The organism is Pseudomonas moraviensis subsp. stanleyae (genome assembly GCF_036283065.1).
GTDB lineage: Bacteria > Pseudomonadota > Gammaproteobacteria > Pseudomonadales > Pseudomonadaceae > Aquipseudomonas > Aquipseudomonas stanleyae.
In genome coordinates, this window is the sequence record NZ_JAADJI010000003.1 from 115,343 (window position 1) to 228,533 (window position 113,191).

Sequence of the window (113,191 nt, forward strand, 5' to 3'; positions counted from 1 at the left end):
TGGTGTCGTTATACGCCCCACGGAAAGCCCGACCGATTGGCGTACGGGCGGTGGATACGATGACAGCTTCACGCATGATGAAATCCTCGGGATTCAGACGGTGGGAAGCTCGACGCCTAAGGCATCAGCAGCTTTTCGAACGAAGCGCATCGTTTGGTCAAAAGCGCCTTCAAGCGCTTTCTGGCCTTGCGTTGCGGCAATCTCATTGAATCGTTGCGCAATCAACTCCGGGGTACGCTCATGCTCATGCAAGAAGAGGCCTTCCGTCTCGTAGAGATTGCTACACGCGAACACGCCGGCACCCGCACCAAGAATCACTTTGGATGGCGCGGATTCACTTGCGAGAAATAGCAACCCAGGCGTAATGGTTTCAGGTGCCAGCAATGGCAACACCGCTGGTGGGATCAGGTCTTCAGTCATCCGCGTCGCTGCAGTGGGAGCCAGTACGTTCACGCGGATATTGTTTTTCTGACCTTCCAGGTGCAGCACATTCATCAGCCCTAACATTGCTGCCTTCGCAGCACCGTAACTAGCCTGCCCGAAGTTGCCATATAGACCGGAAGCTGACGAGGTTAAGACGACGCGACCATAATTCTGCTCGCGCATCAGATCCCACACCGCTTTAGTGCAATTCACCGTACCGCGCAAATGCACATCAACCACTTTCCAGAAGTCATCAAGCGAGCCTTTAGTAAAAGTGGCATCGCGCAAAATGCCGGCGTTGTTGATGAGAATGTCTACACGCCCCCACTTCTCGCGCGTTTGCTCGACCATTGCCTGAACTTCGTCAAAGTGAGCGACGTTGGCACCATTGGCGACGGCATCGCCACCCGCTGCGCGGATCTCTTCTACCACCGCTTCTGCGGCAGCAGAGTTAGCGCCGCTTCCGTCACGAGAGCCACCGAGGTCATTGATTACAACCTTTGCGCCTCGTGCAGCCAAACCTAGAGCATGCGAACGGCCTAGGCCGTTACCTGCCCCAGTGACAATCGCCACCCGCCCGTCAAATCGAATAGTCATATTTATTCCCTCTTGCCTAGACCAGGACCATGCTGATCCACTCGGCGATCAGCGCTGGCTTGTCCTCACCTTCGATCTCGACGGTGATATTGGTGATGATCTGGTAGCGTCCAGGACCTGTTTCACTGAACTCAGCGATCACAAATTTGGCCCGCACTCGCTTGCCACTGCGCACAGGCGCCAGGAAGCGGATCTTGTTGTAGCCGTAGTTCACACTGGCCTTCATTCCTTCTAGGGCTGGGAGGGTTTTTTCAATCAGCGAGGGCAGCATCGATAGCGTCAGCAGCCCATGGGCGATGGTGCCGCCGAATGGCGACGCTTTGGCCTTTTCTGCATCCACATGGATGAACTGGCGATCTTCGGTGACCTCAGCGAACGCGCTGATTCGCGCCTGATCCAGCAGCAGCCACGGCGACGGCTCAAGGTCTTTGCCGACAAGAGCACGGAGTTCTTCAGCAGTTACGGTACGGTTGTGCATGACGGTGCTCATCAACGGGTGGTGGAGAAGCCGCCATCAAGGGGGATGACGGCGCCAGTGATGTAAGAAGAAGCAGCTGAGGACAGGAAAATCGCGGTACCCGCAGCATCGGATTCCAGACCGGTACGACGGCGAGGAATGACTTTGAGGATCTCGTCGCCCTTAGCCTTGAGCATCTGCTCCGTCATCTTGGTTGCGAACGGACCAGGGGCGATGGCGTTAACATTGATATTCGCGCGCGCCAGATGAGCCGCAAGGTGGCGAGTCAGATGATGAACTGCCGCTTTGCTTGCCGAGTAGGAGTAGTTGCCGTAATCAGGACTGGTCAGCCCATCGACGGAACCAATGTTGATTACGCGCGCCGGATCTTCATCGGTACCCGCAGCCTGCAGAGCACTCCCCAGTTTCTGGGTTAGGAAGAAGATGGACTTCAGGTTCAAGTCCATCACCTTGTCCCAGCCGCTCTCCGGGAACTCGCCGAAACTTGCACCCCAACTAGCGCCCGCGTTGTTCACCAGAATATGCAGCTTGGGTTCGCGACGAAGAATCTCATCGGCCAGTTTGTTCAGTTGCTCCTGATCGCCCAGGTCCGCTGCAATACCAACCGCATCGCCGTACTTCTTCAGTTCTTCCTCGGCGGCTGCACAGGCGTCCGCTTTGCGAGAAACCACATAGGTCTTGACGCCGGCTTGCACCAAGCCCTTAGCGATCATGAAACCAATGCCACGGGTGCCGCCGGTTACCAGGGCGACTTTGCCACTCACGTCAAACAGATCTTTTTTAGCGGTCATGGTGATTCCAATCAGAAGTTGAGGCTTACGGGATAGGCCTTAAGTGCCTGCTCAATCTCAGCTGCTGCTTCCAGGCGGCTGATCCGAAGCTCGGCATCCGGCAGTTGATAAGCGAAATAAAATTGTCCTTGGGCGAGTTTCACGACCTTGTCGACAGGAAGGTCCTTGGCTTCCAGCGCAGCAAGCGCCCTTAGCCACAACGTGGCGATAACGCCGTGGCCAATCAGCCAGAGAAATTCGCGAGCGCATTGCAGTGCCGCATAGGGTGAACGGGCAAAGTCCGTTTTAAGCATCTTCACAACCGCTTCGATACGGCTCAATAAATTGAGCGTCTTCTCCACGTAGTGAGCGTGGGAACCGACATCAGGCAGCTCTGATATCTGTTCACGTAGCCAATCCAACGTCGCGTCAACTGCTTGATGTCTACCGTCATCGAGACGACGCAGAATCAGGTCAAGCGACTGGACGTCGTTGGTGCCTTCGTAGATCGGAAGAATCTGCACGTCACGCAGCAACACTTCGACGCCGGTATCCCGGATGTAGCCGTGACCACCGTGGGTTTGCATGGCAGCCGTCGCCACATCCACACCCACTTCGCTGCAAATCGCCTTAGAAGCAGACATCAGCACCGGCAGCATCACCTGCGCCCGCATACGAGTCTCAACGCTGACGCCATCGTTCGTCTGTTCGTTAACCAACGACGTTGAGAAAGCCAGCATCCGTGCGGATGAAACAAGCATGCGCATACGCACGATTTCTCGACGAATATTGGGATGCTCGAAGATCGGCAGCGAAGCTTTGGTGCCGCCGACAAGATCGCGTCCCTGCACCCGTTCCAAGGCATAGGCAATGGCCTTCTGGCTGGCGATTTCAGCTACGCCGATGGCCTGAAATGACGTCCCGATACGGGCCAGCTTCATCATGCCGAACATGCCCATCAGGCCTGTGCCGGGAGCGCCGACGATCCAGCCTTGCGCGTTCTCGAACAACAGCTCTGCGGTGGCTGAGGCGTGAATGCCCAGCTTGTGCTCAACACGTGGGCACGTCACCCCGTTACGTGTTGTCCAGGCGCCATCATCAGAGACCTTGAACTTGGGAACGATGAACAGACCCAAACCACCTAACCCCGCCGGTGCGCCCTGGATTCGAGCCAACACGAGGTGAATGATGTTATCGGTCAGATCGTGATCGCCACCGGTGATGAAAATCTTGGTGCCTGAAAGTCGATAGGTCCCGCCTTCACCTTCGGTAGCAGTGGTGCGGATCAGTGAAAGATCAGTGCCACATTGCGGCTCCGTCAGACACATGGTCCCGTTCCACTCGCCGTTACCAATTTTTTGAAGGTAGGTCTCTTTCAGGTAGTCGGAGCCGATTGATTTAAGAACGGAGTAAACGCCGAGACGGATCGAGGCATACAAAGCGAACGACATGGACCCGGCGCTGAGCACCTCGTCACACGCAAAGCCGAACGGAAGAGGCAGACCCTGGCCCCCGTCCTCAATGGCTGTATGCAATGCACCCCAGCCATCCTCGACGAAGCTGTTGTAAACCGCGTGGTACCCCTTGGGCGCCTTCACACCGTCTGCGGTAACCGTGCACCCCTCCTTGTCCGCCGACTCGGCCAGTGGAACAAGCAGCTCCGCTACAAACTGCCCTAGCGTATCGAGAACAGTGGCGAGGGTTTCGGCCGAGGCTTCTTCCCCGCCTATCGTGGCGTACTCCTTGGCCAGCACATGGCTGGCCAGGAACTGGTACTCCCCGACGGGAGCTTTATAAGTAGTCATTGGACCGACCTCACTCGCCCGTAAACTTGAGAGTGCCCTTGACCAGCGATTCCGCACCCTCAGAGGCGAAGGTGTTGACCGCATTGATCATATCTTGCGTGGCGAACGTGGCCGGGCCGGACTCGATAACACGCTGGTCAGCTGCAGACTGCCCAAAACCAACTGCGGTATTGATCAGGTGTTTAGAAGCGGCATAAGCCACGGTTGGGCCATTGGCAAGCTTCATCGCGTAAGCACGGGCTTTAGCCTCGACGTCTGCGTCAGGTACGATACGGTTGATCAAACCCCAGTCGAGTACAGTTTTTGCGTCGTAGATACCAGCGGAGAAGACCATTTCCTTCGCGCGGGCCAGACCTACACGGGCTACCAAACGCTGAGCACCGCCGAGCAGAGTTGTGGTGCCGATACGGGCTTCTACCTGGCCAAAACTGGCGCCTTCACCGGCAAAAATGATGTCGTGGATTTGGGCCATCTCGCAGCCGCCACCCAGGCACATCCCACGTACCGCAACAACGGTGGGGAAAGGCAGGTTTTCGAAACGCTGCATTTCCGGAATCGAACGGTTCAACATTCGACGGGCGAAATTCGCGTCCTGACCAACAAAGTTTTCGGTGATATGAGCACCGGCGCAGAAGTGGTCCCCTTCCGCCAGAGTCAGGAACGCACGCGCTTTGTTTTCGATGGCCTGGTCCACAGCGTCCATCAGGCCGCGAAACGACTGAAATGTCAGGAGGTTCATTGGGCCGTCGCTGAAGGTCGCGATTGCCAGTGGGCCATCCATTTCGAATTTAACGGTCATGCTCTATCTCCTTTCTCTGGTTTCATCGGGCAAGCCGATGGCGTCCCCGCCGGTTACTGCGGAGTTCTTTGTATGTGGTTAATCAACGGCCTTTGAAGTCAGCTGGACGACGCTCAGCGAACGAGCGCAGGCCTTCCTTGAAGTCTTCAGTGGCGAATACGGTTTTCTGGATTTCAGGAATGCAGTCGATGGCGGCCTGCTCGCCTTCCTGGAGGTACTTGAGTGCAGCGGCTTTCGCAGCGCGCAAACCAATGGGCGCGTTTTTGCAGATCAGCCTAGCGATCTCCATAGCTCGCTCCTTGTGTTTCCCGAACGGGTGCACTTCCTGAACAAAACCGATCTCTAACGCCCTTTGCGCGTTGAACTCGTCGCATAAGAAAAGGTGGTACATCGCGTTGCCCCACCCTGTACGGGTGAGGTAGCGGAAGTGAGCACCACCGAGCGGGGCTATGCCGCGTCTGGACTCCATTTGGCAAAACGTCGCGGTATCGGCGGCGATGACAATGTCGCCAGCCAGCATCATTTCGATGCCGACGGTATAGGTCTTGCCATGCACCACAGAGATGACTGGCTTGGTGCAACGGTTGTTGAGGCCGAACGGATCAACCCAACCTTCAGGGAGTGGTTTGACCGTGGCATTGGGGCCGAAGAACTTCGGCATATCCAGCCCCGCTGTGGTGTGCTCGCCCTCAGGGCAGAGCACTGCGACCCAAATGTCAGGATCGTTGTTGACCGTGGTGAGATGGCCAGCCAGTTGCTCAATCATTTCAGGGGAAAAGGAGTTGAGCTTTGCCACGTTGTCGACGGAAATGACTGCGATATGGTCGTTGACCACCATGCGTACTTCGCCGGCTTTCTTTTCGTCGCTCATGATTATTCCTTGCTTGTATGTATGCGATATCGAACCACGCCTCAGGCCACGCCGCGCGTTTGTTGGCTCCAGTAGGGTTCGCGAATCAGGCGTCGCAGTACCTTGCCCGTAGCGTTGCGCGGCAGGTCTGAAACAAAGTCGACGGACTTGGGGATCTTGAAACCGGCCACATGGCCACGGGCATGAGCGATTAGTTCTTCAACGGTAAGGGAGGCGCCGGGCTTCAACACAACCACGGCCTTGACGGACTCCCCCCAGTGCTGGTCAGGCACACCGATAACGGCCACGTCGGCAATGGCTGGATGGCTGTACAAAACGTTTTCTACTTCTGCGGGGTATACGTTTTCGCCACCCGTAATGATCATGTCCCGCTTACGGTCGTAGATGTACAGATAGCCGCGGGCGTCCAGATAGCCCATGTCACCGGTGTGGAACCAGCCATCTTGCATAACGGCCAACGTGTCGTCTTGGCGCTTCCAGTAGCCCTTCATTACTTGAGGGGAACGACAAATAATTTCACCAATATCGCCTGGTGGCAGTGCCTGGCCGTATTCATCAATCACGCGAAGCTCGACAGACGCAGTCGCTGCCCCACAGGACAACGCCAAGTCGGCGTTGCCGGCTATGATCGCGTGATGATCGTCTGGCGAAAGGTAGGTAATAGGCCCCGAAGTTTCTGTCAGACCGTAGAGCTGACCGAAACCGCTGTTTGGAAGCATCGTCATGGCCTGTTTTAACAGGCTGGTGGCCATGGGCGCAGCACCGTAAAGGATGGTCTTCAGACTCTTACAAGCCAGGCCGGTTTTTTCCATTGCAGCCAATAAGCCACGAACCATTACCGGCACCATCAGCGTCAATGTGACCTGTTCTCGTTCTATGACCGCCGCGATTTCCGTTGGCACAAACTCACGGGTGACAATTACTCGGGACCCCATGGCCAAGCCATAGATACCCAGCATTGCGCCCGCAACGTGGGCATGAGGGAGGCACAGAAGAACAACGTCGTCAGAGCTGATATCACCGCAGGGGCTGCGCTCCCCGGTAGAAAGCGAAGACATAGGCGCGAGAAATAGATTTTCGCTGGTGAGGCGAACGCCCTTCGGCACACCAGTGGTGCCACTGGTGTATATCTGAAGGCAGTCGTCAGAGGGCAACATGTTCGATTCCGCCGGAATCGCAGACTGTTGGTCTCTCCAAGCGCAGTACGCATCACCGGTGACAATGAAGTGCTCAACGAACGATAGCTTCGGCTTGATCTCGTCGATCAGGGCTTCAAACGCAGGGCCTACAAAAAGAATGCGTGGATGGCAATCAGCGAGAACTTGCAGAACCTCAGGTGCCGATAGGCGGCTGTTAAGGGGCGTCATCACCAGATTTGCGCGTGCCGCACCCACCCACATCTCGTAGAAGTGATCGCTGTTGTGATCCAGGACCGCGACGCGCTCTTGATTGGTCGCTCCCAGCGACAGCAAACCATTGGCAACTTGGTTGGCCCGGGTGTCCAACTCATGGACAGTGGTCTTCCTGTCGCCAAATACCAGGGCGGTCTGACCGGGGCGTGTGTTGGCCGTTGCGCGAGCAACATCGGCCAGAGTCAACTCAGCCATCGAATATTCTCCAGAAGCGCCCTGATTATTATTGGGTGGCGCTTTCGAGACCGATGCTATGCGATATCAAAAATGAACAACGTCTTCCAGAAGACAGTGTTTTGAAATTTATCTTTGGCTCACCATCTCTGAACACATTGTCATCTGGCCGACGGTTTCTTGCCGAGCAGCTAGCTAAGATCCCTTCCGAAAGCACTACACCTACAACAAAAACTTAGCGTCTAAGGAGCTATACGTATGCCCGAGACTACTAGCACTTCCGCGGTGGGTATCATTGCCAGAATCCAAGTAAAGACCGGTACAGATGCGGATTTTGAACTGCTTGCAAATGATCTAGTGCGGCACTCACGCGAGGAGCCTGGTTGCCTCGCATATGATCTATGGCGTGTAGAAGGTGAAAGCGAAGGATCGTACGCGTTTATCGAGCGCTATGTGGATAGCGCTGCTGCCGATGCCCATCGCCGTACCGATCACTTTCGTCAGATTGGGCGCAAAATGGGTGAATACTTAGCTGGAGCTCCGGTGGTTATGCAGCTCAAGTCTGCTTGATCTGAGCTTTTAGGACCCTGTCGAAATTTCCTCAGAAATGATGAGGTCGACGTTTGGCCGTTTCCTGCCGGCTGTGAGAGGTAGAAATCGGCCAAAACCAGTAGTTTAGATAAGCATAAAAAGTCAATCGTAAATGAATCGCGCATCGGAGGTCGGTTTCCAACCACGCGATTTTAATGCTCCGCCTGCAGGTTTTTATTCGTAGCGTGCAGATCGAAGAACTTGCGCCGGGCACCCGAACTCGATCACGCCGAGATCAGAGCTGGCCTTGCAGCCGCCAAAATCGTCGCAGATCAGTTTGCCCCTACAGTCTTGCAAGAATTTGCGAGTACGGTCACCGACGCAGCTGGAGCTGAAGTCGTAAACCACCGCTGCCAAGCCCGAGCACTGGAGATTGCGTAGGCTCAGGCATAGGAACGGTTCCATTGGGGAGATAGCTCACTGCCCTTGGACGCTCAGAGCGATCTGCGGCTATCCAGATTTGATAGATTAAGACCTCCATAACTTATTACACCTGGTTAAAAATAATCTGACACCGTCGACTCCCAAGGCCTGCACGACCACGTTGGCCTGGCGACATCAGCTCCGACGCAATTTTCCGTATCACCATCGCGCTCAGTGCTGCGCTATCAGCCCGTGGTGTCGAAAAATCTGAAGGCATGACAGCGCAGTAGAACGCATCTTTGGCCGCGACTCCCTGTGCCATCGAACCTCTTTGCACACCAACGACCTGAGCCACTTTCTACAACGGCGATACACCGCTGTTAGGGAGGCGATCGCTCAATGATAGGGCGCACGCCTCCGATTGAACCGACTCAGCCAACGTGCGCCTCACGTCAGAAGGAGCGCGGGGCATAACTGCTTTGTATCACAAAGGTTTCTTGATCATTTCAGGCCTGAATGGAAATCGGTCCTGCCCCTATTGTGTATATGTCACGCTTTGCCAGTAGCGGTGCAAGACGCTAAGCTAATGTGATGACTGAAATATTGCTTCCATCCTCCGCAACGCGGGGTCCAACTGATCACAACGTCCGCGATCAGATTGTCGCTGCGGCGACGGAACATTTTGCTCATTATGGTTATGAGAAAACGACCGTTTCCGATCTGGCCAAAGCCATTGGGTTTTCCAAAGCCTACATTTACAAATTCTTCGATTCCAAGCGGGCTATCGGAGAGGTTATCTGTGGGAATTGTTTGGGGTCCATCATCATCGCGGTTCAAAAATCGATTGGCGATTCCACTACGGCGTCTGATCGCTTGCGCAGCATGTTCGGGACAGTAGTTACCGCAAGCATGGGTCTTTTCTCTAATGAGCGAAAGCTCTATAGCGTAGCTGCATTCGCCGCAAGTGAGCACTGGCATGCAGCCGCGCAGTACGAAGATCGGCTCATTCAGTTTCTTCGGCAGATTCTCAAGGAGGGACGTGATTCCGGAGAGTTTGAGTGCACAACGCCGCTGGATGAGACCGTCAGTGCTGTCTACCTGGTGCTTCGACCATACGTAAATCCACTGCTTTTACAGTACCAACTCGACCAAGCCGAAGCGGCTTCAGGGCGGCTGACGCGCCTATTGCTACGCAGCTTGGCACCTTGACCCCAGAGCCGTGACCATTGACAATATCGGTCACAAATCACAAAATGAAAGCTCTTACTTTAGGAAAGAGCTTTCATGGGTAATCCCCGTCTTGTTTCCTACACCTTAATGGGTTCACTACCATTTTCGCTAACCGCATGTGGCGAGACTGACGATAGTCATCTACGTACATTTCCTCCCTAGTGCGCGTCGCAGCGGAAATTTACTGACTATAGATTTTGCCCTCCTCCACAACTTGATGCGGGCAGCTTGGATAACTACGGCTTTCGATGTACATGCCGTAACGTACCAAAAATGAGGCAAGCAAAATGGCAACTCAAAGCAAGAGAATTGTAGTGACTGGAATGGGCCTCGTCAGCCCTTTGGGATGTGGAGTCGAAGAAGTGTGGCAGAGACTGCTGGCAGGCCAATCAGGTATTGCCACCTTGCCGGCTGATCTGGTTGAGGGAGTAGACTGTAAAATTGGAGGGCAGGTACCTTCGCTGGAAGACGACCCTAGGGCGGGATTCGACCCATTGTCAGCGTCGTCGCCCAAAGATCGTAAGAAGATGGATCGCTTTATCGAATTTGCGCTCGCAGCGGCGCAGGAAGCACTGGCACAGGCGGACTGGGCACCACAAGATACGTCCAGTCAGGAACGCACCGCTACCATCATTGGTACAGGCATCGGAGGCTTTGGCTCAATCGTACAAGCTGTTCACACAACCGACGAGCGTGGACCTGGGCGCCTCTCACCTTTCACTATCCCCTCGTTCCTCGCCAATCTAGCGGCGGGACATGTGTCCATCAAGCATGGTTTTAAGGGTCCTCTGGGGGCGCCAGTAACTGCATGTGCAGCGGGTGTGCAAGCCATTGGAGACGCCGCACGACTTATTCGTAGCGGTGAAGCGGATATCGCCGTATGCGGCGGGACGGATGCAGCGCTGCATCGAGTGAGTCTGGGAGGGTTTGCAGCAGCACGCGCTCTTTCCAACACGTTCAACGACCGACCGGAGCAGGCATCTCGCCCCTTTGACAAAGATCGGGACGGCTTCGTGATGGGGGAAGGTGCAGGAGTTCTAGTTATTGAATCACTTGAGCATGCCCTGGCACGGGGCGCTCATCCGATCGCAGAATTGGTAGGGTATGGAACCAGTGCAGACGCGTACCACCTGACGGCGGGTCCGGAAGACGGCAGTGGTGCAAGACGCGCCATGGAGCAAGCCTTAAGCCAAGCAGGGATTGGCCCTGAGAACGTACAACACATCAACGCTCACGCTACCTCCACACCCGTTGGAGACAAGGGTGAATTGGCAGCTATCCGAGCCGTGTTTGGCACTCCTTCCCAAGTGGCGATTACCTCCACTAAATCTGCAACTGGCCATTTACTGGGCGCAGCAGGAGGTATTGAGGCGATCTTCACCGTGCTGGCGCTTCGAGACCAAATTGTGCCGCCAACGCTTAACCTAAATACCCCAGACGACGCGGCCGAAGGTCTGAACCTCGTCGCACTCAAATCAAGGCCGCTTGATATTGAATATGCCCTATCCAATGGATTTGGTTTTGGCGGGGTGAATGCCAGCGTGCTATTACGCCGCTGGAACACTGAGCAAATCTGAAGCCCTACAGTCGACACTGGTTTACCTAATCACATCGTCGGCACCTTCTAACTGCAATGCTCACAACCTAACTGGTTGCTTCCTCAAGGCGTACTGCGACGAATTTATCGTCGCAGTACGCTGCGACTAGAAGGTTAGCCCTCCTGGGTTGGTGAAAGGGAACTTAATACGCCACATAACTAGGATAGTTGCGGGTTGCGTGTCAACCCGCCGGGCTTATTAGTGTGCTCTGATCAAAACTTCGACTGAACTTTAATCCCGGCCACCAATGAATTATCCACCTTGTCCACGCCACCCGGGTGTGTGATGTATTGGAGGTTAGGACGCACGGTCAGCCAGTTGGTAACGTGGAAGCCATAGTTGATTTCGTAGTTGTACTCAGTGCTTTGCAGTGGTGCGTACAACGGGTTGTTGTAGTCGGCGATCTCATTATCGGCGTTCACCAGCTTGGCGTTTTTCTTCACGTCATCGTTGACATGGATACGGGAGAAACCGATCCCGACGTCATCTTTTGGACGCGTGTCAAATGGCCCCTTGTAGACGAACATCAACGACTGGTAGTTGTCGACGACGTTGGTATCCTTGTCGTGGAAGGTGGCATTGGCCGCAACGTTCAGACCGCGGGTAGCGTCGCCGTTATGGGTGGTGAGTTGCTGTTGGATCACCCCCCAGTAGCCTTGCTTGCTGTCGTGAACGCGGTAGGCTTCACTGGTGGTCGCTGCGTCGTTACCGTTGTCATCCTTGAGCACGTCATTGGCATTGGCCGTGCTCTTGTAGTAACCCACACGGTATTCACCTGGCAATCCGTTGAGCTTCGGCGACCAAACCAATTCAACCGGCAGTACGGTGCCCTTGGTGCCGCTGCCGCTGAGTTTGAAGCCGTTACCGTGTTCCAGTTGCGATGGGTTCTGATTGTAGGCACCGATCTGCGCATACAGCTCAGGCGTGACGTAATACTTCACGCGGATCGCGGCCTGGCTGACTGGCCAGTTGTACCAGATGTTGGTAGCCCAGTTACCCACTTGGGAACCGCAGAATGCCAGGTTCTGGAACTCGCAAGGGAAGGTGTTGAAGTCTTCGCCTTCGCCGAAGTAACCGGCCTTGACGTCCAGTTTACCGTCGAGAAACTGGTGCTTGATCCACAACTGGGTCAGACGGACCATGTGGCCACGACCGTAGACTTCCTGGGAGGAACTCAAGGTGCCGGCGCGCGGGTCGCCGACACGGTCGTTGGAGATGTTTTGACCGTTACGGTTAGTCAATTGGATCTTGGCTTGGGTGTTATTCCAGCCCAGCAGTTTTTGCAGGTCGAATGCTACGCCCAGGCCAAACTGATCAGCGTAACGCCCTGTCGTTTTATCGTTGTAGCCTCCATTTAGATTCGCCCCCATCTCGCCAACGTAGTCCACTTCAAAATCATAACCTTTGTCATAAAGTTCTTGGCGTACACCTCCCCAATCTCCCGTCAAGTGCTCGCTAGCATTAAACGGTGCGGCCGCCTGGGCGGTACTTATGCAATTCAGAGCGCCCAGCACAGATAGGCCACCAATGAGCCGGAGCTGGTAAAGCGATTTGATATTGAGATTCTTCATGACTTAAATCCTAATTGTTATTTTTATTGGGGTTGATTAAGCGTGACTTGCATCATTTACCTTGAACAGTAAACTTCTGCCCTTATTAGTAGAACTATCATTAATCTCGAGCATCTCTCCTAAGCGGGGAATAAAATTTGAACTGATACAACACCTGCCACTTCAAACAACAAGTGATCCAGATCGCACCTTAATTACGGTTTATGGATTGCTTATCAACCTATTTAACCGCGGTGATTACGGCGAAAATAATTGATCAGGCCCTGAGTCGAAGCATCATCGGCCGGGGCTTCTTCGCTGCCAACCAGACGGTTGTAGACGGCTTTACCCAACTCCTTGCCAAGTTCTACACCCCACTGATCGAAGGCATTCGTGCCCCAAACTACGCTTTGCACGAAAACTTTATGTTCGTACAACGCCACCAGTGCGCCGAGTCGACGCGGGCTGATGCGCTCGACTACCAGGGTGTTGCTCGGACGGTTGCCCGGGATCACCTTGTGCGGTGCGAGCTTCTGCACTTCGTCTTCGCCCATGCCCTTGTCACGCAGTTCGGTTTCGGCTTCGGCGCGGGTCTTGCCGAGCATCAGCGCCTGGCTCTGGGACAGGCAGTTGGCGTACAACCACTGGTGGTGGTCGGACACCGGGTTGAAGCTGACGATCGGCACAATGAAGTCGGCCGGAATCAGCTGGGTGCCCTGGTGCAGCAACTGGTGGTAGGCGTGCTGACCGTTGCAGCCGACGCCGCCCCAAATCACCGGGCCGGTATCGGTGGAAACCGGCGTGCCGTCCTGACGTACGCTCTTACCATTCGACTCCATGTCCAGCTGTTGCAAGTGCTTGGTGATGTTGCGCAGGTAGTGGTCGTACGGCAGGATCGCATGGCTGTGCGCGCCCCAAAAGTTGCCGTACCAGATGCCGAGCAACGCCAGCAGCACCGGCATATTCTGTTCGAACGGTGCACTCTGGAAATGCTGGTCCATGGAATAGGCACCGGACAGCAGTTCCTTGAAGTTCGACATGCCGATGGCCAGCGCAATCGGCAGACCGATGGCCGACCACAGCGAATAACGCCCGCCGACCCAGTCCCACATCGGGAAGATGTTCTCTTCGCGAATACCGAAGGCCACGGCCGCAGCATTGTTGCTGGATACGGCGATGAAGTGCCGATACAGCTCGGCTTCCGAACCACCCTGAGCCAGATACCAGGCACGTGCAGCCTGGGCGTTCTTCAGGGTTTCGAGGGTGTTGAAGGATTTCGACGAAACGATAAACAGCGTGGTCTCGGCGCGCAGCTTCATGGTCAGTTCGTGGAACTCACTGCCGTCGATGTTCGCCAAGTAGTGGCAGCGCACGCCTTTCTGGGCGTAGGACAGCAGCGCCTCGGAAACCAGTTCAGGGCCGAGGAACGAGCCACCGATGCCGATGTTCACCACGTCAGTGATCGGCTTCTCGGTGTAACCGCGCCACAAACCATCGTGGATACGGCCCACGAGGTCGGTGATCTGGTTCAGCACTTTGTGCACTTCCGGCATCACGTTGACGCCGTTGACCGACAGCTTGTCGCCCACCGGGCGTCGCAGGGCGGTGTGCAGTGCCGGGCGGCCTTCGGAAGAGTTAACGATTTCGCCGTCGAACAACGCCTTGATCGCGTCCTTGAGGCCGACGTCGTTAGCCAGGCCCACCAGCAAAGTGCGGGTCTCAGCGTTGATCAGATTTTTCGAGTAATCCAGAAACAGACCGCAACTGCTCAACGTGAAACGGTCAAAGCGCTGTGGATCGGCATCAAAGGCTTCACGCATGCTGAAGCCCTGTAAGTTGCTACGGTGCTGCTCAAGCGCCAGCCACCCGGGTAAGCCGGTCACGTCGTGATGTATGGAGTAATGCGCCATTTAAGATCAACACCTGAAATTGTAGATAGGAGTAGCAGCTGTTACTGGACGGTGTAGCCACCATCGACTACCAGGTTTGCTCCGTTGATCATCGCAGCAGCATCACTGGCCAAAAACAGGGCCGCCAAACCGATTTCCTCGGGACGGGCAAATCTGCGCGTCGGGATTTGTGCGCGGGCACGAACCCCAATTTCACCTGCCCACCCCTTCTGCCCCATCTCTGTCTCGACCACAGTCGGGGAGATGGTGTTCGAGGTAACGCCACGAGGGCCCCATTCCAACGCCAGGCACTGACTCATACCAATCACGCCAGCCTTGGATGCGCTATAGGCAGTATGACCGTCGATACCAATCAATGCGGCTTGGGAAGATAGCGTTACCACGCGGCCCCAACCGTTTTTGAACATATGCGGCGCAACGCTTTTTGCTAACAGGAACTGCCCCCGAAGATTGATTTCCATGGTCTTATCCCATGCCTCGACGGACAGCTCTTCTGCGGGTGCGGTGATGGCGATGCCCGCGTTGTTAATGAGGACGTCGATACGACCAAAATGCGCCGCTACTGCAGCGACAATCTCGCTGATTTGCTGTGGAATGCTGATATCGACTACCCAGCTGTGGCAATTCAATGCAAGCGCCACCTGTTCGACAGCTGGGTCACGATCCAACAGCGCAAGGCGTGCACCTCGCTCGGCGAACAACTCGGCAGTGGCTCGCCCAATGCCCGTTGCTGCACCCGTCACGATCACGACTTTATTGCTGAAGTCAAAGGCATTGGCGAAGGTAAGCTTGTTCATAAATACTCCAGATAATGTCGAGTTGCTTAACGATTGTGATGTTTGCGACTGATGAAAATGGCCAGCAGAATAATGGCGCCCTTGATCACGCTTTGGACATAGGGCGACACACTCAGCAAGTTGAGGCCGTTATTGAGCACTCCGAGCAGCATCGCTCCGACTAACGTTCCGAGGATTGCGCCGCGGCCACCGGCTATCGCTGCTCCGCCGAGCACAACGGCGGCGATAGCGTCAAGTTCGAATGAAACCCCTGCATTGGGTTGACCACTCATCAAACGGGACGTCAACACCAACCCGGCAATTGCTGCAGTAAATCCACTAATGCCGTAGACCAGGAGCTTGTAGCGTGGTGCACGTACCCCCGAAAGGCGCACCGCTTCTTCATTGCCACCAATGGCATAGATGTACCGACCTATGGCCGTATGCTGGAGCAGGATGTAAGCCAGAATGTAAACTAGGATCATAATCACGATCGGGTACTGCATACCCAGCAGTTCGCCTCGACCAAATACGCTGAACCACTCCGGCAACCCTGAGATCGGGTAACCGTTGGTGTACATTAGGCCGAGCCCTCGAGCGATACCCATGGTTGCTAAGGTGACAATAATCGGCGGCATCTTCAGATACGCGACAAATATCCCATTGCCAATCCCGAAGGCAGCGCCAAGGGCCAGACCTGCAATAACCGCTATCGGTCCAGGCACGCCAGCGACCAGAAGCGCCGCAGTCAGTGTGCCGCTCAATGCCATAACAGGACCAACAGACAGGTCTATTCCCCCTGTCAGAATCACGCAGGTCATGCCCACTGCGATAATTGCGTTGATTGAGACCTGGCGAGCGATGTTCTCCAAGTTGGCAGAGGTTAGAAATTTATCGCTGGCAAAAATCATGCAAATGGTCACAACAACCAAGCCCACTAGCGGATAAAACGCGGGGGAACGCACCAGCCGCATAAACCGTCCTTGCTGTGCTCTCACTTTGCGCACCTCAATGGAAGCTGTGTTGTTCAACGCTTGCGGTTGCATGGCGCATTACCTCTTCGGAATTTATGGATTCGGCTTCAAGCACCGTGACGATGGAACCCTTGTTGAATACCGCGACGCGATCGCACATGCCGATAATTTCCGGCAACTCGGAGGAAATCATGATGATTCCGAAGCCTTGCTCGGTCAGGCGCCGCATCAACATGTAAATTTCAGCTTTGGCGCCGACGTCAATGCCACGTGTTGGCTCATCGAATACAAGAATCGAACAGTGATGGTTCAACCAACGAGCGATCACGACTTTTTGCTGGTTTCCTCCACTCAAATTGACGACTCTCGACTCTCCGCAAGGAGCCTTGATCGACAGCTGGTCCATAAGCTCGTGCGTCTTTTCATGCTCATTTTTGTGGTCAATCAAGCCAAAAGAACTGCGGTACTTTTTCAAATTATTGAGGGAGATATTTTCGCGGATACTGAAATCCGTGATCAGCCCTTCGGTCTTTCGACTTTCGGGCAGAAGCCCAATACCGCGCGACAGCGCTTCAGCTGGATCTTTGAGCGAGACAATCTGACCGTTAACGCTGACGTCTTTGGAGTAAGTCGGAATAGCACCCAGAACAGCCAATGCCAACTCCGTACGTCCTGATCCAACCAACCCCGCGAAACCTAAAATTTCGCCAGGCCTCAATTGAAAATGATTACTTGGGCCGTTGCGGCTTAGTCGAATTTCTCGAACATCTAGTAAAGGAGGCAAAACAGGGAGGACCGGCTTTGGCGGAAACGTTGCGTCAAGGCGGCGCCCCACCATCATTTCCACTAAGCTGTCGATGTCGCATTCGTTAACCTGCCTGACACCTGCGTTGGCTCCATCGCGAAGCACGCTGATCCGATCACACACTTCGAAAATTTCATCCAAATGGTGAGAGATAAAAATAATTGCTACACCTTGGCTCTTGAGCTCGCGCATGATCTGAAACAGAAGATCAGCCTCGCTAGGCGTCAACGTTGCAGTAGGTTCGTCGAGAATCAACAGACTCACATCTAGAGCCAAGGCTTTGGCAATCTCGATGAACTGTTGCTCAGCGACACTTAAGCGGCCTACGGGACAATCAAGGTCCAACTGCACGCCCAGGCGATCAAATAATTGGGTAGCTTTTTCTCGCATTTCCTTTTTACGCAGCAACCCGACACAGTTAACCTTCTCGCGCCCCAGGAAGATGTTCTCGGTCGCAGTCAGATACGGGATCAAGCTAAACTCTTGAAAAACAACCCCTATGCCAGCCTCGACAGAGTCGTTATAGGAGTTAAATTGCCGTGTCACACCGTCGAAAGTGATCGTCCCTTCATCTTGAGACTGGATGCCGCCCAGGATCTTGATCAGCGTGGATTTACCGGCGCCGTTTTCACCCAGCAGCGCGTGAATCTCTCCACGCTCAACACTCAAGTCGATCTGTTTGAGTGCTTTGACACCAGGAAAACTCTTTGAGATCTGAGTCAGCGTAAGCAAGGTATTCTGTTGCATGATGATTCCCCTCCGCAGCCCATGCGGCACGCTTGCGCGCACCGCATGTCAGCATCGACGTTTCGGCGTTATCAGAAAGGATTACCAGCTGAACGTCTTAGCTTTGCTGGCGTCGATCAGCTCGACGTCTACCGGGAATCGCCGAGGAATATTTGCTTCCCAGTGCTTAGCCAAGGCCAATGCCAAGCCTAACCGCGCTTGCTCTCGAGGAAATTGTGCAGAGGTGGCGATGAAATGCGAACCAGGCTTCTGAATAGCCTTAATCGCTTCCGGCGCGCCATCGACACTGACAAGTTTGACGTCCATGCCACTAGCCTCGATGGCTGCGAGCGCACCCAATGAGCCGTTGTCGTTAACACTGAACAATCCATTAAGGTCGGGGTTGGCCTGAAGCATGTTCTCGGTAACCGCCAACGCTTGATCACGCTCCTGCTTGCCGTTCTGCACGCTAACAACTTTGAGCTCTGGATGTTTGGCCAGTGCTTCCTTACAACCGCGTACGCGCTCCAAAATGCCCAAGGAAGGGATACCGTCAAGAATCCCGACATTGCCCTTTTTGATACTGGTAGCCAGGTACTCACAGGCTTTGAACCCAGCGTCGTAATCTTTGGACCCCACGTAAGAGTCGATCGGTCCACTAGCCTCAGCGTCAATCGACACCACCACTACGCCCTTTTTATGCGCAGTGATTACGGCTGATTGCACACCTGCTGAATCCGTGGGATTGAGCAGCAAGATATCAATACCCTGCTGAAGCATGTCTTCAACATCACTCACCTGCTTGGAAACATCGTGGCGGGCGTCTGTGATGATTAGCTGGGCACCGATACTTTGGGCAGCCTGTTCGAGCGCCTCCTTCATTGTCACGAAGTAGGGGTTGTTCATTTCCTGAAAAGACACGCCAATTTTCAGAGGCGCGGCATTTGCAGAAAGACTCGCCAGGCCAGCACAGACGCCTACGGCCAACAAACGTAAAACTTTGCGATAGCTTTTCATTTTGATTACCTTTTTATTGTTGTTCTTGCTGACGATCACGATGGGTCGGGTGTATCAGGTCTAGATATCAATTCTGAGTAAGTCAGTACTACGCAGCTCTCTCCTGCGTTTCGCTCAAGCCGCAGGCCCTGGCGTAGGAGGCGATCACCTGACGTATTTCATAACGCAACCAATCCAGTGGATCATCGCCTGCCATAGTTTGCGCGCGCCGGGCGGCTTGGACTTGAGGCAGATACTGACTGAGTAACGTATCGGCAGGTCGGCGATTGCGGATGTTCTCTAGCAGGCACTCAACTGCCGCCAGTACGTCAGGTTGCTGCCAGTAATAACGAATGCGGTCGCTGTAGCTGTAACGTCGCGCCAGGCGCTGAGCCTGCTCGTCACCTTGGTAATAGCCAGCCCAGTGTTCCGGATCGCTTAGCATGGTGCGCTCCAGCACGCCTCGCAGGTTCGAACGCTGAGCCTCGACTTCGTACAGTTCATCTTCGATATGACTGAGCGCAAACAAAGCTTCACGCCACGCAAAGGTAACGCCAGGGCCGACTTTGAGAATCGCGAAGTGGTCTCGAACCAATGCGCTGAGCGCCGCCTCCGTTTGATAGTCAGTCGAATGTGCTTCGAATACCAAACCGGGAAATGCCAAGATCGCTTTACTCAACGCCTTTGCGTGCTCGGGCTGATAGTCGATGACGCTTTGATCGTCAAACTCGACCCCCGGCTGCGTGACTAATGCCACAACCCGACTCAATGCCTCCCCCAGGCCCTGAGACAGAAAGGCCTGTCGATGAGCTTCTAAAGTCTGGGCCACGTCGTCCACCGCCGTTACCTGCAGCACCTCCGCTTCACCTTCATGGTGTTGCGCTCCACCAGGGACAGGGACCTCTGTACCGATGACGTAGCGCGGCCTGAAGGCGGGCTCAAGATTTAGGCGGGTAACAGCGGACTCAGCTGCCGCGCAGAGCTTGGCCGCCCTTCCGGCAATAGTGGCGACGGACAATGGAGCAACATCATCGGCGCAAGCCATGCTGGCATCGAGGTGAATTTTACGAAACCCAGCTTCGATGTAACTGACTACCAGAATCTCAGCCTCCGCCATCGCTTGCTCTGCGGGGAGATGCCGCCATGGATTAGGGCCCAGATGGTCACCCCCTAACAACAGCTGATCCCGGGGAAAGCCTTCCTCCTGAGCCAGTCGTCGCACCTGACCGAAAAAATCTGCGGGCCGCATACCGGTGTACCCGCCGTACTGATTGACTTGGTTGCAGGTGGCTTCGATCAACAAAGGTGAACGGTCTGCAAGCGCCTGTTGCAAGGCGGCACGCAAGACTTGTTCGTGAGCAGAACAAATCGAGTAAATGCCGGTATGTCGGCCGTTGCGGTTGGCTGCGGCGAGATCCTGCAATACAGCAGCGCCGGCTGAGTTATGCGATGCGTTCGGCATGTGCGGAGTTCTCCTTCAAGAAAAGATCGATTTGCGAGAGGTCACTATTTCCCTCCATGGGACCTCGACGAGTGACCGCCAAAGCACCGGCCGCGTTGGCCAGACGAAGGGCCTGCACAGGCGTATTCCCAAGCGCTAATGCACCAACAAACGTGCCGCCAAAACAATCGCCTGCGCCTGTTGGATCGAGCTCAATGACGGTTAGAGGATGTGCATCAAGCCTTGAGTGCCGGTCAATATAAGTGCTGCCACACGCACCTCGTTTCAGCACAACCGCCTCAATGTTCGGCTTATCAAAGACGCGGGACACAGCCACATCAAGTGCTATGCCCGGGAAGAAAAACTGCAGATCGGACTCACTGGGCAAAAACAGATGGCACCGCGCGAAAACCGCATTCAGCGCCTCACCCATCGGCTTGAAATGCAGCATTTCCACACGCACATTTGGATCAAAACTGATCTGGACACCAAACTGGTGTGCCTGATCCAGCAGGACGTGCAACGCGGCAATTGCGCCTTCGCTATTAAGTGAAGAACCCATTACGTGCAAATAACGAGCGCCCTTCAACACTCCTTCAGGAACGCTATTCGCACTCAAGAACCCACTAGCGCTCGCTGCTATATTGAACACGTAGCTGCGACTACCATCGGCCGCGTAAGCGACAAATGCTGTGCCCGTAGGACGTTCGACGTGCCTATGGATACTGCTTACATCAACACCATCAGCGCTTAACCGCCGAATAATCCCTTCACCGAAAGCGTCTGTCCCAACGTGCCCGATGTAGGTAACGGAAGCACCTATACGAGCAGCCTGGTCGGCAAAAATGGCAGGAGCACCACTTGGAAACGGTCCGGCAAAACTGCCAGGTTCCAAGAAGCCTTTTCCAACTTCTTCGGCAACGAATTCAGCTAACAACTCACCAAACGTTATGATTAGGGCCATTTGATTCTCCTCGCTTGAGTGGTCTCAGCTCATCCAGTTTCCGCCGTCGACATTCAATGTCTGAGCGGTGACATAGTCTGAATCTTGAGAGGCGAGGAATACCGCTGCGCCTACGAAGTCCTGGGAAACGCCCATACGACCCCACGGCACTGCAGCCCCCACTTGGCGCTTCTTTTCACCCGGCGCAAGGTTCTCGTAGCGGGCAAACAAACTGTCGACCTTGTCCCACATCGGCGTGTCGACAACCCCGGGGGCAATGCCATTGACATTGATCCGGTCCTTGGCCAATGCCAAACCCGCCGACTGGGTGTAACTGATAACCGCAGCCTTACTGGCGCAGTAATGAGCAACCAGCGCTTCACCTCGCCGGCCTGCCTGGGAGGCCATATTGATAATTTTTCCGCCCTCGCCCTGCATGACCATTTGCCGTGCTGAGGCCTGCAGAAGAAAGAACATGCTACGAACGTTGACGGAGAAGATTCGCTCATGGGCATCCCATGACTCATCCAGAAATGGGCCCATATCAAACACAGCAGCGTTATTAAACAGGATGTCCAGTCGACCGAATGTCTCGACAGCTGTAGCGACTACCGCCTGAATGTTTTCACGTGTGGAGAGATCGACACTCAGCGTCGCCAATCTCTGCGCCGGAACATCCTCAAACGTCTGACGCAGATCCGCCTCGGATTTGAGATCAACAAGGAGGCAACACGCACCCTGCTCGACGTAAGCGCGGGCAACTGCTTGCCCTATACCGCTTCCGGCCCCAGTGACAACCGCTACCTTTCCAGAGAGCTTCATAGCTATGACCTATGAGATTGTTTTTATGTGGAGCCATGATTACATATGTTCACAGAGGCAACAAATGTTAATTTGATCTGAGCATTATGTTTTTTATGATATTAATGTTCATGTCGCTAGTCGTCACTTCCGCCTCAACGAGGCCTGCGCCCGCCAGGGGTAACCGAACACCCGGTAGCGGTAAAAATCATGCGGAATCCCGCATAATTAAGCTGGCCTGAAGCTGGACAAATGGACGGATTGAAGGCGGTACCTGCGCGTTTATCATCTCCAGGAGCAGATCAACGGATTTATCGGCGATACCCGAGTAGTCCTGCGCTACGGTGGTCAAAGCAGGACATGTGTATCGACTCAGAGGATGGTCGTCGTGGCCAGCGACGCGAAGATCGCAATCCGGCGAGCGGCCTACCCGTAGTCCCTGATTGAATGCTGCGGCCATCACCCCGAATGCGAGTCGATCGTTGGCACACAAGATGGTCGCGGAGGGAAACCCCGGCCCATCCAGCAACCGGCGAGTTTCGGTAAACCCTTGAGACTCAAACTCCCAGCTTTGCTCCAACGGAGTAACTAGTTGCGGCTCATGCCCTAAGCGCAACATCGTTGCCACGTAGGCTTCACGCCGCTCAATCGCGCTGTGGTTGACCGCTGGCATTTCAAGAAAGCATGGTGGCTCTCCAGTCCGGCACAAGTAATCGACGATTAACGAAACGCTCTGACGGTTGTCATTGCCAACAAACGTAAGGGCTTGCTCGTTGTGAGAATCGAACATCACCACCGGAATAGTTTGCGCTAGATCGTTGACCAATGCGCTTGAAGAACCATGTCCCAGGGGCGCGATGATTGCACCGGCAAGCTTGAGCGAAAGCAACGTCTCAATAGCTCGTGCCTCAAGTCCCTCCTCGCCATGGGAGCTCAGAACGATCGCCCAATACCCTTCTTCAGCGCATCGGGCTTCTATCCTACGCACGATCTCTGCATAAAACGGATCAGCAATAAACGGAACGACCAAGCCAATATTCTTAGGACGGCGACGATTTTGGTTGATGGCGAAAAAATTCGGCCGGTAGTCAAAGTCCTTGAGTGCCTGCTCTATGCGAGCGCGAATAGCTGGGCGAACCCGCTCGGGGTTATCAAAATATTTGGAAAGAGTCGGGCGCGAAATGCCGCTGGCAGCGGCAAACTCCTCCATGTTGCGAATTTTCTTATCGTTCATTGGGCCTCTCGTGCTCACTGGCCCGCCACCGGGCCAACGCTGCGATTTAAATTATTGTGCGGGCCATGTTCAGGCTTGCTAAAGATCCGTGCGTCCAGATCGATGGCAGCGGGCATAACATAACCCCAATTCTTTACTCGCGTAAAATTTATTATTGACACGCGACCATGTGTTGGCGGCTTAATTTAAGCGCCAGCGGGTGTCCGTCGCAGAAGCCTCTCAAAAGCTATTTCGTCGACTGAACCCCGCAGCCACTACAAAAACAAGACTAGGAATATCCATATGACTCGCATCAGTGCCTCCCGGTTTTTTGTCATCCTTGCATTGCTCTGCTTCGGCATAAATAGCGCCTATGCGGCGAGCGTCGGAGCCTCTCTTCTCACCCAACAACACCCTTTCTACACTGAGCTTTCCCAAGCGTTGATGAGTGAAGCGAAGATCGAAGGATTGCCACTCGAAGTGGCTATCGCCAATCAGGATTTGAACAAGCAACTGGCTGATGTTGAAGACTTCATCACCAAAGGTGTGGACGTCATCATCATCTCTCCAGTTGACAGCCGCGGAGTGAAATCAGCGATCCGCAAGGCCATTAAGGCAGGCATCAAGGTCGTCACCGTTGATGTTCCTGCAACGGGTGTTGAAGTCACCTCGCATATCGGCACCGATAATTTTGCTGGTGGGGTCAAAGCGGGTGAACTGATGGCCCAAATGCTGAATGACAAAGGCAACGTGGCGATCATCGACTACCCCACCCTGCAATCGGTAGCTGATCGCGTCGGCGGCTTCAGAAAAGGACTTGAAAGTCATTCCGACATTCACATCGTAGCCACACAGACCGGTATAACTCGTGCGGATGCACTCGCAGCTGCGCAGAATATGCTGCAGGCGAACCCGGATATCACCGGCATCTTCGGCTTCGGCGACGATGCTGCATTAGCGGCTGCTACCGCCGTACACGCGAGCAAGCTGGACGCTCAAGTCAAAGTGATCGGATTTGATGGAATGCAAGAAGCGCGCGCCGCTGTGGCTAATGACCCAGTAATGGTCGGGGTGATTGCTCAGTACCCTGCCCAGATCGGTAAGCTGGCGGTGCAGACGGCGGCAAAGGTCATAAAAGGCCAGCAGGTTCCCGCACTGCAGCCCATCCTGCCAGGCGTGGTGACTAAAGCGGGTGAGAAGCCATGAATCTCGCCCATCAACGGTTTTACGGGCCTGCACCACACGAAGTCCAGGATGGATCGATTGCACCCGTCCAGCCTGTATTGGAAGTACGGAATGTGACCAAGATGTTCGGTCCGGTCGCGGCGCTCAAGGGTATGAACCTGACTATTTATCCAGGTCGAGTTCACACAGTGCTCGGTGAAAACGGCGCGGGCAAGTCAACCTTGATGAAAATTCTAGCCGGGCTATACGAACCCAGTTCCGGCACGATCTTGTTCCACGGCAAACCCTATCGCCCTAAAAACCCCAGAGAGGCAAAAGCCCTCGGGCTTTCTATCGTGTTTCAAGAGTTGAGCTTGTGCCGCAATCTGACGGTGGCGCAGAACATCTACGCAACCCACGAGCCGCATAGGTTTGGCGTTATCAATTCGAAAGCGTTAAACAACCAGGCTCACGAACTCATCCAAGCGCTGGGACTTCCCATTAGCGCAACCGACCGTGTTGCGGATCTGTCGATAGCGCGTCGCCAACTGGTGGAAATTGCCAAGGGCTTAAGCCGTCCAGCGGATGTACTGATTCTGGATGAACCCACCTCATCGTTATCTGACAGCGAGGCGGAAATACTCTTCGCAATCATCCGTCGCTTGACCGCCAAGGGAACGGCAGTGATCTACATCTCCCACCGCATGGAAGAGCTCATGCAGCTCTCGGACGAGATTACCGTGATTCGTGACGGGGATTACGTCACCACAGTGCAAAAAGAGGACACTGACATCAATCAGCTCATTGCGCTCATGGTTGGCCGCACGTTGAGCGAGGTTTATCCACCCAGCGCTCATGGCCCGTTACGTGAAGACCTGCCAGCAGTGATGTCAGTCAACGGGCTGACATCCAAAGACCTGTTTCGCGACGTCAGCTTCGAACTTCGTCCTGGAGAAATCCTCGGCTTCTTTGGATTGATCGGCTCCGGTCGTACTGACGTGATGAAGGCCCTGTTCGGCCTGGCCCCCACCTCTGGCAGCATTGAAATCAATGGCGCACCGGTGACGATTCGCTCGCCACAAGAAGCGATTGAGCACGGTATTGCTTTCGTCACAGAAAACCGCAAGGAAGAGGGTCTTTCGCTCAATCACAGCGTCGCGCACAACGTCAGCATGGTGGCCCTGAGTCAGTTCGCAGGGCCACTAGGCTTTATTCGCCGACATGATGAACGCGCCGCTGTGCTCGAAGAAATCCTGCGCTTCAACATCAAAACTCACTCTTTGAACACAGTAGCCGGAACCCTCAGCGGAGGGAACCAACAAAAAATTGTACTTGCCAAGTGGTTAAGGAATGCCCCGCGCATTCTCATCCTCGATGAGCCAACTCGAGGTGTCGACGTCGGTGCAAAATTCGAGATCTACCGAATCATTCGAGAACTGACGGCGCTGGGCACCGCGATCATTTTGGTGTCTTCAGAGCTGCCCGAAGTACTTGGACTGAGCGACAGAGTCCTGATCATGCACAACAAACACGTCGCAGCTCTGCTGGATCGCACAGGACTTACCCCCGAACACGTCATGACCCATGCCGCAGGTTTCAAACCATGAGCACACCAATTGCCGCCCCGCGCCCGACCTTCTTCACTTCCCCCCTGTTGCGCCAGTACGGGGGAATCGTCCTTTCCATTATTGTGCTGAGTCTTGTATTCAGTTTTCTAAGTCCCAGGTTTCTTGCCTTCAATAATTTCATGAACATTCTCCAGCAAGTCGCGGTAGTTGCCGTCGCTGCGTACGGAATGACCTATGTCATCCTGCTGGGCGAAATTGATTTATCAGTCGGTGCAATCATGGCGTTGGCGGGCATGGTTGCAGCGCAATGCTTCGCTTACGGCATGGGTTTCGTTCCGACGGTAGGATTGACATTGTTCAGCGGCGCTGTGCTAGGCGGGCTCAACGGAATGTTATCAGCCAATCTGCGGCTGCCTTCATTCATTGTTACGGTGGCCACCATGGGTATTTATCGAGGCGCGGTTAGCCTCCCCACCGGCGGCGCCCCTACCAGTATCGACAACGATGCCTGGCTAGCAATCGGCGCCGAGAGCTGGCTAGGACTGCCTATCATCATATGGATCGTACTAGTGCTTTTCGCGATCAATCACCTGGTTCTTGCAAAAACGGTATTCGGCCGCAGGGCCTATTTAGTCGGTGGCAATCGCGAGGCTGCTTTGTACTCTGGTATTCGCGTGGACCGGCTTAAAGTCGCGATTTTTACCATCTCCGGGGTAATGGCCGCCATCAGCGGCATACTGCTCTCGTCAAGACTTTCATCCGCACAAACTAACGCGGGTATGGGCTACGAACTTGATGCGATCGCGGCCGTGGTCCTGGGAGGTACAAGCTTGGCCGGTGGTGTCGGCACCATGGTGGGTACGTTATTGGGCGCGCTGTTGATCGGTGTGATCAACAACGGGATGAACATGATGGCCGTACCTTATTTTTATCAGCTCATTGTCAAAGGAGCAGTGATCATCATCGCCGTCTGGCTGGATGTGCGAAGTAAATCGACAAATCACTGATTCCATTAGTGACCACCGCCTGATGCCGCTCAAGGTAATTGGGCGGTGTCACCGCATAAGGTACTCACAGCAAGGCGAGTTCCTGGGCTGTTATTTGATCAGTGATCAAGCCTGAAATCCAACGCCCGCGAAGCGCTGCAAGAATCGCAGGAACCTTCTTACGCCCCCCCGCAAAAGCAATAACAGGTCGTTTCACAAGGCTAGGTAGTGGCAGGCTGGTAACGCGTTCTGACCAGCCCTTCCGGACCGGGTTGCCATGACGATCCATAGCCCATCCTAAAATTTCTCCCACTGCGCCTTCATTCATTAACTGCAAAGCTTCCTCTGAAGAAAGAAAGCCGTTTTGAACAAGAGGCGAGTTAGGTTGGACGTCACCAATCCCTACAAACGAGACCTCGGCATCTGAATAAAGCTTTTTGATCAGTGTAAAGAGACGATTATCTAACCATTCATCGCGCTCTTCGGTGGTCTTGGCAATAACCGGCATTGGAAGCAAAAAAGCTTTGCCAGCTGTTTTGTCAGCCAGACGTAAGCCGACATCATAGGTATTGAACGAACCATCCAGCGACACACTGCCAGCCAATGAAATGATATTGAGCTGAGGTGCGCGGATCTCCGTAATTTCGCCCACTACTGCCTTGAGCGTACGACCGAACCCCATCGCAATCACGCTCAAGCCCGGGTCGGAAAGATAGCGATCCATCAGCGCAGCACCCAGCACTGCAATGCGCCTCTGGCTTTCACCATCATCGTCAACCTCAAGGGGGGCGACTTCACACATGCTGAGGCCGTAGCGCTTTTTAAGCTCTTCCCCAAGCTCCATACAGCGCCGTATTGGGTGGTTGATGCGCACCTGCACCAACCCGGACTCGGAAGCCCCTGCGATCATTCTGTTTATCGTAGGTCGAGAAATATTGAGTCTTTGCGCAATCTCCTGCTGCGTATTGTTTCCTACAAAATACAGCCACGCCACCTTAGCCATCAGCTCTTGCTTACTCGATTGCACCACAACCCCCTCTTATTCTGTTGATGAATGCTTACCGACTCTCGGCCTGGGGAGCCGCTCTTTTGAGCACGGAGTGGTCTAAAACAGGAGTCATTCATCCTGAGCAAAGATTATCAGGGTATCCGTGGGGTAAGGAAAGCAACGGTAGGCTGGCTACGCCGGTAAAGCCATCGGCACCCGACCCCGCCTAAGCGCCTTTATAGAGGATCAGGTAGCGTATTTGCGTCGACACCTGCGGCAGCGACAAAGCGCAATTCAGGGGTTTGATATCAGCTACGCGCTCTTCGACTCAATCGTATCTCCAAAGCGGTCGTCTGCACACTTGGCCTCAACAGACGCATATTTTTTTAGCTATTTGCGGCGACAAATGTAATCCAGCCGACACTATCACCTTACGCGAGCCCCTAGCATCAACGTGTTCAACTGGACGTTTCAGGACAGGTCGTTCCGCTCCTAGAAACTCTAATAAAAACACTCTAGTTGCCATCATTGAGGTGCGCATGCATAAAAATATGTCCAGAGCCGTATCGATGCTTGCTGTCTACTTGATCTCGATTAAGGCGGGTGCCAATGGGATCGCCATCAACGAACAAAGTGCCAGCGGAGCGGGCACCGCTTATGCGGGCCGTGCATCCTCCGCATTAGACGCAAGTACTATCTACGGAAACCCTGCGGGTTTGGCGAAGTTGCAGCGCCCTGAGGTTGTTGGAGGGCTGGCGTTGATCGACGCAAGCGTAGACATCCGCTCAGCGAAAAGCAGCGCTTCGGGTACCAACAAAGGCGATTCGGCGCCTTTCTCAATTGTTCCGTTCGGATACATATCAACGCCCTTAGATCAAAAGTGGAGCGTGGGTTTGGGTGTTTATGCGCCCTATGCATTGATTAACGACTATGAAAATAGCTTTCAAGGGCGATATCACGGCGACTACAGCATGGTTAAGGTTGTAACCTTTCAACCCACTGTTAGTTATAGAGTAAATGACTGGATTTCTATCGGTGGCGGCCCCACTATTAATCGTATTAGCGGGAAACTTCAGAACGATTTATCGACGGCTGCGCTGAATAACGGCAGAGGGGATACGCACATCACGATTAAGGGTGATGATATTGCGATAGGTTACAATCTAGGAATTTTGGTAAACCTGAACAAATCAACTACTTGGGGCGCAACCTATCACTCCAAGGTTCGCTACAATCTCGAAGGTCACACTGAAGTTGAAAACTCACCAGCACTGTTCGGGCTCGATGGAAAGTATAAAACCAAACTTGACGTCACTTTGCCGGAGTCCGTTGATACATCCTTGACTCATCATTTCAATGATCAGTGGACGGGTTATCTGGGAGCAACATGGACACGCTGGAGTCGCATGCAAAAACTCGAAGCACAGAACAGCGGGATACCTCCTGTAGGCCAGCAACTAGGATTCAACACAATAGGCGAGCCGTTAAACTGGGAAGATACCTGGTCTGTTGCCATCGGTGGAGCATATCAACTCAATCCTCAGTGGGTATTGCGCTCAGGTTTCGCCTACGACCCCTCCCCTACCAACAATGCTGATCGTAACGTTCGCATTCCAGTGGGCAACAGAAGATCCGTCACATTGGGAGCCGGTTACTCACCGAATAAGGACATGACTATTGACGTGGCGTACGCCTACATTTGGGAAAACGAAAGCTCCGTCAATCAGGGAAACAGTTCGGGCCTTCAACCAGCCTATAGCGCTAAGTATAACAACAGCGCTCACGGACTCACCGGACAGTTGACTTACCACTTTTAAGGGCTTGTGGGCGAGTGCCACAAGGAGTGTGCCACTCGCAAAGACAAGTCAACTGCGGCAGTCAAGCAATTTCTACCACACTGGCTATATCGGATTGGCTGATCAATGCGATTATCATTGCGGACGGAGTCATGGCATGTATCTTCGGTAGACGCATTTTATAGCCTCTTCGCAAATGAATGGCAGCCAGATATGGATCTATCATAGGAGCGGCTATGTAGGCCTTACCAACGATTTTTTTTAATGTCCGGCAAGAAAAAATAGCAGTGATGGATTTTGAAAAGCAACGCCGAATAGGCCTCCGAGGGACATTGAGGCTGATGTCCGACGAGCCCACCTCTCCGCCCTCTAGACTAGGACGCCGAGCCAGCGCTCGCTTACTCTGTCGATATAGCTAGAATCGTTATGAATACGCGAGAGAAGAATCGCGCCTTCGTAGTCGGCAACCGCTCTCTCACCGTGCTCCAAAGCTGTAGATGACGGCACCTGCTCAGAAAAAATGTTCGCCAAAGCCGCCGCCCACTCCCCCATGAACTCCCGAATTTGCGGCATCAGCGCTTTCACTGAATAGGCTGCGTCAACCGCGATGACGCCCATCAGACAACCAATCGCCCCCTCTATGAAAAGCTTCTTTGAATGGCGCGCCATCAACCGAAAGCGCTCAGCTCCACTTAAATCTTCTCGATAGGCAATGCTAAAAAGTCGCTCGCTGATCTGTTGATGGGTCCAGGACAAAACGTCGTTCATTAACGACTCTTTGCTTCTGTAGTGGTGATAAAACGATGCTTTAGTCAGCTCGCAGGCTTGAGCCAAGGCATCCATCGTTGTGCCATGGTAGCCATAGCGCTTGAAAACGCCAGCACAACGGGCCAGCAACTCCTCTCGTGGAATTTTTTGCGGTCTCATCCGATGCTCCTTTGACGACATACGGCAGAGCGATTTGACTCGCTGCTACCCTTCGCTTATACATAACTTACCAATCGTTCGGTTAATAACTGTGTACTGCCCTTGAGCTTCGCGCAACCTGTGATGGCAGCAATGGCAGTGATACGATCACCCCCGCAGCTCGATGAAGGGAGCTAATAACAATGAGCGGCTTCAATTGGATTCAGGATTTAAGCCTACCAGTCCGCCAAGCCGTGCTCGACAGAGCTCGACTCCGCACTCTCCCAGACAGCACTACGCTTTACCATCAAGGCGATCTGATCACTGAGGTCTATCAAATAGTTTCTGGCGAAATTCGGCAATGCATCATCACCGCAGATGGCCAGGAAGTCTTGATTTACATCTACAAGCCCGGAGACCTCGTGGGAGACAGCTCAATTGCTGACCAAGACCCTCACTCTGTGACCATCATCACTCGAGGCGAGGCCGTGCTAAGGGTCTGGTCCGCTCGGGACTTCACCGAGCTTCGAACTACCTATACGGAAGTCGAGAACGCTGTAGCCGCGCAGATCAGCCGACGCCTCAGAGGAGCTCTCCGGCTCGTTGAAGAACTGTTGACGCAACCCGTCGCCGCAAGAATCGCGTCCCGTTTTTTTTGGCTCTCGGACATCCAAGGCGCATCGGCTGAGGCAGCCAACATCACCCTGTCCCAATCCGATATCGGACTCATGGTCGGCAGCACTCGACAAAGCGTTAATCGAGTAGTGACAGAACTGCGCAAATTAGACCTGATCGAAACGAACTATGGCAAGGTGACGGTCAAGGATACTGAGGGGTTACGCCGTTATATCAGCGAGCATCAACGGCACGGCCGCAATTCAACACCTGAATGATGAGGCCCTGTACCACTGAGTAGTCGCAAGAAAGAGCAACTGCGCCTGGACGACGTTAATACACTTCAGCCTTTTCTACGCTCGTTCTTGGCAGTGGCACCCAACGGAACAACCGGAGCATCCAAAGGCGTTCAGCTAATAAGCGAAAGCATATTCAAAGTCTTGCTCCGCTGCACCGCAAAGGGCGAAAGTAGCCCATGCCGAAATATCGAGCCAGATGATGTAGCGCTGCTATGTTTATCCCGCGCCCATGTCGCAGCCTCAATTCTCGGTGCCCTCGGGGTGGGTAGCGGCGCTCACCTTGAGAAGTCCGCGATTCGTCTCTTCCCCAGTATAAATTGCAGTCAATCGCTACGAGCGCCCTCGAAGCTTAAATGAAATAAATCAGACACGCGCCGAAGTGTCGGCTGGACGACACTGTTTGCTTGTTCAAACCTTTAACATCACGTACCGATATCCAATTTTTACCCTCTGCGAGCGTGTTCTCACGCGTCCAAATCAAGATAAATCTCTAAAAAAGCACGATCAGGGGTTGAATATGAAATCTTTCCAACATAGCTACGCCTATTCCAATGGAATAAGAATGCACTACGTTGAACTGGGCACCGGTCCGGTGGTAGTGCTTTTGCACGGCTGGCCAGAATCTTGGTACTCCTGGCGCCATCAAATCGAGGCTCTTGCCGAAGCAGGGTATAAAGTTATCGCACCTGATCAACGCGGCTACGGCCTTACTGAAGTTCCGGAGGATGTATCTAGCTACAACATCCTCAATTTAGTAGGGGATGTAGTCGGCTTACTGAACACTCTAGAGATCATGGAAGCATCGATCGTAGGGCATGACTGGGGATCCATGGTCGCGGCGGCAGCAGCTTTACTTAGACCAGATATGTTTAACAAACTCTGCCTGATGAGCGTTCCATTCATGCCAAGACGAAAAATTCGCCCTTCCATACGATTTCATATGGCCTCACAAAAAAAGCATTTCTACCAAGATTACTTTCAAAAATTCGGACTGATAGAAAAAGAGCTATCGGAAAACATTCGAACAAGCATGCTCGGCATCTTATATTCGGCCTCCGGTGAGGCGCGAGCACATCCGCTACACAGTAGCTCCAGCTTTATCGCATTTGATAAAGGTACTCGTTTTACAGATAACCTAGCAATACCGGAAGTATTACCTGCATGGCTAACCGAATGGGACTTAGAAGTCTTTTCAGACCAGTTCCGAAATTCTGGGTTTAGCGGGGGAATTAACTGGTATCGAAATATGGATCGAAATTGGGAAATGACGGCGTTCTGGGACGGCGCACTCTTACTTCAGCCAATGCTGTTTATTGCAGGATCCCTAGATGGCGTTTTGACAATGACAAGCGAAGAATATGAAAATCTTCACTTACATGCCCCTATGTTAGCAGGCAAACATATCATTCCAAACGCAGGACATTGGATACAGCAAGAACGTCCCAAAGAAGTTAACGATCATTTGATCACATTTCTGCAACAGACTGAATGAAGCGTAAAGGCATGCCCCTAATCTATCAAATTTTAGCAATTCCCAAGCTTGCTGAGGCGTATGTAAATCGTGGCATCCTCACAATCAGGCTTATACTCAGCGGCAGTGGTCTGCGCGGCTCGAACTAACTGAACTAGCTGCTGCTAAAATCAAATCCAATGCGAATTTATCCTCATGAGATTCCGCAGCCTAGTGTTCTTTATAATTTATCCAGTTCGCGACTGCCTTTCTCAAACTAATTGAAAGTGTACCATCATCCACCGCACGGAGCCAAAATTACGGTACCGATCATCGCAGCAAGAGACACACCATTGCATCCTGACTACGAGATTCAGATTCCTCTATCTTGGAGATCCTACCCAGTGAGCGTTAGAACATTCGAACTCCTTCGCTATAGGCAGCCCTAACGGTCCTTTCTTCGCGATTTGAATCAATTGCAAGTGTAGCCAAGGCACACATCGACCCAGACTTAGCATGGCTGTCTGAAAGATAGTTGGCAACGACTGCCGAGAGCACTGCTCCTGGTTCTTGCTCGGCTGACTCTTTGAACAAGACGTCTATGGAGTAAAACGCGTGCTGCAAGGCAAGAACTTTTAGTTCGGCTTTAGACTCAAGTTGGTTATAAAAACTCCCATGCGTCAGACCAACGGCGTTCATGATACTATTATTCCTACACCCTCGAAGCCATGCTCCTTAAATGATCGGGCAGCTTGTTGAATTATGAGCTCACGGTTGGCTTTTGCTTTCGCCTTCGTACCTCCCATAGCACCTCCTCAAAAACCCTTCATATGATCCTCATAATATGATAGAACAATTGATGAGTATTACAGTGCGCGTGCCACAACCGCTTGTAACCGGCTCCTCAAGGACTTATAGGCGTTTGAAGACACGCTGTGAGATAGCCAACGCACAAACACAGAGTCTTTCGGACAAAAAAAAAGACTAAAACTCTTTGATTTTAATGGCTTTTTCTAGGAGGTCCCGCTGATATGATTTCGCCATCAACCGCATTCACTGTGGTATTCCTTTACCTCGTATACGAAGGTGCTGAGCCACAGATTCGGAGTCAGGAGTTACTCTCCCGCTCTCGCGAATCAACGCGAAAGGCAGAAATAAAAACGAACATTTAAGACAGCCACTAGATAGTGGTAAAGATCTGTCCCGGTAAAGATTCTATGACGTTGCTACGGAGCCATCCTAGCTGCTGACAAGGTGCAAGGATCGTGCGGGAGGTCTATCCGTCTGATACGGAGGTCCGCTGATAAATGTCTAAACATAGATTCAACCCCCATACCAAGATCTTTTATAGGCCTATTGAGGCGGCTGTACGATGGTGCAACTTGATGGACTATGAATCCGAGATTCTCGAAGCCTTCAACCATAGCCCTGAAAGACTCGCGCAGCTCTTTCCACAGTGGCCCTGCCTGCTTGCGAATACGGAAAAAATCTATGACGCCATTCGAAATCGAGAGCTACCTTACGGATATCTTGGCATCACAGTGAAGTTGGAGACATCGTTGGATTGTTACCAATTGACCGTTCGCCATTCAGATTTGCGTTCCTGGATGTCACTTCGTTATCCGGAGCAAAAACCTCCATTCCTGTTTGAGTCAACACGTGATGCCGAAGACAAGATAACCATCGGAACCTATCTTGCTCTTCGTGCTGACCAAGAGGCTATAGCGTTCGAACTAAAAAAGCTAAGACGTCTTCATCAAGAATTGCTAGCTGATCTTGAGTCCGTAGGGATTGAACCTAAAGAACTTAAATCGCTAGCAAAAATACATCATGAGCTCAGCAAGCGTAGCGAGTTTACATATCAGCAGATTATCGGCGCGTTACTCAGCCTATTTCTAAGTCGTTCGCCCGCCGGCAAGCCCATCTCGGTATTTGAAAGTCAAGCTGCAATCGTTGATGCGATTACTGCACGCTATGAAGGAGTAATCGGCCTTAGCAAGCGCACATTAGATGAAAAATTTGCTGCTGCTAACCGAAGCCTCAAAAAACAGGAATAATCGATGCATTGCACTGCAATCCTGGCGATTGCAGTGCAATGACCGATTTCATTTTCTGTTATTGAATCCAGGTCACTTCCTAACAAGTCTATCTAGCGCTCGGGGTGACCACCATGATCAATGAATCCTTGCTTATCGATGAAGCACCTCTACAACAAAGCGAACGCCATATCATGCGACGCGACGAGGTGGAGAGAAAAACCGGTTTCAAACGTGCGCATATCTACAATCTGATGAAAGAAGGAAAATTCCCTCAAGCCAAACGCATTGGACTACGCGCGGTCGGCTGGGACTCGAAGGAAATCGAGCAGTGGGTCGCTGAGCGCTTAGGCCAGCAGGCCTGATGTGATGCGTGTGGTATCAGTGGTTTCCACTAAAGGTGGAGTAGGCAAAACCACAGTAGTCGCCAATCTCGGCGGTCTACTGGCGGATGCTGGCCTGCGCGTCCTGTTGCTTGATCTCGATAGCCAACCCACCCTCTCCAGCTATTACGACTTGAGTCAGAAAGCTGGTGCTGGTGCATATCAGCTCATTGCACTCAACTTAACAGCGCCAGCGCAGATTGTTTCTAGGACAGTGATTGCCGGGCTCGACCTGATCATCTCCAACGATGATCAAGGCCATCTGAGTTCATTGCTGCTGCACGCACCTGACGGGCGATTAAGGCTGCGCAATTTGCTCGACAGTTTCCGTCCCCGTTATGACCTGCTTTTGATCGACACCCAAGGCGCACGTAGCGTGCTGCTGGAGATGGCCATCTTGGCCTCCGATCTTGCACTTTCGCCCATCACTCCAGAAATGCTCGCTGCCCGCGAGCTTCACCGCGGCACCATGAAGCTGCTGAGTGAACTCGAACCATTCCACCACCTGGGCATTGCACCGCCACCGCTGCGGCTGCTGCTTAATCAGGTAAATGCCATTCGGACGGACACCCGGATGATCATCCGTGGCCTGCGCGAAACCTTCGCTGGGGCAATCAACGTCTCGGTTCTAGACACCGTAGTTCCAGGCCGAGTGGCTTACCTCAATGCCGCCTCCCTCGGCCTGCCGGTCCACCGAGTAGAGACTCGCCGGGCGCACAAACGACGCTCACCATCTGCGCTGGAAACTATGCAAGCGCTAGCCATCGAACTGTTTCCAGAGTGGCGCGAAGCCATCTGGACGGTGAGCAGGTGCGTGGAGGTTCAATGAGACGAATCACCACGCGGGCATTCTTCGCCAAGTTATTTTTATCGACCTTTGTGCCAACAGTCGTTGGCAAGGAGTTTTGATGTTGGATCAACTGCCCATCATCGTTCGGCCATCAATTCGACCACACTACCCACCTTGCGAGGAATACTGCACTGTGGTCTTTCGTCTGCAGGGCGGGCGCTCGGCCATGGGGTGGCTCCTTGCAGAACTTTCTCAACATTTCGAAGGTTCGGGGACTGCCGAGATCGTCAAGTTCGAGGTCGGTGACCATTTGCGTATTCGGCGTTAACTGAGGCGATTCAAATGAAGAAGCTCAGTCAGGAGGAGATCACCGGCAAGCTGCACCAAGGCCACTTCCCTCGAGGTGCAGAACTGGACCGGCTGTCCGATCCAGTCATCGACACACCTATGCTGGTCACACTGGAGCAGCTGCGGCCTTACGAATACAACCCGCGTTTCATCCGCAATCCGCTTTACGGCGATATCAAGGCCTCGATCCGGGAACGCGGGCTGGATCAACCGCCACCGATTACCCGCCGCCCAGGAGAGACCTCTTTCATCATTCGCAACGGCGGGAATACTCGCTTGGCGATTCTCGGCGAGCTGTGGCAGGAGACTCGCGACGAGCGCTTCTTCCGCATTCATTGCCTGTTTCGACCCTGGACCAATGAAATCAATGCCCTACTCGGCCATCTGGCCGAAAGCGATCTACACGGTCAACTTACCTTCATTGAACGCGCATTGGCGGTGGCCAAACTCAAAGCCATGCTCGAATCAGATGAAACGACACTTTCGCAGCGTGAACTGGCCAAACGTCTCGCCGCTGGAGGCTATCCGATTTCGCAATCGCACATCAGCCGGATGCTCGACACCCTCGAACACTTACTGCCTGCAATTCCTCAAACCTTGTATGCGGGATTGGGTAAACCCCAGATCGAACGTCTGATCGCTCTGCGTAGTCAGGCTGAACGAACCTGGAACCGTTATCCAACCGGCAGCATTGCATTCGCCGATTTTTGGCTTGACACCCTGGGCTACTTCGATACCGAACCTGAGTCCTTGGATCTTGAGCAAATCCAGGATGAGCTGCTCGAACGCATGAGCTGCTTGCTCGGACAGTCTTACCGTATGCTGGCCCTGGAACTGAGCGATACCCTACGGGCCGTCTCGACGCCTGGTGTTGTCGTCACCACACCTTCGGGGAACAGTCTTCTGCCGAGCATAGATGAAGCCGCGGCAGGATATTCCTCGTCCGAGTCCCGTCTCAAACCAAACGAGACCAGAGCACAGGCCCAAACAGCACGAGAGGAGCTGCTCACACCGCCCGAGAGGAATGTCGCATCAGCGGTCAGCCCTCAGTCACGAGTCCAACAGATTCGCGAACAGATTGATCGCGATACTGCCACTGAAACAACCCCGACCGTCGAAACCTGCACGTTCGACGACATTTGGACTATCGCACCAGCACTGGATAGGCCCGAACAACTGCGATCCGCCATTGCCGAATTGGCGCGGGACTTGGCGGCCTATGCCGGACATCCCGAGAGCATCATCGATCAGCAGCATGGCTTGGGTTTCGCCCTGAACATCGAGCGTGTTGATCTTGCAGCGCCTCGCGCTACGGGCGTTCACCTACTGCTCCTGGCCCTGCTGCGCGCTCAAGACCACGTGAACTGGGAAGATCGTAAACAACTGCCCTCCGCGCTGTTCGGGCAACTGTTATTGGGAGTCTATCAACTCCCGCTGACAGATCGTCCCCCCGTGGACATTGGGCTGGAGCGACTGCCCGACGGTCTTTTAATTAAATTATATCGCCTGATCCGCCTGGCCAGACGCCTGATCGACTTAACACTTACCCCTGAAGACGACTCACCGAGGGAGCTGTCATGAACCTGTCCTTCAATGTGCTCAACCAGGCCATGCTGACCCAGGTGTTGCATGAACTGCGTCTGGGTAATGTGCAGCGCTGCAAGGCACTCGGACTGGGTGAAGACGACATTTTCTTGCTGCAATCCTTACCACCCACCACCCTGTCGCGCCTGGCCCATACCACCATCCCTTGGGTTGAGGTCAAGATTGACTCGCCAGTGCTGCATCGGTTGATCGAGCAAGCCGAACGCGACGAGCAGAACGAGCGCTTGATCAATCGAGCGCTCAAGCTGGGTGCCAGCAGCACCATCATGTATCAGTGCTTCGGCCTGGCGCATTCGGAGACTGCCCTGCGTCGACGTCTGCTTAAGATCGAAACCCGTAAGGGCCGCCCCCAACATTTGAGCGAAGCGCAGGAACATGCGCTCTGGCAGCGTTGGTGCCAGCTACGCGCCCAGGATAGTACCGAGGATCAGCTTGATGCCATGATGATGCTTGCCGAAGAGCAGCAGGTCAGCTTGACCATCGTTTGGCAGCAGATCGACCAGTACAGCACAAAGACATGAACGCTGGTCCTTCCAGTCGCTGGCAATGTGTTCTGCAGCAATGCGTCCAGCAACTAAATGAGCGCTGGCCCGCACGTCCTACCACTGAACATCCCTCCAACCAGACTCTACAGGCCGGCTTTTTGTTCAGCGGTCAATCACATGAAGTCGTGCCATGTCGTCTGCTATTGGATAATCGGCTAACGCCATTGGAGCGGAATGCCTGGCAGGTGTTTCGACTCATGCTGCAAGGTCAGGGTCTGGTCACGCCACGCTATGAGGATTTGCAACCTTACCTATCGAGTGTGCCCTACGGTGCGTCAGCCTCGCGTGAAACCATTGCTCGCGTGTTGACGATGCTCAGGCTCACTCGCTGGCTCAGTTTGGTGAGCCGCGGTCGCGATCAGCTCAGCGGCCGTCTTCAAGGTTCACTGTACGTTCTGCACGATGAGCCGTTAACCCCCGCCGAAGCCATCGAACTGGATCAGGATTACTTGGCGCTAGTCGGGCATGCCCTCGGTCATGCGACGAAGGCCGTGCGTGTTGTCGCGCAGCACATTGTGGAGGAGGTCCGCCAGGACACGAATATTGATCAAAATCGGTTACCGACGCGGTTCGACACCTGGGGCGAACATTGGAAGCAGCAAGGATTGGATCAAGCAACCGATGCTACTCTGCACGATTCCGAACAGGGGGAAGATCGCCTCGTTCGGAATCGTACAGCCCCTCGTTCGGATTCCGAATCGGGCTTGAACGCCAGTGTTTCCGGCACAGTTCGGAATCCGAACGCCGCCTGTACTGTATTAAAAGAAAGTACTTGTACTGTACCGCGCGCGACCCCGGCGGTGGATAACCTGCACTGGCCCGATCCGCTGCACCTGAGTCCTAGCGAGCGTCAGGCCGTCGCTGTGGCGCTGAACAAGCTCAAACCAGCGGATCGTCAGGCGGTACTCAACGAAGCAGGTGCACGCTGTGCGGCAGGAGGTATCCGCAAGCCAGCGGCCTATCTGATGGGCCTAATCCAACGCGCACTGAAAGGCGACTTTCGGCCTTGGGCAGGTCAGACAGAGCCCTCTCCCGCTGCAAAACCGCCCCCAACGGCACCGTCACGCCCATCCCGAAAACAGGGCGAACCCGCCTCCGCTCTCGCCCAAGCGTGTCTGAATGAGTTGCGGCAACTGCGCGGTAAACGCCCTGGACGTCAGTAGATTTGATGCCAGTGGCATCAAATCTACTGAGCTCTACTGTGAGATCGCAAAGGGCCGAATCTGCGCAATCCGATCGGTATGGCCATCGATGGGGAGGAATGCATTGGAGTCACTCACGAACGTCTCCGAAATGAACCCTCTCTAACCAAACCGAACAGACCGCATTCAGCTTTTTGGTAGCCCTTACCCCTCATCTGTCGCAACGTTCTAGTCCAAGCCTATGCGAGGACAACACCGTGGCCGATCACTATCAACTCAACCTGGGCTCATTGCGCAGCAGCATCACCCTGACCCTGCACACTCACCATGCCGCCCGTATCTGGCAGGGTCGGGCCGCACGCGAAGGCGTCCACTCGATCATGGGCATGGCCGGCTACATCAGCGTCACCAACCTGATCAAACAAACCGCAGCGCAGGACGACCCCTATGCCGATTGGGCCATGGTGCAACTCGAAGAAAAGCTGATGCAGGCTAAAGCTGGGATGCTGGAATTGACCCAACAGTTGGATCGGATCAGGCAGGACCTGCCGACACAGATCGACATGAGCGACAACCTCAACATCCACCCCGTCACCTTGCCGCTGTATATCGGCAGCCAGCTGGGTTTTCTGGCGGTCTACCTGCTGACAGATTACGACACTCTGGTGCGCCAAACCCTATTGTCTCATCACACCGCCTTGATCGGTCGCAGGGACATGGAAGCCTGGATCGATGACGGCGCCCATCTGCTACGCAGTCTGTTCGGTCAGGCGCAGCGCTATCGGCATGCTGGTGTCACACGCGATGACATGGCGGCGAACAACGCTCGCGCCCTGGCAGCCATCGATAAATTGGGTTTGCCGCCCATGGATATCCTTGAGGGGCATCGCCGCTCCCAGTTCGCGCCACCAATCGTTCGTCGTGGTGCTGTGCCAGTGGATGACGCTGACGCGTTGGCAGAGGAAGCGGGAGAGCCCTTTGCGACCGTGGATGAGCCGGAGGACGACGCATGAATCCCATGATCCCGGCTCAACCGATGCCCTTCGAAGCATTGACACCGGATGCCTATCGACAGCTCGAACACGCTGCCTCCCTAAAAGGCCTTTTAAAACCTTTTAAGGGTAAGGGGGAGTTGGTGCACCTGGCGCAGGTGGCGAGGGAAATCGAGGCGCAGTTATGTCACCTGATGGAGGCTGCTGTGCAGCAGGCCGGACAGCCCCCTTACTCACTGCTGGATATTCGGTTGGTGCTGCAACACACCAGCGCGGGCAGCACCTTTTTGCGTTGGCGCACCCGTGATTTTGCCCGTATGGGAGTTGCAGTCTGGGAACGCCAGGTCCGCAGCAAACCCCTGCCGCAGGTCGTGCGCGAGGGTCTGCACCAATTCGAATGCAACCGCATTGCACTGAACCTGCAAATGAGCGTGGTGCATTCGCTCTACCGCCAGGCCTCGACCTGCGCAATCAAGATGGCCAGTGCCGAACGGTTATTGCGCCAGTTCACACCTGCAGTGGAGATATCACAATGAGCACTTTTTTCGTCGGCGAAGGCAACATCGGCAGTGCGCCAGAGTTCCAAGAATTCGCCTCAGGCAATGACGAGCCACGGCGTTTACTGCGGCTGAATGTGTACTTCGACAACCCCGTACCACGCGAGGGCAGCTATGAAGATCGAGGCGGCTATTGGGCGCCGGTTGAGCTCTGGCACCGCGAGGCTGAACACTGGAGCACGCTGTACCAGAAAGGCATGCGGGTACTGGTCGAGGGCCGTACGGTACGCGACGAGTGGGAGGACAGCGAAGATAACGCACGAGTGACCTTCAAGATCGAGGCCCGTCGAGTCGGCATCTTGCCTCACCGGGTGCACGACGTGGTCATGCGCGAGCGTTCCAGTGAACCGGCGGCCTCTCAAAATACAGAGCAAGCCAGTTCACCTGCCTCGAAATCCAAGAAACGCAGAGGACAACCACCTACGGACTGAAAGACTTCCAGCATAAAAATTGCGCCTTGCGTGAAGTTGCTGGCCAGTTATTACTGGTTGCTCGTGAGGCCCTATCCTTTTTCCAGATCACAACCAGACAGCAACCTCGGACCATACAAGCCTTCCCTCACCGGCTAAATATGAGGGACCTGCCATTCAGGTTTCTCGTATCTCGCCACTGCTATTCCAACAAAGCTGCTCTGAATTCAATCCGGAGCAGTTCTATGCGCCTCTTTCTATGCGAAAAGCCTTCCCAGGGCCGGGACATCGCCAAAATACTCAGGGCCATTCGGCGTGGTGATGGTTGCCTGATCGGACCCGACTCCACCGTCACCTGGTGTGTCGGTCACCTGCTAGAGACAGCCCCACCTGAAGCTTATGGTGAGCAATTCAAGAGTTGGTCGTTGGATCATTTGCCAATCATCCCCGCGCAGTGGCAGGTTGAGGTCAAACCCAAGACTGCCGCACAGTTCAAAGTCATTAAACGCCTACTCAGTGAAGCTACCACCGTGGTGATCGCCACCGACGCTGATCGCGAAGGTGAAATGATTGCCCGCGAGTTATTGGAGCTCTGCAACTATCAAGGCCCCGTTCAGCGCCTCTGGTTGTCCGCACTTAACGAGGCGTCGATTCGCAAAGCCTTGTCCACGCTGAAATCCGGTCAAGAGACCTTCCCGCTTTATCACTCAGCCCTCGCCCGCAGCCGCGCCGACTGGCTGATCGGCATGAACCTCAGCCGTCTGTTTACCCTTCTCGGTCGGCGAGCAGGTTACGACGGCGTGTTGTCAGTTGGACGCGTCCAAACGCCCACTTTGCGCTTGGTGGTTGAACGAGACCGCGCGATTGCCAGCTTCGTCTCTGTGCCGTACTGGGTAGTGAATGTGCACCTGTCTTCAATGGGACAGCCATTCATCGCATCGTGGATACCGCCAAGTTCGGGACGTGACGAAGCCGGTCGCTGCCTGCAGCAGGCGCTTGCCAGTCAGACCGTCCAAGCGATTTCTAGCAGCAAGACCGCCACCGTAGTCTCGCTGCAGACTGAGCATTTCCGCGAAACGCCACCCCTGCCCTTCGACCTGAGCACATTGCAAGAAGTCTGTTCACGCAAGTTGGGACTCGGCGCTCAGGAAACCCTGAATATTGCCCAAGCCCTGTATGAAACCCACAAAGCCACCAGCTATCCGCGCAGCGATTGCCGGCATTTGCCAGAGAGCATGTTCAACGAGGTAGCCGCGGTATTCGATGCCCTGCTCAGAATGGATCCTGCGTTACGCCCAGCGCTCGCAAGCGTCGATCAATCATTGCGCTCACGAGCATGGAACGATGCCAAGATCACCGCGCACCACGCCATCATCCCAACCACCGAGCCGGCGAACCTTAGGCGGATGTCTGAACAAGAACGCCACGTCTACGAACTGATTCGTAGCCACTACCTCGCGCAATTCCTGCCGCATCACGAGTTTGATCGAACCGAGGTCGAACTGGAGTGTGGCACCGAGCGTTTGACTGCTGTTGGCAAACAGATCGTCGTCCAAGGCTGGAAAGGCTTGCTCTCCGACAACCTCGAAGACGAGGACCCCAATCAAAAGTCCCAGGTGTTGCCCGTCCTGCAACAGGGTACGGAGTGCGAAGTGGACGACGTTGAACTCAAGTCCATGCGCACCGCTGCGCCCAAATCGTTCACCGAGGGCGATCTGATTAAGGCGATGAAAAACGTCGCCAAGCTGGTCAACGACCCACGCCTGAAACATAAACTTCGAGATACCACCGGGATCGGTACCGAAGCCACGCGAGCCGGTGTCATCAAGGGCTTGATTGATCGCGGTTACTTGCTGAAGAAAAAACGTGCCTTAATGGCCTCCGCAGCAGCCCATACCCTGATCGAAGCGGTACCCGCTGCAGTTGCAGATCCGGGTATGACAGCGATCTGGGAGCAAGCTCTGGATGAAATCGAAGCGGGACGCCTGACCCTGGACGCATTCGTTGCCAAGCAGGCGCACTGGATTACGCAGCTGATCGCAAACTGCGGAGCGCTTACCTTGTCGGTACCGGTCGAAGCCGGGCCTGTCTGCCCCATTTGCAACGCATCAATGCTCAGGCGGAAGGGAAAATCAGGACCGTTCTGGTCATGCTCCCACTACCCGGACTGCAAAGGCACTCTGCCGATCAGCAAAGGTACCCGACACCCATGACGCGCCATTGGTGGTCACCACAATCTTGGAGTTGATGTACAGGGTCAGTGCGTCATCAATGGAGGCTGATCTTTCTCCAAGTCACTTAGCGGTTGTCCGATTTCACGGGCCAAAGCGATGCCTGTCGCGATCCATATCTGCCCCAGTTCGTTGAACGCTTTCAGGTGAGCAGGATCTTCGTTGAGCCAATGAACAAGGCTGTCGAGGTGTGCGGGGTTATCAGGGCAATCATGGATCTTGATGAACAACTCCAGTGTTCGATCCCAGATCAGGTCCATGACGTCCTCGCGCTGCTCATCCATGCTCAACCTTGCCTCCGTTTGGCCCTATCAGACCGCTCAGTCTCACTGGTCACTTCGGGCTCTGATCCTTGGAGGAATAGATGTCACGTCGCGACAAACAGCAATTTCAGTCAATATAACAACCCTTTAAGTCGATACTCAACCGTTAAGGATGTTCATGTCAATGGGTCTTTGCTCAACCATTCGGGTTGAATTGGAGAACTCATCACTTGGCATATAAACATCCTACCCAAGCCCAAATCGGACGCATGATCGCGAAGCACCGCACTCAGCGTAATCTGACCCAGGAAGAAGTGGCTGAACGCTTGGGGATCGGCAGCGAAGCCATTTCGCGCCTTGAGCGGGGTGTGGTGGAGCTTTCGGTGGTCAAGCTGATGCAACTGGCGGACATCTTCGACTGCCGGATGGATGAACTGCTGACGGAGTCGAGCAATCGTCCCAACGACCAGGGCCAGGTGATCGCGGGACTACTGAGCAGCCTTCAAGAAAGCGACCGTGCCTTTATCCTGTCGACCGTCGAACAGCTGGCCGCTCACCTCAGTAGCAAATAACCTCTGCGCCCACTGGCTTGACGTCGTCACACCCGCTCTGCTGTGGTGCCTCAGGATCATCGCTTACGGCGACCCAAGACCGATTCGCTCCGGGTAGCTCGGTCGGACTCCTTGAGTTCGGAGCCTTCTCTTCTGCGGAATTCCGTTCCCGTTTTGTGCTCGACCTGATCGTGGTGGCGGATGACCACTGTTGCCTCTGCCAGGCATCAGCGGTCATCCGCTACGGCGATCGCATTCAGTCCCGGAGCCCGCCGGGGAAACACTGGGCACCCTTTGTGCGCGGATGCGTGCCAGCGTGTTCCGACCCAGGCCACGACAAGGGTCGGTTGGCGGATCATGGCGCAGTTAAATCAAGTTTTGCGAGGAGCTTGTCGACTGCGTCAGACTGCCTAAGGTGGCTTTTCTATTCCTCGCCTGGCACCCCGTCAGGCCCACTCTTCACTTTCTTCAGTCCAGTAATTTCCACTGTATTCCGACCATAAAAAACCGGCTTGCGGCGTCTTGACGCTCCCCTATGACAGGCTTATACAAAGGGTGTGGTTCGCTGTCGTTGACAGCCCAGCCCAGGTAGCTTGAACCTTCAAGGCTACGCCACGCTTGTGGTGGTTTACCCAAGTGCGATCAGCGTTCGGAGGCTCGCACGATTACCGCTTTAGCGGTGATGAATGCCTACTCCCCCAGGTCCGCGGACCACTGCTGCGGATTCTCTTTTGCTACACCGCTATTCCCCCGGTGCATCGTTCTGTTTGTCATTGGCTCGCCGGTGGCGTGTCGTCATCGCTTGCCTTCACCTTACCCACCCTGACGGGGCTCACTTCCCCGTCTGGGGTCGTGCGTCGCCGTTTTCCCCTGAAAGGAGAACCACCATGGCCCACGCCAACCAATCCCAAGAAGCGACCACTTACTTCAATCTGCACACCGTCGGCATCGGCTACCTCAACCGTGTCCGCGAAGTACAAGTCCGCCGCGGCCAGCCATTCATGGCCTGCGATATCGCCGCCCTGCACGGTGCCACCGATGCGGTCGAGTACACCCGCTTCGACTGCAAAGTCGCTGGAGGCGAAGCTGAACGCTTGATTCGTCTCTATATGGACGCCGTCAAAGCCGAGAAAAAGGTCTTGCTGTCGTTCCGTATCGGCGACCTCTGGATCGACCCATTTCTCTATGAGAAAGGCGCTAAACAAGGCCAGCCGGGCGCCAGCCTGAAAGGTCGTCTGCTGTACATCGACTGGATCAAAGTCAATGGCACGTTCGAGTACAAAGCGCCTGCCAGGCAGGAGGCAACAGCACCTGCTGAGCAAGCGCCAAACAGTGAGCCATCCCCAACGTCGGCTGATGCCGAAGCTGAGGATACCGACAACCCAACAGAGTCCAGGATTGAGCCTGAATCTGCACCCACTCCCCGCACCGCCCGCCGTGTCGCCACACGTACTGTTCAGCCCGCCTGAACAATCCACGATGTTTAAATCAAGGCGCTCAATCGAGCGCCTTTTCTTCAATCAGCACAGGAGAACCAATATGGAATCCTTCTGGCTTTGCGACGATTGCCTGTTCGCTGCGGCTTACGAGGACTACAGCACGTTATCGCTCTATTACACGACGGATGAGGTCGAGGAACGCATCGCCGGTCTCCATCGTGGGCTGGTTCGGCTAATGCCCATCAGTGCCGACTTCGATCCCGAAACTGGCCGTGGAATAAGAACCTTCTCCCCATCGCCCTGCAATGGTTGTGATTCACACCTGAACGGACAACGCCACCGATTCACTCAGCTGTAAACAGCGCGTCATCGGGCAATGCCCGTCACTCTATATCCACCTCGGGGACAACACTCCCCTCGGGTGTGTACCCCCGGATTGTTCCCTTCGGAGGTATCCCATGAGCACCCAACTCACCCTCATCGAAACCTCGAATGTCGAGGCTGATCGTATCGTCCTAGAAAACCAGCTGATCGACGAAGCGTTGCACATTCTGGATCGACGACTGTTCACCCGCGGCCCCAGCCTGACGTCACCTGACGCCGTAGCCTCATACCTAAAACTGCATGTTGCACCTCAAGAGCATGAGGTTTTCGGTGTGATGTTTCTCGATACCCGCCATCGCGTTCTGGCATTCGAGATCCTCTTTCAAGGGAGCATCGATGGCGCCAGCGTTTACCCCCGCCAAATCGTCAAGCGCTCCTTAGCGCATAACGCAGCAGCCGTCATTTTTGTTCACAACCATCCTTCGGGATGTACAGAACCCAGCCAGGCAGACCGCGTCTTGACCGCGCGGTTGAAAGAGGTCTTGGCCTTGATCGAGGTTCACGTACTGGATCACTTCATCGTGGGTGAAGGTCGCCCACTTTCTCTTGCCGAATACGGTTGGCTTTAACCCTTACAGGCGCCTTCGGGCGCCTTGTTCATTTTCATCTTGGAGAGTAGTCATGAAATCCACTACCCAAGCCCCAGCGATGCTGGGGGCCTCAAACCCATTCGTTCGCGGCTATGACAATCTATCTATCGAACGGCTGCTGCTGATCACCTACGCGAACGACTGCCCTCCCTGCTTTCGCTCCGTACACGACTCACAAGCTCATCTGCCCGACGATGCCCTAGAACTGTTCCCCTGCCTGTTCTGCGATGATTTCGCCATAATCAGCGAAGACCAATTGATTCCGGATGAGTTGGATGAACGTTGCCAATCCACCGGGCTGGTGCGCCAAGTGATCTACGCCGTGAATGGTGAAATGCTCAACGAGCGACATCACGTCGGTGACCTGTACTCTCTGGAAGAAGCCCAAGCCATGGTCCATCGTTTGAGCTTCGACACAGGACACTACAGTCGAGCCTGGGAATCAGTACCGCACACCTTACTGACGAAGCACTGCGCCACCTGGAAAGCCGGGTTGGCAATGTCGACTCCAGACCAACCGGACTTCTGTTTGAGCCCTTTGCCCTGACAGACTGCAATGGCATCGGGTGTAAGCTGATCGGCACGCGCTGGACCGACGAGAACCTGATGAAGATCGAGGGCAGTCCTTACTCGTCGCTAAGGCAAGAGCAGCTCGACGCCGGTACGCCGGAAGCCCTGGTCAACGTACTGTATCTGGCGGCGTTGGCGGATGTGCGATTGTTGATCTTTGACCCCGACGCTACCGTTTTGGATGGGCTAGCCATTTATGACGAAATAGCAACGCATTCAACTTAAACACGACCCGTCTTGAATCAACTTACTCACTGAATCGCTCCTTCACCTCATGTCAGGTTCTGCACTGAATCTGACATGAGGTTTTTTCCATGGAGCGTTTTTTCACGCCTGTCTGCCTGCTGGGTTTATTGAGCGCCTGCACGGCGCAGATCCCCACCCCATTGCCGACTAGTCCAGAGACTGCCGCTGGTTCCAATCGGGCCCAGCTTTCAAGGAGTACAGTCGAAGAGAGTCATCCGACAGAGCTCCGCTATGGCCGCTATACGCTGGTCAGCATCGAGCCCACGACAGAGCAGCGTGATCTTCTCGCTCAAATCATTGACGTGAGCATTCCGTCCAACCTGAATTCCTCGGTACAGGAGGCGATGCACTACGTGCTGCAGCGCTCAGGTTATTCGCTCTGCCCTTCTGCCGAACCAGTAAAGATACTGTTTACCCGGCCTCTGCCCGCCGCCCATTACCGGCTCGGCCCGATCTCATTACGCAACGCTCTACAAGTACTGGCTGGCCCCGCCTGGCAACTCACGATCGATGAGGTCAGCCGTTCGGTCTGCTTCGAACGGCAAAAAAATGATGCTGCCGTCGCGCGGGTCGCACCCAGCGTGCCCCATCAGCCGGAGGCACGCCCATGAAAGCCTCGACGTTTCAAACCCTCATTGTCGGCTCACTTTGCCTGGCGGTCTCCGGGCTCAGTGGTGGTTTGTATAACCAGTATCAACGCGTGACCGAGCTGGAAAATGCCAACGCACAACGCCTACAGACTCTGGATTCCCTGCAACGTGATTCAAGCACCCTCATGGATGCACAGGAGAAGCTGCAGTACGCGCTGAAAGACTTGAAGCAGATGGTCGACTCCGGTGAACAACAGGCCAATACACTCGACCCGATGCTGGATCAATGGGCGCAAGAGATTCAGGAGCTACGCGACGGTCTGGCAGACCGTGCCGCCGAAGCCGACATAATCGCGTTACGTGCACGACTTGAGCACGTCGAGCAGCAACTCCTGGACCTCAAGACCCAGCCATCACTCCCACCACCGACATCTTCCTCGGCCAAGCCGAAAAAAGCCGCTCGCCCCAAGCCTGCCCCGCTCTCGCCGCCATTCTCAGTCCTGGGTGTCGAGTCTCGCGGTGGCGAGCGCTTTCTGGCGGTCGCTCCTCCTGATAGTCGTTCGCTCGAGGATATCCAGTTGCTGCACAACGGCGAGCAGTTCGGCACCTGGCAGCTGAAGGTGCTGGAGCCGAACGCGGCCATCTTCACGGTGCCCACTCAGCCAGACCAGACCGTGCAACTCCCTTGAGAAACGATCATGAACCGAGCGCTACTGTCCCCCGTCGTCTGCCTCGTTACATTGCTTAGCACGGGCGCTGCGATGGGTAACCCTGTCACGACACCGTCATGGGTCCAGGACACACAGTCCACTCCGCTCGGGCGCTCGCACTCTGAACAGGCGGCAAGCTGGGGTCTGACGAAGCAAGAGTGGACACGCTTCGAACAGATCCAAGCCGGCCCGCGCGGTTTCTGGAGCCCGAACCTCGATCCGCTGACTGCGCTCGGCGTCGAGGCAGAGACCGACCAAGAGCGCCAGCGCTATGCCGAACTACAGGTAGCGCTGGAAGCCAAACGCGCCGAGCGCGAGTTGGCCTACCAAAACGCTTACACGGCGGCCTGGGCCAAGCTGTTTCCCGTACTGCTGCCGATCCAAGGCATGGCATCTTCGTCTCCTACCAGCTCATCGGTCACCCCGCGCCCAGCCCTGTTTGTGGAGGACCACTGCCCGGCGTGCACCGCTGAAGCACAACGTTTGCAAAACAGTGACACCACGTTCGATATCTACCTGGTGGGCAGCCAAGGCGAGGATGAATATGTTCGTGGCTGGGCCCGGCAAGCAGGCATTGATCCGAGCAAGGTTCAACGTCGGCAGATCACCCTGAACCATGACCGTGGTCGCTGGTTCAGCCTGGGTGCTCCGGGGCCATTGCCCGCCACATTTCAACAGGTGAACGGACAATGGCAACGCATCGACTGAGTGGTATTGCGCTCATGCTGACGGTGCTCGCCGTCCAGGCTGACGAACTTTCGCCTCCGGCCTATCAACTGGCGGCGAATGACGCCGGCATCCCTTCCTCGGTGTTGTTCGCGATTGCCCTGCAGGAGAGTGGTACCCACCTCCGTGGTCGACTGCTGCCTTGGCCCTGGACGCTGAATATTGCCGGTAGCCCTTACCGTTTCGCGACTCGCCAGGCCGCCTGTCACGCCTTGCTCCAGGCACTCGCCCGACATGACGCCAAGCGGATCGACGTAGGTCTTGGACAAACCAACCTGGGTTTCCACGGGCAACGTTTCGCCAGCCCATGCGAAGCCCTCGACCCCTACCGAAATCTCGCCGTGACCGCCGCGCTGTTGCAGGAGCATCACGCCACCTCCGGTGATTGGGTATCAGCGGCCGGACGCTATCACCGCCCGGCAGGCGGAACACCGGCCGCGCGTTACCGCGCCGGCTTTTCCCGGCAACTCGAACGGGTGCTGATTTCTTTCAAACAGGGCACACCACCATGAAGCGAACCCTCATTGCCTGTTATTTCCTCCTGCTCTTGGCACCTTTCGCCCATCCGGAACTGACCGTAGCCGGGGATCAGCCTAGCGACTTCACCCGCCCCCACTTTCAGGTTGCCAGGCCGCCAATAAACAACAAGGTCCAGCCTGATCGGGCTATGCATGCGGACCTGTCCACGTTTGCCGATGAAGCCTGGATACTGCCCGTCCGCAGCTCTCACCTGAGCCCCGGCCAAATCACGTCTCGCACCCTGAACATGCCGGGCTTACGGCCATTTTTCCTGGTGGGTGAGGATCCCCAGTCACTGGCTTGGTTGCGTCAACGCGCGACTGAACTGCAGGAAATGGGCGCGGCCGGTCTAGCCGTCGAAGTGGCCGATAATGAAGCTTTGGCCCGCATTCGAGCAGCCGCTCCGGGCATCACCATCCTGCCGGTCAACGGCAACGACATCGCCACCCGCCTGCAGATTGAGCACTATCCCGTCTTGATCACTGCCACCTCACTGGAACAGTGAGTCAAGGTCATGGCCGAGCATGCGATGGAGTCCAAGCTCCGGCCAGCGGTGGAGCTGTACACCGTAGCGATCTGCATCGCCGCCACTGTGTTGTGCGTGTATTCGCCCTGGGCTGTGGCCCTGTCACCCGAGGTCGGTCTGGTTGCAGCGCTGGCCTATGCCCTGTTCGGCCTTATCCGGCTGCGACAAGCTTGGGAGGTGCTACGTTATCGGCGTAATATCCGTCGGCTGCCCCGCTACGAGCTGACCAGTCGGCAGATTCCGGTCAGCCGTAAACGCCTGTTCATGGGCCGCGGCTTTCGCTGGACCCGCCTGCACACCCAGCGATTGGTCGAGGCTCAGGATCCTGCGGTCGCACACTATGTCGAGCAGCCGCCCCGTTACCGCCTGGCACGTGGATTGGAACGGCGCCTGGAACATGCTCCATTTCCGCTCTCAGCAGTGGCTCGTGTCACGGCTTGGGACAGCGCTTTGAATCCGTTGCGCCCCTTGCCCCCAGTCGGTGGCTCGCCGCTGTTACATGGCGTTGAGCCCGACGAAACGGAAGTCAGTCTGCCGCTGGGCGAACGGGTTGGACATACCCTGGTGCTGGGCACGACCCGTGTCGGCAAAACGCGACTCGCCGAGGTGTACATCACCCAGGACATACACCGTGTTGAACACGAGGTAGTGATCGTCTTCGATCCGAAGGGCGACGCCGACTTGCTCAAACGCATGTACGTCGAAGCCAAACGCGCCGGTCGAGAAAAGGAGTTCTATATTTTCCATCTAGGCTGGCCGGAGATCTCCGCTCGCTACAACGCCGTGGGACGTTTCGGACGTATCTCAGAGGTGGCGTCACGCATCGCCGGGCAACTCAGCGGCGAAGGAAACTCCGCAGCTTTCCGTGAGTTCGCCTGGCGCTTCGTCAATATCATTGCCCGGGCGCTGATCGAGCTGGGCCGACGTCCGGACTACCTGCAGATCCAACGCCATGTGGTCAACATCGATGCACTGTTCGTCGAATACGCCCAGCAGTTTTTCGCCAAGACCGACCCGAAGGCGTGGGAAGTGATCGTTCAGATTGAAGGCAAACTCACCGAAAAAAACATTCCCCGGCATATGGTGGGGCGCGAAAAGCGTGTGGTGGCCATCGAGCAGTACCTGGCAGTGAAGCGGGTATTTGATCCGGTAATGGACGGACTGCGTTCGGCGGTACGCTACGACCGTACTTACTTCGACAAAATCGTTGCCTCGCTACTGCCGCTGCTGGAGAAACTCACCACCGGCAAGACCGCCCAGTTACTGGCCCCCAACTACACCGACCTGGATGACCCGCGGCCGATCTTCGACTGGATGCAGATCATCCGAAAACGCGGCATCGTCTACGTCGGTCTGGATGCACTGACCGACGCCGAAGTAGCCGCCGCGGTGGGCAACTCTATGTTCGCCGACTTGGTCTCGGTCGCGGGCCACATCTACAAACATGGCATTGACCATGGCCTGCCCACATCCGGCGGCAGCAGTGTCAAGCTACCGATCAACCTGCACGCCGATGAGTTCAACGAGTTGATGGGCGATGAGTTTATTCCGCTGATCAACAAAGGCGGTGGTGCTGGCATCCAGGTGACGGCCTACACCCAGACCCTCAGCGATATCGAAGCGCGCATCGGCAACCACGCTAAAGCCGGTCAGGTGATCGGAAACTTCAACACCCTACAAATGCTGCGGGTACGCGAAACCGCCACGGCGGAGCTGCTCACCCAACAGTTGCCCAAGGTCAACGTGCTGACCAAAACCCTGGTATCGGGCGCCACCGACACCTCCGATCCTGAGGCCAACACGGACTTCACCTCGTCCTCACAGGACCGTGTCAGCAGCACCAGCGTGCCGCTGATCGAGCCAGCTCATATCGTCAGTTTGCCCAAGGGGCAAATGTTCTCCTTCCAGGCCGGTGGGCAGCTCTGGAAGGTCCGCATGCCTTTACCTAAACCCTCCAATGACGATGCCATGCCCGAGGATCTGCATGAGCTCACCCAGCGAATGCGGGCGGCCTATAACGGGCACGCAGGGCAATGGTGGAGCGCCAGTGGTGGCAGCCCAACAACAAACTTCGATCTGGATCAGGTGGGGTAGCCGGCCCCGCCACAGCTTTAGATTCAGCAAACACGTAGTCGGCAGGCCCCGTGGCGGCATCAACTCAACGGTGCGCAATGGAGTAAACGATGGCCACTTCCGCCCAGAACACGCCGCAGCAACCCATCCAACATCCGGGAATGGTCGTCAAAGCGATCAGCCTAGTCCTGCGCATTATCGGTTTGCTGATAGCGTCATTGCTGTTCTCGATACTGATCGAGTGGGCTGGTCTGCTCTTGTTCTGGGTTGATCAAGGCTGGCGACACAGCCAGGCCATGTTGAATAGCGAATTGGGATGGCTCAGTGAGCACTTCAAAGCTTCACTCATCCTCCAACAACCCGGACAGACGATTGTCCAATGGCTGGACTTTCTCAATCAGTCGTTGTTGGTCAAGACCGGTTTTGCGGACTTTGCTCGGCAGGCGCGGGTATCGAGCCAGGGCAACAGCTTGTGGGGCGGGATCAACCAGCTCTACGTGAGCATCGAGGACTTCGTTATGGCCGCTGTGTATGTGACCCTTACCTTCGTGGTGCGCCTGACCATTCTGGTCCTAGCCACGCCGCTGTTCTTGCTGACAATGCTCACTGGTTTTGTCGATGGTTTGGTGCGCCGTGACCTGCGCAAATTTGGCGCGGGGCGTGAGAGCAGTTTTGTCTATCACCGTGCCAAGCGCGCAGTGATACCACTGCTGATCGTACCCTGGATCATTTACCTATCCCTGCCCTTTTCGCTCAACCCCCTCGCTATTCTTTTGCCTTGTGCAGTGCTACTCGGAGCAACGGTAGCGATTACAGCTATGACATTCAAAAAATATCTTTAAGTATTTAGTTGGCCCTATTTTATAGACTGATTACGGGAGGGCCGCTCTTGGTGGCGCATAGAATTTCCCAGCGATGCAACCGACACATCTTCTGAAAATTAATTTAAAATATAAATTAACATAATAACTAAAAATCAACCCAAACGGAGATAGCCTTCGTTTGGGTCAATGGCTTCAGTACCGCTGGACAAAATTACCGACACTAATGTTTTTTAGAATCCTCAGTTGTTTTTCGCTGTTTGGCTCCTTGACCTCATAACTCCACCAGTTAATACTAGGTTCATCTGGCGCCAAAGAATAGAGAGTGCTCTTTTGCTCAACGCACGCAAGATACGTTTCAATTATCGTTGGCCGTAGCGCATAGCTTATAAAATTCCGCTCCGCCTCTTCTAAGCTTTCATAAAGCACTACACCATAACGATAATTAGAGCGATCATCATGCGAGCCACAAAATTTCGCTGTACCATCCTTCAAAAAATGTTTAAGTAAATGCTCATCTAAGATCGGGGTGTTACCACATGGAAAACCAGCATGAAATTGATCATTTACAATAACCACGGGACATACAATGACAGAGCCTATTTTTTCGCTCAACCTTGGATAATAGTCCCTACAGAACTCAGCCAAATGGTTACGAACATACGCAGCTTTCCTTTCGGCCTGCTCGACCTTTGTGAAGACCCCTCCGTCTTCGTAAAGTGCATTGTGATAGTCAAGCGGCGTAATTGGGGTGCGACGACTGCGAAGCTCTGCCACCACCAAAATATTACCAAAACTGAATGTTAGATCAATTTCTTCTCGCACTAGCTCTCGATTGTATTTAAGCATTAGAGAACCTGTCCAACTCAAATTATGACGCATAATCTCATTAGTCGACCTGCATTCCTCCATTACATCCTCTAGGTATTTTTCGAAATGTCTGCCTCTCAAATGTGATTTCGGATCAACAAGCCTAATCCAGGTGTCTACATTTCTACGCAGACTTGCGCTCAGCAACGCAGCTATCGAAAGTGCAACCTCTCCGTCCACTTGAAGGATCGGTTTTGTCCAAAGATCATCCTGCCTATCCTTAGCTTCGAAAGTCAGAAAATCTATAATCGCCCTAACAACCTCTTCCGACATCTCAGTCACAGTTACCAGTGCAGCAATTAAATTTTCCCGATTAAACCATGTACAATGTTCGAGCAAATGTTCCCAGCGGTCTGGATCGTCTTCATTTGAAGCCATGACTCTCTGCCGAGCTAGGACCGCCAAGTGAAACCATACTACAAGCACATCACGAACAGAATGGCGTGGTCCCCTGCCCCCCTTAGAGCGATGAGTTTTCACCAACTCGAAAAGATGAGGTTCAACAACCAAATAAGGCTCCGCCCATTTATATTTAATAAAACGATCCGCATCACCACCTAATTCTTCTGCTGTAGCGATAGAGATGCCTGACATACCATCGCATTTCAATAACGATTTGGGGTAGTTCAAACCAAGCCAAAGTAGAGCGTTATGCGCGACGCCTTGTGTCTCGAACGCCATTGTCACGTGGTGATGCTCTCTGCGATAATCACATATAGCCTTCATTTTACATAAGTTATTTAGTTGCGATACGAGGACTCTGTTCCGCTGCAAATCATATGCAAAAAAGGCTTCCCCATAAAGTAATTGCTGCCATATCACCACACCATTATGATACAACTGAGAACAACGAAACTCATTTACTATAAAGTCTAATTTCGGCAATCCTTTTGAAGGTTCGGCATCCCCCGGTACAGATACGCCTAAATCTTTTCGCTCATGTAGAATTTCATAAATCGGGGAGCACAAGCTATCTAACCTAAACATATTCAATTGGTTTACGTTAACTTCCACTCCGCTCAGAGTAAGATCAGTTTTGTAATCCAGAAATGTTTCCATCGTTGGCACAACCTCGGGCGGAAGGTCACGCATTTGTTTCTTAGCCACCAGGACAAAGGAAAAATTCGCGCCTGCCAAGTGTGCATGCAATAGCTCTTTTCCAGACAGGCTATCGTTGGCATGTAACCTATAGTAGTCGCGTGTCGCATATACTTTTGAGAAATGGGTTGCCAACCAACCAGCTCCTTCACACAGCGATTTATCAACAAGATTCCCATTGCTGAATTTTTTGTAAGCCTCAAGCCACTCTTCCGTATTAAACGGCTTCCGTTCGGTCGGATGGGTAAGTTTATTTTTACGCGCCAGAGACAAAACAGGACTTATAGAGTTTTTCATTTCAACACCGACGAGTCACGATATACCAATTATTTATATACACGCACATTATGACATTACTTCTGCAAAGCCGACTAAAAAATTTAGTCAATATTCAAATACACCCACGCAGCCTATATACAAGGACCTTCCGCTGAGGTGAAGAATCTCGTACGACTAGAGCAAAAAGGCGCTTTGGGCACGCGGTAGCGGCAGGGCTTGTTCTCCCATTAAAAGTTCGGGCTCAACCCCCCCTTCATCACGGCAAGTCGCGAAGCTTGAGCTGTAAATGTTGACTTGCTCGTTCTTCATAAGAAAAACGACTCATCAAACGCCAGTTTTCTTACTGAAGAAATCGACCTCTGACTTGATTCTGTTCTCAATTCCATAGAGGACAGCATCGTGCCAACTACCATCTTTCGCTGCTTGTCACTGCTCTCGCTGGCTATCATCCAGGACAGCAGCTATGCCATGTCCGACGACGAGCAGGCACAGCTCAGCCTCATCCAGCGGCAACTCGACACCATCGAACGCCTTGCCGCGCGTGCTGAGGCGGCCACTACGACTGGACCACACGAACGCTATTGCTTCGACTATCTCCGTCTTTCCCAAGACATCCAACGCATTCGTCAAGGAGTGCAGGGCTATCTGTCCCCCTCCCGCGCTCAACCTCGAGACCCTGGTGAACTGGTCGGTGATTACCACCTCGACACTCTGCCCGAGGGACCCTCGCCATGAGCATGACCGACGCGCAGACCGTAGCTTTTCAAAACGCCTCCGGCTTCGCACCGCAGAGCAGTTCGATACTGTGGCTGTCCCTGGTTCTCGTTCTGGCTTTGCTGTGGTGCGCCTGGGTGATGTGGACGGCTTACCGGGGTTGGGCGACAGGCAGTGTGCGCTTTGGAGCCTTCGGCGGCAGTGTCGCGCGCGTGCTGCTCACCCTGCTGGTCCTGATGTTCTTCACCCTGTCCTAACACCGGAGATCGCCGTAATGCTCAAGTGCCTTGTTCCCCTGAAAAACAATCTGCGTGATCGTGCCAGTCAGCGTGTAATCGGTCTGCTGCTGGTGCTCGGTCCAAGCCTGGCCTTTGCAGAACTCCCTACCATGGAAGCCCCTTCGCGTGGCGAAGGCTCCGGGTTGATCGAGACGATTAAAAACTACGCCTACGACGGCGGGATCCTGCTCGGTCTGCTAATCGCCCTTCTCGCTTTTCTCGGTGTGGCTTGGCATTCCCTGACCGTCTATGCCGACGTGCAGAACCAGCGCAAGACCTGGAAAGACCTCGGCGCCGTAGTCGGCATTGGAGCCCTGCTGGTGGTGATCATCATCTGGTTCCTGACCAAGGCCGCCGCGATTCTGTGAGGTCGACATGAACGACACTATCGAACGCCTTGCCGACGGCACCTTGGTCTTTCTGCCCGAGCGACTCAATCGTGATCCCGCCGTATTGCGCGGTTTGACCAATGATGAGATGTGGGTAGCGCTCGGCACTGGCGCCATCATTGGCCTGCTGCTGGGCGTTCCTCTGGCGATCGCCTCCGCCTCCATTGCAATGGCGCCGACCAGCATGATCGCAATCATGGCGTTGGTGTTGTTCGCCGGTGGCACACTACTGCGCCGAGCCAAACGGGCCCGGCCCGAGACCTGGTTGTACCGCAAACTTGAATGGATACTCGTCAGCCGTTGGCGCCTGGGGCGCGGAATCCTGATCCTGCGCTCCGGCGCCTGGACGGTTCGCCGTTCGCGTCGACTGCGCCCTGCCCTACCCCGGTGGCAGCCATGAGCCGATTTCGGAACAAGGTGGATGCCCAACAGGCCCATATCTTCAGCCTGCGTATGGCAGTAACGATCCTCGCCCTGGTCTGCGTCGGACTCTGGTACGGCTGGCGCTCGGCACCGACCGATCTGACCGTGCACGTCCCCCCGGATCTGCGCTCGGGCAGCACGCGCAAGTGGTGGGATATCCCCTCGGAGAATGTCTATGCCTTCGCCTTGTACATCTTCGGGCAGCTCAACCGCTGGCCCTCGGATGGCGAGCAGGATTATCGCCGCGCCATCTATGGCCTGCAGGCCTACCTGACACCCGCCTGCAGGGCCTTCCTCGACGGCGACTACGAGTACCGCAAGGCCGCCGGCGAACTGCGTCAGCGGGTGCGTGGCGTCTACGAAATTCTGGGCCGAGGCTACAGTGAAGATCCGGAACTGCGGGTCAAGCAACTCGATCGCGACAGCTGGCTGGTCACGCTCGACCTCAACGCCGATGAGTATTACGCCGCCGAACCGGTGAAGCGGGTGGTGGTGCGTTATCCATTGCGCGTGGTGCGTTTCGACCTGGATCCTGAACGCAACAAGTGGGGACTGGCGCTGGATTGTTATCAGGGCACCCCGCAAAAAATTTCCTTGCCTGGAGGTGAGCCATGAAGCGGATTGCTACCCTGGGACTCACCGTCGCACTGATGTTATGGGGAGCTGCAGCGCAGGCCATCGAGTTGATGCGTTGGGAACGCCTCCCCCTCGCAGTCCCGCTGGTGATCGATCAGGAGCGGGTGGTCTTTGTCGATGAGGATGTTCGAGTCGGCGTGCCCTCAACCCTGATGGACAAGCTGCGCGTGCAGTCAACCGGCGGCACGCTGTACTTGCGCGCGTCGGAAGCCATTGCCCCGACTCGACTGCAACTGCAATCGGTCGCGACGGGCGAGATCATCCTGCTTGATATCGCGGCCACTCCTGGTGATCAACCGTTGGAGCCCGTGCGTATTCTCAAGAATGTTCCGGCGCAAGCTACCGAGGCTGAATCGAGCACCGTACCTGTTCCAGAACGTACACCGATCCCGGTCGCTTTGACGCGCTATGCCGCACAGAGCCTGTACGCGCCGCTGCGCACCGTAGAATCCCTACCCGGCGTACGCCGCGTACCGCTCGAGCTGCGCACCGAACTGCCGACCCTGCTGCCGACTGAAAACGTGTCCAGCACGTCCATCGCCGCCTGGCGACTCGGTGATTACTGGGTGACGGCGGTGAAGTTACGCAACCGTGGTGTAGCGACGGTGCAACTCGATCCACGTCAGCTTCAGACCAAGTTGTTCGCCGCGTCCTTCCAGCATGCTTTCCTCGGGCCTGTCGGCAGCCCTGAAGACACCACGATTGCCTACCTCGTCACCCACGGTGCCGGCCTCGAACGCGCCGTGCTGCTTCCGCCCATTGCGCGAGGTGCTGACGATGAAAGCTAACGCCTTGCTCAAATGGCTGGTACCGGCTGTGCTGTTAGGCGTGGTGTTCATCATCCTGAAGACTTGGGTCGCGGGTGGTACCTCGCCTTCGTCAGAAAGTCCGGCTGCTCAGGACAACCTCCAGTTATCCGCCGAGCAGGCCAAGTCGCTCGGCGTTGCGGGTGATACCCCACGCGACACGGTTGCCACCTTGGTCGGCCAGGTGAAGGCCATGCGCAGCGACATGCTCGGCCTGAAAAAACACAACGATTCGCTGCAGACGGAGAACAACCGCCTTCGTGAGCGGGAAAATAGTGTCGATTCGCGCATCCAGACCGCGCTTGGCAGCGTAACCCAACAGGTCGACGAAGGCCGCCGACAAGCCAACGAGGCCCGACTCAAAGCGGAACAAGACAGTCGCCAGGCTCGTGGTCTGCTGACGCAAGTGCAGGAACAGCTGTCGGGGCTGACCGGCAAAGGCAAGGATATGCCGATTGGATTGGGGCTTGAGCCGGGCGACGGTGCTCAGTTTGAAGGGCGGCACTCTGCCAATGATGCGCTGCAGTGGATTGAACCCTCGGATGCCCTGTCCACCGACGCCCGAGGCAAAACCAAGTCCTCCCCCGCACTGAGTCTGCCTACCGCCTTCAACTCACTGGAAGGCTTGAAAGACAACACCATCGGCCGCAGTCAGAAACAGCTGCGTGCAGTAACCCAGGGTGAGCGTGACCTGACGCGATCAGTTGATGGTACCGAAGGCGCGAAGCCGGTCTACACCATTCCCGAAAACGCGACATTGATGGGCTCGGTCGCCATGACCGCGCTGATCGGCCGAGTCCCGGTGGACGGCACTGTGAATGATCCCTATCCCTTCAAGGTACTGGTCGGTCCGGAGAACCTGACAGCCAACGGCATCGACCTGCCGGACGTCGCGGGGGCCGTGATGAGCGGCACGGCGTCCGGTGACTGGACCCTATCCTGCGTACGCGGACAGGTCGAGTCGATCACTTTCGTATTCACAGACGGCACCATCCGCACGGTGCCTCAGCCGAAGGCGGTAGCCAGCCGCAACGCCTCCACCACCCAGAGTTCGAACACCGACAAGATCCGTGGCGGACTCGGTTACTTGTCAGATCCGTATGGCATTCCGTGCATCGCTGGCGAGCGCCGCTCGAACGCTCAGCAATACCTCGGTAGCCAGAGCCTGATCACTGCGGCCGGCGCGGGTGTCGCTGCCTTGCTCGGGGATGAGCAGAACAACAGTAGTGTGATCAGTTCGGGCGGCAGTACGCTCGGCGTTACCAACAGCACGGGCAACAGCGCACTGAATTCAATTCTCAGTGGTGGGGTCAGCGACATCCGCGAGTGGGTCAACAAACTGTATGGCGAAGCCTTTGCCGCCGTATACGTACCACCGGCAGCACAGGTCGCGCTGCACCTCGACCATGAGATCACCATCGACTACGAGCCCCAGGGCCGGAGCGTTCGCCATGAAAAAGACCATGCCTCCCTGCCTGATCTGGATTAGCTTGCTTTGCTTAGTCTTGGCGGGGTGTTCCACCGACAAGGAGACGCTGCTGCCCCATGGCGAGCAAACCATGCTGGACATCTGGAACGGCGCCGGCTCACAAGGCACTCAGCAGCAACTGCTGGATGCTCGGCAACAGTTGCGCCGTCCGCTGGCCCAGCCAGATTTCTCCGCGGAGCTCCAGGAACCGTACACGCGCACAGCGACGAACGAGATCCGTAACCTGTTCCCTCGCCTGCCCAATCCCGATCTGATGCTGTACGTGTATCCGCATCTGAGCGGTACCGAGCAGGCACCGGTCCCGGGCTACTCGACCGTTTTTCCGTTTTACCAGCGGGTGCAGTACGCATTACCGGGTGAACGTCAGGAAGACTTGTAGTGCGTAGCAGCGATTCTGGGAACCGTACTCCTGCGTGGAAAGCTTGGCGCCACCCATTGCGCCCTCGCGCGACCTTGGCTAATGAAGCCGCACTGTACGCGCACAACCCCAGCTTCACCGATCACCTGCCTTGGGTCGAATACCTCGACACCGAACAGTGTTTTCTGCTCGATGACAATCGCTCGGTGGGTGCGGTATTCGAGTTGCTGCCCATCGGCACCGAAGGGCGCGAACCCGATTGGTTGATGGCGGCCCGCGATGCCCTTGAGGATGCCCTGCAGGATAGCTTTGACGAGCTGGATCAAGCAGCTTGGGTGGCGCAGTTTTTCTGCCAGGACGACAACGACTTCACCCCCTACCTGAATCGGCTCACTGGCTATGTTCAGGATAGCGCGCGAGGCACAGTGTTCACCGAAGCGTACCTGGAGCTTACTCGCCGACATCTGAAGGCCATCGCCAAGCCCGGCGGTCTGTTCGAGGACAAGACAGTCACGCGCCTGCCCTGGCGCGGAAACAACCGCCGGGTGCGCCTAGTGGTCTACCGCTGGCTTGAGTCTGGCGCTGAGGAGACCGGACTTACTCCGGTGCAATCCCTGCAACAGGCTTGCGAACGTATCGCTGCTTCGTTGCAGGCTTGCGGGGTGCAATCGACGCGAGTCGATGGCCGAGGTCTGTATGCCTGGTTAGTACCCTGGTTCAATCCTGCGCCCAGGCTCACCGATGAAGCGCCCGAGGAGTTCTACCGCCGCGTGGCCTATCCGGAGTCGGGCGACGGTGAGTCGCTGGATCTGCCCTTCGATCATGACTTTGCCGAGCGGCTGTTCTTCAACGAACCGCGCTCGGACGTGCAGCTCGGACTCTGGTATTTCGATGGTCAGCCCCATCGGGTGATGGTGGTGGACAAGCTGCGGCGGGCGCCCTTGATTGGCCAACTCACTGGCGAAACCCGCAAGGGCGACGCGGTGAATGCGCTGTTCGACCAGTTGCCTGAAAGCACGGTGATGAGCCTGACCCTAGTGGTCAAGCCGCAGGATGTGCTTGAAGAACAGTTGAACCGCCTGGCGCGCAAAGCCATCGGTGAAAACTTGGCCTCCACCCAGACCCGTCAGGATGTCGAAGAGGCTCGTGCGATCATCGGTCGCCAGCACAAGCTGTACCGCGGCACCCTGGCGTTCTACGTGCGCGGTCACGATGAACAGCAACTGCACCAGCGCTCGGTCAGCCTGGCCAACGCGCTGTTGGGCGCGGGATTGCAACCAGTACGTGAAGGCGATGAGGTCGCCGCCTGCAACAGCTACCTGCGTTGGTTGCCGATGACTTACAACCCGGCCCGAGACACGCGGAACTGGTACACCCGCCTGATGTTTGCCCAGCACCTGGCGAATCTGGTTCCGGTGTGGGGCCGCAGCACCGGCACCGGCCACCCGGGTATCACGCTGTTCAATCGTGGTGGCTCGCCGTTGAGCTTTGATCCGCTGTCACGTCTGGACCGGGCCATGAACGGCCATTTGCTGTTGTTCGGCCCCACCGGCGCCGGCAAGTCGGCCACTCTGGTCACCCTGCTGATGCAGGTCATGGCGGTGTACCGCCCTCGCCTGTTTATCGTTGAGGCCGGCAACTCATTCGGCTTGCAGGGCGACTACTTCGCAACGCAAGGCCTGTCAGTCAACAAGGTCCAACTAAAGCCTGGTACCGCGATCAGCCTCGCCCCGTTCGCCGATGCCTGGCGCCTGGTAGAGCAACCGGATCAGGTGGCGAATCTGTCGATCGATGAATTGGACAATGAAACAGTAGACAGTCGCGAAGACCAGCGTGATGTGCTCGGCGAATTGGAAATCACCGCCCGCCTGATGATCACCGGCGGCGAGGCCAAGGAAGAGGCGCGCCTGAGTCGAGCCGATCGCAGCTTGATCCGCGAGTGCATTCTCGATGCGGCACAGACCTGCGTCACCGCGGGGTGTCAGGTGCTGACCCGCGACGTGCGCGACGCCTTGCTGCGCGTCGCCGCCGACCCGCACTTGCCAGAAAAGCGTCGTGAGCGAGCCCAGGAAATGGGCGAGTCCATCGACCTGTTTTGCCAGGGGTTCGAGGGGGAACTGTTCGACCGCGAAGGCACGCCTTGGCCCGAGAGCGATGTGACTGTTGTCGACCTGGCCACTTACGCTCGCGAAGGCTACGAGGCACAGATGTCCATCAGCTACATCAGCTTGATGAACACCGTGAACAACCTCGCCGAACGCGATCAGTACCTGGGCCGACCGATTATCATGGTCACCGACGAGGGCCATATCATCACCAAAAACCCGCTGCTGGCCCCCTTCGTGGTCAAGGGGACGAAGATGTGGCGCAAGCTCGGCGCCTGGTTCTGGCTGGCGACGCAAAATCTTGCCGACTTCCCCACGGCCGCGCAGACCATGCTCAACATGATCGAATGGTGGATCTGTTTGAATATGCCGCCGGCGGAGATTGAGGAGATAGCACGATTCAAGAAGCTCACGCCGGCACAGAAAGCATTATTGCTCTCCGCCAGTAAGGAGCCAGGCAAATACACGGAAGGAGTGGTGTTGTCGAAAAAACTTGAAACATTGTTTCGAGCAGTGCCGCCCAGTCTTTACTTAGCCCTAGCCATGACGGAGCCTGAGGAAAAAGCCGAGCGCTGGACACTAATGCAGAGCACCGGCTGCTCGGAACTGGAGGCGGCTTATCAGGTAGCTGAACGGATCGATAGGATGCGAGGAATTAAGTGAAACAGAGCTGATCCTAGATTTCGATCAACCCGGTAGCAAATCCTTGAACACCTTCTCCACGTAGGCCTGCATGAACCAGTCAGGGATCTCATCAGCTCTGAACTCAAGGTCAGTTCCGTCCGTCACCTCAGCGAGCAGCACCAGATCAGCACCCGAGTTATCAAAGATATAAGCCCGGTTCGAGGCCGCGATGGCCTCAGGCAATAGGTTCAGACAGCGACCGTAGCGCTGTACAATTTTTTCCGTGGGAACTGGATGTCCGCCCGATGCAACACGGTTCTTGACCCGGTTGATATTGATATCAGGGTCTTCAGTGGCCACAAAATAGAGGTAGGTGCGATACCCCAACGCTCTTGCCTTGAGCATAAAAGCGATTTTGTCCTCGCTGGACATCACCGTTTCGAAGGTGAAAGACAGCTGGGCCTCGAGGAGCTTATGCCGGATGAAATCAGAAAGCACGGATGCAAAATAGGAGTTCATCGAGACGGCCTGGAAATTCAGGCCGTTATTGCTGAAGCCTATTTTGGCTGCCTCTTCACCAAGCTGGGTCAACCGAATCAGTCGGTGCGCCTTGATAAAACCGAGAACCTCATCGCCGTCGGCTTCCAGCTGAAAATCGCTGAATTTCAGGCGTTCCCCCTCTTTGGCGGTCTTTTCGATTTCATCCGGATTGATGTAGATACCGATCAAGTGGGACGGGACGGCACTTTTCATTGTGCTTTTACCGGAACCATTAGGACCGGCAAACACCCTCAGCCGAGGGACGGTCATGAGCAGCGATGCACCTTGATAATGCCGCCCAAAGTCACTTTATGCTTTGGTTTGGCTACTCGAATAACCTTGTGCTTACCATCAGCAGTCGTCTCAACGAGCATACCGTCCATGACTTCCATCACGCTACGTCCGGCCGCCAGGGCATTGATATAGGCCGTATTGATCGCGCCTTCAGCCATGGATGGGATTTTACCCTCCAGTCGACTCACCAGATCATCACTCAACACTTGGTCGGCTTTCATATCGCGCCCCACGTTCTCAGAGCGTGCAGAATCTGCACTTATCAGAATCCTAGCTACGTAAATCTGTTTGTCACAGACCAACGCCACTTCTGTCAGAGCTCCATTCTAGAGGAATGGAGCTTAGAACCATACCTTCCAACAAATTTTCCTGCCGCAAGCCATGTCATCAGGACTGGAGCCGCGCGGTTACGCTGACGCGCCCCGAAGCCGCTGTTGAATTCTCAGCAAAAAACCGGCTTCGAACGCATCTTGGCTGTCTCCTGCAGGACAGGTTTTACGTGCCTGCGCCAGCTCCCACCACAGCGGTATCTCACTAGGTGTATCGAGCCATGTCTGGGCGCATTGCACGCCATGTTCGATTACGGAAGCAAACTCGCTACCCCACGGTGTTAGAAGGCTTGGACAACCATCCGCTGCTGGAATTGAAACGTAGTTTTCGTCCATACACACCTTAGATTCTGTTTATTTTTAACGTTGCGTCTGGTCTGCGCATCATAGAAACGAAGCTGATACTGGCGCCTAAGCTCTAAAAAACCCAAATCAGAGCCAATGTAGACTATATCCCGTGGATTGAGAGTCCCTCAAGGCGCAGTTTGCGCGCATGACTCAAGACTACGAACAACTTCGTCTGCAACTGGCGGAAAACATCCGCTCGATGCGGCGTGTGAAGAACCTTACCCAGGAGCAATTGGCGCTCATGGCCGAGGTGGATCGTACCTATGTGAGTCAAATCGAACGGGGGGTAGGCAATCCGTCGTTATTGGTCCTCTGCAAACTCGCCAACATTTTCGAGATCAAAACGGATCAGCTGCTCATTGAGTCTGACGCGCTTGCTCGTACACTGAGCGCTGAATGACCATCTGCTGATCTAGAAGATATCTGTAAACCGACAATCCTGCGTTCGGCTTTCTCACTGACACCCCTCTCTCGATTATTGAACCTGTCCAGGCCATACACCCAGAGCCTGGATCATGTCTGCTGCCTGCCCGCAATTTTCGCCCCAGAAGTTACAGCCTTTGGCGCTGAGCATTCTGCTGGCATCCGGGTCAAGCGTGGCGCTGGATACCAGCAGCATTACCGCCTCCGTACTTTCTCCAGACTGCCTCGAGTACAGGGTCGTCGGCAATTGTTTCTGGCTCCTTTGCACGCCCTTCGGCTGCACAGTCAAAACCTCAACCAAGGTCCGTCATTTCATTCCTGAGCTAGTGGTCTCGAGCTATGCCACCACCGGGAGCAATCCCTGGACCGAGATGGCCGCTCTCTCCTCTCCCATCAGCGGTGCGGAAGGTGGCGGTAACCTGATCACGCCGAACACCCAGCGCGATAACCTGCCTCGTTTCAAAAATGTTGATGGCATCGGCCACCCCGGAGGCGGGGCCGCCACGCAACTGGCCTCGCAGTCCGGCTACGCCTGCGCCAGCGGTGCCACGGGGTTCATGCCCTACTACCTGAGCACTTGGGACTCACTGGCCTGGCGTCATGGCATCCCGGAAAGCCTCTACCCCGAGTCACTCGTGCCGGGAATCCGTGAAATCGGTCGTCAGCTCGCGGGAAACATGTGGGGCAACGTCTATCCCCGGCAAGGATTTTTGGTGCAACCCGACGACTTCAAAGCCGCTGCGGTGATGGCGCAGCGAGCGGGTGATGTTATTACCCGCAACTGGCAACCGCACGTGTATGTCCCGCTCACACCCGTACCACGCGATGGTTATTGGCCGCCTGGCCCAATCGTTGAAAACGACGCTTCGACCCACAAATGGCAATTGCTCTCCCCCGTGGTTCAACCCACATGTGCCATCTTCCCCAGCGATTCGGTGCAGAGCTCGGATGGCGGCTACGCGTGGTCGCTGTGGCGTCCCTACAGCTGCTGCAAGCGTGAGGGACAGACCTTCCTGTTCAGCATCGACTTCGAAGGTGGTGCTTCATGAGTCGGCTTCTTGCAGGACCATGGTTGGGCCCGATGAGTTTGTTGCTCTGCGGACTGCTCGCCGTGGCCACGCATGCCCACGCCGCCGAGGACGATTACCGTCTAGGCACTCAAGGCGAAGTGCTCGACGACCGGGTGATGTACACCATCGGTGGCGGCTCGGCAGCGGGCTCGCCGAGCTCGCTCTATCGCCCCAACGGGCTCGGTGTCGGCGGATCCTGGCAAGCGAACATGATGTGCGGAAACATGAGCCTCACCAATACCTTGCAAAACCAGTTGAACGGCGTCACCGAAGGGTTCCAGCAGATAATGGGCAACATTGTGCAGAACGCGACCCAAGCGGTGATGTCGCTGCCGGCGTTGATCATCCAGCGCGCCAATCCCGGGCTTTATGAGTTGTTGAGTAACGGAGTGATGCAAGGGCGCATCGACTTCGACCGTTCCAAGCTGACCTGCCAAGCCATGGCCGAGAAGATGGCGGACAAGGTCGGTCAAGCCGGCTGGGGCGCATTGGCCAAGAACCAGGAGATGCAGGGCAACCTCGAAAAAACCGGTGGTGATGCGGTGGCCGCGGTAAAAAACACCGAGGCCCGTAACGGCAACAATGGGGTGTCTTGGGTCGGCGGGCAGAAGGCTGGAGGTAGCGGACAAACACCCATCCGGGCAACCTCCGATGTGGTGCGCGCGGGCTACAACCTGCTACATAACCGGTCGGTGGATGACAGCGCCTCGATCAGTAGCAGTGATTGCCTGGGCGGCGCTATTTGCGAGACATGGACCTCCCCCCAAGAGGAATCCGAATGGGCTGTTCGAGTGTTGGGCGAGACCGAAGTCGCGACCTGCGACACCTGTGAGACTCTGCGGGCTACCGCTGGCAGCGGACTGACGCCGCTGATCCAGGAGGCCTACAGTGAACACCTCAAGACCCTGCAAGGATTGCTGTCCGGCTCTCTGCCGCCTACCCCTGACAATCTGAGCAAAGCCTCCAGCCCGATGCTGCCGGTGACCCGTGGTGTGATCGAAGCCCTGCGCGACGATCCTGATCAAGATGTGTTGGCGCAGCGCCTGGCCAGTGAGACGGCTTTATCCAGTGTGCTCGACAAAGCTCTCCTGCTATTGCGCACGCTGCTGGCAGGCAGCCACGAACCTAACATCGCTTCCGCCGAACCGGCCCAAACGGCCTTGACGAAAAACATCGACACTCTGGAGCGCGAAATACGCCTGCTGCAGACCGAGCTGCAAGTCCGGCAAATGTTGGCTACCAATACCGCCAGCCTGGTACTCGATCGACGTGTCGGAGGTGCCGATGCTTCGCGTCCCGTCGAACAAGGCGACCCCGAGCCTGCCCGACTCAATGATGCTGACGCCAGGAACAAGTGAGCCATGAAACGCTCAGCGCTATTCACTTTGCTTTCGAGTCTGGGGATTGCCGCGGTGATGATTCTGAGCGCCGCACTGGTCGCCTGGATCGGCTGCACTGCGCTGGGTAGTTTCGAGGCCTGGCAGCAGGCATTCGAATCCTTACGGCCTTATCTGCGATGGTGGCGTGCCCTGCCCTACGGCGCCCTCTCTGCGCTCTGGTGGGATCTGCTTCGGCGCTACCGACATCGACCACAGGATCGACTGCGCGTGAAGCGCATTGGGACACTAGGGCTCGTGCTCTTTGCCTGCATCGAACTCACCCGACTGTGAGGCCGCCACCATGCTCATGAGCACCAACAGCTACCTGGAGTTTTACCTATCCCTGCTGGCCTGGATCATCAACAACGGCCTATGGAGTGTCCTGTCCGACACCGGGCTATTCGCGGCGCCCTTTGGCGCAATCATCTTGCAAGAATGGTTGTCGGCCCGTCAGCAAGGCGCGGACGAAGGTAACAAGGGATTGCTCTCGGTACCGCGGATCGAGAACCGGTTGTGGCTGGCTTACATTGTCGTATTGTTCGGCTGCGCGCCGGTCTTTCCGCTAAACCTCGGTACAATGGCGTACGATGATGCAGCGAGCCAACGATGCGGTGTCAGCGTGGCCAAGCCAGCGGAAACCGCTTGGGGCGCCACTTTCAACACCATCGGAGAACGCTCTGCCAACGTGCCGGTCTGGTGGTTTCTGGTTCATGCCTTGAGCAAAGGAGTGACCGCGGCGGCCACCGCCTCCATCCCCTGCGCACCGGATATCCGGCAGATGCGTATGGAGATCGACAGTTCGCGCATCGACAGTCAGGTCCTGCTGCAGGAAATTGGCGACTTCACACGTGACTGCTACAGCTATTCCCGCTCTAGGCTGTTCACCAATCGTCCGCAACTGGACAAGGCGCAAAGTCATGATGCGTCCTGGATCGGCTCAAGCTATTTCCTCGACACTCCGGGCTACTACAACACCGATCGCTCACGTACACCGCGAGTCAGCTGGCCGTATGACGAAAGCCGCGATGTTTCCTTACCGCGGCTGGAGAATGGCGCGGGCTACCCCACCTGCAAGCAGTGGTGGAGTGATAGCGGAGTCGGGCTGCGAGAGCGTTTGATCGAGCAAGTCGATCCTTCGCTACTGACTCAGTTGAAAGGTTGGTTGACTGGCCGCTCAAGCACCGAGATCGAAGATGCCACCCTCCGCGAACTGGTCAGCCCTCGCCAACAATCGATGTCCATGTCGCCCGGACAGGTGTACCAAGACTATGGCTCCAGTGCTCGCGGTGGGTCGATCAATCAGGGACTCAATAACTTGGCGACCAACACTGGACTTGCCCTCGGCTCTTTCAGCAACTTTCCGGCGATGAATGCGCTACGCGCCGCCCTGCCCATGGTGCAGGCTTTCCTGATCATGGGCGTCATCATCAGCTTGCCGCTGATCCTGCTGGTCAGTACCTACCAGCTAAAGACTGTCATGACGATGACGTTCGCACTGTTCACGCTGCACATGCTCACCTTCTGGTGGGAGTTGGCCCGCTGGATCGACTCCAGCATGCTCGACACCTTGTACAACCAAGTGTCGGCCTCCAGTCAGGTGCTTTTGTCGCTGCCGACATCCGGATTTATGGATGGGACCGTCACAGCGCAGGTGATTGAGTATGTGATGGGGGCGATGTTCTTGGTCCTGCCAGGTCTATTTCTAGTTGCTATGAGCTGGGCAGGCTATTCAATTGGCAGCAGCCTTGAAGGGATGCTAGGAAGTGCGAGCAAGGCCGCGCATGGGGCGGCAGGCAAAGGCACAGATCAGTTGATGGGAGCTACGAAACGGATCATCTGACGTCACTACTCGATGATTTGGAATGCCCGATGTAATGGCCGTTGTCGTCGTAATTGCCTAGATAGGAGTTGGCCCCTAAAAAGTCTGGACCTGGATCATTACCTTCGAGATCCGCATCAATGACAGCCTTGGACATCAGAAGCCCAACTACAGCAATCATCGTCACCACAGAAGCGACCAACCAGAAACCGATAAAGAGCAACCCGAGGATGAGTGCCAGCTTCGTAACCAGAAAGCTCCCACGAATCAGTAGCCCACCAGCAGGCATACCTGTCGCCACTGCACGTTTAGCCACACGAGATTCAAATCCTTTTAACCTGCGATAAACACGTTTTACCGACATACCGCAGACATATGCCCAGCGGTGTGCGCGGGAGATTTGAACTGGCTGCTGAGCCGGCATGATTGCGCCCTCTTCTGAGTGTATTCCTGTGGAAATCGTGATTACAGCCTACTACTGAAAACCGCCCATGCTTAACCGTTTATCAGCTTATTCGGTCGAAAACTCTTCACTGGAAGACAGAAGACGCTCCTCGTACAACAGCGCCTCTAAGGCCGTTGCCCCATCAAAATCATCCAGCTACATAGAGGATACGGTTCGCTGTTTTCGACAGCACCTTCCCAGGTAGCCAGAGCCTTTAAAGCTACGTCACTCCGGTGATGGTTCCCCCAAGTGCGATTAGCGTTCGGTGGCTCGCACGGTCACGTTTCACGGGTGATGAACGCCTACTGCTCTCCCGAGCGTCTTTCGAGCTCGGCTCGCCCCAAACCCTCTTGCTTTTCTTCAACCCACTGCGGGGAAATTCTTTCCCCCATGGGACAGGTTTCTTCGCGCTATCAACGGAGGCACACCATGTCCGACTCACTCACAAGCGAAGCACTGAACACTCTGCGCGTGCCCGTTGTTTTCACTCCAGACGCGTGGCAACACGCAGTATTGCTCGATGGTTCAAATCATCCTGAAAAACTGCAGCTCGATAGGCTGAGCAACGTCCTACGCGCAGCCTTCAAAGCTCACCTGGCCGATCCAAACGCACCCTACGTGGTGTTCGAGATAGCCAAGTTCGGCTCAGTGAGTGATGCAGAACATGAACCATTGCTGCGACTGAGCCTCAGCCTACTTCAGGCATCAGACCAACCTAACGCCTTACTGATTGCGCTTGCGGAAGAGCAGCAACGCTAAACGCAAACGGCCATACCCGGCCACTGATCCAACTCAGGCTATACGCAGTCCTGCACCAATCCAATCAACACCCACTAGGGAACCCTCCCCGACGGGCAAGGCGTTCCTCCGGTTTTTCGAGGAAAATGCCATGCGCAATATCTACCAAGACGTGACAGACAAGATCGTTACCGCGTTAGACCAAGGCGTAGCGCCCTGGATCAAACCCTGGTCCTCAAGTGGCTCAACTGACATCGCTCATCACCAGCCCTATCCCATCAACGCCATCACGCAGCGTCCCTACTCGGGCATCAATTTACCGTTGCTCTGGGCCGAGGCCAGGTTGCAGGGGTTCACTCAAGATCGCTGGCTGACCTTCAATCAAGCCAAAAAAGCCGGCGGGCACATCCGTAAGGGTGAGCACAGCACTCTGGCAGTGCTCTACAAACCGATGGAACGCGAGGAACAGACCGAATCGGGCCAACCCGTACTCGATGAAAATGGTCAGCCCAAGGTTGCTCACTTTGGCATTCTCAGGACGCATTTTCTGTTCAACATCGAGCAAACGGAAGGGCTCGAAACGCTCCACGAAACCTTGCTCGAGACGGAGCCGAGCTATCCCTTCTTCCCCAACAGCGCCGCGGAGGATCTGTTGTTAAGTTCGGGCGCAAACATCATTCATCGAACTGCCGACGAAGCTTTTTACCACCCGATCAGGGATCTCATCCAATTGCCGACAAAATCGCAATTCCACGATCAAGGTGGATACTACGCCACGGCGCTTCACGAGCTGACGCACTGGACCGGACACCACTCTCGATTGCAGCGCGAAGGCGTGACCTCTCCGTGTCCATTTGGCTCGCCAGGCTATGCATTTGAAGAGTTGATCGCCGAAATGGGCGCCGCTTTTTTATGTGCCTACACCGGTATACGGGGAGAGCTTCGGCACGAGGGCTATATCGACTCCTGGCTCGGCCTGCTCAAGGCTGACAACCGCGCGATTTTCCGCGCCAGTGGCCAGGCCCGATGCGCTTCGGAGTATGTGCTCAACCTGGAGCAACAACGGAAGCAGACGGTAATGGATGACTCGCGATGCATGAACGATGGAGCTTGATCGTCACCTCACCGCTGCACACGCTTGATAGGGTCCAACACGAGTTGGACCCTTTTTCTATGTCCAGAAAAATCCCCACACTGCGGAGCTCTGACGCAAGAACATGAAGTAATCCCGTAACCGCAGTACACCGTTACGTATCCAGATTCTCAGCCAGGTAATCCACCAGCTCGAGTGGACTTCGGCTGTCGATCACCTTGTAGATCAGATCGCGTTTGCTGCGCGGCAGCTTCTTGACCACGCTCTTCGCCGAAGCCCTGACAGCTTCGTCTGTCCCATGGATACGTGCCGCGAGCAGCAGCACGAGCGTGGCGTCAGTGAGATTCATGGCAAGACCCGATAAAATTCGCACCGCAGTGTACCGACACTTTCCTTTTTCGTACCAGCATGCGCATCCTATAAAACGGCACCAGGCCAAATCGATATTCCGATTGCCGCACAAATGGACACACGGCAAAAGGACGGGTAAGGGTTGGAAGGGGAATGGGGAGTCAAGGGTAAGAGCCCTATCCGAAAAGGCTAAAAGGCCACTGACCCAACTAATTCCCGGGAGGCCACGATGCTCGGTCTGTTTCGCCACAAAGGGCAGAAGCCCCCTCCGCCACCAATCGTAAGCGTCGCCGAAGGTTACCTGCCCATCGAGTCGTCCCAGAGCTTGTTAGCGGCCGAACACCGCCGCCAGCTGCTTGATCGCATCTGGCAGTACACCGCCCTCTCCCATCCGCAGTTCAGCCAGCTCTATTTAAATCCGATCCATCGCTACGCCGAGCTGGTCCAGCAGCTTCCAGCCAGCGAGACGCACCACCATGCTTATCTTGGCGGCATGCTCGACCATGGGTTGGAGCTGGTCGCTTGTAGTTTGAAATTGCGTCAATCGTATCTGCTTCCCACCGGCGCCGCACCCGAAGACCAAGCAGCCCAGACCGATGCTTGGTCCGCTGGCATCGCCTATGGCGCGTTGCTCCATGACATCGGCAAGATTGCCGTGGACCTGCTGGTCGAACGCCAGGATGGCCGTGTCTGGCATCCTTGGCAGGGCTCCCTGGATCAGCCCTACCGTTTTCGTTATATCAAGGGTCGCGACTACCACCTGCATGGCGCGGCCGCAGGCTTGCTCTACAACCAGATTCTCGACCGCTCGATCCTCGATTGGCTCAGTGGATTTCCATCGCTCTGGTCCAACCTGCTGTATGTCTTAGCAGGTCAGTATGAACGTGCCGCCGTGCTTGGTGAGCTGGTGATGCAGGCCGACCGCGTTTCCACCGCACAGAACATCGGTGGTAACCCGAGCAAGGCGCTGCAAGCACCGATTCATTCGCTGCAACATCACTTGATCAACGGATTGCGCCATCTGGTTCAGCACGAACTGAAACTCAACCAGCCAGGTGCCGCAGGATGGCTCACTCAGGACGCCCTCTGGCTGGTCAGCAAGACGGCCACGGACAAGCTGCGAGCCTATCTGCTGTCGCAATCGATTGAGGGCATTCCCTCATCCAACCTAGCGGTGTTCGATGAACTACAATCGCATGGATTGGTTGAGTCCACGCCGGAGGGCAAAGCCATCTGGACTGCAAATGTGACACAGGGGGAATGGCAGCAGAGATTCACCTTTCTGCGCCTACAACCGGCACTAATTTGGGGAAATGAAGACCGGCCTGAGGCTTTTAGCGGAACGGTGAGCATATCGGCACATGACCACTCAACTGACACCCCAACACCGGCGCACGAAACAGTCAGTAAAAGATCAGGTCAAAGCCAACCGCAGCCGGATCCCATGGCGCTAGAGGATGCCGATTACCTCGGCACCCTGCTGGACATGTTCGAATTGAAAGAGCCTGAGGCCAGAGACACATGGTCAGAAAGTGCTGATGATACTTCAACGCTTCAATCGGATAATCCAGGCCAGGCATTCCTGGATTGGGTCAGGGAAGGCATCCAGAGTCACAAACTGATCATCAACGACAGCAAGGCCAAAATCCACACGGTGGGTGGCAGCGTATTTCTGGTCACGCCTGGTCTCTTCCAACGTTACGCGCAGGAGTTTCCCGGTATATCGCAGGGTGCGGACCAAGAGATGGAAGAATGGCGCTGGGTCCAGAAACAGTTCGAGAAACTGAAGGCTCACAGGAAATGTGACGACGGATTGAACATCTGGGTATGTAACGTGCAAGGGCCCAGGAAGAAATCGACTTTGAAGGGGTACCTGATTGCAGAGCCGACTGTACTTCTACCATCGTTACCACCAAATAACCCTTTTCTTGCGCTTAATAATGGTTAACGACCGTACATAGATTGCCGAGACGCCACTCTTCTCTTGGCCGCTGTTCCGGCAAGGATTACAGCACAGCTAGGCTAGATCTCAAGCTAGCGCGTCGGAACAACATTGGAACGCATGCCGAAACATCCGTATAAGAACTGCTGAGTTCGGCCATTAGGAGTGAGATGCACTTCGTACGCAGACTCAAGCGCTTCGAACTGGTCACCTAATACCGTGGCTAAGCTTGCGGCGCTGTAGCGCTCGGTTGGGAGTCCGCTGCATTGACTGGGCCCCTCTTCAGCGAACGTGCCGATGATCGCAATTCCGTCGGGTTTGAGGCTTGCACTCATGACTTGTATGTACTTGGCTCGATCCTCGGGTTCCGTCAAGAAATGGAATACCGCTCGGTCATGCCATAGGTCGTATCGATGACGTGGAAGAGAGGCAGAGGTGATGTCTGCCTCTATCCAACTGACCCGTTCAGCCTCCGCTCCAAGTCTCTCGCGCGCCACGTTCAACCCGGCAGCTGAAATATCCAGCACCGTTAAATTTTGATAGCCCATGCGGAGCAGGTCGTCGATCAGCGTCGAGGCGCCAGCGCCCACATCAATCAGTTGAGCGTCAGTTTGCGGTCGGTACTTATCGATCAAGGCAAGAGATCTCTCGGCGTGTTCCTGGTACCAGCTCACGCCGTCGGGTTCTTTTTCTCTGTAAACCTTTTCCCAATGGCTTTTACTTTCCATACGCACCTCTTTTAGTCGCTCAGTTGAGGACATAGCTGGGTTTAGCCGATCAGTTCAACGTCTGGAATGGCCGCTGCGGTCGTTTCTCTGAGCAACGATAGAAATTCAACAACGTAAGGCTTAGCGCTTTCCTCAGGCAGCGTGGCAGCCCATATGTCTGAAATGAGACCGCTTGAGGTTATAGGCTTAGCTGTCACGTATTGACGTTGGAGATAAGTCTGCACTGCCCAACGCGGCAGGACTGCGATGCCGCGTCGGGCAGCCACCAACATCAGAATCGCCACGGTGAGCTCGGTGGTTCGGCGGCTCACGGTGATTCCGGCAGGACGGAGCACTGACTTAACGATATCGAGTGCGTCCTCCTCTATGGGATACGTGACCAGGGTCTGATCACGAAAATCTTCAGCTTCTAGATAATCCTTGAGGACGAGATCGTGGTCGTTCGCCAACAACGCTACCAATGGATAGCGAAACAATCCGTGGAAATCTACCCCAGGCTCGTCCCTATCTGAGCACGATACAAGCGCAAGGTCGGCTCGTCGTTGGTGCAATAGGCCGATAGGATCATCGTGGTAGCCGGAAACCAAATCTATCTCCACCTCCGGCCAGCGCGCCCTGAATGCGTCCACTGCCGGCATTAGCCAGTCAAAACAGGTGTGGCATTCAATCGCGATACGCATTGTGCCGCTTACGCCTTTAGCCATCTGAAGCAGGTCGCGAGTGGTTTGGTTGAGTATCGGCACAACCTTATCTGCCGCCTCCAGCAATCGCTTGCCTGCGGGGGTAAAAACCACCGGTGACGACTTGCGAACGAATAGCGGAAGCCCGCAAAAATCTTCGAGCGCTTTGATGTGATGGGACAGCGCCCCCTGGGTCAATCGCATCCACGAAGCTGCTCTGGAGACGCTTCCACTGTCTCGCAGCGCAACCAACGTTTGGAGGTGACGGATATCAATCGGGATTCTGTCCATTAATTTTCTTCAGCACAAATGGCTATTTTATTCGTTTGAATAATATATCGACCATTTTCATACTGCCAGCCTAATCGGGAGGCCGCCTCCGCAATCAGGAAGGACAAGATGAAAGCGATGCATCGACAGGTCGGGGTGCTAGCCAGCGCACAAGCCCTGTTCCAAACAGTCTCGGTACTGGTCATGACAGTCGGCGGGCTCGCAGGCGCTCAGCTAACAGAGCGCGCTGACCTGGCCACGGTTCCCATCGCGTCGATGTTCCTGGGCACGGCGGTAGGGATGTTTCCTGCGTCTGCACTGATGGCTAAAGCGGGTCGTCGTGCAGGCTTCATGTTAGGAGCAGCACTCGGTGTGCTCGGTGGTCTCATAGCAGCGTTAGGTATCTGGCTGACTTCGTTACCTTTGCTAGCCCTCGGTACGTTTTTCGTCGGAACCTACCAGGCATTTGCTCAGTTCTATCGCTTTGCTGCTAGCGAAGTGGCCGATGACATTTTCCGTCCTAAAGCGATTTCACTGGTCTTGGCTGGAGGAGTGGTAGCCGCGCTTTTAGGGCCGACCTTGGCGCGCTTCGGCGGAGACTTGCTGACGTCTGCGTATATGGGATCTTTCTTACTGCTTTCAGTCGTTGCTGGGCTTGGATTTGGCGTACTGGCGTTTCTACAAATGCCAAAAACAGAGACGACGCAAATCGCCAATGACAAGGGCAGATCGTGGCGCCAGATCGTCACCCAGCCAACCTACCTTGTGGCCCTGTTCGGTGCAGTCACCGGTTACGGCATAATGATTCTGGCGATGACAGCCACGCCCTTGGCCATGATCCACCACCATCATTCTCTAGCGGCTGCAGCGACGGTCATCCAGTTACATGTACTAGGCATGTTTCTTCCGTCCTTTTTTACCGGGCAGCTGATTTCACGTATTGGGGCCTTACGGGTCATGCTCTTGGGGCTGCTTTTGCTAGCACTTCATGTGTTGAGCACATTCACCGGTACGGGCTTCAACTCTTTTGCTAGTGCCCTTGTGCTGCTAGGAGTTGGCTGGAATTTCCTGTTTATCGGAGGGACAACTCTACTGACAACCACCTATAGTCCGTCAGAGAAAAGCCGCGCACAGGCAACCAATGACCTGGTGATTTTTGCGGTTGGACTTTCATGTTCTTTTGGTGCTGGTGGGTTGTTGAACATCTTTGGCTGGCAAACGCTTAACGCCCTGCTATTGCCGTGGCTCGCACTGGCGGCGCTGGCAATTATCTGGCTGCTCATTAGCGGTAAACGCCGGGGTTACCACAATGTTCCGCAATCTGCTCGCTAAGACGCGAAAGATGATTGGGCGTTTCCAAGTGAACTGGGCCATACGCTCCTGCGAGGTTTAGCTTCGACACAACCATAAACGGGGAACTGCATGCCTACGACCTTTAAGGAGCTGCTGGCCGAAGCTGAGGCCGTAGTACCAACGGTATCACCTGCCGAAGCTTTAGAACTGATGCGGTCTGCTGAGGTGCTCACGCTGGACGTCAGGGAACCTTTTGAAACAGAGACAACAGGGATGATCAAGGGGGCAATCAATATCCCGCGTGGTCTGCTGGAGTTGACCGCTGACACCGATGGCCCTCACTACGATCCTGCATTTGAGAAGCATCGAACTGTACTGGTTTACTGCACAGCAGGCTTCCGGTCAGCCCTTGCCGGTTTGACCTTGCTAAATATGGGCTTTGATTCCGTGTTCAACATTGGTGGCTTCGACGCGCTGGCCGACGCTGGATTAGAGATAGAACGCCTTTAGCCTACGAAGGACGGGGGATCACCAGCGGGCTGCCTTTCGGCCAGAAGAGCAATCGCTACACAGCTTTCTGCTGCCAGTCATCATCACCACCACAGAATTATCAAAAGCCACTGAAATCGCGCAGATTCAAGGTTTAAGAACGTCCAATCCATAAGATCATTCCAGCTTGATTATTATCATTCAATCAGTTTCAATAATGATTGAATGACAAGGATAAACAAGCATGAGCTCGTTCCAGCTTCAGTTCTGGCCTTCAGCACCTGCCGCTGACCGGGCTTCCCGCGATTTTTTCGAGGTGACGCAATGACGCTGTTGCTCGCCGCATGCCTCGCTTTTTTGATCGCTGCCATCACCGCGCCGGTAGGCGTTTCCGGAGCTGTTTTTTTACTGCCAGTGCAGATGAGTGTGCTGCAGGTTCCTACTACGGCGATAACTCCAACCAACCTTCTATATAACCTTGTTGCGATACCAGGCGGGCTGTTGCGCTATAACCGCCGTGCAAAGATCCAGTGGTCACTGACACGTCTGCTCGTTATCGGCACTATTCCAGGGACTATTGCCGGAGCAGTGGTCAGGGTGTATTGGCTGACCGGGCCTGGGGCATTCCTACTGGTAGTTGCTGGGGTACTAATTCCGTTGGGTACTTGGCTGGTATTTGGACGCAGCAGTGCCTCCTTAGGCAAAGGCGAGGTGCATCGCAAGCATCGGGCGCCTGTCCTCGGCATAGCGCTGATCGTGGGAATGATTGGTGGGATTTATGGCATTGGTGGGGGCTCGTTGTTAGCGCCCATTCTGGTCGGCATGGGGTATGGGGTGGCGGAAGTGGCGCCTGCGGCGCTAGCGTCGACCTTGGTGACCTCGATCGCCGGGCTTGCAACCTATTTGCTGATAGCTGCTGCCAGCGGTAGCGCTATTACCCCTGATTGGGCAATGGGTTTTGCGCTAGGCGCAGGCGGTTTCGCCGGTACCTATGCTGGGGCTGCACTGCAACCCTGGTTACCCGAAAAACTGCTCAGACGTATGCTGGGTGCTATTGGCATCGTCGTTGGGCTGCACTACATATGGCGTGCTTTTACATAGCAGTACGGTAGGCGTCGAACGCACAACGGTTTAGAGTCGCCAGGTTATTCCATTAATCTGCTGAATGAGCGATCCATGAATACAACACACCCCAGCCCCAGGCAGGCAATCTATGCAAGCTTGGCAGAAATAGCCCAAGCGTTTGGCCATCCTCATCGGATCGAACTGCTTGAGCGGCTGGGGCAAGGTCAACATAGTGTCGAATCACTCTCTCAGAGCTGCCAACTGACCTTTGCCAATACATCTCGTCATCTACAGATCCTGCGGCGCGCTCGCTTGGTTGAGACCGAACGCCTAGGCAAGCAAGTTTTCTACCGACTGGCTGGCCATGATGAGGTGGTAGGACTACTTGGCTCCCTGGGCCGAGTTGGCGAACGCAATCGTGCAGAAGTACAGCAAGTAATGACCGACTATTTTCAAGCCCGCGACAACCTCGATGCGCTGACTCGCGAGCAGCTGCTGGAACAACTGCGCGGCGGTGAGATAACGGTGATCGACGTACGGCCTGAGCATGAATTTGATCTTGGTCATCTACCAGGCGCCCTCTCCATACCGTTGAGTGAATTGGAACATCGTCTAAGCCAATTGCCGCAACAACATCTGATCGTTGCCTACTGTCGTGGGCCGTACTGCGTGATGTCGTTCGAAGCAGTAGCTCGCTTGCGAGACAAGGGCTACAACGTCCGACGTCTAGAGGAAGGGTATCCAGAATGGCGCGCCGCTGGGCTCGCCACCGAATCGACATCCGCCTGACAGCACTTCGCGATCTGGCGAAAAGCTTTAACACAATGACCAGGAGCTATCCCATGAGCGAGCGTACCTTCATCCAGCCTAACGAACTCAAAGAGTTAATCGCGCACAAGGAACAAGTGACAATCGTAGACGTGCGACCACCCGAGGAATTTGCGGCAGGCCATGTCGAAGGCGCCATTAACATCCCCGCCGATCACTTGCAGGTGTATGCCAGCCAGCTTGCACCCGGCGGGACTATCGTAACCGTCTGCAATTTTGGTGGTCAGCGTTCCTGTGGGGCAGCCGACTTACTGCAGGCGTCGGGCTTCTCGGACGTTCGCCCCTTGAGCGGCGGCGTCAAAGGCTGGCAGGCAGAGTAGGACTGGGGCCCGTCCCTTAACTGATGGGCTCGATGTTCAACAGCGTAACCACGCTGGGTCTTCTTGACTAACGCTTCACTGCCAACGAGGCGGTCAGCTAAAACTTGTAGCCGAAACCCATTTCCGATGCATTTAGCAGGTGTTAGCAAGCTCGCTGAGCGTCTGCTATTTGTCGGTCACAGCCTTCGCGATGGGCTGCTACTGGCCGACTGCCGACTGTAATCAGGCTATAAACTGGACCAAAGCGGCCCCCCCAGACCGATTTAATGGCAATGAACCCGCCACAGCTGATCAAGCTTGGTGGTATAGCTCTGACTCATCATCTCCCGCCGCATGCCCCAGTCAGGGTCGCCAGGGACGCTAGCTGATCGAAGCGTTCCTCTGCCCCATCGCCCATTGATCTGGTCCAACACAGCCATCAACTTCGTCGCATCAGCAGGCTGCGACGTGGCAAACAGATCATCGGTGTACTCCCCCGCCTGACAGAGATTCATCAGCAACACCTCAGCTTTACTGTATTTGAAGCCACGCCGAAAAATCCGATCCAGCGCGTCTACTGCTGCTTTCGTCAAAAGACGCACGTCGTCTGTCGGATACGGCAGCTCAATCAATATCCCGTTCGCGTACTTCGCCTCCTCTGGATTGAACATGCCGGTGCGGATGCTGACGCGGACCTTCTTGCACAACGACTTCTGCGCCCTGAGCTTTTCCGAAGCCCGCATCATGTAGGTGGCCACCGCCTCCTTGATGGGCGCCAGTTCTGTGAGGCGCTTACCGAACATGCGGCTACAGCAGATTTCCTGCTTCGGCGGATCCGGCTCGTCCAGCTCCAGACAAGCCGTACCACTCAGCTCCCGGGCCGTCTTCTCGATCACTACGCTAAATTTCTTACGAAGCGTCCACGGATCCGCCTTGGCCAAGTCCATCGCCGTCTTGATACCTATGGCCTCCAGGTGAAGCTTCAGCTTGCGGCCGATGCCCCAGACCTCTGAGACATCGGTGTTTCGTAGCACCCAGTCCCGTTTGAACGGATCGCAGATGTCTACCACCCCGCCGGTCTGACCCTGCAGACGTTTGGCAGTGTGGTTCGCCAGCTTTGCCAGGGTCTTGGTGGGGGCGATTCCCACCCCAACCGGAATGCCGGTACAGCGCAGCACGTGACTGCGGATCTTGCGACCGAGAGCATCCAGCCCCTCAATACCCGTCAGGTCCGCAAAAGCCTCATCAATGCTATACACCTCAACCGCGGGCACCATCGATTCAATAAGCGTCATCACACGCTCACTCATATCGCCGTAGAGCGCGTAGTTTGAAGAGAACGGCACAATCCCATGCTGACGCAGCGTGTCCTTGATCTGAAAGTACGGCGCGCCCATTTTCACGTAGGGCTTGGCGTCATAGCTGCGAGCGATCACACAACCATCGTTGTTGCTTAACACTACGATGGGCACCCGAGCCAGGTCCGGACGGAACACCCGTTCGCAACTGGCGTAGAAGCTATTGCAATCGATCAGGGCGAAAACCGGCTGGGCTTTAGACATGGCTGCGCACACTGCAGGTGATGACGCCCCAGATAACCAGCTCATCGCCCTCAAGCACGTACCTCGGTGGGTACTTTGGGTTCTCCGAATGGAGAATCACCTCCTTGCCCCGAATGCACAGTCGTTTACAGACGGGCTCGTTGTTCAACAGAGCGACGACGATGTGGCCATGCACCGGCTCCAACGCCCGGTCCACTACCGCCAGATCTCCTTCAAAGATTCCAGCACCTTGCATGCTCTCCCCGGCAATCGAAACCAGGTACACATGTGGAGCACGGATATTCAGAACCTCATCCAATGAGATATGCGCTTCGATGTGATCCGCCGCAGGGGATGGAAACCCGGCAGGCACACGAAACGAACACAAGGGCAGCTTCAAGCCACCCACGGCGATAGGACCGAGAATTGAAAAGCTCATGACGCACGACTTCCGAAAAACCTGTACGAATATACAGTTAATCTTGTACAAGTTTTTGGGTCAATGTGTATAGGAACGATCTGACAGGCGGAGGTCAGAATTGGCGATCCTGACGGGAAAGACGATGGGGGCAAGAAAGGCAGGTTGCCTGGACGATGAACGCTTACAGAGCTTTAGTTAAGCAACCTAATCCGTATTCGCTCTAGCTGCTTTTCGTGATCGGAAAGCGCTCACCTTCGCAATAGTCCCGCAAGCCCGGCCATTCGGCCCCCCCTTGGTCATGCCACACCAGCGTTTGCTGGCGTTGCGAGTGTGATCGTAAAAGGCCCACTGACAATCATCACAGGTTTTCAGCCGCGACCACGCCCCTGATGCAATTGCATTCGCCACAATCGCCAGTAGATGGCCGACGTAAGTTTCATCTGCGGGCGTCACATTTAACTTCGGTACAGCTTCCACCGATTCGACACGCACCGATAGGGCGGCACGACTGAACCAGGCATTCAGCTGCTTGCTGTTGGCGTCCGAGCTACCGCACGATTTTCGTAGATCCGAGCGCAGTGCGAGCAGTTTGTGCAGGCTATCGCTGTGATGACGTGGATGCAGCGAGAGATCGCTGCGCCACGCGTCAGGATCGCTTACAAGGAGCGGCAGGCTATCCGTCTCGATGCGGGTTTGGTTAGGTATCGACCAAGTATTGATAAAGCGCCTAACGCTTTCAAGTTCGCCTGGTGCTGCCTGGTTGTGAGTTTGCATTGCACCCTCTGGTTGCAAAAGCCATTGATCTGAGTAACCATCAAAATATCATTGGTGGTTACGGAGCCGCAACATGATCAAGGCAGAAAAGTTCGCACCACCAGTCTGGTCCCACGAGATCCGCCAATTACTATGGATGCAGGGTCTAATGAACGCCTCGCACTTCATGACCGTTCCACTATTGGCGCTGTACATGTCAGCCAACCTTCATTTCGGGGCGGCGGCACTTGCCTCTGTGATGTCCGCAAACTTGCTCTGCGCGCAGGCATTGCCGCTAGCTGCCGGCGCCATCGCTGATCGTTTTGGCTCGCAAATGATCATCACACTGGGACTTATGCTGAGAGGGATAGGGTTTCTCGGATTTGGCCTTTGTGACGGTGTGATCGCTTGGATATGCTCTGCGATGATCGCTGGCACAGGCGTAGCGTGCTATGAGGGGGGCGTTTATGGTGTGTTTGGACGTCAACCCAAGACGTGCCTTTCGGCCCTATTCGCGGCCAATAACCAAATGCTGAATACCGGAGCGGCCCTTGGGCCCCTTGTCGGAGGGGTGGCGGGTCTCATCGATATTCGTGCTGCCTTTGCAGCAAGCGCGATATTATTTCTCAGCCTTAGCGTCGTTGCTTTTCGGGCAAAATTTGGATCATCAATCCTTTTCAAAAAACAGCGCGCGCTCAGGAGCCTAAAAATAGCCGCCACGCACCGTGGCTTATGGCGCCTGATTTTTATATCTCTGCCATGGTTTTTTCTCTTTCCGCAGCTTTACGTGGCCTTCCCAATGTACGCAAGTCAGATAGCAGGGCCACATGCAGCTTCTGCGGTGTACGTTCTGAACGGCGTGGTGGGGTTGACCTTTATCGTCGCCATGAAACGATGGTTGGTGAGCGTGGATCCTGCACCACTGACTACCTGGGCCTATCTTGCCGCAGGGGTTGCGTTTGCCAGCGTAGCAATGTTGTGTGGTATCGAATGGTTTTTGTTGTTTATCGTGGCTTACACAGTAATCGAAACAATTCTATTGCCCACGCTTGAAACCATGACCGCATCGTTAGCAACAGATGGCAGTCAAGGGACATTTTTCGGTGTGTTAAGCGCGGTGGGCGCACTCGGTGGCGCTGCCGGTTATTACGTTGGAAGTTGGCTCATATTGAATAGAACCCCTGTCGAAACCTGGCTGACCTTAGGCAGCGTAGGACTGCTCGGATTTCTGGTTTCGGTGTTGCTTCTTCCAATGCCAAAGGAGAAACCATCGCCGAGCTAGATTGAAGAAAGAGTTTCACAAGAGGGCTGTAACCGTCTAGCCGACTCGCCTTTGGCAGTACACCGCCCTCTCCCATCCGCAGTTCAGCCAGCTCTATTTAAATCCGATCCATCGCTACGCCGAGCTGGTCCAGCAGCTTCCAGCCAGCGAGACGCACCACCATGCTTATCTTGGCGGCATGCTCGACCATGGCTTGGAGCTGGTCGCTTGTAGTTTGAAATTGCGTCAGTCGTATCTGCTGCCGACCGGCGCCGCGCCCGAAGACCAGGCAGCCCAGACCGATGCTTGGTCCGCTGGCATCGCCTATGGCGCGTTGCTCCATGACATCGGCAAGATTGCCGTGGACCTGCTGGTCGAACGCCAGGATGGCCGTGTCTGGCATCCTTGGCAGGGCTCCCTGGATCAGCCCTACCGTTTTCGTTATATCAAGGGTCGCGACTACCACCTGCATGGCGCGGCCGCAGGCTTGCTCTACAACCAGATTCTCGACCGCTCGATCCTCGATTGGCTCAGTGGATTTCCATCGCTCTGGGCCAACCTGCTGTATGTCTTAGCAGGTCAGTATGAACGTGCCGCCGTGCTTGGTGAGCTGGTGATGCAGGCAGACCGTGTTTCCACCGCACAGAACATCGGTGGTAACCCGACCAAGGCGCTGCAAGCGCCGACTCATTCGCTGCAACATCACCTGATCAGCGGACTGCGTCATCTGGTTCAGCACGAACTGAAACTCAACCAGCCAGGTGCCGCGGGATGGCTGACCCAGGACGCGCTCTGGCTCGTCAGCAAGACGGTCACAGATAAGCTACGAGCCTATCTGCTGTCGCAATCGATTGAGGGCATTCCCTCGTCCAATCTCGCTATGTTTGACGAGCTGCAATCGCATGGACTGGTTGAGTCGACGCCGGAAGGCAAAGCTATCTGGACTGCGCTTGTGGCACAGGGAAACTGGCAGCAGAGTTTCACCTTTCTGCGCGTCCAACCGGCACTGATTTGGGGGAACGAGGACCGGCCAGAGGCGTTCAGCGGAACGGTGAACACTGCGGTCCATGACCACTCGACTTACAACCCGGCACCAACACCAACACTCGATATAGTCAGTACAAGATCAGGTCAAAGCCAACCGCAGCTGGATCCCATGACGCTAGAGGATGCCGATTACCTCAGCACGCTGCTGGACATGTACGAGTTGGTTGAACCTGAGACCAATGATGTACCGTCAAAAAGAGCCCTCGAAACGTCAACGCTTCCATCGGATAATTCTGGCCAGGCATTTCTGAATTGGGTCAAGGAAGGCATCCTGAGCCACAAGCTGATCATCAATGACAGCAAGGCCAAAATCCACACGGTGAGCGGCACGGTGTTTCTGGTTACGCCAAGCCTCTTCCAACGCTATGCGCAGGAGTTTCCTGATATTTCTAAAGGGTCCGATCAAAAGATTGAAGCATGGCGTTGGGTGCAAAAGCAGTTCGAAAAACTGAAGGTGCACAGGAAGCGAGACAACGGTCTGAACATCTGGACATGTCAAGTTCAAGGCATTAGGAAGCAAACAACCTTGAAAGGCTACTTAATTGAAGATGCGAAGCTAATTTTTGAATTTATGCCGCTTGATAATCCCTTTCTTAAAATCGAGAGAGATTAAACGTCCCCTGAACTGGCCTAATGATTTTGGACACTTCAATCGGACTCGATATGGTGCCCAAATTCGAAAGGCAATAGCAATTTTCACGGATGGGCTAGAAGCTCCGCTAGCTGCTCAGGCCGGGGGGCCTGTTTCTCGAACTCGAGTCGGCCACGGATAGAGTCACCATCAAATCGGTAGATCCCCCTGTAATTAAGCATTCCACCCCACCCATTGCCATGACGCCCTCCACCATGGGCACTTTTTTCACCAGTAATAACCCACACGACATCTAGCCCTTCTGCGTCCAGAAACTCTCGCATCGCATCGCGATCGACGATAGCCGCGCTGAACCCGGGCTCGTCAACGGACGGGTCCTTAAAAAGAATTCTGCTATCTACTGTTGCGTATGCAAGGGACCGTCCTTCCGCCAGACGGAGATGAAGTCCACGCATAAGCGCTGGAGCGGGAACCGTAAGATTGAAGCTTTCCTCAATCGAATAGTCATGGCCTGATCGCTCGACACGCCACTCAGCTACCGTCGCTTGCGTGTGAATTGCTTCGTCTGAACCCATCTCGAAACTTCCATCGATGGTCTCGAATGCCGGATGCCAAGGATACTCGCCAAGGTAGCCATTCTGGGGCATATCCAATGCCGGAAAATGATCCCGATTATCTGTTGATTGGGTTAGAAAGTCTGTTAAAAGCTCAACATCATCGCGTGCTACCAGTATCGATTTAACTTTGTGCCAAGTCATCCGATGAATCACGCGTTCGCCATCGACCATAGCCAGATGATTACGGCCAACATTTGTGTCGAGTACGAGCCAGCGTCGGCCAGCAGGGTCAATGACATCAATCTGCTGCACTGGATCAGGCACATCTCGCGATTGATCCTCCATCCACGCGACTCGCGATTCGGGCGGATCGTCGCGCCAGCGCGAAAAATGAGGGGACCACCAAGTCGGACCTTGACGATCCGAGTCGCGCTGTTTCGTACGAGTCACAAGGATACTCGGATCCATCTCGCGTGAGCCGACTTGCCAAGGCCCGCGAAAGAGCTCGGGATCTTCCTGATAGTTACCACCAACGAGCGAGGTGTCAGAAAGACGTCCGGTCATTTCATGGTAGGCGATCCATTGATATTTCTTACCGATGCGCTCGACTCGGTGCTCATTACGGTCATGGCCCGCCATCTCGCGGTCGAATACGGCGAAGCGTTCTGGAGTCCATCCAAGCTCATGCGCGCGCCAAGCGACCCAATGGCGCGACCTATCACCAGCATATGTTGGATGCCCGGCTACGGCTCGCTCGTCCCACATACGGCCGCGCACAAAGCCGGCAGCACGAATACGAAACTCCTCTATCTCTCCCTCGTCCAAAAGACGCTCGAACTCGCTGATAGTCGCGTCTCGCTTTTTTTCGGACGCACGCCGCGCCTCCATCAGCTTTTTGGCTTCGCCGTGATCTTTACGAAGAAAAAGCGAGAGCCCCGTAGGCATCGAATTGGTGCGAGCTGCAATTTCAAGTATCTTCTCAAACGCCGTGGTACGCGCCGGATGGGGTTTGATCGCTTCCAAGTACCAGGCGTCGTAAATCTCACGCATGGAACGATCATGCTCCGAGCGTGGAAGTAGCAGGAAGTCACCGGCAAGATTATCGATTTTGTAGCGTGCAAAATCACCATCCTCGACTGCGGAACTGCAAATTTCATCACGCAATAAACTGCCGCTATAGTTCTGAACATACGTGCCGAGAGTTTCTTCGGTCACCGTCTCGAGCTCCCTCCCTCCTGGATAAGGAGGCCGAGCGCAATCTAGCGATATGTCCGCCGGCAAAACGCCGCGGCTGGCGGCAAGCTCGACGATTCCGCGCGCATGATCGCGAACGAGCGCGTGGGTTGGTGGCCGGTCGTTTGTAAACACAGCTGCAAAGGCAACTCGCGCGAGTTCGGCCAGTCCGTCATCGCTGGAACTTCGCGTTGCTGCACCATATGCAGCAGCAAGCACGCGGTCGACAACATAAGCGTCGTCAACATTGGCGAATTTCTCGATCATCTGGGCGGCGAGTTCACGACGGTTTACTAATAGTGTCGCAAGCGCTTTGGTCGCCATATCACGGACCCAACGATGGCTGAGGCTAGTAAGCCATGCGAGCGTGATGGCGACTAGTCGAGCGCGCGGCAGCTCGATTGGCTCAAGTCCGTTGGCTAGCACCCACTCGATCAATGTTTCAATCGCGCCGTCGCCGTCGCCATCCACGGCGATGCACGTCGCGCGAGTCGACCATTCAATGTCGCGCTCGTACATCGGTAACGGTTGAAGCCAACGGTCCAGATGGTCGGCATTAAAAAGGTTGTTAGGTTCAGTGGCGATCGCGAGCAGCGTCTCAAGAACTGCGTCACCTCCGATTACGTCAGCGCATTCCTCAACCAGCTCGAGGGTCCGTTTGGTGAAGGCGTCTTGTCGACGCCACAGCAGACTGAGCTGAAAGGCATGAGCAAGTTCCCAGCGGGCAAATTTGCCGTCGACAACGTCAATGAGTTCAACGCCGTAACGCTCTGGCAGTTGTACAGCCAATGCCTCGGCGATGCCTGCAAACCTGGAGGAATCTCGACCCGCCACATAAGATGCGAGTGGCCTCCCAGTGATGAAAGCTGGCGCAGGATCGCCACCGCCTACATGAGTATCGAGTAGCCTCTGGGCTATACGATGGTCACTTAACCGCTCGAATGTAAAGCGAACCATCTCGTTGATTTCTTCGCCGTCACCGACTGGCTCAACCGCAATCACACCTTCGCTTTCGAGCTGAAAGAAAAGGCTTTGTTCAGCGAGACCGTTTGAGTTGTGCAAACTTTCGATGATTGAATTCGCGGCGCCAATTGAGAGATAGCCGGTACCCGCAACCACCATCTCTTCCGTGAGCGCCGATAGGACCGCTTCTACACGCTTTAGCCTTGGCGCCAAGCCCATCCGCAAATTGAGCGTCTCGACCACTGCGTTGAAATAAAAATCGAAAACCTTCGACACGCCAGCCAGTCCACGCGGAAGTTCGCTTTCATTACGACGTTCAAGCATGTCACAGCAAGTACGCAGGAACAGCGGGTTTTCAAACTCTGGCGCGAAATGCGGGGCTGCCATTCGAACGATGCCACGCTGGTCGAGGTAGCGACGCGCGGCTTCAGCCGCCCTTCCTGCGAAACCTGGGTGTTCCAAGCGGGGTAACGCGGTCATATCGAGGTCGCGCACGATATAAGGAATGAAGGTGGAGCGGCAGGAGACAAGAACCGCTACATGTTCAAAACGGTCGGCAACAGCGAGGAACGCGGCAAGACGCTCGGACCAAACCGATACACCGTTACGCTCGTTTATTGCATCAACCATCACTAACGCACGGGTGCCAGCTGCTTCGGCAGCGGAGTCAAGTGCACCGAGAATTGCGTCTGGAGGAACATTTGTCAGCCCCAATTGCTCGGCGATCTGTCGCCAAGGTTCCGCGTCACTGAATGCACCACCAAGCGTTAGGACGGCGGGGAAGCCCTGCGCAACATGAACCTCGGCGACGTCGGCCAGCAAGTGTGACTTACCAACACCGGCCTCTCCGCTCAGCAGCAGGCGGTGTGAGTTAGCGAAGTTGGTCGAGGGGGCATTGATTTCCTCGACAACGCGATCGATCACTTCGCGTAAATGTTCGGCAAAATGAAGACCGTCGCGACCGCTGTCCTGACCCGCGCCGGGTTGCCGACGTAGCTCCCAGATTCCGCTCCGACAGCGGTTGAGCGCCGCAGTTGCGATCGCCAATAAAGCGCTCCACTCCCCGAATGGAATGAGATTCGCTGGGCCAAGTGGTACGCCGCGAATTGCTGAAGATATCGCAGCCATTTGGTCGCCGAGCGCAGTGAAATCTATATCACATGTTCCCCCCAGCGCGGTGCCGATGCTGCGTAGCGAACGATGTCTCGCCTCGTCGAGATCATCAGCCCAACCAATGATCTTGCACGCGAAATCGGGATCTCGTGCGAATGCGACTAACGCCTGACGAATAGGCAGTTCGATATTAAGTTCTGGGGTGTAGCGACGACCGAGAGCGGCACGGCTGATCGCAAACCGGTCTTTAAACCATTCGCACCCATAATGAGGGAGATCGAACCAATAGGTACGACGCCCCACATACAGTGGATCATTCCGTGAGAGTCGTTCTGTGAGCTGAAAGCCGCCCCAGAGTTGGATTTCAACTATACGAGGCGCGATGGAAGCTTGACGCGCAATCACCCAGTCATCCCAGCGGTCGCGCTCAGACTTGCGGCCTTCAACACGGCCGTCAGACAAGTCGAAAGGTATGCATACGATGAAGGTGGCGAGTGCGGGGTGCTTGGCTACGGCGTTTTCAAAGGAGTCTTTGAGCTGCCCCGCCTCGCCGCTACCAAGCTCGAAGAAATACTTGGCCTGCCATCCAGTTTCAGAGCCATTGGGCTCGACTCGATAACATTCAAGTCCTGCGTCGGCACCCGCACCCTTGCGATGGAACGGTACGCCCCCCTGAGACTCGAGCGCGGCAAATTGGCAGACCAGCTCCTCGAAACCCGCGTGCTGGCTGCCGTGATGTGTGCGGATGGCTCGGAAATCAATCATTGGTGTTGCCATCGGCGGTCCTCAAGGCAGTTACAGAACTCTACTAAGCCGCGATAGTTACGCATATTTAGAGCCTGTAGCAAAGAACTCCGAAAGCGCACTCGATATCGCCATCATCAACAGCTTTTAATTTCAAAATATTTGAACGTGCGGTGTACAAGGCCAGCGTAAACCAGCTTACTCAACGGCTATGTGATTCGAGACGACAAACTAACTTATAGCCCCTACAGCTCACAACAACTTCCTCAAATTGATTGATTAGCAGATACCGCGCGGTGTCAGACCAGCCCCCTAAATATTCCGTCGCCGGATGATGTATCACGGAAGGGGCGAATTAATCCGTTCCGTGACAACGCGCTAATTTAGGAATGGCTCGACCGGCACTACCACTCCAAATTTTTCCAATTGCAGAAACTTTGCACCCAAAATCTCAGCTGGAATCTTGCGCTGTAGAAGGCCGAAGAAATTTTCATCGTGTGTGGAGATGATAATTTGTTTATCAAACTGTAGACAGATACTGCGCAAAAGATCAATGGTTGAGAGAATATTGATGGAGTCCATCGACTGAATAGGATCATCGATCATCACGACATCAATCGGATTGCCCTGATCATCCTTGGCATGAAGCGCACCGGCCAGAAACACACTGAGACTGAGGATGTTGGACTGAGCAGCGCTGAAGTATAGGATTGGAGAAATCAAAATCCCGTCTTCGTCACTCACCACAATGTTCAAACCGGGCTTATCTGAGTCAAAATCCGGCCTGAATTCTACCTTCTTAAAGGATGGGTGCGGGTCAATTTTTTTGTAGATAACGTTGATGAGATCTTCATAGAAGAAGTTATTAATCATTGTCTTCAGCTGTTCGATCACAGCAGACCGCTCCGAACTCAGGAGAATTTCAACCTGGCTGCGCTGATCCAGCTTCGCTTCCAGTTCAGCCAACTCATCTTGAAGTGATAGCCGCTTAATGTAGGGTTTAAAGGCAGTCATCAATTCCAACAGCAGTTTGAAACTGTTTTCAGCGGTTTCTAGTTGCTCGGTGCGCAAGCGACGGGTTTGGAGCTCACTGGTGATCAGTGCTTTAACTTGGTCTAAACTATCCTCCAAGCGAACAACCATCAAAGCGGCAAGGCTTTCATAAAAAGCGTTAATTGCGGACTGAGCGCGAGCCAATTCCAGATCAAGCCCATCTTTCTGAGATCGAAGCTGGGCAAAACTCACCCACGTCCCATCGGACACCATCTTCTGCTGGAGCGCACTGCACTGAGTCGTCAGCTTAGCTGTAGCGGCCGTGGCGTTAGCGAGTTGAGATTCAAATTTACTCTTCTCGGCCTGACAATATTCAACCAACTGGGCTGAATTGATACCGTTATTAACCAGGTACTGAGAGACAAGCAGATAGGACGCTTGAGATCTAAGAGTATCGGCTTCCGTTGTCAGCACCTGCAAATCCGCACCAATCCCTGAAACCTTTCGATTGAGCTGTGCAATCTCTTCAGATAACTCAGTTTGGCGATTCACAAGTTCGGAACGCTTGAGTGTAAGCTGAGCGATCTCGCCTCGTGCACGGGTCAAGAGCTCATCCGGTGCGAGGCTCCATACGGTCTTATCGAGTGTGTGGACTCTGTCCTCTAAGGCGCGTTTTTCCACCTCAAGATCAGACTTTTCTCGCTGAATGAGCTCCAGTCTTGCACTCAACTCCTTGATTGTTCCGCGAAGGTCAGCCAACTGCTGCCCATGTGCCTCTTCCGCCACTCTGGTGATGGATTTCACTTCATCCAACAGCTGCTTACGACGTGTTTCCGACTGCACGAGGAGTTCCGCGTTTTCCTGACTAAGGCGCGACAGGAGAGTCTGTGATTTAACTTTCAGCCTGAGCTTGTCGGCATCTTCATGGGGGGTGCTGCACAGCGGGCAAATATTTGACGGCCATGCACTGAGGTAGTCGAGGCCGGTGGAAATTAAACGTTCATGCACACCCATCTGGTTAGCCAAGGCTGTTTGAGTCACATGCACAGTTTTGTCATGGAGATCAATGGATTCCAACTCAGTAAAACACTTGGTCAAGCGCTCAATATTCTCTTGACCTAGATATTTAGCGCCTTCAACCGCAGACAAGATAAAGTTTGCAGTAAGTTCGAAACTTGACACTTTCTTCAAGTCATCTTGAAGGCCATCTGATTTTGCTGTATCAAGGCGAACCGAAACCTCTTTCTCAGCAATTTGCTGAGCGATCAACTCCATTCGCGCACGATGAGATGTTAGCTCTGCATATATCGGCCCAGCATTATCGATGGAATTCCTAAGAAACGCAGCGCGATCGTCAGCCTCTTTGAGTTCGTGGGTAACATCGCTCAAGGCCTTTGCAAACCCTGACAACTGAGCGGCATGACCTGATCGGCTATCTCCTAGCGTTATTTGACGTTTGGCAATCTCATTTAGGCGGGACTCAGACTGAAAGAACCCAGCGGAATGATTGATTACTTCAATAATATCTGTCGAGCGCTGATTCGCTTCTAAGACATCGCTTGTGCTTTTTTCATGAGCGTTCAGGAGCTCCTGATAGACACCAGCATCTTTTACACCCTGATCAAGACGCGCTGAAATAGCTTTCTGATCGATGAGAAATTGGCTATTCAGTTCAATCTCAGGAATCTTTACTAATCTATCAGCAAGAGTGTCAACCGCCCGAACATTAGCTTCACGCTCTACATTTAATTCGTGTTGTCGGGAGACAAGGCTTGCATTCAGTGCATGTTCAGCCTGAGCGGAAAATTTCTCGTCCGCAAGCAAGATGTTCTCACCACCAGCGTTGAGCTGTGTAGCTAATGCATTGAAACTATCAAAGATGGAGAGGTCAACAGGCTGATCCAGCTCGGAGATAATGGCTTCGCGCTGAGAATCCAAAACCAGCAGCTCAGATTTATTATCAAGGATAAGTGCGGTCAATTCCTTGCGGGCCTTTTCAGTTTCCCCGCCGAAATTCTCCATGAACTTCTTATAACGTTCTTGCGGCTTCGCCTCCCGGAGGAATCTGTCAATCTCGTCTTGACTTAAGATGACACGCCGAAAATAATCGTTCTCGCGTCCTTTTTCTCCAAAACGCAAGTCGCGTCCATTAACGCGTATTTTCCCCAACTCTCGTGAAAAAGGAGTAGGCAGCGTAGTTGAAACAACCACCTGAGTTTTAACGTCGTCGTCGACGTATTTATTTCGAAGAATCTCCTGCCCCTTGTCCACGTCCTTGGTCGCGCGGGCGGCGCCTTCATAATTAGCTCTATTGTAGTCGCCGCCTAAACGCTCCAAATGATTCGTGACCGCCCATTCGACAGCATCATAAAACGAGCTTTTACCAAATCCGTTAGGAGCAAATATCGCAACAAAATTAGAAGGAACATCATCAGCATTCGTAAAATCGAAAGTGCCTTCTGATTTAATTTTGTAAGCACGAAATGCTTCAATTTCAACCTTTTTTATTTTCATTTTTTTTCAGAGATTCTATAATTTCATTTATCATTGACGCGCGTTTTTCCTTGGATTCAATTTTTTGATCTAACGGCGCGCCCCGAACAAATTTCTCCAGCGACAATAATGGGTCTCTGGTTTCCGCAACACGAGGATCCAGCGTCAAATCTGATCCTAGGAGCTGTTCTCCCAAACAGTCAGTCAATTGCTCAACCGTGGGCAATTCAGCATACCCATCAATTATCAATTTACGAGCAGAGTATTTGTTGTTCTCGATCTGGTATTTATCCCAAATCGGCACCGTGCCGATCGTCACAAAAGCGATATACACGTTCCACGCCGCGAGGTTTCCCGGAGGTTGGTGGTGAACCGAAACAAGGTTTTGGATCACCCGCCAATTTTTTACGATAACTGATGACTCTTTACAAAGGCAGGCAATGCACGAAATATAGGACAGGGAATCATCTGAGCGAAACATGTGAAACGCCATATCACCAAACTCAGCGGCGAGAAATTCAAAGTCGTAGTCTTTAGTTAATAATTTCATTCAAATTCTTCCTGAGCTCTAGCAGTTGATCTCTACCCGGCGCCAAGGTGCGATAGTCAGACTCTTTTTCGATGACACAGCTGTTGCGCAAACCTTCCAGGTGAGTCAATTTATAACTGGTGTAAATCGCACTCTCAACTTCATCAATAGAAAATGGTTGGCTCGGGACGATTGCTATGTTGCCAATCACATTTTTAAGCATGAAATCTTTAGGAAAAGGTTTTGCAGCGGCATCGGGCGACGCAACCACGAGCGTGCCATCTTTGTCGAGTAACTTACGCGCAATCTTGAGAACCTCATCCAATCGACGAAGCCAGTTGGTGACATCGTTGGTGTACAGAAGTCGACGCTTCTTATCAATCGTGCTGATGTAGCCGTTATCTGCACTTCCAGTACCGTCCATGAGGGCGGATATCACGACAAACTCTAAATAAGCGACCCACAACTCCCGGGTTTCCAGCACGCTGGACTCCCCCGCATCGAGCAATAACTGGACATCATAGCGCTCCATGATTTCGTAAGGCGGAGGCATTCCGCTCTTGATTAACAAATCTGCAAAATCAAGCAGTGCGGACTTCAGATGCTGAACGTTACTGGGATCATACACATTGAACGCGAAAATCCGATCCCGCATTCTCGAAAAGCACTCCATGTGTGGCGGAATCATTGGCGCACTTGAATGAAGGGTGAGGAGTTCGGTGTATCGAGCGAGGCCATGACAATCGACACGACCATACTGGTGATCCAGACAACTGGCCTCCATCTCGAATTCCACACCCACCAGATACGGATAATCGTTATCTATATGGTATACACCACCTCCAGACATCCCTTGAATGATGTCCTTACTCGGAATACCCGCCAATTCCAGGGTTATAAGGTCGTTGACTACGCTGGCCGCTTGGCCAGTACGGTGCTTGATTGGCGTTGCACTCGCCCTTTCCGCCTTTGGGAGGCCCACAAAAGTAAGGTTGGCCTGCGGTGGCAAGTGAGCGGCACTCCAAGATTTCTGAGATAGGCCCGCCTGATGCGTAATTTTCAATATTGCGCAATCCAAGGGTTCCTGCTGCCCCACTTTGGGGAAAACCAAGACGCCCAGTACATCAATGGAGTTCTGATTATGGTCAACTACCACGTTACGGGCAGCGTCTTCGAAAACAGCGTGCCTAGCTGTGAGCACGTAGGAAAATTCCTGAGTCATGGCATTCACCAGAACGCCGCTTCCGCCATTAACCGTTACACAGTATGACTGCATAACTTCCGAAACTGTCTTATTAGAATCTGATTTCATCATCGAGCACTTCTAGACGAGAGGAGTATTCCTCCATTTCATGAGCTAGCAGCAGGGGAGCGGCCACATGATCATAGTTAAAACACACTTTACCCTGCGTAGATTTGATGATTCTGGCTATCGTCCTTTTGTTCGGAAGCCCATGCCTAGACCCATCAGTGGACACAATATAAACCGGCGAATCCAGCAGTCCTAACAAATCGTTACTTGTGTTATATCGACTTCCATGATGCGACAATTTAACAAGCTCCAATTGGAGCTTGTTGGTTTTGCTGTGACCACAAGTCCGTAAGCTTTCGCACACTACGCCATCGTGTGCGTCGCCCAGAAAAAGCATGCGCTTGCCATCAGCTTCGAGTATGAATGCTATAGAGCTGCCGTTGTAAATAGAGGCATCAGACTGGAACTTATCATCAGACCAGATATCTTGAAGAGCTAAATGATAGTCAGTGTCGTGCGCCGAGGTCTTTCCTGAATCGACTTCCGACGGCCATACATGCAACAGTTTCTCAAGTTGCTCTCGACCAGGCGACAAGACCTTGAGTGTGAAGGGACCGGCTTGATGAGTCTGCCCTGCCATTATAAGCGGAGCTCGAACGCAGCCAATCTTATCAAGCAATTCTTCCAGATCTTTTCCTTGCTTCACCGACGTTTGCGGGTCGTCATCAAGCAGCTCAATATTATTTTCGGGTATTTCGGGCACATCAAAATGACGTGTGATGAATCGCGAAGAATTAAACCAGATGGATTTGACCATATCACCGAGATACCCTGGCTTCTCAAAGGCCTTGATGAGTCCATTGATATGATCGTCATCAACATGGGTGAGAATGGCTAGATCGATGTGCTGCCCTTTGACTTTCAAGTCATCGAGGGTATCGCACAGCTCACCGGCGTAACGCTGCCGTGGCCCATGCCTGAAGGTCGTAGACGTTCCTCCATCTATCAGCAGATTGAACGCCCCGCCAGACCCCTCATGGCTTACGAGAATACAGTCTCCATGCCTCGCTTTGAGAACGCGGACGATGATAGCCATCAGGACTCCCTGTCTGTGCCTGGCCCTGCCAGGCTGTCAAGATGCCAGTAGCATAGGCCCTATGCGGAAGACTTCCAAGGGAAGCGTCCAAGCCAATTGCTGGCGTCAGACAACCGACAGAATCTTCCTCTCATTCGTACAGTGCCTAGGCACTAGTCAGATAACAACAGATCTGCATGCTGAATAGGTCCCTCAGTTGGTTGCCGAGCCAGATACCCGTTAAAAGACTCGGGCTTGGATGCACTGAATCGCCCCTGGTTTCGTAGACACCTCCAAGCCCAGCAAACCAGTTACGCGGATACCATATTGGGTCGAACACAGCCGATCGCAGTTGTTGCTACCGACCAAGAGCGGATTAGCTTGTCCTTGATGAGCTCTGTACCCTCCCTCCAGATCATCTGAATCCAGCTTGGTCCCTATCAGAAAACGCCACTCACCATCGCTCGTAAACCTTATGCGGTTGGGGGCATGTTTTATATTTTTCTGCTGAATATCGTTCTAGAGCCTAGTCGGAATGTTTTCAGAGACAACGACGTTGACTGTGTTTACGGTCGTGCGGCTTACCATGCTTTGCGGCGCGACTCAGCATCAACCGCTCTCCAAATCGGCACCCCGTTTAACTAGCGTCGAACGCCTCTCAAGTGGCATATCCACCGAGATCCAAGATATCCGTGGGAGTAAATGTGGGAGTATTTTTTTGACATGAAAAAGCCCAATCTTTTCAGATCGGGCTAAGTCATTGAAAAATATGGTCGGGACGGAGTGATTCGAACACTCGACCCCTAGCACCCCATGCTAGTGCGCTACCGGACTGCGCTACGCCCCGACTGATGTTGCGTTTCGCTCTTCACCTCGAAGAGCGCTCAAGAATATATCGCAAGCTTTTGAAAACTGGAAGTATTCAAACGCTGCTTTTTATTTCTTGAGCACCACCAGCACATCTTCCAACTCAGCAATCATCTGCCGAATCATCTGCTTGTACTGGGTAGTGTCGTCTTTGGCTTCGTCGCCGGACAGACGCAGACGTGCGCCGCCGATGGTGAAACCCTGATCGTAAAGGAGCGCGCGGATCTGCCGGATCATCAGCACGTCCTGGCGCTGATAATACCGGCGGTTCCCGCGGCGTTTGACGGGGTTGAGCTGAGGAAACTCCTGCTCCCAATAGCGCAGCACGTGTGGCTTTACCGCACACAGCTCGCTGACTTCACCGATGGTGAAGTAGCGTTTGCCCGGGATGACGGGTAGTTCGTCGTTATGACTTGGTTCCAGCATAAGCCTCAACTCGGGCCTTCAACTTCTGCCCTGGACGAAAGGTGACCACACGGCGAGCCGTGATCGGGATTTCTTCCCCCGTTTTCGGGTTGCGGCCAGGCCGCTGGCGTTTGTCCCGAAGGTCGAAATTGCCGAAACCGGACAATTTGACCTGCTCGTTGTCTTCAAGAGCGTGCCTGATTTCCTCGAAAAACAGTTCGACCAATTCCTTGGCTTCCCGCTTGTTCAGGCCCAGCTCTTCATACAGACGTTCCGCCATCTCAGCTTTCGTCAAAGCCCCCATACGTCACTTCCTTAACGTGGCGTTCAACCTTTGTTCGAGCGAGGTGAGGATATTTTGCGTCGTCGAATTCACCTCATCGTCATTAAGAGTGCGCGATGGATGCTGCCAGGTCAAGCCGACTGCAAGGCTTTTTCTATCAGGATCAATACCTTTACCCTGATACACGTCAAACAGCCTGAGCTCTGTGAGCCATTCGCCTGCATTTTCACGGATTACGTCCAGTACAGCCGAGGCCGCGACGTCTTTATGCGCGATCAATGCAAGGTCACGACGCACTTCAGGAAAGCGCGACAACTCATGGAATTTCGGCATTTTACCGAGCGCCACTTCCGCCAGAACCAGCTCGAATACAAATACCGGACGATCCAGACCCAGCGCTTTCGACAATTCAGGGTGAATGGCACCGATGAAACCGACTTCACGCCCCTCCCGCTCGATACGCGCGGTTTGCCCCGGATGCAGCGCCGGATGCTTGCCCGGAGCGAAAGTGAACGAGTCCAAGGCACCGGCAAACCCCAGTACTGCTTCAACATCAGCTTTGACGTCGAAGAAGTCGACGGTATCGCGACCCTGAGCCCAGCCTTCCGGCAAACGGCTACCACAGACAACCCCGGACAACATTGGCTCCTGCTTCAAGCCTTCAAGCTGACCGACGAAGCGCAGACCGCTCTCGAACAGACGCACGCGATCCTGCTGACGGTTGAGGTTGTGCTGCAGAGACTTGATCAACCCCGGCCACAGCGACGAACGCATGGCTGCCATGTCATTGGAAATCGGATTGGCCAGCAACAGTGGCTCGACGCCTGGATTGAACAGCTCGAACTGTTTCGGATCGATGAAGCTGTAGGTGATCGCTTCCTGATAACCGCGAGCAACCAGCAGACGACGCAGCTCAGGCAGATCGCTGCGCGCTTCGGCCTTGGCTTGCGGCGCCAGGCGCGCTTGCGGGTAGCGAACCGGCAGACGATTGTAACCGTACAGACGCGCCAGCTCTTCGATCAGGTCGACTTCCAGGCTGATGTCGAAGCGATGGCTTGGCACTTCAACGCGCCACTGCCCTTCCCCGTCAGTGCTAATGTTCAAGCCCAGGGCGCTGAGCAGACGCTCGACCTGTGCCGAATCCATTTCCATGCCGAGCATCTGAGTGATGCGCTGGGCACGCAGGGTGATCGGCGCAATCGCCGGCAGATGTTGCTCGCTGACGGTCTCGATAATCGGACCAGCTTCGCCGCCGGTAATATCCAGTAGCAGGCCAGTGGCGCGCTCCATGGCTTCACGGGCCAGTTGCCAGTCAACGCCACGCTCGTAACGATGCGAGGCATCGGTGTGCAGGCCGTAGGAACGGGCCTTGCCCGCCACGGCGATCTGATCGAAGAACGCGGATTCAAGGAACACATCACGCGTGGTCGCGGAAACACCGCTGTGCTCTCCACCCATGACACCGGCGATCGCCAATGCACGAGTGTGGTCGGCGATGACCAGCGTATCGCTACGCAGGCTGACTTCCTGACCGTCGAGCAGAACCAGCTTCTCGCCCTCTTCAGCCATGCGCACACGAATGCCGCCATTGATTTCGGCGAGGTCAAAGGCGTGTAGCGGCTGACCCAGTTCGAGCATCACGTAGTTGGTGATGTCGACGGCAGCGTCGATGCTGCGCACATCAGCGCGACGCAGACGCTCAACCATCCACAGTGGGGTTGGCTTCGACAGGTCGACGTTACGGATGACCCGACCCAGGTAACGTGGGCAGGCGGCTGGCGCCAGCACCTCGACCGAACGCACTTCGTCGTGCACCGCTGCAACCGCAGCCACCGAAGGGCGGGTGACCGGCACGGCGTACAGCGCGCCGACTTCACGGGCCAGACCGGCCAGGGACAGGCAGTCGCCACGGTTCGGGGTCAGGTCGACCTCGATGCTGGCGTCTTCCAGATCCAGGTACACACGGAAGTCTTCGCCCACCGGCGCATCGGCCGGCAGCTCCATCAGACCATCGTTGCCTTCACCGACCTGCAGCTCGGCTTGCGAGCACAGCATGCCGTTGGACTCGACACCGCGCAGCTTGGCCTTCTTGATCTTGAAGTCGCCCGGCAGTTCAGCGCCGATCATGGCGAACGGAATCTTCAGGCCCGGGCGCACGTTTGGCGCTCCGCACACGACCTGGAAGGTTCCCGCGCCACTGCTGACCTGGCACACACGCAACTTGTCGGCGTCCGGGTGCTGCTCGGTGCTCAACACCTCACCCACGACGACACCACTGAATACACCGGCGGCCGGGGTGACGCTATCGACCTCAAGACCGGCCATCGACAGACGGGCAACCAGCTCGTCGCGACCTACCTGCGGGCTAACCCAGCCACGCAGCCATTGTTCACTGAATTTCATCCTGCTCTCCTAAGAATTCGTTACGACTAGCGAAATTGCGCGAGGAACCGCAAGTCGTTGTCGAAGAACAGACGCAAGTCGTTCACGCCGTAACGGAGCATGGCCAGACGCTCGACGCCCATGCCGAAGGCAAAGCCGGAGAACTCTTCCGGATCGATGCCGGACATGCGCAGCACGTTCGGGTGCACCATGCCGCAGCCCATCACTTCCAGCCAGCCAGTCTGCTTGCACACGCGGCAGCCCTTACCGCTGCACATCACGCATTCCATATCGACTTCAGCGGATGGCTCGGTGAACGGGAAGTACGAAGGACGGAAACGTACAGCCAGTTCTTTTTCGAAGAACACCCGCAGGAATTCTTCGATGGTGCCTTTGAGGTCGGCAAAATTGATGTCGCGATCAACCAGCAGGCCTTCGACCTGGTGGAACATCGGCGAATGGGTGATATCGGAGTCGCTGCGATACACGCGGCCTGGGCAGACGATGCGGATCGGCGGCTGCTTCGATTCCATGGTGCGGACCTGTACCGGCGAGGTATGGGTGCGCAGCAACATGTTGGCATTGAAATAGAAGGTGTCATGCATCGACCGGGCCGGGTGATGGCCTGGGATGTTGAGGGCTTCGAAGTTGTGGTAGTCGTCTTCGACCTCAGGGCCTTCGGCGATGCCGTAACCGATGCGGGTGAAGAACTGCTCGACGCGCTCCAGAGTCCGGGTGACCGGATGCAGACCACCGGAGGTCTGGCCACGGCCCGGCAATGTCACGTCGATGGATTCGGCAGACAGTTTGGCAGCCAGCTCGGCTTCTTCAAACAGGGCCATGCGCGCATTGAGAACGCCTGTAACACGTTCCTTGGCAACGTTGATCAGCGCGCCGACTTGCGGACGCTCTTCGGCCGGCAGATTCCCCAGGGTCTTCATCACCTGAGTCAATTCGCCCTTCTTGCCAAGGTATTGAACCCGGATTTGCTCCAGGGCATTGATATCTTCAGCGCTTTGCACAGCCTCTAGTGCTTGAGAGACCAGCGCATCCAGGTTTTCCATGTACAGACTCCAGATACAAAATAGGGGAAGAGCTTGAAGGCTCTTCCCCTATTTATGACGTTTAACACCTGGCCCCACAGAGGTGAGGCCGGGTGACTGTCGGGGGTACTTAAGCCAAGGTGGCTTTAGCTTTCTCGACAATCGCAGCAAACGCCGCTTTTTCGTTCACTGCCAGATCAGCCAGAACCTTGCGGTCGATCTCGATGGACGCTTTTTTCAGGCCAGCGATGAAACGACTGTAGGACAGACCGTTAACACGAGCACCAGCGTTGATACGAGCGATCCACAGAGCGCGGAACTGACGTTTTTTCTGACGACGGTCACGGTAGGCGTATTGGCCTGCCTTGATTACCGCTTGCTTGGCAACACGGAATACGCGGGAGCGTGCGCCGTAGTAGCCTTTAGCAAGTTTCAGAATTTTTTTGTGACGCTTACGGGCAATGACGCCACGCTTTACACGAGCCATGAGTTACTTCCTCTATTCTTGACTAAATTAACGAAGGCGCAGCATGCGCTCGACTTTTGCCACGTCAGACGGATGCAGCAAGCTGCTACCGCGCAGTTGACGCTTACGCTTGGTCGACATTTTAGTCAGGATGTGGCTCTTGAAAGCGTGCTTGTGCTTGATGCCGTTAGCAGTTTTCAGAAACCGCTTGGCAGCACCACTTTTGGTTTTCATTTTTGGCATGTTCGGATACTCCGCATTCAGTTGATAAACATAATCAGAAGGCCTGCCGTGCCCTGTTGATTACTTCTTCTTTTTCGGGGCGATGACCATGATCAGCTGGCGTCCTTCCATCTTAGGATGCTGTTCGACCGAACCGTACTCGAGCAGGTCTTGTTCAACCCGCTTGAGGAGTTCCATCCCCAGCTCCTGGTGGGCCATCTCACGGCCGCGGAATCGCAAGGATACCTTGGCCCTGTCCCCGTCACTCAGGAAACGTACCAGGTTGCGCAGTTTTACCTGGTAATCCCCTTCCTCCGTCCCTGGACGAAACTTGATTTCTTTAACCTGAATCTGCTTCTGGTTTTTCTTTGCCGCGGCAATCTGCTTCTTCTTCTCGAAGATCGATTTGCCGTAGTCCATCACCCGGCAAACGGGCGGGACTGCGTCTGCGGAAATTTCCACCAGATCAAGCTTTGCTTCTTCAGCGATACGAAGCGCTTCATCAATCGAGACGATGCCAATCTGCTCGCCATCAGCGCCAATTAACCGAACCTCGCGTGCCGAGATATTCTCGTTGATCGGGGCTTTCGGTGCAGCTCGTTTATCTTGTCTCATTTCACGCTTAATAATAATTACTCCGAATCTGGGCGACCACGCCGGGAAACCGCTTGCGCGAGAAACTCAGCGAACCGGGCGACGGGCATCGAGCCCAGGTCAGCACCTTCACGAGTACGCACAGCGACAGTCTGCATCTCGACTTCCTTATCTCCGATAACCAAAAGATAGGGAACCTTGAGCAAAGTATGCTCGCGGATTTTAAAGCCGATCTTTTCATTTCTCAAGTCGGACTTGGCACGAAATCCGCTTTCGTTGAGAGTTTTTTCAACCTCTGCAACAAAATCTGCCTGTTTATCCGTGATATTCATGATCACCGCCTGGGTTGGCGCGAGCCAAGCAGGGAAAGCACCTTCGTAGTGCTCGATCAGAATCCCGACGAAACGCTCGAACGAGCCGAGGATCGCCCGGTGCAGCATCACAGGGTGTTTGCGGCTGTTGTCTTCGGAGACGTATTCAGCGCCCAAACGGACAGGCAGGTTAAAATCGAGCTGCAAGGTACCACACTGCCAGACGCGACCGAGACAATCTTTCAGCGAGAACTCGATCTTCGGCCCGTAGAAGGCACCCTCGCCCGGCTGCAGATCGTACGGCAGACCAGCAGAATCAAGGGCTGCAGCCAATGCGGCTTCAGCGCGGTCCCAGAGTTCATCGGAGCCGACGCGTTTTTCCGGACGAGTGGAGAGTTTCATCTCGACTTCGGTAAAGCCGAAATCGCGATAGACATCCATGGTCAGCTTGATGAACGCAGCGGACTCGACCTGCATCTGCTCTTCGGTGCAGAAGATGTGCGCGTCGTCCTGAGTAAACGCTCGCACGCGCATGATGCCGTGCAACGCACCCGACGGCTCGTTACGGTGGCAAGCACCAAACTCGGCCAGACGCATCGGCAACTCGCGGTAGCTTTTCAGGCCCTGATTGAACACCTGCACGTGGCACGGGCAGTTCATCGGCTTGATCGCGTAGTCGCGGTTTTCCGACTGAGTGGTGAACATGTTGTCGGCGTAGTTGGCCCAGTGTCCGGATTTCTCCCACAGGCTGCGATCGACGACTTGAGGAGTCTTGATCTCAAGGTAGCCGTTGTCGCGCTGGATCTTGCGCATGTACTGCTCGAGCACCTGGTACAAAGTCCAGCCGTTCGGGTGCCAGAACACCATGCCCGGAGATTCTTCCTGGGTATGGAACAGGCCCAGACGCTTGCCGATCTTGCGGTGATCGCGCTTTTCAGCTTCTTCGATGCGCTGGATGTACGCCGCCAGCTGCTTCTTGTCAGCCCAGGCGGTGCCATAAACGCGCTGCAACTGCTCGTTCTTGGCGTCGCCGCGCCAGTAGGCGCCCGACAGCTTGGTCAGCTTGAAGGATTTCAGGAAACGCGTGTTCGGCACGTGCGGACCGCGGCACATGTCGACGTATTCTTCGTGATAATACAGACCCATCGCCTGTTCGTTCGGCATGTCTTCGACCAGACGCAGCTTGTAGTCTTCGCCACGGGCCTTGAACACTTCGATCACTTCGGCGCGCGGAGTGACTTTCTTGATGACGTCGTAATCCTTCTCGATCAGCTGCTGCATGCGCTGTTCGATGGCCGCCATGTCTTCCGGCGTAAAAGGACGCTCGTAGGCGATGTCGTAATAGAAGCCTTCGTCGATGACCGGGCCGATGACCATCTTCGCGGTCGGGTACAGCTGCTTGACCGCGTGGCCAACCAGGTGCGCGCAAGAGTGGCGAATGATCTCCAGCCCCTCTTCATCCTTTGGCGTAATGATTTGCAGGGTCGCGTCGCTACTGATGATGTCGCTGGCGTCGACCAGTTGGCCATTGACCTTGCCGGCGAGCGTGGCCTTGGCCAGGCCTGCACCAATGGATGCGGCGACCTCGGCAACGGAAACCGGGTGATCGAATGAACGTTGACTGCCGTCGGGAAGAGTAATAGTTGGCATGGCGCCTCCTCTCCTAGTGGTGACCCCTACCAAAGGTCACGTGGGTTGGGATGAGCCAGTACAAGATCCGATCCAGGCCATTCAATGACGAACGCCTGCCTTACAGCGGCAGGAGCCTTGCGGCCAACCGGAAAACCGAACCAGAGTGACTGGGATTCAAATCGGGAAAATTCGCACGCCGACCGCTTCGGGACTGAAGGTCATCCGAAGCCTGAGAACGCTTGAGCCCGGCATGCTAGCACAGATGAGCGGTCGCTTGAGCCCTGATTTGGCAGAAGGCGAAATGTCCGTTTTTATGCCAGAGTGCTGAACTTGATCGGCCCTTGCGCCCTCAGATAACAAGACATTGACCCACAAGGAGCATCCTCGCATGCGTCTGAAAAGCTTATTCGCCGCCGTCGCCCCCGTCGTTCTGCTGCTGCCACTGAGCGCCCATGCCGACTGGCCGAAAGGCGAGCGCGAGAAGTACATGGCCCAGTGCACCCAGGCTGCCACGCAGCAAATCGGTGCTGCGGCAGCGAAATCCCACTGCGCTTGCGGTGCTGACGCCATCAAGTCTTATCCGGCCAGCGACATTCAGGCGCTGATGGACAACAAGGCAACTCCTGAATTGCAACAGAAAGCCCTTGGTCAGATCGCCAAATGCAAGGCAAATACTCCGGCGAAAAAATAATAAAACCGAGCATTCTGATCGGCTGAAAGGCAGAAAAAAGTGTTGGAAATGAGCCTTTTCAGACGATTTATGCAGGTTTTACAGGTTTTTTTATCGTCTTTACGTTTCGCTGAAAGCCTTTCAAACCGGGCCTTTCAGCGCAAACAGGTGGTAAAGAAAACACGACTGATTGGCAAACAGCACGTCCGGGGGGCTACCAAAGCGAACATTTCGACTATGATACCCGGGTGTGCCCAGTTGGCCTGAGCAGCACAGTACTACTGAAAATATATGTTTCTTGGAGATACACCATGTCTAATCGCCAAACCGGCACCGTTAAATGGTTCAACGATGAAAAAGGCTTCGGCTTCATCACTCCTCAAGGTGGCGGTGACGACCTGTTCGTACACTTCAAAGCTATCGAATCCGACGGTTTCAAAAGCCTGAAAGAAGGCCAGACCGTCTCTTTCGTGGCTGAGAAAGGCCAAAAGGGTATGCAAGCTGCACAGGTTCGCCCAGAGTAATTTCCTGGCGCACTAAAAAAACCCCGTCCTGGTGACGGGGTTTTTTATGCCTGAAACAAAAGGACTCAGCCGCAGTTGACGCGGGTAACCACCAGGTTGTTGTCGGTGTTCAGATTCAGGCGGTCGGAGCGGTATTCCAGGGTGATCATGTCGTTCGGCTTGAGGAAGCGCGCGTTTTGCGCCCCTGCCTTGGCACGCGCCTGATCCAGCAACTCAGGGGATGCTTTCTTGCCGACGGCAAATTGTGCTGCCGATGCTTCGCAGCGGCTATTTCCGGATTCAGCCGCCACGGGCTCCTTTGCCGACTCGCTGGAGGTTGTGCTGCAACCAGCCAACAGCGCAGCGGCCATCAGTGCACCCAGTGTCGCGAACTTCAAAGGCATGAAGCCTCCTTGTTTTCAAATGTTTAAGCAGAGATCGTGCGACCGCCAATGCGGCGTTTGGTTTCAAGGCTCAAGCCATGCCCTGCCCCACGAGCGGAAAAATGCCGAGTGTGCCTGAGCTGCCTGCGGCGACTCATTAAACAATCGTGACTGAATATTAACGACGCTCAATAAACGTCGATGTAGTCAACCGGCGGATTCGGCCAGTTGTCCCTGAGCGCGTTGAAAATCTGCATCACCCAGACTTCATCGCTGGCCGCGACCTTGCCAACATAGCCGGAGCCCTTTGCCCAGGTTTCCAGGCGAAACAGCAGACCGTCGATATCCTGCCCGCCTGTCACGGTGGACAAATAGGCGATGCCGCCCTTGGTCACGCGCAACTGCGTGTGCTCGTCATCGCTGGCCGAGGCGAGCAATTGGCGCACAGCTTCGAGTGTGGGGCCGTCGGGGGTATTCAGATCGATCTGCACAACAGGGTCCTTGCCAAGCCGGAAAAGACCAAGTGTCGCATAGCGCTCCGCTCATGCCTAAGTCGCAGTGCCAAATGCTGCGCAAAATGGTTAACTCGAAAAACAGACACCCTGACCTTTCGAGCCTACTCATGACCAGCCTCAGCATCGACGCCGACATCAAAGCCAAATGGGCAGACGGACACAGCTCTTACAGCCCCGGTACGACGGAAGAGCTGGCGCTGATCGGCATCGATCTATTGGTCAAGGAGCTGGGAATCGAGGCGGCGCAGCAATTCATCAATCAGGTATTCGAACGATACCCGATCGCGCAGGCCGAACAGGCGCAGTGAGAGCCCGCAGACAACAGCCTGCGGGTTGACTACTTATTTCAAACGCTTCAAGCGCTCGGTCAGCAAATCGAAGAAGCCCTGGGCGTCGCCATTTTCGACCCAGAACGCATTCTTCGGCGCTTTCAGACCGTCGTACCAGTCAACGATGGTCTGGCCGAATGTCGGTCCTTCACGGCTGTCCACTACGACATTGACCGCCCGACCGGTGAACAGCTCAGGCTTGAGCAGGTACGCCACAACGGTCGCGTCATGTACCGGGCCACCGGGAATGCCGTAGTGCTCCATATCGCCCTTGATGTATTCGTTGAGAATGTCGCCGACGATCTTGCTCGCATTGTTGTTCAGCGCGGCAATCTGCTTCAGACGTGCGTCACTGGTGAGGATCTTGTGGGTCACGTCCAGCGGCAGATAGGTGAGTTTCACCCCGCTCTTGAGAACCACCTCGGCAGCCTGCGGATCAGCGAAGAGGTTGAATTCGGCGACGGGTGTGATGTTGCCACCGTTGAAATGCGCCCCGCCCATGATCACCACTTCCTTGATGCCCTGGACGATTTCCGGCTCCTGAATCAACGCCAGAGCCAAATTGGTCTGCGGACCGAGCATTGCGATGGTGATGCTGTGCGGTTTGGCCGACTTAAGGGTGTCGATCAGATAGTTGACCGCATTGCCTTTCGCCAGGCCTTTCTTCGGTTCGTGAACCGTGACGCCCGACAGGCCTTCCTTGCCATGAATGTTCTCGGCGTAGATCGGCGTGCGCATCAGCGGTTTCGGGGCGCCGGCGTAAACCGGTACATCTTCGCGCCCCGCCCACTCACGAGCCAAACGCGCGTTACGCGAGGTCTTGTCGAGGCGCACATTGCCGGCCACGGTAGTCAGCGCGCGGATATTCAGCTCATCCGGCGATGCCAGGGCGAAGAGCAACGCCACCACGTCGTCAGCGCCTGGATCGGTGTCGATGATCAGGTCGATCTTTTCCGCCGCCTGGGCGCCAGTCGCAGTTAGCACGGACAAAAGCAGCAGGCTCCGGATCAGTTGATGAAATTTTTCAGCATAGCGTTGCATAGCGCATTCCTTGTGCAGGTGAAATCGGAAATCAGAATGTAACCCCGGCGACCAGAACGATGTTGCAGTACGGCTGACATTCTCCTGTACGAATGATCGCCCTGGCCTGTCGGCTAAGCACCTTGAACTGTTCGTGAGTGAGCAAATCCCTACGCCCCAGCGCGCCCTCTTCGCTCAACGCATCCAGATCGGCCAGTGCCGTCGGTTGCTTGTCGAAGATCTCGTTGGCGAGCACATGGCTTTCCACCTGCATTTCGCTGAGCACGACTTTCAGTGTGTTGAGAAAGTCAGGGATGCCATGGGTCAGCGCCAGATCGATCAATTCGACACCCGGCGGCACAGGCAAACCAGCGTCGCCAATCACCACCATGTCACCGTGGCCCAGAGACGCGATCAGTCGCGACAACGCGACGTTGAGCAAAGGAGTCTTTTTCATGCGGGTCTGAACGCCTGTACTTCGGACATGGTTGGAATGGACGGTTGCGCACCGGCGCGGGTAACCGACAGCGCAGCGGCGATCTGCCCGTAGCGAATCGCCTCGGCCTCGGACTTGCCGCTGGCCAGCGCGGCGGCGAAACCGCCGACAAAAGTGTCCCCCGCCGCCGTGGAATCCACCGCCTTCACGGTCGGCGCGGGGAAATGTTCGAAGCCTTTGCCATTGGCGAACAACGAACCCTGCGCGCCCAAGGTGACGATGACTTTACCGGCGCCCATGGCGATCAATCGGCTGGCAGCCGTTTCAGCCGTCTGCAGCGAGTCGACCGCCAAACCGCTCAACGCCGCCGCTTCGCTTTCGTTGGGAATCAGGTAGTCGATCGCGGCAAACCAGTCTGCCGGCAAAGGACGGCTGGCCGGTGCCGGGTTGAGGATGACGGTTTTGCCCAGTTCACGCGCACGCTTGAGCGCATGTCCGACCGTCGCATCGGGAATCTCGAGCTGACAGATCACCACATCGGCGTCCTGCAACACCGCATCAAAGCGGTCGATCACTGTCGGGGTCATCGCGCCGTTGGCACCGGCGACAATCACGATAGCGTTCTGGCTGTTGTCATCAACCACAATCAGCGCCACGCCACTGGAATCCTCCACGACACTGACGGCCGCGCAGTCGATGTGCTCAGCAACCAAGGCATCGCGCAACCGCACCCCGTAGTTGTCATTTCCGACGCAACCGATCATCGCCACCTGCGCGCCCAGGCGCGCTGCGGCAACTGCCTGATTGGCGCCCTTACCGCCCGCCACCGTGGCAAAGGAATGACCGATCAGCGTTTCACCGCCGCGAGGCAGCCGGGGCGCCCGGGTGACCAGGTCCATGTTCAGGCTGCCTATTACCACTACATTTGCTGGCATACATCACTACTCATCAATTCGGTTTCAGCGATATTGGGTGAACACGCCGGACAGCGGCGCGGTCGATTCGCGCAGGACAATGCTGGGAGTCACGATGCGTTGATCGGTGCCGGAATCCGGCGCAGCAATTCTGCGCAACAGCACCTCGGCGGCCATCTCGCCCAGTTGCAGGATCGACTGGCCGACCGTGGTCAGCGCCGGATAGACATAACGACTCATTTGAATGTCATCGAAGCCGATTACCGATAACTCGGCCGGTACCCGCACGTTACGTTCGGCCGCTGCACGCAGCACACCGATGCCAATCATGTCGTTACCGGCAAAAATCGCACTCGGCGGATTGCTTTCAAGCAAGCGGGCGGCGGCGTTGTAGCCACCGGTGCTGGTGAAGTCGCTCTCAAGCATGCGCTCCGCGCGCGCCTCGATTCCCGCCTCTCGCAGCGCCCGGCAATAACCGGCCCGACGCATTTGCGCCACGCTGGTACTCGCCGGACCACCGATGGTGGCGATGTCGCGATGACCCAACTCAAGTAGGTGACGGGTTGCCAGATAAGCGCCGTATTCGTGGTCGATGCGCACCAGATCGGCATTCACACCCTCCAGGCCACGGTCGACGATGACCATCGGCGTCTTCACGCCCGCCAGCCCTTCTGCCAGACCACTGTCACCACCAGCGGAGGCGACAATCAGACCGTCGATACGTTTTTCCAGCAACACACGCAAATAACTGCGCTGTTTTTCCGGGTTGTCGTCGGAGTTGCAGAGGATCACGCAGTAGCCATTACGCTCGCAGTAATCCTCGATTCCCCGCGCCAGTTCGGCGAAGTACGGGTTGAGGCTGTTGGGCACCAGCAGGCCGATGGTCGCCGTGGTTTTGGCTTTCAGCGAGCGCGCCACGGCACTGGGTACGTAGTCGAGGCTCTTGATCGCCGCCTCCACTTTGCGTCGCACTTCCTGACTTACCGGGCGGGTGTTGTTCACCACGTGCGACACGGTCGTATAGGAAATGCCCGCGAGTGCCGCTACATCCTTGATCGTTGCCATGGTTCAGCCCCGGCGACTGGCGCGTTGACTGCGATAGGTGTCGAGCACCACGGCGATCACGATCACCGCACCGGTAATGATGCGCTTGGTCGGCTCCGTTGCACCAATCTGAGCGAGACCGGCCGCAAGTACGGAAATGATCAACACGCCGAAGAACGTGCTGATCACTGAACCGCGCCCACCCATCAGGCTGGTACCGCCGATAACCACCGCGGCGATCACTTGCAGTTCCAGGCCTGAACCTGCGTTCGGGTCAGCCGCTTCCAGACGTGAAATCTGAAATAACGCAGCGATGCCCGCCAGCAACCCCATCAGGCTGAACACCAGAATCTTGTAGGGCTTGGGATTGATCCCGGCCAGACGCACCGCCTCTTCGTTGGTGCCAATGCCGATCAGGTAGCGACCGAAAACGGTGCGGGTCAAAACCGCCTGCGCGATGAAAATCACCAACAAAGCGATGATGAACGAGGGGGAAATACCGAACGCGATCGGATTCGACAGCCAGGCAAACGCATCACCAATGTAAGCGGTACGCGAGCCGGTCATCTGATAGGCCACACCGCGGGCCATCTCCAGCACGCCGAGGGAGACGATGAACGACGGAATTCGCCAAGCGACAGTGATCGAGCCAGTGATGGTCCCGGCCAAAGCTGCTACCGCCATGCCGAGCAGGGCAGCGGGCAAAACGCTCCAGCCCCAACCGAGAATCGCAACGCTGACCGTCGATGCGGCCAGCGCCAGCACCGAGCCGACCGACAAGTCGATGCCGCCGATGATCAGCACGAAGGTCATGCCCACTGCCAGCACCATCAGGTCGGGAATCTGGTTGGCCAGGGTGCTGAAAGTGTTGTACGAGAGGAAATGGCTGCTCAGGACCGAGAACAGCGCAATCATCGCCAGCAAGGCACCGGCCAGGCCCAGATAAGTACCCAGGCCGAAAAAATTGCCACTACGTTTACTGGCAGAGGATGCAGTTTTCATGGGAGATCCCTAGGCGCTGCTTCGTTGAGCAACGCATCACGTTTTTGGTAGCCGGCGAATGCGGCGGCAAGCAAATCATCCTGGGTCCAGCTGTCGCGCTCGAAGGTGTCGATCAGGCGCCCTGCCGAGAGCACGCCGATCCGGTCGCAGATCAACATCAACTCGCGCAAGTCACTGGACACCACCACCAACGCCTTGCCCTGACGGGTCAGTTCGCCGAGCAAACCGTAAATGTCGAACTTGGCGCCGACGTCGATACCGCGAGTGGGCTCGTCGAACAGCAGTACGGAGCAATCACGTTCCAGCCAGCGACCGATCACGACCTTTTGCTGATTGCCGCCGGACAGCTCCGAGACCAATTGCGTCGGGCTCGAACTGCGGATGCGCATGGCCTCGATCTGACGCTGCGCCAGGGAGATTTCGTCGCCATTGTTGACGAAACCGCCACTGGAGATTTCCGGCATGTTGCCCAAGGCGATGTTGGCGCTGATCGATTGACTGAGCAACAGCCCTTCGCCTTTGCGATCCTCGGTGATCAGGGCAATGCCATTGCGCACGGCGTCCACTGGCGAGCGAACACTCACAACTTTGGCCGGGGAGCCGAGCGCGATGGTTCCACTGTCAGCCGTGTCGGCACCGAAGATCAGCCGCAGCAATTCCGTGCGCCCTGCCCCGATCAACCCGGAAATGCCGAAAATCTCTCCGGCTCGCACCTCGAAGGACACGTCGCGGACTTTGTCCGAACGCGTCAGGCCTTTGACCGTCAACGCCGGAGCGCCGATCTTGCGCGGCCCCATGTCGATGTGTTCGCCCAATTCGCGACCGACCATCAAGGTGACCAGTTGCTCGCTGTTGTAGTTGGCCATCGGCTCGACGCAGACCAGATTGCCGTCACGCAGCACAGCAATGCGCTGTGCTACCCGCGCCAGCTCTTCGAGGCGGTGGGAAATATAGATGATGGAAACGCCGCGGGCCTGCAATCGCGTGATCTGCTCGAAGAGCATTTCGACTTCGCGCGCCGTGAGCATCGCGGTCGGCTCATCAAG

At 55.1% G+C, this 113,191-nt stretch carries 111 protein-coding genes, 1 tRNA gene and 3 pseudogenes (2 of these 115 cut by a window edge); 59 read left to right on the forward strand and 56 right to left on the reverse strand.

Features of this window, described 5'->3' with window-relative positions; translation table 11 throughout:
• The 8 genes from GXB78_RS05570 to GXB78_RS05605 all read right to left on the reverse strand — a co-directional run.
• On the reverse strand, window positions 1–76 hold the start of the coding sequence (locus tag GXB78_RS05570) for an acetyl-CoA C-acyltransferase (RefSeq protein WP_329514661.1). The gene continues 1,109 nt to the left of window position 1, outside the view; only the first 76 of its 1,185 coding nucleotides appear in the window; its start codon is at window positions 74–76; its stop codon lies beyond the left edge, outside the window.
• Window positions 77–93: 17 nt separating this feature from the next.
• Window positions 94–1,020, reverse strand: a complete 927-nt coding sequence (locus GXB78_RS05575; RefSeq protein WP_329514662.1) for an SDR family NAD(P)-dependent oxidoreductase — start codon at window positions 1,018–1,020, stop codon at window positions 94–96.
• Between the two features lie 16 nt (window positions 1,021–1,036).
• Entirely contained in the window at window positions 1,037–1,498 is a 462-nt protein-coding gene (locus GXB78_RS05580; RefSeq protein ID WP_329514663.1) for a MaoC family dehydratase, read from the reverse strand.
• Between the two features lie 11 nt (window positions 1,499–1,509).
• On the reverse strand, window positions 1,510–2,289 hold the full coding sequence (locus tag GXB78_RS05585) for an SDR family NAD(P)-dependent oxidoreductase (RefSeq protein ID WP_329514664.1): 780 nt from the start codon (window positions 2,287–2,289) through the stop codon (window positions 1,510–1,512).
• Window positions 2,290–2,300: 11 nt separating this feature from the next.
• Window positions 2,301–4,073, reverse strand: coding sequence for an acyl-CoA dehydrogenase (locus GXB78_RS05590; RefSeq protein WP_329514665.1), 1,773 nt, complete (start codon window positions 4,071–4,073; stop codon window positions 2,301–2,303).
• Window positions 4,074–4,083: 10 nt separating this feature from the next.
• Window positions 4,084–4,872 carry an enoyl-CoA hydratase/isomerase family protein gene (locus tag GXB78_RS05595; protein ID WP_329514666.1) on the reverse strand — a complete coding sequence of 263 codons (789 nt, stop codon included), beginning with the start codon at window positions 4,870–4,872 and terminating at the stop codon, window positions 4,084–4,086.
• 82 nt (window positions 4,873–4,954) lie between these two features.
• A complete protein-coding gene (locus GXB78_RS05600) occupies window positions 4,955–5,743 on the reverse strand; it encodes a crotonase/enoyl-CoA hydratase family protein (RefSeq protein ID WP_329514667.1) in 789 nt (262 codons plus the stop codon).
• Window positions 5,744–5,784: 41 nt separating this feature from the next.
• The gene (locus tag GXB78_RS05605) at window positions 5,785–7,350 is read right to left on the reverse strand and encodes a long-chain-fatty-acid--CoA ligase (RefSeq protein ID WP_329514668.1); all 1,566 of its coding nucleotides are present in this window, start codon (window positions 7,348–7,350) and stop codon (window positions 5,785–5,787) included.
• A 237-nt stretch (window positions 7,351–7,587) separates the two neighbouring features.
• On the opposite strand from GXB78_RS05605, the gene GXB78_RS05610 reads away from it, so the two are divergent.
• Window positions 7,588–7,899 carry a putative quinol monooxygenase gene (locus GXB78_RS05610; RefSeq protein ID WP_329514669.1) on the forward strand — a complete coding sequence of 104 codons (312 nt, stop codon included), beginning with the start codon at window positions 7,588–7,590 and terminating at the stop codon, window positions 7,897–7,899.
• A 179-nt stretch (window positions 7,900–8,078) separates the two neighbouring features.
• Here GXB78_RS05610 and GXB78_RS05615 read toward each other — a convergent pair.
• Window positions 8,079–8,274 (reverse strand): annotated as a pseudogene (locus GXB78_RS05615) (IS66 family transposase); the annotation flags it as partial.
• A 600-nt stretch (window positions 8,275–8,874) separates the two neighbouring features.
• Here GXB78_RS05615 and GXB78_RS05620 point away from each other — a divergent pair.
• Together GXB78_RS05620 and fabF are read left to right on the forward strand one after the other, a co-directional pair.
• Window positions 8,875–9,492 (forward strand): TetR/AcrR family transcriptional regulator, encoded by a 618-nt coding sequence (locus GXB78_RS05620; protein ID WP_329514670.1) that lies wholly within the window; start codon window positions 8,875–8,877, stop codon window positions 9,490–9,492.
• Between the two features lie 308 nt (window positions 9,493–9,800).
• Entirely contained in the window at window positions 9,801–11,090 is a 1,290-nt protein-coding gene (gene fabF / locus GXB78_RS05625) for a beta-ketoacyl-ACP synthase II (RefSeq protein WP_329514671.1), read from the forward strand.
• 233 nt (window positions 11,091–11,323) lie between these two features.
• Here fabF and GXB78_RS05630 read toward each other — a convergent pair whose 3' ends face one another.
• From GXB78_RS05630 to GXB78_RS05675, 10 genes are all read right to left on the reverse strand, one after another.
• Window positions 11,324–12,682, reverse strand: a complete 1,359-nt coding sequence (locus GXB78_RS05630) for a carbohydrate porin (RefSeq protein WP_329514672.1) — start codon at window positions 12,680–12,682, stop codon at window positions 11,324–11,326.
• 224 nt (window positions 12,683–12,906) lie between these two features.
• Window positions 12,907–14,571, reverse strand: a complete 1,665-nt coding sequence (gene pgi / locus GXB78_RS05635) for a glucose-6-phosphate isomerase (protein WP_329514673.1) — start codon at window positions 14,569–14,571, stop codon at window positions 12,907–12,909.
• A gap of 41 nt (window positions 14,572–14,612) precedes the next feature.
• Window positions 14,613–15,368, reverse strand: coding sequence for a GolD/DthD family dehydrogenase (locus tag GXB78_RS05640; protein ID WP_329514674.1), 756 nt, complete (start codon window positions 15,366–15,368; stop codon window positions 14,613–14,615).
• 26 nt (window positions 15,369–15,394) lie between these two features.
• On the reverse strand, window positions 15,395–16,393 hold the full coding sequence (locus tag GXB78_RS05645; RefSeq protein WP_408005110.1) for an ABC transporter permease: 999 nt from the start codon (window positions 16,391–16,393) through the stop codon (window positions 15,395–15,397).
• Window positions 16,356–17,873: a sugar ABC transporter ATP-binding protein gene (locus tag GXB78_RS05650; RefSeq protein WP_329514675.1), complete on the reverse strand. Its 1,518-nt coding sequence runs from the start codon at window positions 17,871–17,873 to the stop codon at window positions 16,356–16,358. The genes GXB78_RS05645 and GXB78_RS05650 overlap by 38 nt, the downstream gene beginning before the upstream one ends.
• An 81-nt stretch (window positions 17,874–17,954) precedes the next feature.
• Window positions 17,955–18,869, reverse strand: coding sequence for a substrate-binding domain-containing protein (locus GXB78_RS05655; RefSeq protein WP_329514943.1), 915 nt, complete (start codon window positions 18,867–18,869; stop codon window positions 17,955–17,957).
• An 88-nt stretch (window positions 18,870–18,957) separates the two neighbouring features.
• Window positions 18,958–20,310: a D-tagatose-bisphosphate aldolase, class II, non-catalytic subunit gene (locus GXB78_RS05660; RefSeq protein WP_329514676.1), complete on the reverse strand. Its 1,353-nt coding sequence runs from the start codon at window positions 20,308–20,310 to the stop codon at window positions 18,958–18,960.
• On the reverse strand, window positions 20,291–21,253 hold the full coding sequence (locus GXB78_RS05665; RefSeq protein ID WP_329514677.1) for a sugar kinase: 963 nt from the start codon (window positions 21,251–21,253) through the stop codon (window positions 20,291–20,293). Before GXB78_RS05665 ends, GXB78_RS05660 begins: the two co-directional genes overlap by 20 nt.
• A gap of 24 nt (window positions 21,254–21,277) precedes the next feature.
• Window positions 21,278–22,054, reverse strand: coding sequence for an L-iditol 2-dehydrogenase (locus tag GXB78_RS05670; protein WP_329514678.1), 777 nt, complete (start codon window positions 22,052–22,054; stop codon window positions 21,278–21,280).
• A 187-nt stretch (window positions 22,055–22,241) separates the two neighbouring features.
• Window positions 22,242–23,267, reverse strand: coding sequence for a LacI family DNA-binding transcriptional regulator (locus GXB78_RS05675; protein ID WP_329514679.1), 1,026 nt, complete (start codon window positions 23,265–23,267; stop codon window positions 22,242–22,244).
• A gap of 282 nt (window positions 23,268–23,549) precedes the next feature.
• Here GXB78_RS05675 and GXB78_RS05680 point away from each other — a divergent pair, with 282 nt between their 5' ends.
• From GXB78_RS05680 to GXB78_RS05690, 3 genes are read left to right on the forward strand one after another with little or no spacing between them, the layout of a single operon-like run.
• Window positions 23,550–24,452: a substrate-binding domain-containing protein gene (locus tag GXB78_RS05680; protein ID WP_329514680.1), complete on the forward strand. Its 903-nt coding sequence runs from the start codon at window positions 23,550–23,552 to the stop codon at window positions 24,450–24,452.
• On the forward strand, window positions 24,449–26,017 hold the full coding sequence (locus GXB78_RS05685) for a sugar ABC transporter ATP-binding protein (RefSeq protein ID WP_329514681.1): 1,569 nt from the start codon (window positions 24,449–24,451) through the stop codon (window positions 26,015–26,017). The genes GXB78_RS05680 and GXB78_RS05685 overlap by 4 nt, the downstream gene beginning before the upstream one ends.
• The gene (locus GXB78_RS05690; RefSeq protein WP_329514682.1) at window positions 26,014–26,985 is read left to right on the forward strand and encodes an ABC transporter permease; all 972 of its coding nucleotides are present in this window, start codon (window positions 26,014–26,016) and stop codon (window positions 26,983–26,985) included. The genes GXB78_RS05685 and GXB78_RS05690 overlap by 4 nt, the downstream gene beginning before the upstream one ends.
• 64 nt (window positions 26,986–27,049) lie before the next feature.
• On the opposite strand, the gene GXB78_RS05695 is transcribed toward GXB78_RS05690, so the two are convergent.
• Complete coding sequence (locus GXB78_RS05695; RefSeq protein ID WP_329514683.1) at window positions 27,050–27,967, reverse strand: sugar-binding transcriptional regulator; 918 nt, start codon at window positions 27,965–27,967, stop codon at window positions 27,050–27,052.
• Window positions 27,968–28,491: 524 nt separating this feature from the next.
• Here GXB78_RS05695 and GXB78_RS05700 point away from each other — a divergent pair.
• Window positions 28,492–29,769, forward strand: a complete 1,278-nt coding sequence (locus GXB78_RS05700) for an outer membrane protein transport protein (RefSeq protein ID WP_408005111.1) — start codon at window positions 28,492–28,494, stop codon at window positions 29,767–29,769.
• 348 nt (window positions 29,770–30,117) lie between these two features.
• On the opposite strand, the gene GXB78_RS05705 is transcribed toward GXB78_RS05700, so the two are convergent.
• A complete protein-coding gene (locus GXB78_RS05705) occupies window positions 30,118–30,675 on the reverse strand; it encodes a TetR/AcrR family transcriptional regulator (RefSeq protein ID WP_329514684.1) in 558 nt (185 codons plus the stop codon).
• 182 nt (window positions 30,676–30,857) lie between these two features.
• Here GXB78_RS05705 and GXB78_RS05710 point away from each other — a divergent pair, with 182 nt between their 5' ends.
• Together GXB78_RS05710 and GXB78_RS05715 are read left to right on the forward strand one after the other, a co-directional pair.
• A complete protein-coding gene (locus GXB78_RS05710) occupies window positions 30,858–31,547 on the forward strand; it encodes a Crp/Fnr family transcriptional regulator (RefSeq protein ID WP_329514685.1) in 690 nt (229 codons plus the stop codon).
• 583 nt (window positions 31,548–32,130) lie between these two features.
• Complete coding sequence (locus GXB78_RS05715) at window positions 32,131–33,060, forward strand: alpha/beta fold hydrolase (RefSeq protein WP_329514686.1); 930 nt, start codon at window positions 32,131–32,133, stop codon at window positions 33,058–33,060.
• Window positions 33,061–33,429: 369 nt separating this feature from the next.
• Here GXB78_RS05715 and GXB78_RS05720 read toward each other — a convergent pair whose 3' ends face one another.
• Complete coding sequence (locus tag GXB78_RS05720) at window positions 33,430–33,717, reverse strand: hypothetical protein (protein WP_329514687.1); 288 nt, start codon at window positions 33,715–33,717, stop codon at window positions 33,430–33,432.
• Window positions 33,718–34,403: 686 nt separating this feature from the next.
• Between GXB78_RS05720 and GXB78_RS05725 the strand changes: the two genes are divergently transcribed.
• From GXB78_RS05725 to GXB78_RS05775, 11 genes are all read left to right on the forward strand, one after another.
• On the forward strand, window positions 34,404–35,075 hold the full coding sequence (locus GXB78_RS05725; RefSeq protein WP_329514688.1) for a hypothetical protein: 672 nt from the start codon (window positions 34,404–34,406) through the stop codon (window positions 35,073–35,075).
• 113 nt (window positions 35,076–35,188) lie between these two features.
• Entirely contained in the window at window positions 35,189–35,419 is a 231-nt protein-coding gene (locus GXB78_RS05730; protein WP_329514689.1) for an AlpA family transcriptional regulator, read from the forward strand.
• 4 nt (window positions 35,420–35,423) lie between these two features.
• Window positions 35,424–36,266, forward strand: a complete 843-nt coding sequence (locus GXB78_RS05735) for a ParA family protein (protein ID WP_329514690.1) — start codon at window positions 35,424–35,426, stop codon at window positions 36,264–36,266.
• A 79-nt stretch (window positions 36,267–36,345) separates the two neighbouring features.
• Window positions 36,346–36,555 carry a hypothetical protein gene (locus GXB78_RS05740; RefSeq protein WP_329514691.1) on the forward strand — a complete coding sequence of 70 codons (210 nt, stop codon included), beginning with the start codon at window positions 36,346–36,348 and terminating at the stop codon, window positions 36,553–36,555.
• A gap of 14 nt (window positions 36,556–36,569) precedes the next feature.
• On the forward strand, window positions 36,570–38,156 hold the full coding sequence (locus tag GXB78_RS05745) for a ParB family protein (RefSeq protein WP_329514692.1): 1,587 nt from the start codon (window positions 36,570–36,572) through the stop codon (window positions 38,154–38,156).
• Window positions 38,153–38,701, forward strand: coding sequence for a DUF2857 domain-containing protein (locus GXB78_RS05750; protein WP_329514693.1), 549 nt, complete (start codon window positions 38,153–38,155; stop codon window positions 38,699–38,701). The genes GXB78_RS05745 and GXB78_RS05750 overlap by 4 nt, the downstream gene beginning before the upstream one ends.
• Window positions 38,698–39,888, forward strand: a complete 1,191-nt coding sequence (locus GXB78_RS05755; protein WP_329514694.1) for an STY4528 family pathogenicity island replication protein — start codon at window positions 38,698–38,700, stop codon at window positions 39,886–39,888. Before GXB78_RS05750 ends, GXB78_RS05755 begins: the two co-directional genes overlap by 4 nt.
• 236 nt (window positions 39,889–40,124) lie before the next feature.
• Window positions 40,125–40,880 (forward strand): PFL_4669 family integrating conjugative element protein, encoded by a 756-nt coding sequence (locus tag GXB78_RS05760; RefSeq protein WP_329514695.1) that lies wholly within the window; start codon window positions 40,125–40,127, stop codon window positions 40,878–40,880.
• Window positions 40,877–41,395 (forward strand): DUF3158 family protein, encoded by a 519-nt coding sequence (locus tag GXB78_RS05765; protein WP_329514696.1) that lies wholly within the window; start codon window positions 40,877–40,879, stop codon window positions 41,393–41,395. The genes GXB78_RS05760 and GXB78_RS05765 overlap by 4 nt, the downstream gene beginning before the upstream one ends.
• Window positions 41,392–41,847, forward strand: a complete 456-nt coding sequence (locus GXB78_RS05770) for a single-stranded DNA-binding protein (protein WP_329514697.1) — start codon at window positions 41,392–41,394, stop codon at window positions 41,845–41,847. The genes GXB78_RS05765 and GXB78_RS05770 overlap by 4 nt, the downstream gene beginning before the upstream one ends.
• A gap of 224 nt (window positions 41,848–42,071) precedes the next feature.
• Entirely contained in the window at window positions 42,072–44,039 is a 1,968-nt protein-coding gene (locus GXB78_RS05775) for a DNA topoisomerase III (RefSeq protein WP_329514698.1), read from the forward strand.
• 44 nt (window positions 44,040–44,083) lie between these two features.
• Here GXB78_RS05775 and GXB78_RS05780 read toward each other — a convergent pair whose 3' ends face one another.
• Window positions 44,084–44,341, reverse strand: coding sequence for a hypothetical protein (locus tag GXB78_RS05780; RefSeq protein ID WP_053158143.1), 258 nt, complete (start codon window positions 44,339–44,341; stop codon window positions 44,084–44,086).
• Window positions 44,342–44,550: 209 nt separating this feature from the next.
• Between GXB78_RS05780 and GXB78_RS05785 the strand changes: the two genes are divergently transcribed.
• From GXB78_RS05785 to GXB78_RS05840, 12 genes and pseudogenes are all read left to right on the forward strand, one after another.
• The gene (locus tag GXB78_RS05785) at window positions 44,551–44,892 is read left to right on the forward strand and encodes a helix-turn-helix domain-containing protein (protein ID WP_329514699.1); all 342 of its coding nucleotides are present in this window, start codon (window positions 44,551–44,553) and stop codon (window positions 44,890–44,892) included.
• Between the two features lie 866 nt (window positions 44,893–45,758).
• Window positions 45,759–46,340, forward strand: coding sequence for an STY4534 family ICE replication protein (locus tag GXB78_RS05790; protein ID WP_329514700.1), 582 nt, complete (start codon window positions 45,759–45,761; stop codon window positions 46,338–46,340).
• A 70-nt stretch (window positions 46,341–46,410) separates the two neighbouring features.
• A complete protein-coding gene (locus GXB78_RS05795; RefSeq protein WP_329514701.1) occupies window positions 46,411–46,668 on the forward strand; it encodes a hypothetical protein in 258 nt (85 codons plus the stop codon).
• Window positions 46,669–46,768: 100 nt separating this feature from the next.
• Window positions 46,769–47,263 carry a RadC family protein gene (radC, locus tag GXB78_RS05800; protein ID WP_329514702.1) on the forward strand — a complete coding sequence of 165 codons (495 nt, stop codon included), beginning with the start codon at window positions 46,769–46,771 and terminating at the stop codon, window positions 47,261–47,263.
• A 52-nt stretch (window positions 47,264–47,315) separates the two neighbouring features.
• Window positions 47,316–48,079: pseudogene (locus GXB78_RS05805) on the forward strand (DUF5983 family protein).
• 89 nt (window positions 48,080–48,168) lie between these two features.
• Entirely contained in the window at window positions 48,169–48,711 is a 543-nt protein-coding gene (gene pilL2 / locus GXB78_RS05810; RefSeq protein WP_329514703.1) for a PFGI-1 class ICE element type IV pilus protein PilL2, read from the forward strand.
• Complete coding sequence (locus GXB78_RS05815; RefSeq protein WP_329514704.1) at window positions 48,708–49,379, forward strand: chemotaxis protein; 672 nt, start codon at window positions 48,708–48,710, stop codon at window positions 49,377–49,379. Before pilL2 ends, GXB78_RS05815 begins: the two co-directional genes overlap by 4 nt.
• 9 nt (window positions 49,380–49,388) lie before the next feature.
• On the forward strand, window positions 49,389–50,108 hold the full coding sequence (locus tag GXB78_RS05820; protein ID WP_329514705.1) for a TIGR03759 family integrating conjugative element protein: 720 nt from the start codon (window positions 49,389–49,391) through the stop codon (window positions 50,106–50,108).
• Entirely contained in the window at window positions 50,090–50,638 is a 549-nt protein-coding gene (locus GXB78_RS05825) for a lysozyme family protein (protein WP_329514706.1), read from the forward strand. The genes GXB78_RS05820 and GXB78_RS05825 overlap by 19 nt, the downstream gene beginning before the upstream one ends.
• Window positions 50,635–51,150: an integrating conjugative element protein gene (locus GXB78_RS05830; protein ID WP_329514707.1), complete on the forward strand. Its 516-nt coding sequence runs from the start codon at window positions 50,635–50,637 to the stop codon at window positions 51,148–51,150. The genes GXB78_RS05825 and GXB78_RS05830 overlap by 4 nt, the downstream gene beginning before the upstream one ends.
• Before the next feature lie 9 nt (window positions 51,151–51,159).
• Complete coding sequence (traD, locus tag GXB78_RS05835) at window positions 51,160–53,265, forward strand: type IV conjugative transfer system coupling protein TraD (RefSeq protein WP_329514708.1); 2,106 nt, start codon at window positions 51,160–51,162, stop codon at window positions 53,263–53,265.
• Window positions 53,266–53,354: 89 nt separating this feature from the next.
• The gene (locus tag GXB78_RS05840; protein ID WP_329514709.1) at window positions 53,355–54,086 is read left to right on the forward strand and encodes a TIGR03747 family integrating conjugative element membrane protein; all 732 of its coding nucleotides are present in this window, start codon (window positions 53,355–53,357) and stop codon (window positions 54,084–54,086) included.
• A 174-nt stretch (window positions 54,087–54,260) separates the two neighbouring features.
• On the opposite strand, the gene GXB78_RS05845 is transcribed toward GXB78_RS05840, so the two are convergent.
• Window positions 54,261–56,330: a hypothetical protein gene (locus tag GXB78_RS05845; protein WP_329514710.1), complete on the reverse strand. Its 2,070-nt coding sequence runs from the start codon at window positions 56,328–56,330 to the stop codon at window positions 54,261–54,263.
• 381 nt (window positions 56,331–56,711) lie between these two features.
• Here GXB78_RS05845 and GXB78_RS05850 point away from each other — a divergent pair, with 381 nt between their 5' ends.
• Genes GXB78_RS05850 through GXB78_RS05890 form a run of 9 tightly spaced genes read left to right on the forward strand, consistent with a single transcriptional unit; the run spans window position 56,712 to window position 64,173 of the window.
• Window positions 56,712–57,047 (forward strand): integrative conjugative element protein, RAQPRD family, encoded by a 336-nt coding sequence (locus tag GXB78_RS05850; protein ID WP_329514711.1) that lies wholly within the window; start codon window positions 56,712–56,714, stop codon window positions 57,045–57,047.
• Window positions 57,044–57,283 (forward strand): TIGR03758 family integrating conjugative element protein, encoded by a 240-nt coding sequence (locus GXB78_RS05855; protein WP_329514712.1) that lies wholly within the window; start codon window positions 57,044–57,046, stop codon window positions 57,281–57,283. Before GXB78_RS05850 ends, GXB78_RS05855 begins: the two co-directional genes overlap by 4 nt.
• 17 nt (window positions 57,284–57,300) lie before the next feature.
• A complete protein-coding gene (locus tag GXB78_RS05860) occupies window positions 57,301–57,672 on the forward strand; it encodes a TIGR03745 family integrating conjugative element membrane protein (protein WP_223473664.1) in 372 nt (123 codons plus the stop codon).
• Window positions 57,673–57,679: 7 nt separating this feature from the next.
• Entirely contained in the window at window positions 57,680–58,093 is a 414-nt protein-coding gene (locus tag GXB78_RS05865; RefSeq protein WP_329514713.1) for a TIGR03750 family conjugal transfer protein, read from the forward strand.
• Window positions 58,090–58,731, forward strand: coding sequence for a PFL_4703 family integrating conjugative element protein (locus GXB78_RS05870; RefSeq protein ID WP_329514714.1), 642 nt, complete (start codon window positions 58,090–58,092; stop codon window positions 58,729–58,731). Before GXB78_RS05865 ends, GXB78_RS05870 begins: the two co-directional genes overlap by 4 nt.
• A complete protein-coding gene (locus tag GXB78_RS05875) occupies window positions 58,728–59,540 on the forward strand; it encodes a TIGR03749 family integrating conjugative element protein (protein ID WP_329514715.1) in 813 nt (270 codons plus the stop codon). Before GXB78_RS05870 ends, GXB78_RS05875 begins: the two co-directional genes overlap by 4 nt.
• On the forward strand, window positions 59,530–61,047 hold the full coding sequence (locus GXB78_RS05880) for a TIGR03752 family integrating conjugative element protein (protein ID WP_329514716.1): 1,518 nt from the start codon (window positions 59,530–59,532) through the stop codon (window positions 61,045–61,047). The genes GXB78_RS05875 and GXB78_RS05880 overlap by 11 nt, the downstream gene beginning before the upstream one ends.
• Window positions 61,010–61,426, forward strand: coding sequence for a TIGR03751 family conjugal transfer lipoprotein (locus tag GXB78_RS05885; protein WP_329514717.1), 417 nt, complete (start codon window positions 61,010–61,012; stop codon window positions 61,424–61,426). Before GXB78_RS05880 ends, GXB78_RS05885 begins: the two co-directional genes overlap by 38 nt.
• Window positions 61,426–64,173 (forward strand): conjugative transfer ATPase, encoded by a 2,748-nt coding sequence (locus GXB78_RS05890; protein ID WP_329514718.1) that lies wholly within the window; start codon window positions 61,426–61,428, stop codon window positions 64,171–64,173. The genes GXB78_RS05885 and GXB78_RS05890 overlap by 1 nt, the downstream gene beginning before the upstream one ends.
• 24 nt (window positions 64,174–64,197) lie before the next feature.
• Here the strand turns inward: GXB78_RS05890 and GXB78_RS05895 are convergent, their stop codons facing one another.
• The 3 genes from GXB78_RS05895 to GXB78_RS05905 all read right to left on the reverse strand — a co-directional run bounded on the left by GXB78_RS05895 (window position 64,198) and on the right by GXB78_RS05905 (window position 65,633).
• Complete coding sequence (locus GXB78_RS05895; protein WP_329514719.1) at window positions 64,198–64,944, reverse strand: zeta toxin family protein; 747 nt, start codon at window positions 64,942–64,944, stop codon at window positions 64,198–64,200.
• Window positions 64,941–65,189, reverse strand: coding sequence for a hypothetical protein (locus GXB78_RS05900; protein ID WP_027604128.1), 249 nt, complete (start codon window positions 65,187–65,189; stop codon window positions 64,941–64,943). Before GXB78_RS05900 ends, GXB78_RS05895 begins: the two co-directional genes overlap by 4 nt.
• Window positions 65,190–65,375: 186 nt before the next feature.
• The gene (locus GXB78_RS05905; RefSeq protein ID WP_329514720.1) at window positions 65,376–65,633 is read right to left on the reverse strand and encodes a LasR-specific antiactivator QslA; all 258 of its coding nucleotides are present in this window, start codon (window positions 65,631–65,633) and stop codon (window positions 65,376–65,378) included.
• Between the two features lie 157 nt (window positions 65,634–65,790).
• Here GXB78_RS05905 and GXB78_RS05910 point away from each other — a divergent pair, with 157 nt between their 5' ends.
• From GXB78_RS05910 to GXB78_RS05930, 5 genes are all read left to right on the forward strand, one after another.
• Entirely contained in the window at window positions 65,791–66,045 is a 255-nt protein-coding gene (locus tag GXB78_RS05910) for a helix-turn-helix domain-containing protein (protein ID WP_046062023.1), read from the forward strand.
• A 115-nt stretch (window positions 66,046–66,160) separates the two neighbouring features.
• Complete coding sequence (locus GXB78_RS05915; protein ID WP_329514721.1) at window positions 66,161–67,117, forward strand: TIGR03756 family integrating conjugative element protein; 957 nt, start codon at window positions 66,161–66,163, stop codon at window positions 67,115–67,117.
• Window positions 67,114–68,496: an integrating conjugative element protein gene (locus GXB78_RS05920; protein ID WP_329514722.1), complete on the forward strand. Its 1,383-nt coding sequence runs from the start codon at window positions 67,114–67,116 to the stop codon at window positions 68,494–68,496. Before GXB78_RS05915 ends, GXB78_RS05920 begins: the two co-directional genes overlap by 4 nt.
• Window positions 68,497–68,499: 3 nt before the next feature.
• The gene (locus GXB78_RS05925) at window positions 68,500–68,808 is read left to right on the forward strand and encodes a hypothetical protein (RefSeq protein WP_329514723.1); all 309 of its coding nucleotides are present in this window, start codon (window positions 68,500–68,502) and stop codon (window positions 68,806–68,808) included.
• A 10-nt stretch (window positions 68,809–68,818) separates the two neighbouring features.
• The gene (locus tag GXB78_RS05930; protein WP_329514724.1) at window positions 68,819–70,357 is read left to right on the forward strand and encodes a conjugal transfer protein TraG N-terminal domain-containing protein; all 1,539 of its coding nucleotides are present in this window, start codon (window positions 68,819–68,821) and stop codon (window positions 70,355–70,357) included.
• Here the strand turns inward: GXB78_RS05930 and GXB78_RS05935 are convergent.
• The gene (locus tag GXB78_RS05935) at window positions 70,350–70,760 is read right to left on the reverse strand and encodes a DUF3742 family protein (RefSeq protein ID WP_329514725.1); all 411 of its coding nucleotides are present in this window, start codon (window positions 70,758–70,760) and stop codon (window positions 70,350–70,352) included. The genes GXB78_RS05930 and GXB78_RS05935 overlap by 8 nt on opposite strands.
• 450 nt (window positions 70,761–71,210) lie before the next feature.
• Here GXB78_RS05935 and GXB78_RS05940 point away from each other — a divergent pair, with 450 nt between their 5' ends.
• Both GXB78_RS05940 and GXB78_RS05945 read left to right on the forward strand, forming a co-directional pair.
• Window positions 71,211–71,540 (forward strand): hypothetical protein, encoded by a 330-nt coding sequence (locus GXB78_RS05940; protein WP_329514726.1) that lies wholly within the window; start codon window positions 71,211–71,213, stop codon window positions 71,538–71,540.
• 130 nt (window positions 71,541–71,670) lie between these two features.
• Window positions 71,671–72,633 carry an ArdC family protein gene (locus GXB78_RS05945; protein ID WP_329514727.1) on the forward strand — a complete coding sequence of 321 codons (963 nt, stop codon included), beginning with the start codon at window positions 71,671–71,673 and terminating at the stop codon, window positions 72,631–72,633.
• 133 nt (window positions 72,634–72,766) lie between these two features.
• Here the strand turns inward: GXB78_RS05945 and GXB78_RS05950 are convergent, their stop codons facing one another.
• The gene (locus tag GXB78_RS05950; protein WP_025214500.1) at window positions 72,767–72,961 is read right to left on the reverse strand and encodes a DUF7740 domain-containing protein; all 195 of its coding nucleotides are present in this window, start codon (window positions 72,959–72,961) and stop codon (window positions 72,767–72,769) included.
• A 231-nt stretch (window positions 72,962–73,192) separates the two neighbouring features.
• On the opposite strand from GXB78_RS05950, the gene mobH (GXB78_RS05955) reads away from it, so the two are divergent.
• Entirely contained in the window at window positions 73,193–74,911 is a 1,719-nt protein-coding gene (gene mobH / locus GXB78_RS05955) for a MobH family relaxase (protein ID WP_329514728.1), read from the forward strand.
• A gap of 86 nt (window positions 74,912–74,997) precedes the next feature.
• Here the strand turns inward: mobH (GXB78_RS05955) and GXB78_RS05960 are convergent, their stop codons facing one another.
• Window positions 74,998–75,633, reverse strand: a complete 636-nt coding sequence (locus tag GXB78_RS05960) for a class I SAM-dependent methyltransferase (RefSeq protein ID WP_329514729.1) — start codon at window positions 75,631–75,633, stop codon at window positions 74,998–75,000.
• 41 nt (window positions 75,634–75,674) lie between these two features.
• Window positions 75,675–76,604, reverse strand: coding sequence for a LysR family transcriptional regulator (locus GXB78_RS05965; protein WP_329514730.1), 930 nt, complete (start codon window positions 76,602–76,604; stop codon window positions 75,675–75,677).
• A 108-nt stretch (window positions 76,605–76,712) separates the two neighbouring features.
• Here GXB78_RS05965 and GXB78_RS05970 point away from each other — a divergent pair, with 108 nt between their 5' ends.
• From GXB78_RS05970 to GXB78_RS05990, 5 genes are all read left to right on the forward strand, one after another.
• A complete protein-coding gene (locus tag GXB78_RS05970) occupies window positions 76,713–77,915 on the forward strand; it encodes an MFS transporter (protein WP_329514731.1) in 1,203 nt (400 codons plus the stop codon).
• A gap of 90 nt (window positions 77,916–78,005) precedes the next feature.
• Window positions 78,006–78,386 carry a rhodanese-like domain-containing protein gene (locus GXB78_RS05975; protein WP_329514732.1) on the forward strand — a complete coding sequence of 127 codons (381 nt, stop codon included), beginning with the start codon at window positions 78,006–78,008 and terminating at the stop codon, window positions 78,384–78,386.
• Window positions 78,387–78,689: 303 nt separating this feature from the next.
• Window positions 78,690–79,466, forward strand: a complete 777-nt coding sequence (locus GXB78_RS05980; protein ID WP_329514733.1) for a sulfite exporter TauE/SafE family protein — start codon at window positions 78,690–78,692, stop codon at window positions 79,464–79,466.
• Between the two features lie 75 nt (window positions 79,467–79,541).
• Window positions 79,542–80,219, forward strand: a complete 678-nt coding sequence (locus GXB78_RS05985; protein ID WP_329514734.1) for an ArsR/SmtB family transcription factor — start codon at window positions 79,542–79,544, stop codon at window positions 80,217–80,219.
• Window positions 80,220–80,272: 53 nt separating this feature from the next.
• Window positions 80,273–80,578, forward strand: coding sequence for a rhodanese-like domain-containing protein (locus tag GXB78_RS05990; protein WP_329514735.1), 306 nt, complete (start codon window positions 80,273–80,275; stop codon window positions 80,576–80,578).
• Window positions 80,579–80,841: 263 nt separating this feature from the next.
• Here GXB78_RS05990 and umuC read toward each other — a convergent pair whose 3' ends face one another.
• From umuC to GXB78_RS06005, 3 genes are all read right to left on the reverse strand, one after another.
• A complete protein-coding gene (gene umuC, locus GXB78_RS05995) occupies window positions 80,842–82,119 on the reverse strand; it encodes a translesion error-prone DNA polymerase V subunit UmuC (protein WP_329514736.1) in 1,278 nt (425 codons plus the stop codon).
• On the reverse strand, window positions 82,112–82,537 hold the full coding sequence (locus GXB78_RS06000) for a LexA family protein (RefSeq protein ID WP_265028981.1): 426 nt from the start codon (window positions 82,535–82,537) through the stop codon (window positions 82,112–82,114). The genes umuC and GXB78_RS06000 overlap by 8 nt, the downstream gene beginning before the upstream one ends.
• A gap of 186 nt (window positions 82,538–82,723) precedes the next feature.
• Window positions 82,724–83,293 carry a CGNR zinc finger domain-containing protein gene (locus GXB78_RS06005; RefSeq protein ID WP_329514737.1) on the reverse strand — a complete coding sequence of 190 codons (570 nt, stop codon included), beginning with the start codon at window positions 83,291–83,293 and terminating at the stop codon, window positions 82,724–82,726.
• A 73-nt stretch (window positions 83,294–83,366) separates the two neighbouring features.
• Here GXB78_RS06005 and GXB78_RS06010 point away from each other — a divergent pair, with 73 nt between their 5' ends.
• A complete protein-coding gene (locus tag GXB78_RS06010) occupies window positions 83,367–84,554 on the forward strand; it encodes an MFS transporter (protein WP_329514738.1) in 1,188 nt (395 codons plus the stop codon).
• 46 nt (window positions 84,555–84,600) lie between these two features.
• A pseudogene (gene mobH, locus GXB78_RS06015) lies at window positions 84,601–86,193 on the forward strand (MobH family relaxase); the annotation flags it as partial.
• An 83-nt stretch (window positions 86,194–86,276) separates the two neighbouring features.
• Here mobH (GXB78_RS06015) and GXB78_RS06020 read toward each other — a convergent pair.
• From GXB78_RS06020 to thrS, 14 genes are all read right to left on the reverse strand, one after another.
• Window positions 86,277–90,815 (reverse strand): ATP-binding protein, encoded by a 4,539-nt coding sequence (locus GXB78_RS06020; protein ID WP_329514739.1) that lies wholly within the window; start codon window positions 90,813–90,815, stop codon window positions 86,277–86,279.
• A 345-nt stretch (window positions 90,816–91,160) separates the two neighbouring features.
• On the reverse strand, window positions 91,161–94,289 hold the full coding sequence (locus GXB78_RS06025; RefSeq protein ID WP_329514740.1) for an AAA family ATPase: 3,129 nt from the start codon (window positions 94,287–94,289) through the stop codon (window positions 91,161–91,163).
• On the reverse strand, window positions 94,270–94,818 hold the full coding sequence (locus GXB78_RS06030) for an ABC-three component system middle component 1 (protein WP_329514741.1): 549 nt from the start codon (window positions 94,816–94,818) through the stop codon (window positions 94,270–94,272). Before GXB78_RS06030 ends, GXB78_RS06025 begins: the two co-directional genes overlap by 20 nt.
• Complete coding sequence (locus GXB78_RS06035; RefSeq protein WP_329514742.1) at window positions 94,802–96,019, reverse strand: ABC-three component system protein; 1,218 nt, start codon at window positions 96,017–96,019, stop codon at window positions 94,802–94,804. Before GXB78_RS06035 ends, GXB78_RS06030 begins: the two co-directional genes overlap by 17 nt.
• A gap of 73 nt (window positions 96,020–96,092) precedes the next feature.
• The gene (locus GXB78_RS06040) at window positions 96,093–97,145 is read right to left on the reverse strand and encodes a ComEC/Rec2 family competence protein (protein WP_329514743.1); all 1,053 of its coding nucleotides are present in this window, start codon (window positions 97,143–97,145) and stop codon (window positions 96,093–96,095) included.
• 749 nt (window positions 97,146–97,894) lie between these two features.
• Window positions 97,895–97,971, reverse strand: a tRNA-Pro gene (locus GXB78_RS06045).
• 89 nt (window positions 97,972–98,060) lie between these two features.
• Window positions 98,061–98,417 carry a MerR family transcriptional regulator gene (locus GXB78_RS06050; protein WP_003179985.1) on the reverse strand — a complete coding sequence of 119 codons (357 nt, stop codon included), beginning with the start codon at window positions 98,415–98,417 and terminating at the stop codon, window positions 98,061–98,063.
• Window positions 98,398–98,700 carry an integration host factor subunit alpha gene (gene ihfA, locus GXB78_RS06055; protein WP_002553164.1) on the reverse strand — a complete coding sequence of 101 codons (303 nt, stop codon included), beginning with the start codon at window positions 98,698–98,700 and terminating at the stop codon, window positions 98,398–98,400. Before ihfA ends, GXB78_RS06050 begins: the two co-directional genes overlap by 20 nt.
• A gap of 3 nt (window positions 98,701–98,703) precedes the next feature.
• Window positions 98,704–101,082, reverse strand: a complete 2,379-nt coding sequence (gene pheT, locus GXB78_RS06060; protein ID WP_329514744.1) for a phenylalanine--tRNA ligase subunit beta — start codon at window positions 101,080–101,082, stop codon at window positions 98,704–98,706.
• A gap of 26 nt (window positions 101,083–101,108) precedes the next feature.
• Window positions 101,109–102,125: a phenylalanine--tRNA ligase subunit alpha gene (gene pheS, locus GXB78_RS06065; protein WP_003226365.1), complete on the reverse strand. Its 1,017-nt coding sequence runs from the start codon at window positions 102,123–102,125 to the stop codon at window positions 101,109–101,111.
• Between the two features lie 109 nt (window positions 102,126–102,234).
• The gene (rplT, locus tag GXB78_RS06070) at window positions 102,235–102,591 is read right to left on the reverse strand and encodes a 50S ribosomal protein L20 (protein WP_002553161.1); all 357 of its coding nucleotides are present in this window, start codon (window positions 102,589–102,591) and stop codon (window positions 102,235–102,237) included.
• A gap of 27 nt (window positions 102,592–102,618) precedes the next feature.
• Window positions 102,619–102,813: a 50S ribosomal protein L35 gene (rpmI, locus tag GXB78_RS06075; protein ID WP_002553160.1), complete on the reverse strand. Its 195-nt coding sequence runs from the start codon at window positions 102,811–102,813 to the stop codon at window positions 102,619–102,621.
• A gap of 60 nt (window positions 102,814–102,873) precedes the next feature.
• Window positions 102,874–103,425, reverse strand: a complete 552-nt coding sequence (gene infC, locus GXB78_RS06080) for a translation initiation factor IF-3 (protein ID WP_169432615.1) — start codon at window positions 103,423–103,425, stop codon at window positions 102,874–102,876.
• Window positions 103,425–105,347, reverse strand: coding sequence for a threonine--tRNA ligase (gene thrS, locus GXB78_RS06085; protein ID WP_329514745.1), 1,923 nt, complete (start codon window positions 105,345–105,347; stop codon window positions 103,425–103,427). Before thrS ends, infC begins: the two co-directional genes overlap by 1 nt.
• 370 nt (window positions 105,348–105,717) lie before the next feature.
• Between thrS and GXB78_RS06090 the strand changes: the two genes are divergently transcribed.
• Window positions 105,718–106,020: a hypothetical protein gene (locus tag GXB78_RS06090; RefSeq protein WP_329514746.1), complete on the forward strand. Its 303-nt coding sequence runs from the start codon at window positions 105,718–105,720 to the stop codon at window positions 106,018–106,020.
• 290 nt (window positions 106,021–106,310) lie between these two features.
• Window positions 106,311–106,523 carry a cold-shock protein gene (locus GXB78_RS06095; RefSeq protein ID WP_003179963.1) on the forward strand — a complete coding sequence of 71 codons (213 nt, stop codon included), beginning with the start codon at window positions 106,311–106,313 and terminating at the stop codon, window positions 106,521–106,523.
• A gap of 65 nt (window positions 106,524–106,588) precedes the next feature.
• On the opposite strand, the gene GXB78_RS06100 is transcribed toward GXB78_RS06095, so the two are convergent.
• Together GXB78_RS06100 and GXB78_RS06105 are read right to left on the reverse strand one after the other, a co-directional pair.
• On the reverse strand, window positions 106,589–106,906 hold the full coding sequence (locus tag GXB78_RS06100) for an I78 family peptidase inhibitor (protein ID WP_065615026.1): 318 nt from the start codon (window positions 106,904–106,906) through the stop codon (window positions 106,589–106,591).
• Between the two features lie 167 nt (window positions 106,907–107,073).
• Window positions 107,074–107,376, reverse strand: a complete 303-nt coding sequence (locus tag GXB78_RS06105) for a hypothetical protein (RefSeq protein WP_329514747.1) — start codon at window positions 107,374–107,376, stop codon at window positions 107,074–107,076.
• Between the two features lie 131 nt (window positions 107,377–107,507).
• On the opposite strand from GXB78_RS06105, the gene GXB78_RS06110 reads away from it, so the two are divergent.
• Window positions 107,508–107,708 carry a hypothetical protein gene (locus GXB78_RS06110; RefSeq protein ID WP_329514748.1) on the forward strand — a complete coding sequence of 67 codons (201 nt, stop codon included), beginning with the start codon at window positions 107,508–107,510 and terminating at the stop codon, window positions 107,706–107,708.
• Between the two features lie 33 nt (window positions 107,709–107,741).
• On the opposite strand, the gene GXB78_RS06115 is transcribed toward GXB78_RS06110, so the two are convergent.
• The 6 genes in view from GXB78_RS06115 to GXB78_RS06140 are tightly spaced (at most 31 nt apart) and all read right to left on the reverse strand, a layout consistent with a single transcriptional unit that may run on beyond the window.
• Window positions 107,742–108,770 (reverse strand): nucleoside hydrolase, encoded by a 1,029-nt coding sequence (locus GXB78_RS06115; protein ID WP_329514749.1) that lies wholly within the window; start codon window positions 108,768–108,770, stop codon window positions 107,742–107,744.
• A 31-nt stretch (window positions 108,771–108,801) separates the two neighbouring features.
• Entirely contained in the window at window positions 108,802–109,206 is a 405-nt protein-coding gene (gene rbsD, locus GXB78_RS06120; protein ID WP_329514750.1) for a D-ribose pyranase, read from the reverse strand.
• Entirely contained in the window at window positions 109,203–110,120 is a 918-nt protein-coding gene (gene rbsK, locus GXB78_RS06125; protein ID WP_329514751.1) for a ribokinase, read from the reverse strand. The genes rbsD and rbsK overlap by 4 nt, the downstream gene beginning before the upstream one ends.
• A gap of 24 nt (window positions 110,121–110,144) precedes the next feature.
• Window positions 110,145–111,164 (reverse strand): LacI family DNA-binding transcriptional regulator, encoded by a 1,020-nt coding sequence (locus tag GXB78_RS06130; protein ID WP_329514752.1) that lies wholly within the window; start codon window positions 111,162–111,164, stop codon window positions 110,145–110,147.
• Window positions 111,165–111,167: 3 nt separating this feature from the next.
• Window positions 111,168–112,145 carry an ABC transporter permease gene (locus tag GXB78_RS06135; RefSeq protein WP_016774040.1) on the reverse strand — a complete coding sequence of 326 codons (978 nt, stop codon included), beginning with the start codon at window positions 112,143–112,145 and terminating at the stop codon, window positions 111,168–111,170.
• Window positions 112,142–113,191 carry the 3' portion of a sugar ABC transporter ATP-binding protein gene (locus GXB78_RS06140; RefSeq protein WP_329514753.1) on the reverse strand. The gene runs 504 nt beyond the window's last position, so 1,050 of the gene's 1,554 nt are visible here — the last part of the coding sequence; its start codon lies off the right edge, out of view; the stop codon is at window positions 112,142–112,144. Before GXB78_RS06140 ends, GXB78_RS06135 begins: the two co-directional genes overlap by 4 nt.

What these genes read in the sequence shown, in the direction of transcription:
- GXB78_RS05745 (WP_329514692.1), top strand. Translation starts at nt 36,570, where the DNA reads ATGAAGAAGCTCAGTCAGGAGGAGATCACCGGCAAGCTGCACCAAGGC.
- GXB78_RS05675 (WP_329514679.1), bottom strand. Translation starts at nt 23,267, where the DNA reads ATGAACGATAAGAAAATTCGCAACATGGAGGAGTTTGCCGCTGCCAGC.
- GXB78_RS05720 (WP_329514687.1), bottom strand. Translation starts at nt 33,717, where the DNA reads ATGAACGCCGTTGGTCTGACGCATGGGAGTTTTTATAACCAACTTGAG.
- GXB78_RS05605 (WP_329514668.1), bottom strand. Translation starts at nt 7,350, where the DNA reads ATGGCTGAGTTGACTCTGGCCGATGTTGCTCGCGCAACGGCCAACACA.
- pilL2 (WP_329514703.1), top strand. Translation starts at nt 48,169, where the DNA reads ATGGAGCGTTTTTTCACGCCTGTCTGCCTGCTGGGTTTATTGAGCGCC.
- rplT (WP_002553161.1), bottom strand. Translation starts at nt 102,591, where the DNA reads ATGGCTCGTGTAAAGCGTGGCGTCATTGCCCGTAAGCGTCACAAAAAA.
- GXB78_RS05980 (WP_329514733.1), top strand. Translation starts at nt 78,690, where the DNA reads ATGACGCTGTTGCTCGCCGCATGCCTCGCTTTTTTGATCGCTGCCATC.
- GXB78_RS05940 (WP_329514726.1), top strand. Translation starts at nt 71,211, where the DNA reads ATGTCCGACTCACTCACAAGCGAAGCACTGAACACTCTGCGCGTGCCC.
- GXB78_RS06040 (WP_329514743.1), bottom strand. Translation starts at nt 97,145, where the DNA reads ATGGCTATCATCGTCCGCGTTCTCAAAGCGAGGCATGGAGACTGTATT.
- GXB78_RS06110 (WP_329514748.1), top strand. Translation starts at nt 107,508, where the DNA reads ATGACCAGCCTCAGCATCGACGCCGACATCAAAGCCAAATGGGCAGAC.
- GXB78_RS05725 (WP_329514688.1), top strand. Translation starts at nt 34,404, where the DNA reads ATGGACTATGAATCCGAGATTCTCGAAGCCTTCAACCATAGCCCTGAA.
- GXB78_RS05925 (WP_329514723.1), top strand. Translation starts at nt 68,500, where the DNA reads ATGAAACGCTCAGCGCTATTCACTTTGCTTTCGAGTCTGGGGATTGCC.
- GXB78_RS06135 (WP_016774040.1), bottom strand. Translation starts at nt 112,145, where the DNA reads ATGAAAACTGCATCCTCTGCCAGTAAACGTAGTGGCAATTTTTTCGGC.
- GXB78_RS05965 (WP_329514730.1), bottom strand. Translation starts at nt 76,604, where the DNA reads ATGGACAGAATCCCGATTGATATCCGTCACCTCCAAACGTTGGTTGCG.
- mobH (WP_329514728.1), top strand. Translation starts at nt 73,193, where the DNA reads ATGCTCGGTCTGTTTCGCCACAAAGGGCAGAAGCCCCCTCCGCCACCA.
- GXB78_RS05740 (WP_329514691.1), top strand. Translation starts at nt 36,346, where the DNA reads ATGTTGGATCAACTGCCCATCATCGTTCGGCCATCAATTCGACCACAC.
- GXB78_RS05645 (WP_408005110.1), bottom strand. Translation starts at nt 16,393, where the DNA reads ATGCAACCGCAAGCGTTGAACAACACAGCTTCCATTGAGGTGCGCAAA.
- GXB78_RS05895 (WP_329514719.1), bottom strand. Translation starts at nt 64,944, where the DNA reads ATGACCGTCCCTCGGCTGAGGGTGTTTGCCGGTCCTAATGGTTCCGGT.
- GXB78_RS05580 (WP_329514663.1), bottom strand. Translation starts at nt 1,498, where the DNA reads ATGCACAACCGTACCGTAACTGCTGAAGAACTCCGTGCTCTTGTCGGC.
- thrS (WP_329514745.1), bottom strand. Translation starts at nt 105,347, where the DNA reads ATGCCAACTATTACTCTTCCCGACGGCAGTCAACGTTCATTCGATCAC.
- GXB78_RS05960 (WP_329514729.1), bottom strand. Translation starts at nt 75,633, where the DNA reads ATGGAAAGTAAAAGCCATTGGGAAAAGGTTTACAGAGAAAAAGAACCC.
- GXB78_RS05790 (WP_329514700.1), top strand. Translation starts at nt 45,759, where the DNA reads ATGGCCCACGCCAACCAATCCCAAGAAGCGACCACTTACTTCAATCTG.
- GXB78_RS06000 (WP_265028981.1), bottom strand. Translation starts at nt 82,537, where the DNA reads ATGAGCTTTTCAATTCTCGGTCCTATCGCCGTGGGTGGCTTGAAGCTG.
- GXB78_RS05630 (WP_329514672.1), bottom strand. Translation starts at nt 12,682, where the DNA reads ATGAAGAATCTCAATATCAAATCGCTTTACCAGCTCCGGCTCATTGGT.
- GXB78_RS05915 (WP_329514721.1), top strand. Translation starts at nt 66,161, where the DNA reads ATGTCTGCTGCCTGCCCGCAATTTTCGCCCCAGAAGTTACAGCCTTTG.
- radC (WP_329514702.1), top strand. Translation starts at nt 46,769, where the DNA reads ATGAGCACCCAACTCACCCTCATCGAAACCTCGAATGTCGAGGCTGAT.
- fabF (WP_329514671.1), top strand. Translation starts at nt 9,801, where the DNA reads ATGGCAACTCAAAGCAAGAGAATTGTAGTGACTGGAATGGGCCTCGTC.
- rbsD (WP_329514750.1), bottom strand. Translation starts at nt 109,206, where the DNA reads ATGAAAAAGACTCCTTTGCTCAACGTCGCGTTGTCGCGACTGATCGCG.
- GXB78_RS05765 (WP_329514696.1), top strand. Translation starts at nt 40,877, where the DNA reads ATGAATCCCATGATCCCGGCTCAACCGATGCCCTTCGAAGCATTGACA.
- GXB78_RS05685 (WP_329514681.1), top strand. Translation starts at nt 24,449, where the DNA reads ATGAATCTCGCCCATCAACGGTTTTACGGGCCTGCACCACACGAAGTC.
- GXB78_RS06100 (WP_065615026.1), bottom strand. Translation starts at nt 106,906, where the DNA reads ATGCCTTTGAAGTTCGCGACACTGGGTGCACTGATGGCCGCTGCGCTG.
- GXB78_RS05575 (WP_329514662.1), bottom strand. Translation starts at nt 1,020, where the DNA reads ATGACTATTCGATTTGACGGGCGGGTGGCGATTGTCACTGGGGCAGGT.
- GXB78_RS05820 (WP_329514705.1), top strand. Translation starts at nt 49,389, where the DNA reads ATGAACCGAGCGCTACTGTCCCCCGTCGTCTGCCTCGTTACATTGCTT.
- GXB78_RS05595 (WP_329514666.1), bottom strand. Translation starts at nt 4,872, where the DNA reads ATGACCGTTAAATTCGAAATGGATGGCCCACTGGCAATCGCGACCTTC.
- GXB78_RS05885 (WP_329514717.1), top strand. Translation starts at nt 61,010, where the DNA reads ATGAAAAAGACCATGCCTCCCTGCCTGATCTGGATTAGCTTGCTTTGC.
- pheT (WP_329514744.1), bottom strand. Translation starts at nt 101,082, where the DNA reads ATGAAATTCAGTGAACAATGGCTGCGTGGCTGGGTTAGCCCGCAGGTA.
- GXB78_RS05910 (WP_046062023.1), top strand. Translation starts at nt 65,791, where the DNA reads ATGACTCAAGACTACGAACAACTTCGTCTGCAACTGGCGGAAAACATC.
- GXB78_RS05700 (WP_408005111.1), top strand. Translation starts at nt 28,492, where the DNA reads ATGCATAAAAATATGTCCAGAGCCGTATCGATGCTTGCTGTCTACTTG.
- GXB78_RS05695 (WP_329514683.1), bottom strand. Translation starts at nt 27,967, where the DNA reads ATGGCTAAGGTGGCGTGGCTGTATTTTGTAGGAAACAATACGCAGCAG.
- GXB78_RS06030 (WP_329514741.1), bottom strand. Translation starts at nt 94,818, where the DNA reads ATGAAATTATTAACTAAAGACTACGACTTTGAATTTCTCGCCGCTGAG.
- GXB78_RS05680 (WP_329514680.1), top strand. Translation starts at nt 23,550, where the DNA reads ATGACTCGCATCAGTGCCTCCCGGTTTTTTGTCATCCTTGCATTGCTC.
- GXB78_RS06050 (WP_003179985.1), bottom strand. Translation starts at nt 98,417, where the DNA reads ATGCTGGAACCAAGTCATAACGACGAACTACCCGTCATCCCGGGCAAA.
- GXB78_RS05795 (WP_329514701.1), top strand. Translation starts at nt 46,411, where the DNA reads ATGGAATCCTTCTGGCTTTGCGACGATTGCCTGTTCGCTGCGGCTTAC.
- GXB78_RS05920 (WP_329514722.1), top strand. Translation starts at nt 67,114, where the DNA reads ATGAGTCGGCTTCTTGCAGGACCATGGTTGGGCCCGATGAGTTTGTTG.
- GXB78_RS05950 (WP_025214500.1), bottom strand. Translation starts at nt 72,961, where the DNA reads ATGAATCTCACTGACGCCACGCTCGTGCTGCTGCTCGCGGCACGTATC.
- GXB78_RS05585 (WP_329514664.1), bottom strand. Translation starts at nt 2,289, where the DNA reads ATGACCGCTAAAAAAGATCTGTTTGACGTGAGTGGCAAAGTCGCCCTG.
- GXB78_RS05945 (WP_329514727.1), top strand. Translation starts at nt 71,671, where the DNA reads ATGCGCAATATCTACCAAGACGTGACAGACAAGATCGTTACCGCGTTA.
- GXB78_RS05640 (WP_329514674.1), bottom strand. Translation starts at nt 15,368, where the DNA reads ATGAACAAGCTTACCTTCGCCAATGCCTTTGACTTCAGCAATAAAGTC.
- GXB78_RS05780 (WP_053158143.1), bottom strand. Translation starts at nt 44,341, where the DNA reads ATGGATGAGCAGCGCGAGGACGTCATGGACCTGATCTGGGATCGAACA.
- GXB78_RS06090 (WP_329514746.1), top strand. Translation starts at nt 105,718, where the DNA reads ATGCGTCTGAAAAGCTTATTCGCCGCCGTCGCCCCCGTCGTTCTGCTG.
- GXB78_RS06095 (WP_003179963.1), top strand. Translation starts at nt 106,311, where the DNA reads ATGTCTAATCGCCAAACCGGCACCGTTAAATGGTTCAACGATGAAAAA.
- GXB78_RS05875 (WP_329514715.1), top strand. Translation starts at nt 58,728, where the DNA reads ATGAAGCGGATTGCTACCCTGGGACTCACCGTCGCACTGATGTTATGG.
- GXB78_RS06020 (WP_329514739.1), bottom strand. Translation starts at nt 90,815, where the DNA reads ATGGCAACACCAATGATTGATTTCCGAGCCATCCGCACACATCACGGC.
- pgi (WP_329514673.1), bottom strand. Translation starts at nt 14,571, where the DNA reads ATGGCGCATTACTCCATACATCACGACGTGACCGGCTTACCCGGGTGG.
- GXB78_RS05930 (WP_329514724.1), top strand. Translation starts at nt 68,819, where the DNA reads ATGCTCATGAGCACCAACAGCTACCTGGAGTTTTACCTATCCCTGCTG.
- GXB78_RS05660 (WP_329514676.1), bottom strand. Translation starts at nt 20,310, where the DNA reads ATGCCGAACGCATCGCATAACTCAGCCGGCGCTGCTGTATTGCAGGAT.
- GXB78_RS05620 (WP_329514670.1), top strand. Translation starts at nt 8,875, where the DNA reads ATGACTGAAATATTGCTTCCATCCTCCGCAACGCGGGGTCCAACTGAT.
- GXB78_RS05975 (WP_329514732.1), top strand. Translation starts at nt 78,006, where the DNA reads ATGCCTACGACCTTTAAGGAGCTGCTGGCCGAAGCTGAGGCCGTAGTA.
- GXB78_RS05755 (WP_329514694.1), top strand. Translation starts at nt 38,698, where the DNA reads ATGAACGCTGGTCCTTCCAGTCGCTGGCAATGTGTTCTGCAGCAATGC.
- GXB78_RS05600 (WP_329514667.1), bottom strand. Translation starts at nt 5,743, where the DNA reads ATGAGCGACGAAAAGAAAGCCGGCGAAGTACGCATGGTGGTCAACGAC.
- GXB78_RS05715 (WP_329514686.1), top strand. Translation starts at nt 32,131, where the DNA reads ATGCACTACGTTGAACTGGGCACCGGTCCGGTGGTAGTGCTTTTGCAC.
- GXB78_RS05990 (WP_329514735.1), top strand. Translation starts at nt 80,273, where the DNA reads ATGAGCGAGCGTACCTTCATCCAGCCTAACGAACTCAAAGAGTTAATC.
- GXB78_RS05775 (WP_329514698.1), top strand. Translation starts at nt 42,072, where the DNA reads ATGCGCCTCTTTCTATGCGAAAAGCCTTCCCAGGGCCGGGACATCGCC.
- GXB78_RS05860 (WP_223473664.1), top strand. Translation starts at nt 57,301, where the DNA reads ATGCTCAAGTGCCTTGTTCCCCTGAAAAACAATCTGCGTGATCGTGCC.
- GXB78_RS05935 (WP_329514725.1), bottom strand. Translation starts at nt 70,760, where the DNA reads ATGCCGGCTCAGCAGCCAGTTCAAATCTCCCGCGCACACCGCTGGGCA.
- GXB78_RS05865 (WP_329514713.1), top strand. Translation starts at nt 57,680, where the DNA reads ATGAACGACACTATCGAACGCCTTGCCGACGGCACCTTGGTCTTTCTG.
- GXB78_RS05730 (WP_329514689.1), top strand. Translation starts at nt 35,189, where the DNA reads ATGATCAATGAATCCTTGCTTATCGATGAAGCACCTCTACAACAAAGC.
- GXB78_RS05705 (WP_329514684.1), bottom strand. Translation starts at nt 30,675, where the DNA reads ATGAGACCGCAAAAAATTCCACGAGAGGAGTTGCTGGCCCGTTGTGCT.
- GXB78_RS05690 (WP_329514682.1), top strand. Translation starts at nt 26,014, where the DNA reads ATGAGCACACCAATTGCCGCCCCGCGCCCGACCTTCTTCACTTCCCCC.
- GXB78_RS05770 (WP_329514697.1), top strand. Translation starts at nt 41,392, where the DNA reads ATGAGCACTTTTTTCGTCGGCGAAGGCAACATCGGCAGTGCGCCAGAG.
- GXB78_RS05845 (WP_329514710.1), bottom strand. Translation starts at nt 56,330, where the DNA reads ATGAAAAACTCTATAAGTCCTGTTTTGTCTCTGGCGCGTAAAAATAAA.
- GXB78_RS06010 (WP_329514738.1), top strand. Translation starts at nt 83,367, where the DNA reads ATGATCAAGGCAGAAAAGTTCGCACCACCAGTCTGGTCCCACGAGATC.
- rpmI (WP_002553160.1), bottom strand. Translation starts at nt 102,813, where the DNA reads ATGCCAAAAATGAAAACCAAAAGTGGTGCTGCCAAGCGGTTTCTGAAA.
- GXB78_RS05735 (WP_329514690.1), top strand. Translation starts at nt 35,424, where the DNA reads ATGCGTGTGGTATCAGTGGTTTCCACTAAAGGTGGAGTAGGCAAAACC.
- GXB78_RS05900 (WP_027604128.1), bottom strand. Translation starts at nt 65,189, where the DNA reads ATGAAAGCCGACCAAGTGTTGAGTGATGATCTGGTGAGTCGACTGGAG.
- GXB78_RS05655 (WP_329514943.1), bottom strand. Translation starts at nt 18,869, where the DNA reads ATGAAAAGCTATCGCAAAGTTTTACGTTTGTTGGCCGTAGGCGTCTGT.
- GXB78_RS05855 (WP_329514712.1), top strand. Translation starts at nt 57,044, where the DNA reads ATGAGCATGACCGACGCGCAGACCGTAGCTTTTCAAAACGCCTCCGGC.
- GXB78_RS05970 (WP_329514731.1), top strand. Translation starts at nt 76,713, where the DNA reads ATGAAAGCGATGCATCGACAGGTCGGGGTGCTAGCCAGCGCACAAGCC.
- GXB78_RS06035 (WP_329514742.1), bottom strand. Translation starts at nt 96,019, where the DNA reads ATGACTCAGGAATTTTCCTACGTGCTCACAGCTAGGCACGCTGTTTTC.
- GXB78_RS05880 (WP_329514716.1), top strand. Translation starts at nt 59,530, where the DNA reads ATGAAAGCTAACGCCTTGCTCAAATGGCTGGTACCGGCTGTGCTGTTA.
- pheS (WP_003226365.1), bottom strand. Translation starts at nt 102,125, where the DNA reads ATGGAAAACCTGGATGCGCTGGTCTCTCAAGCACTAGAGGCTGTGCAA.
- GXB78_RS05985 (WP_329514734.1), top strand. Translation starts at nt 79,542, where the DNA reads ATGAATACAACACACCCCAGCCCCAGGCAGGCAATCTATGCAAGCTTG.
- GXB78_RS05665 (WP_329514677.1), bottom strand. Translation starts at nt 21,253, where the DNA reads ATGGCCCTAATCATAACGTTTGGTGAGTTGTTAGCTGAATTCGTTGCC.
- GXB78_RS06115 (WP_329514749.1), bottom strand. Translation starts at nt 108,770, where the DNA reads ATGCAACGCTATGCTGAAAAATTTCATCAACTGATCCGGAGCCTGCTG.
- GXB78_RS05750 (WP_329514693.1), top strand. Translation starts at nt 38,153, where the DNA reads ATGAACCTGTCCTTCAATGTGCTCAACCAGGCCATGCTGACCCAGGTG.
- GXB78_RS05870 (WP_329514714.1), top strand. Translation starts at nt 58,090, where the DNA reads ATGAGCCGATTTCGGAACAAGGTGGATGCCCAACAGGCCCATATCTTC.
- rbsK (WP_329514751.1), bottom strand. Translation starts at nt 110,120, where the DNA reads ATGCCAGCAAATGTAGTGGTAATAGGCAGCCTGAACATGGACCTGGTC.
- GXB78_RS05815 (WP_329514704.1), top strand. Translation starts at nt 48,708, where the DNA reads ATGAAAGCCTCGACGTTTCAAACCCTCATTGTCGGCTCACTTTGCCTG.
- GXB78_RS05590 (WP_329514665.1), bottom strand. Translation starts at nt 4,073, where the DNA reads ATGACTACTTATAAAGCTCCCGTCGGGGAGTACCAGTTCCTGGCCAGC.
- GXB78_RS05830 (WP_329514707.1), top strand. Translation starts at nt 50,635, where the DNA reads ATGAAGCGAACCCTCATTGCCTGTTATTTCCTCCTGCTCTTGGCACCT.
- GXB78_RS05650 (WP_329514675.1), bottom strand. Translation starts at nt 17,873, where the DNA reads ATGCAACAGAATACCTTGCTTACGCTGACTCAGATCTCAAAGAGTTTT.
- GXB78_RS06005 (WP_329514737.1), bottom strand. Translation starts at nt 83,293, where the DNA reads ATGCAAACTCACAACCAGGCAGCACCAGGCGAACTTGAAAGCGTTAGG.
- GXB78_RS05825 (WP_329514706.1), top strand. Translation starts at nt 50,090, where the DNA reads ATGGCAACGCATCGACTGAGTGGTATTGCGCTCATGCTGACGGTGCTC.
- GXB78_RS05610 (WP_329514669.1), top strand. Translation starts at nt 7,588, where the DNA reads ATGCCCGAGACTACTAGCACTTCCGCGGTGGGTATCATTGCCAGAATC.
- GXB78_RS05905 (WP_329514720.1), bottom strand. Translation starts at nt 65,633, where the DNA reads ATGGACGAAAACTACGTTTCAATTCCAGCAGCGGATGGTTGTCCAAGC.
- GXB78_RS06025 (WP_329514740.1), bottom strand. Translation starts at nt 94,289, where the DNA reads ATGAAAATAAAAAAGGTTGAAATTGAAGCATTTCGTGCTTACAAAATT.
- ihfA (WP_002553164.1), bottom strand. Translation starts at nt 98,700, where the DNA reads ATGGGGGCTTTGACGAAAGCTGAGATGGCGGAACGTCTGTATGAAGAG.
- umuC (WP_329514736.1), bottom strand. Translation starts at nt 82,119, where the DNA reads ATGTCTAAAGCCCAGCCGGTTTTCGCCCTGATCGATTGCAATAGCTTC.
- GXB78_RS06130 (WP_329514752.1), bottom strand. Translation starts at nt 111,164, where the DNA reads ATGGCAACGATCAAGGATGTAGCGGCACTCGCGGGCATTTCCTATACG.
- GXB78_RS05840 (WP_329514709.1), top strand. Translation starts at nt 53,355, where the DNA reads ATGGCCACTTCCGCCCAGAACACGCCGCAGCAACCCATCCAACATCCG.
- GXB78_RS05710 (WP_329514685.1), top strand. Translation starts at nt 30,858, where the DNA reads ATGAGCGGCTTCAATTGGATTCAGGATTTAAGCCTACCAGTCCGCCAA.
- GXB78_RS05670 (WP_329514678.1), bottom strand. Translation starts at nt 22,054, where the DNA reads ATGAAGCTCTCTGGAAAGGTAGCGGTTGTCACTGGGGCCGGAAGCGGT.
- traD (WP_329514708.1), top strand. Translation starts at nt 51,160, where the DNA reads ATGGCCGAGCATGCGATGGAGTCCAAGCTCCGGCCAGCGGTGGAGCTG.